The following is a 115,343-nucleotide window of genomic DNA, read 5'->3' as shown; positions in this document are numbered from 1 at the left end:
ATCTCCTTCCAGGACGTCGTGCGCACATTCCCCATGAAGGGCGGCGACTTCACGGCGCTCGACGGGGTGTCGCTGGACATCGGAGACCGCGAGTTCGTCACCGTCGTCGGGCCGTCCGGCTGCGGCAAGTCGACGCTGCTCAATCTGGCCGGGGGACTGGTGGAACCGACGTCGGGTCAGGTCCTCGTGGACGGCGCGTCCGTCACCGGGCCCGGTCCCGAACGGGGCGTGATCTTCCAGCAGTACGCGCTCTTTCCCTGGCTCACCGTGCGGGGCAACGTCGAGTTCGGCCTTAAGCTCACCTCGCTGCCGGCCGCCGACCGCAAGCGGCGCGCAGAGCAGGCGATCGACCTGGTCGGGCTCTCCGACTTCGCCGACGCGCTGCCCAAGACGCTCTCCGGCGGGATGAAGCAGCGATGCGCGATCGCCCGCGCGTACGCCGTCGACCCCGAAGTGCTGCTCATGGACGAGCCGTTCGGAGCGCTGGATGCGCTGACCCGGGTGCAACTCCAGGATCAGCTGCTGGAGACCTGGACCCGGCAGAAACGGACGGTCATGTTCATCACGCACGACGTGGACGAAGCCGTCTACCTGGCGCGCCGCGTCGTCGTCATGGCGGCCCGGCCGGGCCGGATCCACCGCGTCATCGACGTGGACCTGCCGTATCCACGGACCGAGGAGCTGCGGCTGTCGCCGGAGTTCGCCCGGATACGCAACGAGATCTGGCACTCCGTCTACCACCAGGCACCGGCTGCTGTCTGAAACTCCCTTACCTCTCAAGGCCGTTCGAAGGATTCAATGTCATGAGCATGACTCGCCGTGGGTTCATGTCGGCGCTCTCCGTCACATCACTGTCGCTCTCCGTGTCCTCGTGCGGCTCCTCCGGCAGCGGCAGCGGTGCGGACGTCCGGTTCGGGTATATCGCGGACTACAACGGGGCGAGCCTGCTGGCCATCGCCGACGAGCAGGGGCTGTGGAAGAAGCACGGCATCTCGGCCTCGTACAAGACCTTCGTCAACGGGCCGATCCAGATCCAGGCGCTCGGCACCGGCAACCTCGACTACGGCTACATCGGCCCCGGCGCCATGTGGCTGCCCGCGTCCGGAAAGTCGAAGATCGTCGCGATCAACACGCTGACGTACGCGGACCGTGTCATCGCCAAGCCCGGCATCACCTCCATCACCGGCCTGAAGGGCAAGAAGGTCGGCGTGCCCGAGGGCACGTCCGGCGAGATGGTGCTCAACCTCGCGCTACAGCAGGCAGGGATGACGATGGACGACATCGACAAGGTGGTGATGGACGCGCCGACCATCGTCTCCGCGTTCGCGTCCGGGCAGATCGACGGCGCCGGGATCTGGTATCCGCTGATTGCGACCATCAAGGAGAAGGTGCCCGGCCTGGTCGAGGTGGCGAGCACGCGGGAGATCGGCGGCAGCTTCCCCACCGCGTTCGTCGCCGGGGACGAGGTCGAGCCCGCGACCGACGAGAAGGTTGTCAAGGTGCTTCAGGAGGCCAACGACTGGCGGGCCGCCCACCACGAGGAGTCGATCGCCCTCGCCGCGAAACTGCTGAAGGTCCCCGAGGACAAGGTCAAGGCGGACGCCGACAACGTGCAGACGATGACGACCGCCGAACTCGTCGCCAGGACGAAGGACGGGACCGTCGGCAAGTGGCTCGACGGCATGAGCGACTTCTTCGTCCGCACCGGTCAGCTGAAGCAGGCGCCCGCCGCCGACACCTTCTACGCGGCCGACGTCTACACGAAGGCGGCCGCCCGGTGAACGTCCTGTTCCTGATGACCGACCAGCACCGCGTCGACACGCTGGGCTGTTACGGCAACCCGCACATCAACACCCCGCACCTGGACCGCCTCGCGGCCACCGGAACCCGCTTCGACCGCTTCTACACGCCCACCGCGATCTGCGCCCCGGCCCGCGCCAGCCTGCTCACCGGCCAGGCCCCGTTCCGCCACCGGCTGCTCGCCAACCACGAACGCAACGTGGGCTACTTGGAGGATCTGCGCGAGGACGCCTTCACTTTCCCCTCCGCCCTGGCCGACCGGGACCACCAACTGGGCCTGATCGGCAAATGGCACGTCGGCACCCACCGGAACGCCGCCTCGTACGGCTTCGACGGCCCCGACCTGCCCGGCTGGCACAACCCCGTCGACCACCCGGACTACCTCGCCTACCTGGAGGAGCGGAACCTGCCGCCGTACCGCATCACCGATCCGGTGCGCGGCACCACACCCAACGGCAACCCCGGCAACCTGCTGGCGGCCCGCCTCCAACAGCCCGTCGAAGCGACCTTCGAGCACTATCTCGCCACCCGCGCCATCGAACAACTGGAGAAGTACGCGGCGGACGGGCGCCCGTTCTTCCTGGCCACCCACTTCTTCGGCCCGCATCTGCCCTATCTGCTGCCCGACGCCTACTACGACATGTACGACCCCGGACTCGTCGAGCTGCCGCCGTCGATCGCCGAGACCTTCGAGGGCAAGCCGCCGGTGCAGCGCAACTACAGCGCCCACTGGGCCTTCGACACCATGCCGCTCCAGGTCACCCGCAAGCTCATCGCCGTCTACTGGGGCTACGTCACCCTCATCGACGAGCAGATCGGCCGCATCCTCACCCGCCTCGACGAACTCGGCCTCAGCGACGACACGTCCGTCTTCTTCACCGCGGACCACGGCGAGTTCACCGGCGCCCACCGGCTGCACGACAAGGGCCCGGCGATGTACGAGGACATCTACCGCATCCCCGGGATCATCCGAGTCCCCGGCCAACCACCCCAGGTTCGGCCGGAGTTCGTCACCCTCACCGACTGCACCGCGACCATCCTCGACCTCGCGGGCTGCGATGTCTCACCCGCGACCGACAGCCGCAGTCTGCTGCCCCTGGTGCGCGGCGAACACCCGCAGTGGCCCGCGGAGTTGCTCGCCGAGTTCCACGGCCATCACTTCCCCTACCCGCAGCGGATGCTCCGCGACGACCGCTACAAGCTCGTCGTCAATCCGGATTCGGTGAACGAGCTCTACGACCTGCACGCCGACCCGCACGAACTCGTCAACCGCTACTCCCACCCGGAACTGGCACCCGTGCGCCGCCGTCTGATGCGCCGCCTCTACGACCTGCTCCGGGAGCGCGGCGACAACTTCTACCACTGGATGACATCGATGTTCGACATCGGCGCCTTTGACCACGACCCGACCCTGAGCTCCTTCGAGTAGAGAGGTCACTCCCGCATGAGTCGCAGACGCAAGGCCCTCGCCGCGCTGTCCGGCGTGCTCCTCGCCACGCTGCTGTCGCCCACCGGTCGGGCGACGGCCGCTCCCGAGCCGTCACCGGCGTACCAGAACCCTGTGACCACGGACGTCGTCGACACGTTCCCCGACCCGGTGATGATCCGTGGCAAGGACGGCTACTGGTACGCCTACGGCACCCAGAACCCCGTCTTCCAGAGCCAGGGCGAGACCGGCGAACGCATTGTGCCCATCCTGCGGTCGGCGGACATGACGCACTGGAGTTACGCCGGTCAGGTCTTCACGCCCGAGTCCCAGCCCGCCTGGCACGAGGGCTCCCGGCTGTGGGCACCCGACATCCGCTACACCGACGGCCACTACAGCCTCTTCTACTCGGTGCCGGGCCAGGACACCGTCGGCGTGGCCACCGCACCCACGCCCACCGGGCCGTGGACCGACCGGGGCGCCGTCCTCCCAGCCGAGAGCGGCTGCGCCACCGGCGACATCGACCAGGCCCAGTTCACGGACGTCGGCGGACAGCCGTATCTGTACTGGGGCAGCTACGACACGCTCTGCGTGGCGCGGATGAACGGTGACCGTACGCGGATCGAGGGCGCGGTCACGCAGGTCGCCCAAGGGCGCCGTATGGAGGGCGGGTTCGTCGTCCGGCGGGGCGGCTACTACTACCTCTTCTACTCGGATGCCGGATGCTGCGACGGCGCTTTCAGCGGCTATCAGGTCAAGGTCGGTCGCGCCACCAGCCCCACGGGCCCCTTCACCGACGACCGGGGCATCGACCTGATGGCGCCCACCAGCAAGGGCGCAGTGGTGCTGGGCGCGAGCGGGAATCGGTGGATCGGGCCCGGCCACAACGCCCTCCAGACCGACCTGTCCGGCCAGGACTGGCTCGTCTACCACGCAGTCCCCGCCGACGATCCGGATCTGAAGCCGGTGCCCGGCATCGACCGGACGCTCAGCAGGCGGCCGATGCTCATCGACCGGCTCGACTGGATCGACGGCTGGCCGGTGGTGCGGGCCGGCGCGGGCCCGTCGGAGGGCGTCGAGCGGGCGCCGGTCACCGAATGGAGTGTCGGCAGCACCTTCAACGACGGCTCGCTGTCCGGCTGGCACGGCGCGGGTGGCTGGGTGACAAGGACCGAACGGGACGCGGGCGGCTACGTCACCCCCGCCGGCGGTACTCCGGCCCACCTGGTCTCGGACCGTGCCGCTCCCGCAGACCTACGCGCGGAGGCCGATCTGCGGGTGACGTCCCCGTCCGGCGCCGCCGGGCTGCTCGTCGATTACGCGAACCCGGACAACCACGTCGTCGCCCGGCTGGACAAGGACCGGAACGCACTGGTCACCGACGTACGGGTGAAGGGTGTCAGCGTCGGCGAGCAAGTGACCGTCCTCCCCTCCGGATTCCAGTGGAACGCGTGGCACAACGTCGCCGCCGAGATCCGCGGTACCCGGCTCACCGTCGAGGTCGGCGCGGACCGGCTGCACGACGCCGTGGTCACCCAGGCGCGTAGGCTGCCCGCGGCCGCCGTCCGGGCCGGGAAAGTCGGCATCACCGCCCGCGGCGCGGGTGCGGCGGCCGACAACGTGGGCGCCGCTCGCCTCTACCGACCCGTCACAGCGCGCGTGCCCGACCCGCGCACGGGACCGCAACTGCCCGCCTACAGCGACGAGTTCGACAGCGCATCCCTCTCGCCGGAGTGGACCTGGGTCCGCGGCCCGGCCGCCGGAGCCACGACGGGCGACGGTGTGCTGTCCTGGCCGACCCAGAACGCCGAGCTCCACCTCGGCACCAACACCGCATCCGTGCTCACCCGACCCGCGCCGCCGGGCGATTTCACCGTGGAGACCAAGGTCCACCTCGCCTCCGGACCGGCCAACCGGCAGGCGGGTCTCGTGCTGTACGGAAACGACGACCGGTACGTCAAACTCGTGCACGCCGTGCTGCCGTTGAGCCATACCGGCGGCCAGGTCACGCACGTCACCGAGTTCGGCAAGGAGGGCGCCCGTCCCACCACCACACCGCCGACACCGGTGGCGTACGGCCCCATGTTCGGCGGGCCCACGGCGGACACCCTGTGGATGCGCCTGTCGTACCACGCCGACATCGCCGGCGACGAGCACGAGGTGCGGGCCGCCACGAGCACGGACGGCGAGCACTGGACCTGGACCGGCGTCTGGACCCTGCCCGACGAGCAGCCACTCAGGATCGGCCTGGTCTCCCAGAACACGGCCGGCGCCACCGCACGCTTCGACTACGTACGCACTTCGAAGAATTCGAAGAACTTGCCCCGGTGACCGCTCAGTTCTGCGGCGGGGCTCGGTCTAACTCCACGAAAGGCATACCGAGCCCCGAAGCCGAAACAGGAGACCCAACCATGAGCGTGACCGCGTCCCAGACCCGGACCATCGCCCAGTCCCCGTCCACGCCCCGCTCCCTCCGCTTCCTCGACACACGCCCCGTATGGCTGGTCGGTGTGCTGGCGACCCTCGCGGGCGCCGTGGTGACCGAGGTGTTCGCGCTCGTCTTCCGGGCGGCCGGTGTGCCGATGGCCGCGGCGAGTCCGGGGGCGAAGGAGGCCGCGGAGATCCCGGTGGGCGGCTTCGCCGGCGGAGTGATCTTCTGGTCGATCGCCGGAGTCGTCCTCGCCGTGGCCCTCGCCCGCTGGGCCAAGCGGCCCGCCCGCACCTTCACGGCGATCACGGTCGCGCTCACCGCGCTGTCCCTCGCCGGCCCCGCGGTCGCCCCGCACACGGCCACCTCCACCCAGATCGTCCTGGCCGTGTCGCACGTCGTGGCCGCCGCTGTCATCATTCCCCTGATCGCTCGCCGGCTTGGTCACCGGAGCCGGTGACTCGGAGACCAACGCCGTCCGACCAGCCCCGCCTTCGGCAGCTGCCGAGGAGCGGGGCTGTCAGCTGTCCAGCCACCACCGTGGTGCCGCCCAGGCCAGCGCGTAGCCGAAGGCGTTGACCGACCAGTGCAGAGCCGCGGGCGCCAGCAGGCTGCCCGAACGGCGGCGCAGCTCGCACAGGACGACCCCGGCCACGGCCGTGACGGCGATGGCCGCGGCGACGGTTGCCACCACAGCTGCCGAGCCGTCTCCGAAGGCCGCGCCGACGGCGGCGTTGGAGCGGTTGAGGCCACGGGAGGGCATCAGATGCCAGAGCCCGAACAGCAGCGATGACACGGTGGTGGCCCACGCTGTGCCGTACCGGCGCCGGATCATGGCCCACAGCACGCCACGGAACGCGGTCTCCTCCAGCAGCACGGTGCCGAACGGCACCCGTACCAGCGTTCCCCACAGCAGCCGTCCCAGGGACAGATCGGCCGCCCGGGAGTCCCGGAACGCCTCTCGGCCCGCCGGAACGGCAAGGAGGAGGAGCAGGACGAGAAGAACGATTCCGGCCAGGACGGGAGCCCACCGCAGTCCCCGCCGAATCCCCGCCGGGTCCAGTCCCAGCTCCGCAGGGGTGAGCCCGTCCCAGCGGGCGATCATCAGCAGGACGGCCGTGGCGGTCACGCAGGTGATGACGTACATGACGGGGTTCCGCGCGAGCCAGTTGTTGAGCAGGTTCGCGACGGCCAGCAGGACGACGGCACACACGATCGGCATCGGCTACAGAATCCCCGACAGGCAGGATCTGGGCGACGGCTACGGCTTGATGCCCACCCCCGTCCACAGGCTGACCTCGGCGTCCGAGGCGGTGGGCGTGTCGTCCGGGCGCCAGCGGTGGCCGACGGTGATGCCGGGGTCGAGCAGTTCGAGTCCGTCGAAGAAGCGGGCGACGTCTTTCTGGGAGCGGAACTGCACCGGCGTACCGGCGTTCGTGTAGATGTCGGTGACCTTCTGCCAGGTCGCCGGGTCGAAGTCGGGAGTGCAGTGGCTCAGAGCCAGCGCGCTGCCCGAGGGGAGCGCGGCCAGCAGCCGGCCCAGGATGCCGTGCGGGTCCTGGGCGTCCGTGACGAAGTGCATCAGGGCGTTGAGCGACAGGGCCACGGGCCGGTTCAGGTCGAGGACCTCCGCCAGCTCGGGGGCGTCCAGCAGCGCGTCCGGGTTGTTGACGTCGGCCTCGATGTACGTGGTGCGGCCCTGGGGCGTGCTGCGCATCAGGCGCTCGGCGTACTTGAGGACGAGGGGATCGTTGTCGGCGTAGACCACGCGGGCCTCGGGGACCGCTGACTGGGCCACCTGGTGCAGGTTCGGCTCGGTGGGGATGCCGGTGCCGATGTCCAGCCACTGGCGGATGCCGTGCTCCTGTGCGAGGACGCGGGTGGCGCGGTGCATGAACGCACGGTTTTCGCGGGCGCACACGAAGATGCCGGGATAGGCCGCCGCCACGGTCTCGGCCGCCCGCTTGTCGACCTCGAAGTGGTCCTTGCCGCCGAGGTAGTAGTCGTACATCCGGGCAGAGTGGGGCCTGCTGGTGTCGATGTCCCGCGCGGCGTGGGGGTTGGTCATCCTGTCCCTTTCGGTGTGGTGCGTGGGGGTGTCGGGCAGGTCGTGGCCGGGGGGTGGCTCGGGTCCTTCCCGCTGATGAGAGGGTTCAGCCGGTTGCCAGGTGGTCGGCGAGGCCGCGCTTGACCCCGGCGACGAACGCGGCCATCTCGGCCGGGGAGTAGATCAGCGCGGGGCCGGCGGGATCGGTCGACTGCCGCAGGGCGACGCGGCCGTCGGAGAGCTGCTTCGTCTGCACGCACTGGCCTCCGTTGGGGCCGCTCCACGGAGACTCCCAGCCCTGCTCGCCGAGGTCCGACGCGGGCATCCCGTTGTAGGCGTGACCGTCGATGGTGGTCATGAGTACTCCTTGCGCATGCGGTTCAGGAGTGCCCTGCTGTCCGTGTCCGAGGTCAGCAGGGACATGCGGTTGTGCGCCTCGAGATGGGCCGCGACATCGGAGCGCTGGTCCAGATACATGGCACCGGTCAGGATCTCCGTGTAGACGATGTCGGGCAGTTCCGGCTCCTCGAAGCGGAAGTAGGTGTACGGGGCGCACACCCCGACATGGGCGCCGGCGGTGAAGGGCACGACGTCGACGCTGACGTGCTCCAGCTGAGAGACCTCCAGAAGGCGTTCGATCTGCTCCCGCATGATCTCGGAGCTGCCGACCACCCGGTGCAGTACGGCCTCTTCCATCACCACCCACAGCGTGGGGGCGTCGGGTCTCTCCAGCAGGCCCTGGCGACGTAACCGCAGGTCAACACGGCGCTGAAGGTCCTCGTCGCCGTCGTTGGGGAACCCTCCGCCCAGCACTCCGCGTGCGTACCGCTCGGTCTGAAGCAGCCCCGTGACGTAGTGGGGCTCGTAGGTGCGCAGGGTTTTGGCGCCGGTCTCCAGACTCACGTAGGCGCTGAACCAGTTCGGCAGCACATCGCGGTACGCATGCCACCAGCCGGGCTCGTTGGCCCGCTCGGCGAGGGCGACGAACTCGTCGATCTCCTGCTGGTCGGCCCCGTAGGTCTCGAGCAGCTTCTCCACGTAGAGGGGCTTGAGGGCGACCTCCGCCTTCTCCAGGCGGCGGATGGTCAGGGACGTCACTCGCAGGGCCTTCGCCGCGTCCTCCAGCGACGCGCCGGCCTCCCGCCGGCGATCTTGCAGCCGGCGGCCGAGGATCATGCGGAGAACGGTGGGTGCGCCGGCGGTGCCTGCGCCCGAACGACCTTCGCTCACGCCCTACCTCCTGATGGATCGTCATCGGTTCGACGCTGACAGTGACTTCATGATTCAGCCAGAGGGATACCGGCTTACTGAAATTATCAGGGAGTCGGTTGCAGCTTGAACTAGGGTGCGAGCATAGTTACTTGTGTGAACCGTCCCGCCACACGCGAGTCGCTTCCTCGCCGATCTCTCATGCCCCTCATGGGAGTTGGCACGCGCCGATACCCACGGCGCTGGGCCCGTCCGAACAGAACACCCCTCCCTCGCAGGCCTTTCGCTGACCTTCCTCCGCTCCTCGCGGCGACCGCCCCCCACGGAAGGCGAACCCGTGTCCCCCCACACGACCTCCTCCCCGTTGTCCTTAGACGCCTTCAGCCCGGACCGGACCCATTGGCTCGAACTTCCCGCGCAGCGTTCCAGCGTCGGAGTGGCCCGCCGCTCGATGAGCGCGCGACTGATCGCGTGGCAGCTGCCGGGCGAGCTCTGCGCGGACGCCCTCCTGCTGCTGTCCGAGCTGGCCACCAATGCCGTACGGCACACCCTCAGTACGCGCATCCTGTGCGGCATGGGCCTCGACACGGACAGGTGCCTCCGTGTCGAGGTGCACGACCGCAATCACCTGCGTCATGGTCTGCCCCCGTGCGACTCGGGCCCTGACGACGAGGGCGGCCGCGGACTGTTCCTCGTGGATCAGCTGGCCGAGGCCTGGGGAGTCGACCGGTCGAGACTCACCGGCGGCAACGCCGTGTGGGCGACCTTGAGGGGCTGAGCGGACGGCGGGAACACCTGACCGGCTCTCGTTCGTTCCGCGAGTGCCATGGCCCGTTCCCGAGCTCGTCCCGCCTTCCTGGCCGGCGTCGGTATCGCCGTGCTCCTCGGCTGCTCCGGCGGCGGGGGCACAACCGGCGAGCAGACGCGTGCCCGGGAATCGACGTCGCCTACGACAAAGTCGGCCGAACTCCCACTGGAATCCCCGTCGGCCCGGCCGACTCCCTCCAAGACCGGCAGCCCGCCTCGGACTGCCTGGCTGACCATTGAGGACATCGGCGTCGAGAGCCTGCGCGTCGTCCCGTACGAGGGGACGACGGACGACTGGCCGGGCACCCGGATCCAGAACCGCGGCTTCGCGGCAAGCCCGTACGGCGAGCAGGGCGGTGTCGGCCCCGGGGAGGTCGGCAACTACCTCGTCACGGCCCACCGCCTCTCCGTCGGCGGCCCACTGCGCCTGCTCCCGACCCTCCACGAGGGCGACCCGGTTGTCGTCACGTCGGGCGGAACGCGCTACGAGTACGAGATCACCGACACCAGGACCACCTCCTTCCGCTCCGCGCGCTCGCTCGCCGAGCAACGGGCAGCGGTGCCGGGCTTCCCGGGCGAGCGCCCCACCCAGGCCATGATCACCATCTCGACCTGTCTGACTCCCGAGGACAACGCCGCCGGAAACTACTGGCGCGACGACAGGGGCAACCCCGAACACCGCGTCGACAAGATCGGCGTGCTGACGTCCGCACAGTCGGCGGAGTGAGGATCGGTGCCCGTTCGGCGGCGCGGGTCAGTCCTTCGCGGCTGCCTTCTTGATCGCTTCGCGGATCCGGGAGTAGGTGCCGCAGCGGCAGACGTTCTCGATCCGGTCGATGTCGGCGTCGCTCGGGTGGGGCGTCCGCTCCAGCAGAGCGGCCGCGGCCATGATCTGGCCCGGCTGGCAGAAGCCGCACTGCGCCACGTCCACATCGAGCCAGGCCTGTTGGACGGGGTGCAGGGTGTCGCCGTCCGCCAGGCCCTCGATGGTGGTGACCTCGCGTCGCGCACAGTCGGCGACGGGGACGACACAGGGCTGGATCTCCGCGCCGTCGAGGTGGCTGGTGCAGGCACGGCAGACGCCGACACCGCAGCCGTACTTGGGGCCGGTGACGTCCAGCAGGTCGCGCAGCACCCACAGCAGCGGCATGTCGGCCGGTGCCTCGACGGTGACCGGCTCGCCGTTCAGGACGAAGGAGTAGGACGGCATCGGTACCTTCTCAGAAGTTGACCGGGAAGCGGCGGGGGCGGGTCCCGGTCGCGCGGGCGTAGGCGTTGGCGACAGCGCCGGCCGCGGCCGGGACACCGAGTTCGCCGGCTCCGCCGGGCTCCCGGCGGGAGGGCATGATGTGCGCCTCGAAGTGGAGTGGGGCGTGCTGCTGGCGGGCGTAGCGGAAGTCGGCGAAGCTGCCCTCGCGGACGGCGCCCCGGTCGATGTGCAGTCCGGCCTGGAGCACCGTGGAGATACCGTCGATCGCGGTGCCCATGAGCTGGGCCTCGAGACCGCGCGGGTTGACGGCCGTTCCGACGTCGGCCGCCATGACGACCTTGGTCACCCGGGGCTGCTTCGGATCGGTGGCGTCGATCTCGACCAGACAGGCCACGCAGGAGCCGTACTCCTCATGCACGGCCACGCCTTGCGCCCGGCCGGCCGGCAGGGCCCGGCCCCAGCTCCCGGCGGTCGCGACCTTGTCCAGTACGGCTTTGACGGCCTTGTTCCTGAGTGTCGTACGGCGGAAGGCGACCGGATCCTTGCCCAGGCTCCGGGCGACCTCGTCGACGACGATCTCCTCCGCGGTCCGCATCGTCCCCGAGTCCACGGAACGCCAGGCGCCCAGCGGCATCGCCAGCTCCACCGAGCCCGAATCCCCCGACACGCGCCCGAAGTTGTAGAGGCCGCTGTCACTGGGCAGCGGGGCCGCACCGCCCTGAGGGGTCAGCCCTTTCCCGTCGTACGACTCACTCACCGAAGCCGTCGCATGGGCGAACGCCACCACCCTGCCCCGCGCGTGGCTGGCCCGGATCCGGTGGTGGGACGCCGGGCGCATCCTGCCGTGCCGGGTGTCGTCGGTGCGGCTCCACATCAGCTTCACCGGCAGTCGGGCGGCCTTCGAGATCAGGGCAGCCTCGATCGCCACGTCGTCGTTGAGCCGCCGTCCGAACGACCCGCCGCCCCGCAGCACATGGACCTTCACCTTCGACGCCGGCACGCCCACGACCGAGGCGATGGTGTCCCGTGCGCCCATGGGCCCCTGGGACGAGAACCAGATCTCGGCCCGACCGGCACGCACGTCCGCCACCGCCGTCAGCACCTCCATCGGCGCATGACTGACGAAGGCGAACTCGAACTCGGCCGCCACCTGCGCCGATCCGCTCGGCGGTGCCCCGAGCGCGGGGACGGCGGCCCGCAGCCTGCTGCGGATCGCGGCGTCGGACAGCCGTGCCAGCGGGCCCGGAGCCCACTTGATCCGCAAAGCGTCCCTGGCCTTGAAGGCGTGGTGGAACGACTCCGCCACGACGGCGACACCGGTGCCGACCTTGACGACCTTCAGGACACCCGGCATCGCGCGTGCCGCCCGCGCGTCCACCGAGACGACCTTCCCGCCGAGGGTCGGCGGCCGGGCCACCACGGTCGGCTTCGCTCCGGCCACCGACAGGTCTCCGGTGTACTGCGCCCTGCCGGTGACGATGTCCCGTGCGTCGATGCGGGTCGTCGGCCGGCCGATGATCCGGTGCCGGGACGCCGGTTTCGGCTTGCTGGAGACACGCGGCCGGCGGATTCCGGCGGCGCTCGCGGTCAGCGACCCGAACGTGGCCGTACGTCCGTCCGGTGCGACGACCATGGTGTCCCGGGTGCGCAGGGTCCGCGCCGGGAGGCGCCACCGTACGGCGGCCGCGGTCACGAGGCGGGCGCGTGCGGTGGCCGCCAGTTGGCGTGCGGGGCCGTACAGCGAGCTGACCGAGTTCGAACCGCCGGTGAACTGGTTGCCCTTGGTGCGGGCGTCGGCGAGCGGGATGCGTACGTCCACCAGCCGGGCGTCCAGCTCCTCGGCGATCATCATGGCGACCGCGGTCGTGATGCCCTGGCCGACCTCGACGCGCGGCAGCCGTACGACCACCTTGTTCGCCTCGGTGACCTCCAGGACGAGCATCTCCTCGTCGGTGCCCCGCACGACGACGTCGGAAGCCCCGCGGGTGCCCTGAGCCGCCTTCTCGGCACCCTCCGCCGGCGGCGCGTCGCAGCCGAGGGGTGCCGCGACGGTCAGTGTGGACGCGGCGAGCGTGTAGACCATGAACCCGCGGCGGGACACCCCGCGCCGAGGCCGCGCGTCCTGGGACGCGGCACCCACGGTGGCAGACTCGATGCCGTCCAACGAACCACTCCTCTGTGTGCGTCGCCCTCTGCCTTCGTATAGAGGGTCCGGACCGCTTCGGGGTTGCATGCCACGGGAGTTCATGCCGCGGCCTGTGCGGCACCGGCGCTCAACCGGCCGCGAGGACCTCGTGCAGCCGCAGCCACTGCCCCGGTGACGCCTCGCCGACGAGCGTGCGCGGATCGAGGCGCGCGGCCCGGAACGCCGCGTCGACCCGGCGCCCGGGATGGGCGCGGCGCAACGAGGCGTGCAAGGAGCCGCCGACCCCCGAGAAGCCCAGCTCGACCAGGCGCGACCAGGAGCCGTACGCGTCCGGCGCGATCAGTGGGGTGCGGCGGCGCTCGATACGTACGACTCCGGCGTCGACCCCGGGCACCGGCCGGAACCGGGTTCGGGCGATGCGCCCGAGGAACCGCCACTCGTGGCGTGGCCAGCTCCGGATCGTCAGCAGGGTCCAACTCCCGTAGTCGCCGGTGCGTTTGCGCGCGTACTCGAGCTGGGTGAGGAGGGTGGCGTCCGTCAGCGCGGGGGCCCGCAGGCACCAGTCGACGACGTCCGCGGTACGGGAGAAGGGCACGTTCCCGGCGACGGAGAAGGGGGTACGCGGGGGCCGTGCGGCGAGGAAGTCGCCGCCGATGACGCGGACGTGAGGAGCGGTGTCGAACCGGGCACGCAGCCCCGGAACGAGCCGCGGGTCGATCTCGTAGGCGAGCAGCTCCCGGCAGCGGGGGGCGAGCGACGCGGTCAACGCGCCCTGTCCCGCGCCCACTTCGACGAGGAGGGTGTCCCGCCGCGGATGCGGGACGGTGAGCCGGGCGAGCCGGTCGGCGGTGGCGGGGTCGGCGAGAAAGTTCTGCGAAAGCGCGCGGGAAGCGCGGGTGGGGCGGGCCATGGCCTGCGGTCCTTGTCTTCCGTGAAGGGCATACGGGCAGACGAAGGCCCCGACCGGAGACAGGAGGGTGAGGAGAGGAGCGCCCTACGGTTCAACCGTCAGAGTGCGTGGTTCCCCGGGCCGGTCAGGGCACCAGGGGCGCGGCGCGGCCGCATGGCCTGCGCGCAGCCCCGGCCGAGACCGGAGTTGAAGTTCGCATTGATTCCCACGTGCAGCACGCTAGGCGGACCGGACGGGCGGGACAATTGGTTTTTGGCTGGGAGAGTGGTTCGTAGGGTGAAGTAGAGTTCACAGGAGCTCGCAGGAGCAGCCCGGCTGTGCTACCAGCCGGGCGCGACGGTCCGTCGAGGAGTCGGCTATGAGCAGTGGCGAGTTTCCGGAGGCCGTGACCGTGGCCGGTGCGGTCCGTGGCCGCCAGGAGGACGGTCTCGCGGTCTTCCGCTCCATCCCGTACGCGCAGCCGCCGGTGGGCGGGGCGCGGTTCGCCGCGCCGCGGCCGGCGGACCGCTGGGACGGCGTACGAGAGGCGTTCGCCTTCGGGCCGCCTCCTCCGCAGGAGCCGATGGGGCCCGAGCCCGTCCCTGCCGTCGGCCTCGCCGCGGGGGACGAGTGGCTGACGGTGAACGTCTGGACGCCGGACGCGGATCCCGGGGCGCGCCGGCCGGTGATGGTGTGGATCTACGGCGGCGCCTACAAGTTCGGCTCCGCCGACGACCCCGCCTACGACGGCAGCCGTCTCTCCCGCGACGGAGATCTCGTGGTGGTCACCCTCAACTACCGCGTCGGCATCGAGGGATTCCTCGAGATCGAGGGCGCGCCCGCCAACCGCGGTCTGCTGGACCAGGTCGCGGCCCTGGAGTGGGTGCGCGAGAACATCACCGCGTTCGGCGGAGATCCCGACCAGGTCACCGTCTTCGGCGAGTCGGCCGGTGCCGGATCCATCGCCGCACTCCTGAGCATGCCCCGGGCCAGGGGCCTGTTCCGGCGGGCGATCGCGCAGAGCGTGCCCGGCACCTTCTTCTCGGGCGCCCTCGCCCGCGACATCGCCGAGGCCCTGGCCGGTGAGCTCGGGCTGCGTCCGACGGTCGCCGACCTGTCCGGCGTGGACCCGCGCAAGCTGCCCGAGGCCGGAGCCGCGCTGAGTGCCCGGATGCGGGAGTACACGCACCGGTGGGGCGCGGTCGCCCTCACCCCCACGCCCTTCTCGCCCGTCGTCGACGGGGACGTCCTGCCGAGCACACCGTGGGACGCGCTGGCGAGCGGCGCCGCGCGCGACGTCGAGCTGATCGCCGGGCACAACCGGGACGAGTACCGCCTCTTCCTCCTGCTCGGCGGCGTGCTCGGGCGGGTCGACGAGGACCTGGCGTCGACGGCACTCGGCCTGTTCGGGCCGGGGCCGGACGCCGAGCAGGCGTACCGCAGCGCATTCCCGGACGCCTCCGCGGAGTACCTCTTCGAACTCGTCCAGTCCGACTGGCTGTTCCGCATGCCCTCGCTGCACCTCGTCCAGGCGCAGGTCGCGGGCGGTGGCCGGGCGCACCTGTACGAGCTGACCTGGCCGGCCCCGGCGAACGGCGGCGTCCTGGGCGCCTGCCACGGCCTCGACGTGCCGCTGACCTTCGGCTGCTACGGCGGCCTCGGCGACCTGCTCATCGGGCCCACCCCCTCGCCCGAGACCGAGGCCCTCTCCGCCCGCTTCCGCTCCGCGTGGACCACCTTCGCCGCCACGGGCGACCCGGGCTGGCCCGCGTACGACACCGAGCAGCGCCTCGTGCAGCTCATCGACGTCGACACGCAGGTCGCCACCTACCCGGAAGAGGCTTCCCGGCGCCTGTGGGAGCGGCACACGTTCGCCGCGCTGCCGTTGACGACGGCGTAACACCGATCCCCGTTCGGGCGCCGGACGCGGTTCAGCCGGTGGCGCGGGTGCAGCGCCCCGTCGGGCTTGTCGCCGGTGGTCGGCACTGGAGTGCGCAGTCGGCTGGGCTGGTGCTCAGGTAGCGGCCCATGCACCCGTTCGCCGTGGTGCGTCCGCGCTCGGCGCGGAAGGCCAGTGCCGTGTTCGGGCGTCGGACGCGGATCAGCCGGTGCCGCGAGTACAGCGCCCCGTCGGGTTCGTCGCGGGTGGTCGGCACTGGAGTGGGTAGTCGGCTGGGCTGGTGCTCAGGTAGCGGCCCATGCAGCCGTTCGCCGTGGTGCGCCCGCGCTCGGCGCAGAAGGCCAGTGCCGCGCGGCCGTCGGCGAACGGGCCCGGGGCGTAGATCACCCAGTAGCCCGGGCGGAGCGAGGCGTGGTCGTCGCTGCGGACGAAGACGGCCTCGGGTACGGACTCACGGATCTTTGCGAGGCGCTGATCGCGGGCCGCGGTGCCCGTGGAGAGCGGTTCGGAGTGGAGCTGGGCGATCCAACGGCCGTCCAAGGCCGGTGCGGAGGGCGATGCCGAGGGCGATTCGGACGGGGTCGGGGGAGTCGTGGCGGCGCCCGGTGCGGAGGACACGCTCTCGCTGGAGCCGCCCGCACCGCCGACGTGCTTCTTCTCGTCGCCGGTGTCACGCAGGGCGAGGGCGAGAGCGACGGCCGCGCCGACGGCCAGCACGGCGGTCACGGCGACGAGGACCGGCGTACGACGGCGGCCCGAATGCCCGGGGCGCGGGGTGTCCAGCTGTATGGGTGTCGCCACTGGGGTCGGAGTCGGCGTCGGCGTCGGTGAGGCGGTGAGCGTCGGCTGTGCCCAGAGCGGTGCGCCGCCGGACTCGACCTCCGCCAGCATCGCGTCCAGCTGCTCCGCGCGGGGGCGTGCCGCCGGGTCGCGTACCAGAAGGGACTGGAGCACGGGGGCGAGCGGGCCGGAGCGCACGGGCGGGGGGACCGGATCCTCGAGCACGGCGGCCAGCGTGGCGAGCGTGCTCGCGCGGCGCAGCGGACTCACCCCCTCCACGCACACATACAGGACCAGCCCCAGAGACCACAGGTCGGACGCCGGGTCGTTGTCACGCCCGCGGAGGCATTCGGGAGCGATGTACTCGGGTGAGCCGACGAACTCGCCCGTGGCCGTCAGCGCGGTGGCGCCTTGGAGAGCGGCGATGCCGAAGTCGGTGAGCACGGCCGTGCCGTCGGGGCCGAGCAGGATGTTCGCGGGTTTGACGTCCCGGTGCCGGATGCCGGCCGCGTGCGCCGTGCGCAGACCGGAGAGCACCTGACGGCCGATACGCGCCGCCTCCACCGGGCCCAACGGACCGTCGGCCAGTCGCTGTTGGAGCGACATGCCCGGCACCAGCTCCATCACGATCCACGGGTGCGGGTCCGCCTCGATGATCTGATGGACCGTCACCACATGCGGGCTGCTGAGCCGCGCCAGCGCCCTGGCCTCGCGCATGACCCGCTCGCGTACGACGGGAGAGGCCTCCGCGTCCGGGCGTACGGCCTTGAGGGCGACCTCGCGATGCAGCACAGTGTCCCGGGCCCGCCACACCGTGCCCATCCCTCCGCTGCCGAGCCGTCCGAGCAGCTCGAAGCGTCCGTCGACCATGTCCCCTGGTGCGTTCACCCGCACAGGTTAGGGCAGCGGCCGACTCCCGATCGCCTTCGGCCCGCTCGCAAGCTCATGCCACAGATACGTCATTGGTATGGCGCTGTAACACTCCTGTCGGAGGCTCATGGAGTTCCTCCGGTCTCAGCAACAACTCGCCCCCCATGTGACCGGGTTGATCGGACGACGTCGTGTCCGGATCGCGGGCGCGGGTTGGAGAGGACTGCATGGCGGACGAAAGATCCATGGCATCTCGGCGGGACCTGTTGCGTTCTGTGGGGATGGCCGGCGGCGCGGGGGTGCTCTACTCGGCGATGGGTGCGCTGGGCCTCGCGCCGGTGCCGGACGTACGCGCCGCGGAGTACCAAGCGCCTCGGAAGAGCGACTTCGCACTCAGCGGGCGCAGCGCGAAGAAGGTCCTGGTCCTCGGCGGCGGCATAGCCGGGCTGGCCACGGCGTACGAACTCGGCAAGGCGGGGTACGACTGCCGGATCCTGGAGGCGAAGGACCGGCCCGGCGGCCGCAACTGGACAGTGCGCGGCGGGACGACCCTGACCGATCTGGACGGTCGCAAGCAGACCGCGTCGTTCTCCAAGGGGCAGTACATGAACGCGGGGCCCGCTCGGCTGCCCCAGTCGCATGTCACGCTCGAGTACTGCCGTGAACTCGGCGTCCCCGTCGAGGTGTTCACCAACCAGAACGCCAACGCTTACATCCACCACGAGAACAGCGCCGCCCTCGCGGGACAGCCGATCCGCTGGCGCACCGCGAAGGCCGACGTCTACGGCTACGTCTCCGAACTCCTCGCCAAGGCCACCGACCAGGGCGCCCTGGACGCGCAGCTCACCACCTCCGACAAAGAGCAACTGATCGCCTTCCTTCAGAACTTCGGCGCCATCAAGGGCAAGGCGGACGGCTACGCCTACGCCGGCACCGACCGGCGTGGCTACTCCGTCGAGCCGGGGGCCGCGTTCGAGGAGGGCACGGTGCTGGGGCCGGTGCCTTCACTGTCGGACGTCATCGCGAGCGGCGTCGGACAGCGCTTCTCCTTCGAGTTCGGCTACGACCAGGCCATGCTCATGTTCCAGCCCGTGGGCGGCATGGACGCCATCCCGTACGCCCTGGCCGAGGCGATCGGGCGGGACCGGATCACCTACGGCGCCCAGGTGCTGGAGGTGAAGAACCTCGCGGACGGCGCCGACGTCACCTACCGGGACGCCCAGGGCCGCACCCGCACCCGGCACGCCGACTTCGTGGTCGCCGCCCTACCGCCCATGGTCATGGCCCGCATCACACACAACCTCGGTGCGGACGTCACCGCCGCACTGAAGTATCCGGTCGCGACACCCGTCGGCAAGATAGGCCTGGAGTACCGCAGCCGCTGGTGGGAGACCGACGAGCACATATACGGCGGCATCACGCCCACCGACACGGACCTGGCCACCATCTGGTACCCGTCCTACGGCCACTTCGGGCGCCGCGGCACCCTCATCGGCTACTACAACTTCGGCGCCAACGCCCTTGCGTACAGCGCCCTGCCGCACGAAGAACGCGTCGCGCGGGCGGTGAGCCGCGGGGTGAAGATCCACGGTGAGAAATACCGCACCGAACTCGACCGCTCCTTCAGCGTGGCCTGGCACCGCACCCCGTACATCGAGGCCGGCTGGGTGGGCTGGCCCTCGCAGAACGGCCCCGAGTACAAGCTCCTCAACCAGCCGGCGGGACACGTGTACTTCGCCGGCGACTGGCTCAGCCACGTCATCGCCTGGCAGCACGGCGCGTTCACCTCGGCCCGCAAGGTCGTGACCGACATCCACGAGAGGGCGATGGCCGCATGAACCGGCGTACGAAGGTCGTCATCGGTACGGCCCTGACCGCATCCCTCCTCACGGGCGGCACCGCGCTCGCCGACGCCCGGGGCTGGTGGCCCGGCTCGAAGGAGGTGCGCGTCATGCTGCCCGAGGGCCAGTCCAACCCGGCCATCGCGAACGGCGTGGCGATGGGCGGGGAGGTGGCCGTGTATCAGAGCAGCGGTCTCGGGCCCTCCGCGCTCAACCCCTCGGCGCCGCAAGGCACTCCGGAGTACTACACCGACCCGTCCCTCACCGAGGGCGCTGAAGGTGTCACGATCACCGAGGCACAGGCGCTCGTCGTGCTGCGCAACATCAGCACCAATCTGAAGGCCGCGGGGCTCACCCCGGCCGACGTCATCACGATGAAGTGTTACCTGATGAAGCCGCCCGGCACCGAGACCGCCGACTACGCGGGCTGGAACCGCGCCTACCGGCAGTATTTCGCCAACATCGACCTGACGACACATCAGGTCGTGCCGGTGCCCATGGGCACCTCCGCCCCGAAACCGCCGCTGCTCGCCAACAAGGCCCGCCCGGCGCGGGCCACGATGGAGGTCGCCTCCCTGGCGGTCAAGGGCTGGCTGGTGGAGGTCGAGGTCACCGCGGCGTACCGGAAACGCTGAAGGCCAGGATCAGTCGAGAAACGCCGGGGCGGGGTCCGTAACCGGACTCCGCCCCGTACGTTGCCACCAGCGATCCCTCCTGTCCGGCACACCAACTCCGTGCACTGGGAGCTCTTTTGGACACCGAAGGCACCTCGGACGCCCCCCGTTTCGGCCCCCTCTCCCGCCGTAGATTCCTCCAGGTCACCGCCACGGCCACGGCGCTCGCCACGGTCACGACGCCGGTCGCGGCCGCCTCCTCCTCCGGTACGACCACCCTCTCCTTCACGGCAGCCACCGGCGGCTCCGCGACCCTCGCCCCCTCCGGCGACCGGCTGATCGCCGAGGTGCAGAACGTTCTCTGGTCCGTCCCGCGCGACGGCGGCGCCGCCGTCGCGCTCACCCCGCCCGGTCTCGAACCCACGCGCCCGCAGTACTCGCCCGACGGCAGCCGCCTCGTCGTGTGTGCGTACCGGGGCGGCGGCTTCCACCTCTGGACGCTGCGGCCCGACGGCACCGAGCTGCGGCAGCTCACCGACGGGCCGTGGGACGACCGGGGTCCGGCCTGGTCGCCGGACGGCACCCGGATCGCGTTCGCCTCCGAGCGCGGCGGCGACACCGTGACCGGGTCCCCGTACCGCATCTGGATCGTGGACGTCCGCACCGGCGCGCTGACCCGGCTCACCGGGCGCCCCGGCCAGGAGGGTCCCGGACAGGACGCCCGCTGGGAGGACTTCGACCCCACGTGGTCGCCGGACGGTGAGCGGGTGCTGTTCGTACGCGCGGTCGTCACCGCGGCGGGCACCCTCAGTGCGACCACCGTCGCGTCGGTGACCGCCGACGGCTCGGGCCCGGTCACCATCGAGCACACCGACAACTCCGGTGCCCAGCTCATGACCCCCGCCGTCTCGCCCGCCGGACGCCTGGCCTACTTGCGCACCACTGCCGCGCCCGCGGCCTCCTGCACCCTGGTCGTGGACGGTGAGCCGGTCGCCGTCGAGGGCGACGTCCTTCCGGCACCGCCCCGTTGGGCGGAGGGCGAGCGGCTGCTCATCAACGTCGACGGCCACTTCCGACTGATCGACCCCAACACGCCCGGCGCCGGCGAGGAGATCCCCTTCACGGCCACGCTGCCCGTGGACCGGCCGCGCTACCGAGGCAAGGCGTACGACTTCGACGGCGCCGGCACCCGACCCGTCCGCGCGCTGCACCTGCCCGCCCTGTCCCCGGACGGCCGTACCGTCGCCTTCGCCGCGCTCAACGCGCTGTGGACCGCCGAAACCACGGGCGGCCGCGCACCCCGCAAGGTCCTTCAAGTCCCCGCCACCCGCTATGTGTTGGCGCCGACGTGGACGCCCGACGGAACCGCGCTGGTGTACGCCGACGACCGCGACGGCCTGTTCGCCGTACGGCGCCACGACCTCGGCTCCGGCGAGGTGACCGTGCTCGCCGAGGGCGGCCGGGTCTTCCCCGCCCTCTCGCCCGACGGCACCCGGCTGGCCTGCCTGGACATGTCCGGCAACCTCGTGGTGCGCGACCTGTCCGACGGCACCGAACGGGTCCTCGCCGCTGCGCTCGGATCGGGCGGGCTGCCCGGCCGCCCCAGTTGGTCGCCCGACGGCCGGTATCTGGCGCTGTGCGACCGCAACCGCCTCAACCAGCGCTTCCGCGAGGGCTACAACCTCATCCGAGTCGTCGACACGACCACCCGCACCGCCGCCCTGCACGCCCTCGCCCCGCACACGTCGCTCTCCGACCGCTACGACTCCGGGCCCGTCTGGTCCCCGGACGGCCGCTGGATGGCCGTGGTCGTCGAGTCGGCGCTGTGGCTGCTGCCGGTCCGGGGCGACGGCACCCCCGACGGCGAGCCCCGCCCGCTCACCACCGAACCCGCCGACCACCCGTCCTGGTCCGCCGATTCCCGCACCCTGCTGTACCTCTCCGCGGGCACGCTGCGCCTGATCGACATCGGAAGCGGCAAGGCACGTACCGTCCGGGTCCCGCTCGACTACCGCCGACCGCTCCCCGCCGACACGGTCGTGCGCGCGGGCCGCCTCTGGGACGGCACCGGGTCGGAGGTCCGCGAGGACATCGATGTCGTGGTCCGCGACGGCCGTATCGCGGAGGTCTCCGCCCACCGCAGCGGCCGCCCGGCCGCACGCCACATCGACGCGAGCGACCGCACCGTGATCCCGGGACTGTGGGACGCGCACACCCACCCCTGGCAGAGCACCTACGGCGGCCGCCAGACCGCGCTCCAGGTCGCCTACGGCGTCACGACGGCCGTCTCGCTGGGCGGCTTCGCCTACGAGCAGGCCCGCCTCCGGGAGGCGGTCGCCGCCGGTGCCCTCGCCGGACCCCGGCTGCTGACCACCGGCGAACTGCTGGACGGCGCACGCGTCGCCTACAGCATGGGCCGCGCCCACCGCACTCCCGAGGGCCTGCGCCGCTCACTGGAGCGCGGGGCCGCGCTGGACTGGGACTTCGTGAAGACGTACGTACGGGCCCCGGGCTGGGTGATGAAAGAGGCCGCCGACTTCGGGCACGACCGGCTCGGGGTGCGCAGCGGCAGCCATCTGTGCAGCCCGGGAGTGCAGCTGGGCCAGGATCTGACGACCCATCTCCAGGCCACGCAGCGCCTGGAGTTCGGGCACGCGACCTCCGCCTCCGGGCGTGCCTACCAGGATGTCGTGGAGATCTACACCCGTGCCGGCTTCCATCTCGTCGCCACCCCGTTCACGGCGATTGCCCTGCTGGGCGCCGACCCCGCGCTCGCGGACGACCCGCGGGTCACCGCGCTGATGCCGCCCTGGGACACCGCGATGGTCCGGCAGCAGGCCGGGCTGCCGCCCACCGACGCCCAACTGGCAACGCTGTCCAGGGAGATGGACGTCTACCGGCGGATCCTGGCGGGCGGCGGGCTGATCGCGCTCGGCACGGACCAGCCGCTCGTCCCGGTCGGGCTGCACCTGCACCTGGCCCTGCGCGCACTGCACCGCGCCGGCCTCTCACCCGCCGAGGCGCTGCGTACCGCAACCCTGCTGCCCGCGAGGGTCTTCGGCGCCGACGCCGATCTGGGCACGGTGGAGGAGGGCAAGCTCGCCGACCTCACCTTCGTCGACGGCGACCCGTTCACCGACTTCGCCACCATGATCCGCACGGTGGCGGTCCTGCGCGGCGGGGTGCACTTCGCGCAGGCGGACCTGGTCGACGCCTTCGACTCCGCGCAGCCGTACGGCGCGTCTGCTGCGCAGGACTGGCTGGAGGTCAGTCGCCGTATGCGGCGCGAAGGGTGTTGCGATCCGGAGAGCGGGGCCTGAGTCACCCTCGGGCGCGGGTCAGCAGTTCGGTGACGTGCTCGCGGACCGCTTCCCATGCGGTGGCGTGCAGTGTGCCGAGGGCGGTGCGGTGCACGGCGTCGAGCACTTCCGCGGTGTCGGCGGCACATGTGGCGCTGCCGGTGAGGACCTCGTAGCCGTCGCGGACGGCGACGCGCAGACCGTTGCGGCCGTCGCCGTCGGCGTGCACGGCGGAGGCGACGACGAAGGGCGGCGGTCCGCCGGCTTCGCCCTCCATCTTGCGGTAGCTGCTGATGACCGGTTCACGCCAGCGCAGGCCGACCAGCAGGAGGCGCTTGGCCAGCACTTCGGCGAGGTCGGTCTCGTACACCCCGTCCGGTTCCAGCACCACGGCACGGGCGTCCAGTACAGATGCCGCGGGCAGCAGGCAGCGCAGTGTGCTGCCGACCAGGTTGCCGCCGACCGTGGCCGTGCGGCGCACCGCTCCGGTCCCGACACCGGCCGCCGCCCTGCGCAGCACCTCCGGCACCCGGTCGTCGACCTCGTGCAGCACGACGGCCGAGCCCAGCTCCTCGGGCCCGATCGTGTTGGCCTCCGGCAGCCGGCGCAGCGACACGGCCTGTTCGGGGAACCCGTCCCGCTGCCAGGTGGCCCACACGAGAGTCGCCCCGCCTATCGGCACCGCCCCGTCAACCAGGCACTCCTGCGCTTCGGGTATGGACGTGGGCAGATGCAACTGCACGGCAACCGACCTGCTTTCCCGGAAAGTTGGCGGTGGGTGAGGCGCCAGGACACCTCGGCCACATGATCACTTCTATGGCGCATTCGTACCCACACTCGCGGGGCGCATACAGGGCTCAACCCGTCACCTCGTGCGCCCCCCTGGGTTGAGCAACTGAGTTCGTCGGTGACGGCATCGCCCTGGCCGAGGGCGAGCAGCGCGTCGGCGAGGGCGAAGCCGGTGGCCCCGACGAAGCCTCGACGTTCTTCCACCGTCCGACCGCTCGACCCGGCCGCGCAGGCCACCCGGAGTACACGGTGAACGACACCCCTACGTCCCTGCCCGCGCCGCTGCTCGTCGTCGACGCCGTGCGCAAGACCTACCGGCTGCCGGACGGCGACCGGCTGACCGCCGCCGACCAGGTGTCCTTCACCGTTCCCCGCGGCGGGTCGGTCGGCATCGTGGGGGAGTCCGGATCGGGCAAGAGCACCGTCGCGCGGCTGGTCGTCGGTCTGATCCGGCCCGACTCGGGCACGATCACGGTGAACGGAAAGGACCGCACGCCCGGCCGCGGGCGACGCACCCGCCGTGACCGGCCGGCCCGGGCCCGCGAGATCCAGATGATCTTCCAGAATCCCTATGTCTCACTCGACCCGCGGCTGACAGCCCGCCCGTGCCTGCGCCTCGCCATCGCCCGGGCGCTCGCGGTCGAACCGCAGATCCTGATCCTCGACGAGGCGGTTGCCGCACTCGACGTTTCGATCCAGGCCCAGATCCTCCAACTCCTCGGCGACATCAGACACGAAACCGGCGTCGCCCTTGTCTTCGTCGGCCACGACCTGGCCGTGGTGCACCAGACGCCTCCTCGCCTCGGTGCCTCACCAGGGCTGGGACCCGGCCGAAGCCCGGCTGTAGGGCCCGGACGGGCGGGGCAAGGGTGCGGGCGGCATGCCGCCGTACGGGGTGCGGGCTTAACCCGTGTGATCGCCTCGAATGGTGGGACGGTCGGGTTCGGCTGACGGTGGATCACGTCAAGGCCGGGTCACACAGCTGGCGAAGCGTCAGCTGCCCGGGTGTGACGGAAGGATTCACAGATGCGCTCAGCACGCATGCTGGTCGCGACGGCCGCGGCCACGGCCGCGCTCGCGATCGCCGCACCCGCCTACGCCGATTCGACGGGTGAGTGGGACCACGAGGACTCCTCGCACAGCAAGGAGCACGACGAAGACTCTTCCTACGGCAAGAAGCACGACAAGGACAGCAGCCACGACGCGCCCCGCGGTGGAATGCACACGGGTGGCGGAGCGCTGGCCCTGGTGAACAACGACGAATGGGCCGAGGCCAAGGACCCCAAGCACGACCCGGACACCTATCGGGACGACCACGACGGTGAGCACGGCGAGGACTCCTGGGGCGGCGACCACGACGGTGGTCGCGAGGGCGAGCACCAAGGCGGGCACGACGGTGGTCGCGAGGGCGAGCACGAGGGTGGGCACGACGGTGGGCACGACCGGGACTCCGGCGGCGGCGACCACGACCGGGACTCGGGGCGCGGCGACCACCACGAGGAGCCCTGGAAGTCCGACCACGACAAGCCGCACGGTGGTGTGCACACCGGAGGCGGCGCGCTCGCCTCGCCGGAGGTGACGACCGCTGGGCTGGCCGTGCTGGCAGTGGCCGGTACCGGCCTGTACGCGTTGCGGCGGAAGAAGGCCTCCGAAGGCATGGCCTGACCGATGCCCGACGACATAACCGCCGCGGCCGCCGCACGTACCCCTCACGTCGCGGCGGCCCGGCTCGCCCCGCCCGCGTGATGTGTCCGCTGCCGTGCCCGAGTGAGATGGTGTCCGATGTCAGCCAGCCCTCCTTCCCCTACCGATGTCGAACCAGCGCCTTCATGGCAGAGAACCCGCAGAGCCGCCACGATCTTCTGGAGTGCGGTTGCCCTCGTCGTCGTGGCGGTGAGCCTGCTCGGCGGTGAGAACGAGCCGCCCAGCACCGGGCACGCGCACCATGCCGCTCCGGCCGCCACATCGTCCCCGTCCACGACGCCCCGGGCCGGAAAGCACCTGCCGCGGGCCAGACCGACCCGGCTGCGCATCCCCAAGATCTCGGTCGACGCGCCCTTCACCCCGCTCGCCATCGCCCGTTCCGGCCAGCTCGAAGCCCCTCCGGCCGACGAGGTCAATCTCGTGGGCTGGTACGCCAAGGGCGTCTCCCCGGGCGAGCCGGGCACGTCGATCATCGCCGGGCACGTGGACACGGCGACGTCTCCGGCCGTGTTCGCGGACCTCGGCGAGCTGAAGAAGGGCGACCGGTTCTATGTGAAGCGAGCCGACGGGCGCAGAGCGACGTTCGTGGTCGACAGCGTGGAGACCTTCCACAAGGACGACTTCCCCAGCCATCGGGTGTACGCCGACACTCCGCAGGCCCAGGTCCGCCTCATCACCTGCGCCGGGGACTACGACCGCAAGGCCAAGGACTACACGGAGAACCTGGTGGTCTTCGCTCACCTGCGTTGATGTCGGCCGGTGTTTGCTCCGTGTGGTCCTCCGGGAGGGGCCGTTGTCAGTGCCGCGCGCTAGCGTCCTTGACAGCGGCTTTCCCGCCACATTCCAGGAGGATTCATGACCTCGCGCCTCAACCCGTACCTCAGCTTCGACGGCGACGCCAGGCAGGCGTTGGAGTTCTACAAGGAGGTTTTCGGCGGCACACTGACTGTCAACACCTACGGTGAGTTCGGCCAGGGGGACGCGCCGAACGCCGACAAGATCATGCACGGCATGCTGGAGACCCCGAGCGGGTTCACCCTGATGGGCGCCGACAGCCCGCCCGGGATGCCGGTCACCCCCGGCACCAACTTCTCGGTGAGCCTGAGCGGCGACGACGACGCCGAGCTGCGCGGCTACTGGGAGAAGCTTTCCGAAGGCGGCTCGGTGTCCGTGCCCTTCGAGAAGCAGATGTGGGGCGACGTGTTCGGCATGTGTGCGGACCGCTTCGGCATTCCCTGGATGGTCGACATCGTCCAGCGGAGCAGCTGAACGCAGCCGCCGGCCGGGGGTCCCGTACGGACGGGACCGCCGACCGGTGCGCATGCGGGGAGACGTCCGCGGCGCTCACTCGTGCGTTGCAGGTCAGGCAGCCTGGCCGCCCGGCGCGGCGCCATGCCGCGAGACTTCTTCCATACGGTCCTCCTGGACCGCGCTGAGGGCACGGACCATCAGGGCGCCGGCCACGGCGGCACCCACAAGGGCCGCGTCGGCCGCCAGCAGCGGCCCGACGTCGGTGTAGGCGCGCGCGATGACCTCATCCGTGGAATCGGCGTACATCAGCCCCACTCCGCTGACCATCCCGACCAGCCACAGGGCCCACCACCAGTTCACGACACGCGGCAGTGGCCGTTCCGGAGCACCGATGCGGTGAATGTCGGCGATCAGGGCGCGGGGGACCCACAGGTTCGCGATGGGGATGATCCAGCCGAGGTAGGCCCAGGGCCAGGAGTAGCGGGGCTGCTGCGACGAGAGAGCGCGTGCGTTGTCCCGGACGCGCCCCAGCCACATCAGGAACGCGATGGCGCAGAGCACCGTGGCTGCGTCTCCCAGGGAACTGACGATGTGGTAGGCGTCCTCGAGGGCGGTCAGCGGGCGGTGCCTGCCGCCGCCCTGGTCCGGTGGTCCGGACGACGGCTGTCCCGCTGCCGCGAGACGGATCTGCCAGCCGGCTCGGGCCGTCCAGGCGGCGCCGACGAGAACGAAGGCGGCGACGGCACAACGGGCGGTCGTCCGGACCGGGTGCAGGGCCGCCTCGGCTATTTGATCTTTCACGCGATCATCATTGCGTACGAGTGTTTCCGGAGTTCCCCGTGATCAGACCGCCGTCGCCGGGTAGGTCGGGTACTCCACCCCGGAGACATGCTGGACGACTCGGATGACCTGGCAGGAGTAGCCGAACTCGTTGTCGTACCAGAGGTAGAGGATCGCGTTGTCGCCGTCGACCTTCGTCGCGCCGGCGTCGACGATCGAGGCGTGACGCGAGCCGATGAAGTCGCTGGAGACCGCGTCGGGGGCGCTGGTGAAGTCGATCTGGCGCCTCAGGGGCGAGGTCAGCGAGACGTCCCGAAGGTGGTCGAGGACCTCCTCACGCGTGGTCTCGCGGCCGAGCCGCAGGCTGAGGATCGCGATCGAGACGTCCGGGACCGGGACGCGGATCGAGCTGCCGGTGATCGGCGCCTTGAGGTCGGGCAGTGCCTTGGCGACGGCCGAGGCGGCACCGGTCTCGGTGATCACCATGTTGAGCGGCGCGGAGCGGCCACGGCGGTCGGCCTTGTGGTAATTGTCCAGCAGGTTCTGGTCGTTGGTGAACGAGTGGACGGTCTCCACATGGCCGCGCAGCACGCCGTACTCGTCGTCCATCGCCTTCAGCGGCGGCACGATCGCGTTGGTGGTGCAGGACGCGCAGGACAGGATCTGCTCGTCCGGCTTCACCGTGTCGTGGTTGACGCCGTGCACGATGTTGGGGACATCGCCCTTGCCCGGCGCGGTCAGCACCACCTTGTCGATACCGGGGCGCAGATGCTGGGACAGGCCCTCGCGGTCGCGCCACTTGCCGGTGTTGTCGATGAGGATGGCGTCTCTGATGCCGTACGCCGTGTAGTCGATCTCGGACGGGTCGCCCGCGTAGATCACCTTGATCTCGTTGCCGTTGGCGATGATCGTGCTGTTCGCCTCGTCGACGGTGATCGTGCCCTGGAACTGGCCGTGGATGGAGTCGCGGCGCAGCAGCGAGGCGCGCTTGACGATGTCCTGCTCGCCGCCCTGACGGACGACGACCGCACGCAGCCGCAGGCCGTTGCCGGAACCGGCCTTCTCGATCAGCAGCCGGGCGACGAGGCGGCCGATGCGGCCGAAGCCGTAGAGGACGACGTCACGCGGCTCGCGGCGCTCGATCTTGTTGGCTCCCGTGGCGCCGGCGACGGCCTCGGCGGTGAACTCCGCCACCGGCAGGCCGCGGTCGTCTGCCCGGTATGTCTCGGCCAGCATGCCGAGGTCGATCTGGGAGGGGCCGAGATCGAGCGCGGTGATGGCATGCAGGAACGGCAGGGTGTCCGTCACCGAGAGTTCCTCGCCGGCGATCTGCCGGGCGAAGCGGTGTGTCTTGAGGATGCTCACCACCGACTTGTTCACCAGGGAGCGGCTGTGCAGCAGGACGGTCACGTCCCGCTCGCGGTGCAGCTTCCCGATGATCGGGATCATCGACTCCGCGATCTCCTCGCGGTTCTTCCAGTTGGTGAACGAGTCCTCGTTGACAGTCACAGGATCCATCTCTTCCGAGCTAGGTAGCGCTCAGATGCTAACCGCGCGCCATTTTGATCAGCGCAGTCGGGTCGACGGATATCCGGTACGTACCGTTCCTTTGCAGTGGGCACCCTTGACAGTGTGCGTGCTGTTTCGCGACGTTTGATCCCTGCCGAACAGTTCGAGGAGGCAGGGCGCGGAGACCGCGTCAAGGGGGGAACCGGGGGGAGGGGTCGCCCGTGCGATCCGTGGGGAAGCAGCTGGACATCACCATCCACAGACCCGAGGAGCTGAGCGTCCCGCTGCGCAGGGCCTGGCACGAGGCGATGGACGAGTCGCCCGACTACGCCAATCCCTTCCTGGCGCCGGAGTTCGCGGCCGGGATCGGCAGGCACCGCGGTGGGGCGCAGGTGGCCGTCCTGTACGAGGGCAGGGAGCCGGTCGGCTTCTTCCCGTACGAGCGCAACTCCTTCGGCGTCGGCCGGGCCATCGGTCTCGGTCTCTCCGACTGCCAGGCGCTCGTGCACCGCCCCGGGGTCGTCTGGGACATGCAGGAACTGCTGCGGGCCTGCGGGCTGTCCGTCCTGGAGTTCGACCATCTCGTCGACGAGCAGAAGCCGTTCGGCCGGTTCGTCACCGGGACGTTCGCCTCACCCGTGGTCGACCTGAAGGACGGCGCGGGCGCCTACGCGGACTGGCTGCGCTCCACGTACCCCGGGGTGGCCAAGACGACGCTGAAGAAGGAACGCCGGCTGGGGCGTGATGTCGGCGACGTGCGTTTCGTCTTCGACGAGCGCGACCCCCGGATGCTGCACCGGCTGATGGAGTGGAAGTCCGCCCAGTACCGCAGGACGGGCCGGATGGACCGGTTCTCCCGGCCGTGGATCGTGGACCTGGTGGACCACTTCTTCCAGGTCCGCGAGGAGCACTTCACCGGTGTGCTGTCCGTGCTGTACGCCGGCGACCGCCCGGTGGCCGCGCACTTCGGGCCGAGATCGCGGACGGTGTTCGCGGCTTGGTTCACCACGTACGACCCGGAACTCCGCTACTACTCGCCCGGACTGATGATGCACCTGCACATGGCACACGCCGCGGGCGGTCACGGGGTGCGGCTCATGGACTTCGGGCGGGGCGACAAGGAGTACAAGGACTGGCTGAAGACCCGCGAGCTGCGCGTGGGCGAGGGGTTCGCCACCCGCCCGCACCCGGTGGCGGCGGCACACCGGCTGTGGCGCAGACCCGTGCGCGGTCTGCGGAACACGGTCCTGGCCCACCCCGCACTGCGGGAGCCGGCCGACCGGTTACTGAAGTCGGTCGGCACGCTCCGTACGTCGGGCCGGACGGGCCTCGAGAGACCGGCACCCCGCACCCGCTGAGCACACGCAACTCAACTCCCGGACGCGCTCGCGTGCGCGCCCTGAGCCTTTCGTACGTCCTTCTACGGCCGTTCGACGGCCTCTCGACGGAAGCAGGTGACGATGCCGTACGGATCGCGGCTCGCCGCGATGATGACACGGCGACTCGGACGCGAATGCGTCTACACGCCCTCGGCACGGCTGGCTCTGTATCTCGCACTGCGGCGTTGGTGCCGCCCGGGCGGACGGGTGCTGATGTCACCGGTGAACGACGACGTGATCCTCTTCGTCGTCCTTGCGGCCGGGCTGCGCCCGGTGCAGGCCCCCGTCTCCGTGTGGGACGGAAACATCGACCCGGACGCCGTACCGGAATCGACCTGGCGCAACGTGGACGCCGTCCTCACCACCAACCTGTACGGCATGCCGGACCGGGTCGTCGAACTGCGCCGCCGCTGCGACGAGTTGGGGATCCCGCTGATCGAGGACGCGGCGCACGCCATCGGCACACACGTGGACGGGCAGCGGATCGGGACCTTCGGGAACGCGGCCGCGTTCAGCCTGTCCAAGCATGTGGCGGGGATGGCCGGGGGATTCCTCGCCGTCGAGGACGCCCGCACCCGGCGGGAGTTGGAGCTGCTGCGTGACGATCTCCTGGTGCCGGGCCGCCTGCGCGCCGATCTGGCCGTGACACTGCGGCCGCTCGCGCGTTCCTCCGTACGCGCCCTGCATCTGGTGCGTCCGGTGTGGCGGACGATGCAGCGCCTCGGGTTGCTGGAGCGGGACGCGTTCCGTATGGCCCTCCATGCGCCGCGGCTGACCGGCTGCGCGCGCGAGGCGCCGAGCCTGGCGGCGTACGAGCCATGGGTCCGCGTCGACCTGCACGGCTTCCGGGAACGCCACGGGCCCATCGTCCGGGGGCAGTTGACGCTGCGGCTGGCCCGGCTCGACGGGGACCTGACCCGGCGCAGGGTCGGTGTCTCGTTGCTGTCGGGTACCGCCTGGGCCTCCCGGGCGGTACGCGACAGCGCGGCGCACGACGGCCCTCCGCCCCTGTTCCGCGTTCCGTTCCTGGTCGACGAACGCGACGCCCTGGTGGAGCGTCTGGTGCGACACGGCATGGTCTGCGGTTACGTCTACGACCCGCCGCTCGACGACTACGCGGGCGCGGAGTTCGTCGAACCGTCCCCCGACCCGTCGGCCGCCCGCTGGTTCGCCTCCCACGTGCTCCCGGTCGATCCGCTCCTGGCGCGGAGGATCACCGGGGCGCTCACCAGGGAACGGGCGACGGCCGCACTTCCTGATCCCGTCCCGGACCTCAAGCCGCGGACACCGCTCGGCCAGTAGGACACTAAGGCGACGGGACCGGGAGTGCACGCCCCGGTCCCGCCACCGTGACGATCAGCGAGGCCCGTACGCCTTCGGCAGCCGCATACCGCGCTCGGCCATGATCTCCCTCACCTTGTTCGGGTAGTTGGTGATGATGCCGTCGACCCCGGAGTCCATCAGCGCTTCCACGGTCGCCGGGTCGTCGCAGGTCCACGGGACGACCTTGAGGCCCCGGGCGTGCGCCGCGTCGACCATGGCCCGGTCGGCGTAGAAGCGGAATCCGGGGTCGCCGACCTTGCCGCTCTGCGGGAAGCCGTAGTTGGGGGAGAGGGTGGTGACGCCGGCGATGCTGTCGGCGGCCTTCACGAAGTCACCGTCGTAGTCGTCGGCGTCGATGCCGCCGAGCCAGGGGGAGGCGCCGTCCTGTCCGACCTGGAGGAAGTCGTAGTTGGTGAGCGCCACCAGCGGCCACCTGGGCGCGAGTTCGTGCATCGCCTTGAGCGCGCCCCAGTCGAAGGACTGGATGGTGACCTGGCGCTCGATGCCGGAGCGGTGGATCTCCTCGTACACCCGGCGCACGAACAGCTCTCGCGGCGCGGTCTGTTCGGGGGCGCCCGCCTCGACCTTCGTCTCGATGTTCAGGGTGACCTGCCTGGCCTTGTAGCGCTTGACCAGATTCAGGACGTCCCTGAGCTCGACCATCTTCATGCCCTTGATCTGCTCCTGCTCGGGGAAGCCCGGCAGCTGCTGGAACCCGCAGTCCATGGTCCTGATCTGGGCCAGCGTCAGGTCCTTGATGTACTTGCCGACGTACGGATGCATCGGGTCGCCCGGCGTGACGGGCGCCGTGTCCTTGCACTTCTGGGCGCTGACCTGGCGGTCGTGGGTGACGACGACCTTCTCGTCCTTGGTGATCTGGGTGTCCAGCTCCAGAGTGGAGACGCCGAGGCGCAGGGCCTTGCCGAAGCCTTCCAGGGACTCCTCGGTCGTCATCCCGATGCCGCCGCGGTGGGCCTGGAGGTCGAAGGAGGGCCTGTGGTCAGGCCCCCCTGGGCCGTGCGCCGTCGTCGCGTGAGCGGCCGCCGGGAAGGCGAGCGCCGGCACCAGGGCCAGGCCGGCGAGGACATGTCTTGAGGACATCGAAACCTCACTCTTGTTCGGTTCGGGGGGCGACCCGAAGACGCTAGTGCGGTCCCGGGGAGCGTACGACGACCTGGATGCGAGGACGCTGTGAACGCTGGGGAAACGCGCGCGTCCGTCATCCGAGGGGCCTGAAGGTGCGCAGACGCAGGGAGTTGGCGACGACGAAGACCGAGGAGAACGCCATGGCCGCACCGGCGATCATCGGGTTCAGCAGTCCGGCCGCCGCGAGCGGCAGGGCGGCGATGTTGTAGGCGAACGCCCAGAACAGGTTGGACCGGATGGTGCCGAGGGTCCGGCGGGCCAGCCGGATGGCGTCGGCAGCCGCCCGCAGGTCGCCTCGGACGAGGGTCAGGTCGCCCGCCTCGATCGCCGCGTCGCTGCCGGTGCCCATGGCCAGTCCCAGGTCTGCCTGGGCGAGCGCGGCCGCGTCGTTGACGCCGTCGCCGACCATGGCGACCGAACGGCCCTCGCTCTGAAGGCGCTTGACGACGGCGGCCTTGTCCTGTGGCAGCACCTCGGCGAAGACGTCCTCGGCCGCGATGCCGACCTGGGCCGCGACCGACTCGGCCACGGTCCGGTTGTCGCCGGTCAGCAGGATCGGCGTCAGACCGAGGGCGCGCAGCCGCTCGATCGCCTCCGGGCTGCTCTCCTTGACCGCGTCGGCGACTTCGAGGACCGCCCGTGCCTCGCCGTCCCAGGCGACGGCGATCGCGGTGCGCCCGGCCGCCTCGGCCTCGGACTTGGCCTGCTTCAGCTCCTGTGGCAGCTCCAACGCCCAGTCGGCGAGCAGTTGTTCACGGCCGACGAGGACCGCGTGGCCGTCGACGACGCCCTGCACACCCAGGCCGGGCACGTTCGCGAAGTCCTCCGGCGTGGGCAGCGAACCCAGCTTGTCCATGGCGCCGGCGGCCACGGCACGGGCGACCGGGTGCTCGGAGGCGTGCTCCAACGCGCCTGCCAATCGCAGGACTTCGGACTCGTCGGTGACGCTGTGCACGGCGAGCAGCGCCATCCGGCCGGTCGTGACGGTGCCCGTCTTGTCGAGGACGACCGTGTCGACCTTGCGCGTGGACTCCAGCACCTCCGGGCCCTTGATCAGGATCCCGAGCTGGGCGCCCCGCCCGGTACCGACCAGCAGCGCGGTCGGCGTGGCGAGGCCCAGGGCACACGGGCAGGCGATGATCAGGACCGCGACGGCGGCCGTGAACGCGGCCGTCAGACCGGCGCCGTTGCCCAGCCAGAAGCCCAGGGTGCCCAGCGCGAGGGCGATCACCACCGGCACGAACACGGCGGAGATCCGGTCCGCGAGCCGCTGCGCGGCGGCCTTGCCGTTCTGCGCGTCCTCCACCAGCCTGGCCATCCGGGCCAGTTGGGTGTCCGCGCCGACCCGGACGGCCTCGACGACGAGCCGCCCGCCCGCGTTGACCGTGGCGCCCGTGACCGGATCACCCTCGGAAACCTCCACCGGCACGGACTCGCCGGTGAGCATGGAGGCGTCGACGGCGGAGGAACCCTCGACGACCGTCCCGTCGGTGGCGATCTTCTCCCCGGGACGCACCAGGAAACGGTCGCCGACCTTCAACTCGGCGACGGGGACGATCCGTTCACCGCCGTCCGGGCTCAGCACGGTGACGTCCTTCGCGCCCAGCTCCAGCAGAGCCCGCAGAGCGGCTCCCGCCTTGCGCTTGGAGCGGGCCTCGAAGTAGCGCCCCGCCAGGATGAACGCGGTGACTCCGGCGGCGGCCTCCAGGTAGATGTTCCCGGCGCCGTCGCCGCGGGCGATGGTCAGCTCGAAGGGATGCGTCATCCCCGGCGTGCCCGCGGTCCCGAAGAACAGCGCCCACAGCGACCACAGGAACGCGGCCGACGTACCGACCGAGATCAGCGTGTCCATCGTGGCCGCACCGTGGCGTGCGTTGGTCAACGCCGCCTTGTGGAAGGGCCATCCGGCGTACGTCACGACAGGCGCCGCCAGTGTCAGGGACAGCCACTGCCAGTTGTCGAACTGAAGGGCGGGAATCATGGCCATCGCGATCACGGGGACGGCCAGGACGACCGAGGTGAGCAGTCGCTGCCGGAGGGACCGGAGCTCATGGTCGACCTGCTCGGGCTCGGGGTCGGCCCGCGCGGGCTCCTGCGCCGTGTACCCCGTCGCCTCGACCGTGGCTATCAGATCCGGGACGGAGACCTCACCGGTGTAGCTGACCCTGGCCTTCTCGGTGGCGTAGTTGACGGTGGCCGTGACCCCGCCCATGCGGTTCAGCTTCTTCTCGACGCGTGCCGCGCACGAGGCGCAGGTCATGCCGCCGATGACGAGGTCGACCTGGTTACTGGCCATCATCGCTCCTGGACTGCATACGGGTGAGGGGTATCCTGCCTTGCGTTGTCCTGTATACCCCTGAGGGGTATCAATCGCAAGCGCCGGAAGGCCTTGACTTCATACCCCCCAGGGGTATGGTCGGTCGCATAGAGATCTGGAGATCGGAGGACACCATGCACACCGGACTGAAGATCACCGCATTCGCCGCCGCACTGGCAGCCACCTTCGGCACCGCTTATGGCGTGGGCCAGGGCGTCGCACCCGTCGTGGAAGACCGCCCGCCCGCGCGCCATGACACGCAGCACACGGACGAGGCGGCGGAGGGAGGTGGCGGGCACGAAGCGAGCCCCGCCGGCGGGCTTCAGATCTCCGAGGGCGGCTACACCCTCGACCTGCGGACACCGCGTGTCACCGCGGGGAAGCAGACCGAGCTGCGCTTCGCGATCCGCGACGACAGCGGCCGTGCCGTCACCGCGTACCGGCGGGAGCACGAGAAGGAACTGCACCTCATCGTGGCCTCACGCGACCTGGTCACCTACCGCCACCTGCACCCCACCCGCGCCGCCGACGGCACCTGGAGCATCCCCGTCGAACTGCCCCGCGCGGGCGGCTACCGGGTCTTCGCCGACTTCACCCCGGCGAAGAAGGGCGCCGAAAACCTCACCCTCGGCGCGGATCTGGCGGCCTCGGGCCCGTACGAGCCGAAGGGCCTGCCGTCGCCCAGCTCCATCGCCGGCACCCAAGGCTACGAGGTCGAGCTCTCCGGCGGCCTGCGTCCCGGCGCCGAGAGCGAGCTGAAGCTGACGGTCTCCCGGAACGGGCGGCCGGTCACCGACCTCCAGCCCTACCTCGGTGCGTACGGCCATCTCGTCGCCCTGCGCTCGGGCGACCTCGCCTACCTCCACGTGCACCCCAACAGCACCACGAAGCCCGGCCCCGACATCTTCTTCACGGCCACGGCGCCGAGCAGCGGGACCTATCGGCTCTTCCTCGACTTCAAGCACGAGGGCACTGTGCACACCACGGCGTTCACGGTCCGCGCCGGACAGGCGGCCGCGGACGAGCCCGCGCACGATGACGGGCACGGCCACTGAGACGGCGGCCGGTCAGATCTGACCGGCCCGCCGCTGCCGCCGTAGCAGCAGCCCCAGGTACAGCCCGCCGACCACCGCGGTCACCACACCCACCGGCAGCTGGGCCGTCGCGTGGATGTGCTGGGAGGCGAAGTCCGCGGTGACCACGAGGAGGGCCCCCGCGCAGGTCGCGGCGGACAGGTTGGGGCCGGGGACGCGGGTGAGGCGGCGGGCCACCTGGGGCGCGACGAGGGCCACGAACGGGATCGGACCGGCCGCGGCGGTGGCCACCGCGCATGCCGCCGTCGCCAGGACCAGCAACATCAGCCGGGTGCGCTGGACGGGTACCCCGAGCCCGCCCGCCACGTCGTCGCCCATCTCGAGGATCCGCAGCCTGCCCGCGCCGAGCGCGACGAGCGGCAGGACGGCGAGCAGCCCGACCGCGACCGGGCGGACGTCCGTCCAGTCCCGGCCGTTGAGGCTGCCGTTGAGCCACACCATCGCCTGCGCCGCCTCGGTGATCTTGGCCTGGGCGAGCAGGTAGGCGTTGACGCCCTGGAGCAGGGTGCTCACGCCGATGCCGACCAGCACGAGCCGGTAGCCGTGCACCCCGCGCCGCCAGGCGAGCAGATAGACCAGCAGGGCGGTCGCAAGGCCGGCGCCCACGGCCCCGAACGCCACCGCTCCTCCGGTGCCGGAGGCGACCAGGATGACCAGCAGGCCTCCGGTGGCCGAGCCGTAGGTGAAGCCGACGATGTCCGGGCTGCCCAGCGGATTGCGGAACAGGCTCTGGAACAGGGCACCGCTCAGTCCGAGCGCCGCACCGACCAGGATGCCGGTCAGCAGCCGGGGGAGGCGCAACTCGTTGACCACGAAGTCCGTCTGGCGGCTGCCGTTGCCCAGCAGCGTGCGGACCACGTCTGCCGGGGAGATCGCGAACTCCCCGGTGCCGAGCGCCAGTACGCCCACTCCGACGGTCGCGGCCAGCAGGATCAGACAGACCGACACCGCGCGCACGTCCACCCGCAGCGAGAACGCGTGCGACCGGCTCCGTACGACACGCGCGCGCCGCTCGGCCGGACGGGCGGGCGAGGCCGTGCCGGTCACGCGGCGACCACCCGGCGGTAGCGCACCAGGGCGATGAAGACGGGAGCGCCGAGCACGGCGGTGACCACCCCGGCGTCGAGTTCGTTCGGGCGGACGGCGACCCGGCCGAGCACGTCCGCGCACAGCAGCAGGGCCGGGGCCAGCAGCATGGACATCGGCAACGTCCAGCGCTGGTCGGCTCCGACGAGCGAACGGGCGATGTGCGGCACGGCGAGGCCGACGAACACCAGCGGGCCGACGGCCGCGGTCGCCGCCCCGCACAGCACCGTGACGGCCAGCATGCCGAGCAGGCGGGTCCGGTGCAGCCGGGCCCCCAGCGCGCGGGCGGTGTCGTCGCCCAGGGCCACCGCGTTCAGCGGGCGCACCAGGGAGAGCGCGAGCAGCAGGCCCGCCACGACGAACGGAGTGGTGGCCGTCAGCGTCGAGCTGTCGGCCCGCGCCAGCGAGCCCACGCTCCAGAACCGCATCTGGTCCAGGGTCTGCGCGTCCAGCAGCATCATGGTCTGGCTGAGACCGGTGAACACGGCGGCGATCACCGCACCCCCCAGAGCCAGCCGTTCGGGTGTCGCACCGCCGCGCCCGCCCGAGGCCAGCGAATACACCAGCAGCCCCGCCACCACCGCACCCACCATGGCGAACCACACCGACGACCACAGGCTCGTCAGCCCGAAGACCGTGATGGCGAGGACGACTCCGGTGGCGGCGCCCGCGTTGATCCCCAGCAGCCCGGGATCGGCCAGCGGATTACGGGTCAGCGCCTGCATGAGCGCACCCGCGACGCCCAGCGCGGCCCCGGCGGCGATCCCGGCCAGCGTGCGCGGCACCCGTACGTCCCAGATCACCGAACTCGCGGTCGAGCCGTCGTCGTGCAGCAGCGCGTCGACCACGACGGACACCGGCAGCGAACGCGAACCGATCGCCAGGCTGAGCAGGGCCGCCGCGATCAGCAGGAGCAGGGCACCCCCTACCGCCAGGGTGCGGGTCGAGTGCCGGCGGCGGGCGGGTGGCTGTTCCGGACGTACAAGAGCGGTGGTACCACCGCCCGGCTCACCCTTCACCACTGCCCTCCGAGCGCAGCTGCGCGGCGATCAGGCGGCCGAGCGACTTCTTGTCGATCTTTCCGACCGATGTCCGGGGGAAGGAGTCGAGCAGTTCCACGCGATCGGGCAGCTTGTACGCGGCGACGCCCCGGTCCGTGAGGAAGGCGGCGAGTTCGCGCTGGGTCGGGGCCTGTCCGCGTGGGACGAGGTAGGCGCAGGTGCGTTCGCCCATCGTCTCGTCGGGCATGCCGACCACGGCGGCGTCGTGCACGCCGGGGTGGGCGAGGAGGTGGTTCTCCAGCTCCTCGGCGGAGATCTTGTCGCCGCCCCGGTTGATCTGGTCCTTGGCCCGGCCCTCGACGACCAGATGGCCCGAGGGCAGGACCCGGACGAGGTCGCCGGTGCGGTAGAAGCCGTCCGGGGTGAAGGACCGGGAGTTGTGCTCGGCCGCCCGGTAGTAGCCGCGCAGGGTGTACGGGCCGCGGGTGAGCAACTCGCCGGTCCCGCCCGGGGGTACGTCGTGTCCCTCGTCGTCGACCACGCGGACCTCGTCGGCGGGGGACAGCGGGCGGCCCTGGGTGCCGGTCAGCAACTCGGGGGGATCGTCGAGGCGTGTGTAGTTGAGCAGACCCTCGGCCATGCCGAAGACCTGCTGGAGCGTGCAGCCGAGGGCGGGTTCCACGCGGGCCGCGGGCTCGGCGCCGAGCTTGGAGCCGCCGACCTGGAGCAGCCGCAGCGAGGACAGGTCGGCCTCCTCCCACTCCACCGCGTCCAGCCACAGCAGGGCGATCGGCGGGACCACGGCGGTGGCCGTGACCTTCTCCCGTTCGATCAGCGCGAAGGCGTCGTCGGGGCTCGGCGTGGGGGAGAGGACCACCGTGCCGCCCACCAGCAGCGTGCCGAGCAGTCCGGGGCAGGCCAGCGCGAAGTTGTGCGCGGTCGGGAGGACGACCAGGTAGACGGTGTCGCTGTCGAAGCCGCTGACCTCGGCGCTCGCCCGGACGTTGTAGGTGTAGTCGTCGTGGGTCCGCGGGATGAGCTTCGGCTTGCCGGTGGTGCCGCCGGACAGCAGCAGCACCGCCACATCGCCGGGGTCCGGCGCGGGCAGCGGCACCGGGTCGGCGTCGACGTCGGCCAGCGCGGTGAACTCCGCCGGGTCGCCCGCGACCAGGACGTGCTCGACGCCCGGCACCGCCTTGCGTACGGCTCGGGCCAGCCCGCGGTGGTCGAAGCCGTCCAGCGTGTCGGGGACCGCGAGGGCGGTGGCACCGGCCGTCTCGGCGACATGGACGAGTTCGCTCTCCCGGTGCGCGGGCAGCGTGAGCACCGGGATGGCACCGGCTCGCAGCAGACCGAAGAAGAGCACCACGAAGGCGTCGGTGTTGGGCAGTTGGACGACCACGCGGTCGCCGTCGCCGATACCGAGCCGCCGCAGTCCCGCCGCCGTACGGTCGGCTCGCAGATCGAGCTCGGCGTACGTCCACCGGTTGCCGTCGCCGTCCACGAGCGCGACCCGCTCCGGTGAGCGCACGGCCCGATCCCGCAACAGCCGGTCCAGTGGCCGGCCCGCCCAGTACCCCTCGTCCCGATACCGCTCGGCGAACTCCTGAGGCCAGGGCACCCAACCGTCGAGCATCCTCAACTCCCGCCTGCTGTTTAGGAAAGGCTTGCCTAATGCACGATCAGGGTCAAGCCTGGGGGCGTGATCGCGGTCGAGCCTGGAGGTGCGACAGGGGGCAACTGGGGTGTGATCGGGGCGGCGCTCTGGACGCGCCGTCGATGCGGAGGCTACGGTCATTATCGGTTAGGTTAGGTTAACCTAAGTTCACCTGGGAGGTAGGTCCCTTGCTGCGTTATCGGAGCGCGGAGACGGAACTGCCGGGGGACCCCGTTCAGTTGGCCGCGCAACTGGCCGAGTCCGCCTTGTTCGACCAGTACGTGGTGTATGAACGAGAGGGCGACTGCTGGTTCGCCGGAGGGGCGCTCGGCGAGGTCGTGGTCGGCCGCTCCGGGGTGCGCTCGCGATGGCTCACCGAGGAGTCCACGGCGCCGCTCGGACCGCATCCACTCCGTCAAGTCCAGGAGAAACTGGACGAGATGGGCATCGGGGCATGGAACGCCTACGGCTGGACGGCCTTCGAGTTCTCCCACCTGTACACCGACCGGCCGGACCGCGCGGGCGACGAGGACCTCCTGCATCTGGTGATACCGCACACCGAGGTGAGGCTCCGGCAGAACGGCGTCGTCGTCCGCAGCGTCGACGAGGGGATGCTGGACGCCGTCCTGCTGCACCTGGCCGAGCCGGTGGCACCGCGTCCGGTCGACCCCCGGCCGATCGACGTCGAGGACTCCGCCGGAAGGTATCCGGAACTGGTGGCCCGTGCCATCGAGGAGATCCGGACCACCGAACTCCAGAAGGTCATCATCTCGCGGTCCGTGGAGGTGCCCTTCCCGGTCGACTTCGCCGCCACCTTCGTGCACGGCCGCTCCAGGAACACCCCGGCCCGCTCCTTCCTCCTCGACCTCGGCGGCCGCCGGGTCGTCGGCTTCAGCCCCGAGACCGTCGCCGAGGTCGACGCGGCCGGCGAGGTCGTCACCCAGCCCCTTGCAGGCACCCGCGCCCGCGGCCTGGGCGACGTCGAGGACGCACGGCTGCGCGCCGAACTCCTCGCCGACCCCAAGGAGATCTCCGAGCATGTGCTCTCCGTCAAGCTGGCGGAGGAGGAGATGGCGACCGTGTGCCGGCCCGGCACGGTCTCGGTGCGCGACTTGCTGAGCGTCCGTCAGCGCGGCAGCGTGCAGCATCTCGGATCCAGCGTGCACGGCGTGTTGGGCGAGGGGGCCACCGCATGGGACGTCCTGCGGGCGGTCTTCCCGGCCGTCACCGCCTCGGGCATCCCCAAGGCACCGGCGTACGACTGCATCTCACGCCTGGAGACCGAGCCGCGCGGGATCTACAGCGGGGCGGTCCTGATGGCGGGCAGTGACGGAGCGCTCGACGCGGCCCTGGTGCTGCGGAGCCTCTTCGAGGAGAGCGGCCGCACCTGGCTGCGGGCCGGTGCCGGAATACTCGCCGGGTCCACTCCGGAACGCGAACTGGAGGAGACCTGCGAGAAGCTCCGCAGCGTCGCCCCCTATGTCGTGCCCGCACGGGTCGTCGCACCGTCCCTCGGGCGTTAGGGGCCGGCGTGAGACTGGGAGAAGTCGTCGTCGACGTCGCTCCGTTGAAGGCGAGCAGGGACTTCCGGCTGGTCTTCGCCACCCAGGCGATCTCCATGATCGGCACGCATCTCACCTCGGTGGCGGCGAGCCTCCAGGTCTACGCCCTGACCGGATCGACGGTCCAAGTCGGCCTGATGAGCCTGGTGCTGGGCCTCTCGCTGCTGGTCGGACTGGTCGCCGGCGGCGTGCTCGCCGACCGGGTCGACCGGCGCCGGGTGATGCTCGTCACCCGGTCGATCACCGCCGTGGTGGTCGCGGGACTCGCGGTGAACGCCGCCCTGCCCGACCCCAAGGTGTGGTTCGTCTTCGTGGCGGCCGTCCTCGCCGGCGGGACGGCCGGACTCGGCGGGCCCGCCATGATGGCGGCCACACCGTCCCTCGTGCAGCCCGGCCAGCTGGCCGCGGCCGGCGCGCTGACCACGCTCACCGCTCAACTCGGCGGCATGATCGGCCCATCGCTCGCGGGTGTCATCGCGGCGGGCCCGGGGGTCGCGATGTGCTTCGCGATCGACGCGGCGGTGTACGTCGTAGGACTGGCCCTGCTCGCTCCGCTGCCGGCGCTTCCGCCCGAGGGCACGGTGGAGGCGCAGCATCCGCTGAAGGCGATGACCGAGGGACTGCGCTTCCTGCGGGGCAACCAGGTCGTGTCCGGGCTGTTGCTGATCGACGTGTGCGCGGTGGTCTTCGCCATGCCGTACGCGCTCTTCCCCGAACTGGGCACCGAACACTTCGGCGGCGGACCCTCCACCGTCGGACTGCTCTACACCGCCCCCGCCGTCGGCTCGTTCTTCGGCGCGCTGACCAGCGGCTGGACCGGGCGGGTGCACCACACCGGGCGGGCGCTGATCGGTGCGGTCGCGGTGTGGGGCGTGGCGATCGTCTGCTTCGGCCTCAGTCCCAACCTGTGGGCCGCGCTCGCCTTCCTGGCCCTGGCCGGACTCGGCGACACCGCCTCGGAGATCCTGCGCCGGGCGCTCCTCCAGCACTACACGCCCGACCGTCTCCAGGGCCGGGTCGGCAGCCTCTGGCTGGCCCAGGCGACCGCGGGGCCGTCCGTGGGCAACCTGGAAGCGGGCCTGGTGGCCAGGGCGCTGGGGTCGTCCGCGGGTGCGGCCGTCCTCGGAGGTGTCGTCTGCCTGGCGGGCCTGGCGACCCTCGCCGTGGCCATGCCGGGGTTGCGGAAGGCCACCCTGCACGAGCCCTCGGACGCCGAGGAACCCGCTGACTCGACAGAGAAGACATGAGGTGGGCGCCTGTCATGCCGAGTGCGCAGATCAACGGTATCGGGCTCCATTACGAGGACATGGGCGCCGTCGGCACCGGCGAACCCGTGGTCCTGGTGATGGGCCGGGCCGCCGGAGGGCGGTCCTGGCACCTCCATCAGGTGCCCGCGCTCGTCGAGGCCGGACACCGGGTCGTCACCTTCGACAACCGCGGCATCCCGCCGAGCGACGAGTGCCCCGAGGGCTTCACGATCGACGACCTGGTGGCCGACACCGCCGGACTGATCGAGCACCTGGACCTCGCGCCGTGCCGGGTCGTCGGCGTCTCCCTGGGGGCGTACGTCGTCCAGGAGTTGATGCTCGCCCGCCCCGAACTCGTCAGCCAGGGCGTGCTGATGGCCACGCGCGGCCGCACAGACGCGCCGCGCGAGGCCATGGCCGTAGCCGAACGCGCCCTGCACGACAGCGGGGTGGAGCTGCCGCCGGCCTACGCGGCCTGGGTGCGGGCGCTGACCAACCTGTCGCCCGTCACCCTGGACGACGAACAGCGGTTGCAGGACTGGCTGGAGCTCTTCGAGTACTCACCACCGGCCGTCGGCCCCGGCGCGAGAGCCCAGCTGGAGTTGCGCGTTCCGGACGGCAGGCTGGAGGCCTACCGGGCGATCGAGGTGCCGTGCCTGGTCGTCGGCTTCGCGGACGACGTGATCCTGCCCCCGCACCTGGGCCGCGAGGTCGCCGAGGCCATCCCCTCGGCGACGTATCAGGAGATCAAGGGCTGCGGCCACTACGGCTATCTGGAGCGGCCGGACGAGGTGAACCGTGTGCTTCTGGACTTCTTCCGCACCCGAAGAGATTGAATTAGGTTAGCCTCACCTAAGTATCGATTCAGGGGGTAGTGGTGCACCGCACCTTGCTCAATGGAAAGATCCATCGCGCCACCGTCAGCCAGGCCGATCTGCACTACGTGGGGTCCCTGACCATCGATCAGGACCTCATGGACGCCTCCGACATCGTCGAGGGCGAACAGGTCCAGGTGGTGGACATCGACAACGGCGCCCGACTCACCACGTATGCCATCGCGGGCGACCGGGGCACCGGCGTCATCGGTGTCAACGGCGCAGCCGCCCATCTCATCCACCCCGGTCACCTCGTGATCATCATGTCCTTCGCCGCGCTCGACGAGTCCGAGCGTGCCACCCATCGTCCCCGGGTGGTCCATGTCGACAAGGCCAACCGGATCGTCGCCCTCGGCGCGGACCTGGCCGAGCCGGTACCCGGCGCGCCCGACCAGTTCTCCGGATCCTTCCGCGAACACAGCGAACACAGCGAACACAGCGAACACAGCGAACAGAACGAGCAGGACGAACAGGAGAGGAACTGAGCCATGGTCAACCCGTTCGACGACGAGAACGGCGTCTTCCGCGTCCTGGTCAACGACGAGGGCCGGTACTCCCTGTGGCCCGACTTCGCCCTCGTCCCCGCCGGCTGGCGGAGCGTGCACGGTCCCGACGGCCGGGACGCCTGTCTGGAGTACATCGAGCGCGAGTGGACGGACATGCGCCCGCGCAGCCTGGCCGAGGCCATGCGCGAGGCCGGGTCCTGATGGCGGCCCGCCCGGGCGTGGAGGACGTACTCCCTCTGTCACCGATGCAGGAGGGCATGGTCTTCCACGCGCTCTACGACGCACACGCCCGGGACGTCTACACCGGACAGCTCACGCTCCGTCTCGAAGGCCCGCTGGACCCCGAGCGGATGCGCACGGCCGCCGAGGCGCTGGTCGCACGGCACGCCAATCTGCGGGCCGCGTTCCGCACCCAGCGGTCCGGGCGCCCGGTCCAGGTGGTCCGGGGCACGGTCAGGACGCCGTGGTGCGTCACCGACCTGTCGGCCCGGCCGCCGGGGGAGCGCGAGGAGGCCTTCGAGCGGCTGCTGGCAGAGGACCGGGACGAACGGTTCGACCTGGCCCGCCCGCCGCTGCTGAGGTTCCGGCTGGTGGTGTGCGGCGAGCGGGACCACCGGTTGGTGCTCTCCTCGCACCATCTGCTCTGGGACGGCTGGTCCGCCCCCGTCCTCGTGCGCGAGCTCTTCCAGCTGTACACCGCGGGTGGCGACCCCACCGCCCTGCCCCGGGTCCGGCCCTACCGCGACTACCTCGCCTGGCTGTCCCGGCAGGACCCCGAGGCCGCACGGCAGGCATGGCGGGCCGCCCTGACGGAACTTGACGAACCGTCACTCATCGCGCCCGACGCCCGCGAACTCCCCGTCGAGCAGCCCGAGCGGCTCGTCATGGAGCTGTCGGAACAGGACACCGCGGCACTCACGGACACCGCCCGCGCCCACGGACTGACGGTCAGCACCGTGCTCCAGGGTCTGTGGGCCGTCCTGCTCGGCAGACTCACCGGCCGCACGGACGTGGTCCTCGGCGCCACCGTGTCCGGCCGTGACGCCGAAGTCCCCGGCATCGAGTCGATGGTCGGCCTCTTCATCAACACCCTGCCGGTACGCGTACGGCTGCGGCCCGCGGAACCGGTCGCCGCCCTGCTCTCCCGTCTCCAGACCGAGCAGTCCGCGCTGCTCGACCACCGGCACCTCGGCCTCGCCGACATCCAGCGCGCCGCCGGACAGGGCGTCCTCTTCGACACCCTGCTGGTCTTCGAGAGCTACCCCATCGACGACGACGGCATCACACGCGCTCTGGGATCCAACGGACCCGACGGCCTCCGCATGGCTGACGTCTCCGTACGGGACGCCACGCACTATCCGCTGACGCTCACGGCCCTGCCGGGTGCCCGGCTGACGCTGACCCTCGCCCACCAGCCCGCCGCCGTGGACCGGCCGACGGTGACGGGCCTCGCCGACCGGCTCCGTCACCTGATCCAGACGTTCATCGAGGACCCGGCGCGTCCCGTCGCCCGGCTCATCGAGGAAGAGCACCGGACTCCGTCCGGGCGCGTGGAACCCCTCACCCACCCCACGGTCCGGGCCCTGTTCGAGGCCCAGGCCACCCGCACCCCGCACGCCCCCGCCGTCCTGGACGGCGACACCACCGTCACCTTCACCGAACTCGACGCCCGCGCCGACCGGTTGGCCGCCGCCCTGGCCGCGCGCGGCGCCGGACCCGAGTCGATCGTCGCCGTGGCCCTGCCCCGCAGCCCCGACCTGGTGACCGCGTTGCTCGCGGTACTCAAGGCCGGGGCCGCCTGCATGCCGGTCGACCCCGCGTATCCGCCCGACCGCATCGCCCTGATGCTCGGCGACGCGCAGCCCCGCCTGGTGATCTGCGATACGTCGACAGCTCAACAGCTGGGCATCGACCGGGAGTTGGTATGCACCCCCGACGCGGCAGCGGCCGTACCGGAAGAGCGTGTCCCCGTGTCGCCCGAGCACCCGGCGTATGTCATCTTCACCTCCGGCTCCACCGGCCGTCCCAAGGGCGTGGTCGGCACCCAGCAGGCCCTGGCCAACCGGCTCGCCTGGGGCCGGGAGTTGCGGCGGACCACTCCCGGCGTCCGCGTGGCCAAGAGCCCGATCAGCTTCATCGACGGTCTCACCGAACTGCTCGGTGCCCTGACCGCGGGCGAGGCCGTGGCACTCGCCGACGACGAGGCGACCAGCGACCCGACCGCCCTCGCCGCCCTGGCCGACCGGCACCGGGCAAGCCTCCTCACCGCGGTCCCCAGCCTCTACACGACCCTGGTCGAATCCGCCCCGCCGGACTCCTTCACCTCCGTACGCACCTGGATCTCCAGCGGCGAACCCCTCCCCGGCGAGCTGGCCGAGGCGCTGGCCCGCCGTTGGCCACACGCCCGGCTGATCAACCTCTACGGCTGCTCCGAAGCAGCCGGAGACAGCCTCATGCAGGAGTACGGCGGCGGCGAGGGCTCCGTCCCACTGGGCCGGCCGATCGCCAACACGCGCGTCCACGTCCTCGACCCGTTCCTGCAACCTGTCCCCGTCGGCGCGACCGGTGAGCTGTACCTCGCCGGGGTCGGCCTCGCCCGCGGCTACCTCGACCAGCCCGGTCGCACCGCCGAACGCTTCACCGCCGACCCCTTCGGCCCGCCCGGCGGCCGCCTCTACCGGACCGGAGACCTGGCCCGGCTGCGCGCCGACGGCACCGTGGAGTTCCTCGGCCGTGCCGACGACCAGGTGAAGATCAGAGGCTTCCGGGTCGAGCCCGGCGAGATCGAGACGGCCGCACGGCAGCTGCCGGGAGTGGGCCGGGCCGCGGTCGTGGCCCGCGAGGACGGCTCGGCGCCCCGGCGACTGGTGGCCTACGTCGTGCCGGAACCCGGCGCCGGCGTCGACCCGGTGGCCCTGCGCCGGGCGCTGGCCGAACGCCTCCCCGGCCACCTCGTACCGTCCGCCGTCGTGGTCCTGGACGCGCTGCCCCGCACTCCCAGCGGCAAGCTCGACCGCCGCGCCCTGCCCGCCCCCGACTTCACCGAGGCGAGCACGTTCGAACCCCCGCGCACCGAACCGGAGAAGGTGCTCTGCGGGCTCTTCGCCGAGGTGCTCGGGTTGCAACAGGTCGGCGTGCACGACGACTTCTTCGAACTCGGCGGCGACAGCATCGTGTCGGTCCGCCTCGCCGACCGCGCCCGCAGGGCGGGCCTGCCCCTCACTCCCCGGGACGTGTTCACCCACCGCACGGCAGCCGGCCTCGCCGCCCATGCCGATGAGGGACCCGCGCCCGAAGGGTTCACGGCGACCGCAGCACCGCTGGTGTCGCTCAGCCAGTCGCAGCTCGACAACGTCAAGGCGAGGTGGAGGACCCGATGAGCAACGCGCCTGGGGAGGACGGCTCCCTGGTCGAGGACGTGCTGCCGCTGTCCCCGCTGCAACAGGGCCTGCTGTTCCACGCCCTGTTCGACGAGGGCGCCCAGGACGTCTACACCATGCAGTCACTGGTGGAGATCGAGGGACCGCTCCGTCCCGCGCTGCTGCGCACCGCCGCCGAGGAACTCTTCGCCCGGCACGCCAACCTGCGCAGCGCCTTCCTCCACGAGGACCTGGACGAACCGGTGCAGGTCGTACTCAAGCAGATCACCGCCGACTGGACCGACGTCGACCTCTCCGAACACGCCGACCAACAAACCGAGTTGACCCGGCTCTGCACCGCGGACACCGCGGCCCGCTTCGACCTGACCGACCCACCGCTGCTGCGCCTCACCCTGGTGAACCGGGGTGCCGACCGCTGGCTCCTGATCCTCACCAACCACCATCTGCTGCTCGACGGCTGGTCGATCCCGCTGCTGGTACGGGAGCTGCTCCAGCTGTACGCCGCCCAGCTCGCCCCCGGCCGGTCGGCCCCCCTGCCTGCCGTACGCCCCTACCGCGACTTCCTCGCCTGGCTCGCCGCACGCGACCGGGACGCCTCCGCCGGGGCCTGGCGGGAGGGGCTGGCCGGGGTCACGCCGACCCTGCTGGCACCCTCGGCGGCCGGGCTCGTCCCCGTACAGCCCGAGCTGCACACCCTCCGCCTCTCCGAGCAACTGACCGCCGACGTCCAGACGTTGGCCCGAAGCCGCGGCATCACCGTCAACACGGTCGTACAGGGCCTGTGGGCGCTGCTGCTGGCCCGCCTGACCGGCCGGGACGATGTGGTCTTCGGTGCCACGGTGGCGGGGCGGCCCGCCGAACTGGCCGGTGTCGAGTCGATGATCGGGCTGTTCATCAACACCGTGCCGGTACGGGTGTCCGTACCGCCGTACGAGCCCGTGAACGCATTCCTCCGGCGGGTGCAGGACGAGCAGTCCCGGCTGATGGACCACCACTACATGGGTCTCACGGAGATCCAACGCGTGGCCGGGGCAGGGGACTTGTTCGACACGCTGCTCGTCTTCGAGAACTATCCCATCGACGAGACGGCGGTCGCCGAGGCCGAGTCGGCTGCCGGGCTGCGGATCGTCGAGGTGAAGGGTGCCGGTGCCACCCACTATCCCCTCACGCTGGCGGTGCTGGCTGAGCGGCAGTTGGGCGTTGTCTTCGAATTCCGACCCGACTCCTACAACCGGTCGGCGGTGGAGCGGCTGGCCCGGCGGTTCGAGCGACTGGTGCGGGCGGTGGTGGCGGCACCTGACACGCCGCTGGCCGCACTGGATGTGCTCGAAGTAGAGGAGCGCGCGGCACTGCTGGCGGCAGGTGTGGGGGAGCGGCTGCCGATACGGCACGCGACCATGCCGCAGGTACTGGAGGCCCAGGTGGCACGGACGCCGGACGCGGTAGCCGTGGTCGGGAACGGTGAGCGGCTGACCTTCGCGGAGCTGAACTCCGAGGCCAACCGCCTGGCCAGGCTACTGATCGAACTGGGCGCGGGCCCGGAGCGAATCGTCGCGATGGCCTTGCCCCCGACCCCGGCGACGATCACCACGCTCGTTGCGATCCAAAAGGCGGGCGCGGCTTATCTGCCATTGGATCCGGAGTGGCCCGAGGACCGAATCGCCGGGATACTGGCGGATGCAACCCCGGTAGCGCTGATAACGACGACAACTGCATCGCCCCGTCAGGGGCGCGGGGAACTGCGCGACCAGCCACAGACAACCTGCACTGTTGTCCTTCTCGACGCCCCGGCCACTCAACACAGGCTGGCTTCCACGGACGCCACCAACCTCACCGGCGCGACCCTGCTCCCTGAACACCCCGCCTACGTCATCTACACCTCAGGCTCCACCGGCCGCCCCAAGGCGGTGGTCGTCCCCCACCGAGCCATCACCAACCTCTTCACAGCCCACAACGCGGCCCTGTTCACCCCAGCCTCGGCCGGCGGCCAGCCCCTCCGCATAGGCCACGCCTGGCCCACCGCCTTCGACGCCTCGTGGCAGCCGATGCTCTGGATGTTCGCCGGCCACGAACTCCACCTGGTCCCCGAGGACGTACGCCGAGACCCGGACGCCCTCCGCGGTTTCCTCAAGGCGCACCGCATCGAGTTCATCGAACTCTCCCCGTCCCTGCTGGGCGAGCTGGTGGCCCAAGGAGGCGACTGGCAGGGCGAGTTGAAGGTGCTGGGGGTCGGCGGGGAAGCCGTACCACCGGAACTGTGGCGGACCTTGAGGGACACCGACGGACTGGTCGCCCACAACCTCTACGGACCCACGGAGTGCACCGTCGACTCGGCCGACTGCGACTTCTCACTCAGCGACCGCCCCGCGATCGGCCGCCCCGTGGCGGGCGGGCGCCTCTACATCCTGGACGGGCATCTGAACCCGGTGCCGACGGGTGTCGAGGGCGAGCTGTACATCGCGGGGGAGGGGCTCGCCCGCGGCTACCTCGGCCGACCGGGCGCCACCGCGAGCCGGTTCATGGCCGACCCGTTCAGCGACCGGCCCGGTGCCCGCATGTACCGCACCGGCGACATCGCCCGCTGGACCGAGCACGACCTGGTGGAATGTCTGGGCCGGGTCGACGACCAGGTCAAGATCCGGGGCTACCGGGTCGAACCCGGCGAGATCGAGGCCGTGCTGCTCGACCACAAGCTGGTCGAACGGGCCGCGGTGGTCGTACGGGAGGACACTCCCGGAGTACGCCGACTGATCGCGTACGTCGTCACGCCCGCGCCCGACGAAGGGACGGCGGAGCTGCTCCGCCGGGCCGTGGCCGACGTACTGCCCGACTACATGGTGCCGTCGGCCTTCGTCCCGGTCGACGGCTTCCCGCTCACCCACAACGGCAAGCTGGACACCGCCGCACTGCCCGCCCCGTCCCGGTCCGACGGGCCGGTGAGTGAGCCGCCCCGCGATGCGGTCGAGGAGCGTCTCGCCGGGCTCTTCGCCGGTGTGCTCGGACTGGACGCGGTCGGCGTGCACGACAGCTTCTTCGCGCTCGGCGGCGACAGCATCGTGTCCATGCGGCTGGTCAGCCAGGCCCGCGCCGCCGGGCTGGCGATCTCACCGCGTGACGTTTTCGAAGAGCCGACGGTGGCGGGCCTCGCCCGACGCGCGGGCACCGGTCCCAGCCGGGTGGCGGACCCGGACGCGGGCACCGGCGACATCCCGCTCACCCCGATGCTGAGCTGGATCACCGAACAGGGCGGACCCTTCCGGGGGCTGAGCCAGGCGCGCTTCCTCAGGACCCCGGCCGGCATGGACCTCGGCGGCCTGCATCGCACCGTACAAGCCGTGCTGGACCGGCACGATCTGCTCCGTGCCACGTTCGGGGCGGCCGAGGACGGGGCGTGGCGCTTCCATGCCGCGCCCGTGGGCGCGGTCCGCGCAGCCGACTGCGTACGGCGGATCGAGGCCGAGCGGCTCGACCACACCGCCATGGGCACGCTGGTGCCCGACGCGTTCGACGAGCTGGTCGCCGAACTCGACCCGGCGGCCGGGGCGGTGGCCCGGCTCCTGTGGTTCGACGCCGGAGAGGGCCGCGAGGGACGGCTGCTGGTCGTGCTGCACCACCTCGTGACCGACGCGGCGTCCTGGGGCGTGCTGGTCGCCGACCTCGTCGCGGCCTGGGAGGGCACGCGGCTTTCGCCACGCGGCACCAGCGTCAAGGAGTGGGCGCAGGCACTGCGGGCCGAGGCCCGGACGCCCCGCCGAACGGCCGAACTCGCCCTGTGGAAAGGGATCCTGGACCGGCCGGAACCACCTCTGGGTTCCGCACCGCTGGACCCCGCGCGGGACACCAGGGACATGGTCGGCAGGCACTGGACGACGCTCGGCCCCGATGTCACCACGCCACTGGTCTCGGGCTCGGTCCAAGAAACCCTGCTGACCGCGCTGGCACTCGCCGTCCCGGACTGGCGAGGCTCGCCGGACACGTCGGTACTGATCGCACTGGAGGGACACGGCCGGGAGGAACAGCTGCTGCCCGGCGCGGATCTGTCCGCCACCCTCGGCTGGTTCACCACCGCGTTCCCGGTCCGGCTCGATCCGGGCCCGCCGTCAGGAACGGACCAGGTGCGACGCATCCGCGACCAGCTGGCCGCCCTGCCCGACAAGGGGATCGGCCATGGACTGCTGCGCCACCTCAACCCGGAGACGGCCGCGGTGCTGGCTCAACTCCCTGAGCCGCAGATCGAGTTCAACTATCTCGGCAGGATGACGATGGGTGAGCGCGGGGACTCGGCTGTCTTCACCAGCGCGCCCGAGACCGGGGCCATGGGCAGCGGCGCCGACCCCGGGATGGCCGCGCCGTACCCCCTGGTCGTCGACGCGGTGATCACCGACGGGCCGGACCTCAGGGTGTGCTGGCAGTGGCCGGAACGGCTCTTCACCGAGCCCGAGATCCAACGGCTGGCCGAGCTGTGGACCAGCTCCCTCCAACGGCTGCTGAAAGGCGAAGTCCGGTGACGCAGACACCCGCCGCCCTGCCCGGCGACGACCTGGCGGCACGCAAGCGCGCACTGCTGCGCCGCAGGCTGGAGAGCGCCGGCCTGGCCCACTCCGAGAGCATTCCTCCCCGGCCGGCAGACGTCGGGACGCTGCCGCTCTCCTTCGCGCAGTCCCGTATGTGGCTGCTCCAGCAACTCGACCCGGCCAGTCCGGCGTACAACGTGTGCCTCGCCATCCGGCTGCGCGGCCCGCTCGACCCGACCGCGCTGCACACCGCCCTCCAGGGCCTGGTCACCCGGCACGAGGTGCTGCGCACGCGCTATCCGGCCGCCGAGGACGGTACGCCGGAGCAGGTGATCGACGGCGAGACGGAGGTGGACTTCGCCACGGTCGACATCAGTGAACTCGCGCCGGACCAACAGGAGCTGCAGGCAGGGGAGTTGGCGAGGAACGCCTCAGCCATGGCGTTCGACCTGGCCGCCGAGCATCCCTTGCGGACCCTGCTCATCCGTCGCGAAGCACAGGACCACTGCCTCGTGTTGACGGTGCATCACATTGCCTGGGACGGCGGGACGTTCAACGCTCTCTCCCGTGATCTGAGCGCCCTCTACCGGTCGGCCGTCACCGAAGAGCCGTCCGGCCTCGAACCCCTGTCCGTCCAGTACGGCGACTTCGCGCTCTGGCAGCGCACCAACTGGTCCGACGAACGCCTCGCCGAGCACCTCGACCACTGGCGCACCGCCCTGGTCCCGTCGCCGCAGCCGCTCGCCCTGCCCACCGACGCCCCGCGCAGCGCCCAGCCCGCCGCGGACGGCGACCGCCGCCACCGCGCCTTCGCGCCCGAAGTCACCGGCCGCCTCACCGACTTCGCGCGGAACGCGGGCGTCACCCCCTTCATGGTGCTGTTCGCCGGCCTGGCCGCGCTGCTCCACCGCACCACCCGCGCCACCGACGTCCCGATCGGCTCGGCCGTGATGAACCGGGACCTGCCCGGCCTCGAAGGGATGATCGGCAACTTCGGCAACACCCTCGCCCTGCGCGCCGACCTGGACGGCGACCCGGACTTCGCCGAACTCGTCGAGCGCGTACGCCAGGTCTGCACCGACGGCTACGCCCACCAGGACATGCCCTTCGACAAGCTGGTGGAGCAGCTGAGCCCGCGGAGGCAGCCGGGCCGCTCCGTCTACTTCGACGTGATGCTGCTGTTCCTCACGCAGGGACTACAGGGCCCACAGCTCCCCGGAGTCACCACCGAATGGGAGACCGTCCACAACGACACCACCCAGTTCGACCTCTCCCTCGAAGCGTTCCTCACGGACGGACAGCTGCGGATCGAAGCCACCTACCGCACCCCCCTGTTCACCCCGGAGACCGTCGACCGGCTGCTCCGGCACCTGGAGACCCTCCTCTCCGCGGCGCTCGCCGACCCGGAACACCCCGTCTCCGCCCTGCCCTTGATGGCCGAGGACGAGCAGCAGCGCGTCCTGGAGACCTGGAACGCCACCGCCCACCCGGTACCCGCCACCACGCTCACCGAGCTGCTCCACCGGCAGGCGGTACGAACCCCCGACGCACCGGCACTGATTGCCGATAGCCAACTCGAATACGCCGGCCAACTCGAATACGCCGGCCGGCTCGATTACGCCGGCCTGCACGCCCGCGCCAACCGTCTCGCCCGCCTTCTCATCGCCCACGGAGTCGGCCCGGAACGCCTGGTGGGCGTCGCCCTGGACCGCGGCCCCGACCTCGTGGTGGCCCTGCTCGCGGTGCTCAAGGCGGGCGGTGCCTACGTCCCGCTGGACACCGGGTACCCCGCCGAGCGGCTGGCGTTCATGGTCGAGGACGCCGCACCGGCCCTGGTGCTGACCTCCGCCTCCGCCGCCCGCTCGTTGCCCGCGGACGTGGTGCCGCTGCTCCTCGTCGACGATCCCGCCGTACAGGAGCGGCTCGCGGCAACGGACCCCGGTGAACTCACCGACGGAGAACGCCTCCAGCCGCTGCGCCCCGAGCACCCCGCCTACGTCATCTACACCTCCGGCTCCACCGGCCGCCCCAAGGGAGCCGTCGTCCCGCACGCCGGGATCGTCAATCGGCTGCTGTGGATGCAGGACACGTATCGGCTGGGACCGGACGACCGGGTGCTACAGAAGACACCGGCCAGTTTCGACGTCTCCGTCTGGGAGTTCTTCTGGCCGCTGATCAGCGGCGCGGTGCTCGTGCTCGCCCGCCCCGGCGGACACCGTGACCCCGGCCACCTCGCCGAGCTGATCCGCGAACAGCGGGTGACGACCGCCCACTTCGTGCCCTCGATGCTGCGGGCGTTCCTCGACGACCCGGCCGCCGAAGGGGTGCGGGGCGTGCTGCGGAGGGTGGTGTGCAGCGGCGAGGCGCTGCCCTCCGAACTGGCCGAGCGGTGTGCGCGGTTGCTGGACGGCACCGAGATCCACAACCTGTACGGCCCCACCGAGGCCGCGGTCGACGTGACCGCCTGGCCGTGCGCGGAGGGCACCCGGTCCGCCGCCGGTTCGGTACCGATCGGGCGGCCCGTGTGGAACACCCGCACCCTGGTCCTGGACGCGGCGCTGCGCCCGGTGCCGCCGGGCGTAGCCGGAGAGCTCTACCTGGGCGGAACCCAGCTGGCCCGCGGCTACCTCGCCCGCCCCGCCCTGACCGCCGATCGCTTCGTCGCCGACCCCTACGGCCCGCCCGGCGCCCGCCTCTACCGCACCGGTGACCTGGTCCGCTGGACCGCGGAGGGCGCGCTGGAGTTCCTCGGCAGGTCCGACGACCAGGTGAAGATCCGCGGCTTCAGGGTCGAGCCGGGTGAGACGGAGGCCGCGCTCGCCGCACTGCCCGGCGTCTCCCAGGCGGCGGTGACAGCACGGCAGGAAGAGCCGCAGCTGGTGGCGTACGCCGTCCCGCGGCCCGGCGTCCGACTGGAACCCCTCCAGGTCCGGCAGGACCTCAAGGCGTCACTGCCGGACCACCTCGTGCCCGCGGTCGTCGTCGTCCTCGACGAACTGCCCCTCACCCCCAACGGCAAGCTGGACCGCGCCGCGCTGCCCGCCCCGGACCTCGCCGCCCTCACGACCGCCACCGCACCCCGCACCCCGGCCGAGGCGAGGCTCTGCGAGCTGTTCGCGGAGCTGCTCGGACTGCCCGCCGTCGGCATCCACGACGAGTTCTTCGCCCTCGGCGGCCACTCCGTCCTCGCCACCCGGCTGGTCGCCCGTATCCGGGCCGAGCTGGGTGCCGTCGTCCCGCTGCGGGCCGTGTTCGACACACCCACCGTGGCCGCGCTCGCCCCCCTGCTGGACACCCCGGCCGAAGGGCGGCCGGCGCTCGCGGCGCTGCCCCGCCCCGATGCCGTGCCGCTGTCGTCCGCGCAGGCCAGGCTGTGGTTCCTGCACCGGCTGGAGGGCCCGAGCCCGACGTACAACATCCCCACCGCGATCCGTCTCACCGGACCGCTCGACCCCGCGGCACTGCACGCGGCGCTCCAGGACGTCGTGGAGCGCCACGAGAGCCTCCGCACCGTCTTCCCCGACGAGGACGGCACCCCCCGCCAGGCCGTCCTGCCGCCGGAGGACGCCGTCGTGCCCTTCGACGTGATGCCCGCTCGCCCGGACGAACTCGACGCGCTGCTGCGCGAAGCCGCCGCCCACTGCTTCACGCTGGACGCCGAGATCCCCGTACGGGCGACGCTGTACGCGCCAATTGACCCTGGCGAAGTCAGCGACGGTTCGGCAACGCCGCCCCAAAGGGGCGCGAGGAACTGCGCGACCAGCCACGACGAGCCCGCAGACGACCCACGGCCCATCACGGCACTACCCGCGGAGCGCTCCGCACCGGACGATCACGTCCTGCTGCTGCTCGTGCACCACATCGCGACCGACGGCTGGTCGGCGGAACCACTGCTCGGCGACCTGGAAACCGCCTACGCCGCCCGGCGGGACGGCAAGCCCCCCGAGTGGCAGCCGCTTGCCGTGCAGTACGCCGACTACACGCTGTGGCAGGAGGCACTCCTCCACGAGACGACGTCACGGCAACTGGACTACTGGACCGGCCAGTTGTCCTCGCTTCCGGAGGAACTCCAACTCCCCGTGGACCGCCCGCGCCCGGCCATCCACGACTACCGGGCCGGGGCGGTCGACTTCACCGTCGACGCGGAGATCCATGAGGCCCTGCGCGTGTTGGCGGCGGAGGCCGGCGGCACCGCCTTCATGGGGCTTCAGGCCGCACTCGCCGTGCTGCTCAGCCGCCTCGGCGCGGGTGACGACATCCCGCTGGGCACCCCGGTGGCCGGACGTGGCGACCCTGCTCTCGACGACCTCGTCGGCCTGTTCGTCAACACGCTCGTGCTGCGCACCGACGTCTCCGGCGACCCGACGTTCCGTACCCTCCTGGCCCGTGTGCGCGAGGCCGACGTCGACGCCTACGCGCACCAGGAGCTGCCGTTCGAGCGGCTCGTGGACGCGCTGAGCCCGACCCGCTCCATGGGACGGCACCCGTTGTTCCAGGTGATGCTGGCCCACCAGCAAGCCCCCGACGACGACCGGGAGTTCGCCGGTCTCACGCTCCGCGAACTGCGCGTCGACTTCTACACCGCCAAGACCGACCTGGCTTTCCACCTCTTCGAGCGGGCGGACGGCGGCGGAATCAGCGGCTCGCTCGTCTACAGCGGCGACCTGTACGACCGCGCCACCGCACAGGACTTGGTGGAGCGCTACGTACGGCTGATCGGCGAGCTGGCCCGGCAGCCGGACCGCCCCGTGCGCGCCGCCGAGGTCCTCACCCCGCGCGAACGCACGCTGCTCCTGGGGGAGTGGAACGACACCGCGCATCCCATGCCCGCCACCACCCTGACCGCACTGGTCGAGGAGCAGGCGGCGAAGACCCCGCACCTCACCGCCGTGGAGTACGCGGCGGATGCGTTGACGTACGGCGAACTCAACGCCCGCGCCAACCACCTCGCCCGTCGGCTGACGGCACTCGGGGTCGGTCCCGAGCGCTGCGTCGGCATCCATCTCGAACGCTCCGTGGAGATGGTCGTCGGGCTGCTCGCCGTCCTCAAGGCGGGCGGGGCCTTTGTGCCGTTGGAGCCGTCCTGGCCGGCCCGGCGGAAGGACGAGGTGTCACGCAGCGCCGCCCTGACCGCGGTGCTGGGCCGGTTCGGCGACGAGTTCGAGAGCCTCGTCGAGGTTGATCTGAAGGGCCCGGTGCCGGAGGAAGTCAACCTTGACGTCAAGGTCGACCCCGAGGGCCTGGCCTACGTCATCTACACCTCCGGCTCCACCGGCGTCCCCAAGGGCGCGATGATCCGGCACCGGGCCATCGCCCACCGGCTGCTGTGGCAACGGGAGTTGCTGCGCTTCGGCATCGAGGACGCCGCCCTGTTCAAGGCGCCGCTCGGCTTCGACATCTCCATCAACGAGATCTTCCTTCCGCTCGCCAACGGCGGCCGGGTCGTGATCGCCGAACCCGGCGGCGAACGCGACGTCGACTACCTTCTCGACACCATCGAAGGGCACCGGGTCACCTTCACCTACCTGGTCTCCTCGATGCTCGACCTGCTCCTCGAACTGGACGGCTTCGCGCCGCGGGCCGGCTCGCTGAAGCACGTGTGGTGCGGCGGCGAGGTGCTCACCCCCGAGCTCTTCGCCCGCTTCCGGGCCGCGAGCGAGGCGGTCATGTACCACGGGTACGGTCCGGCCGAGGCCACCATCGGCGTCAGCCACGTCGTCTACCGCACCGGCGCGATCCGCAGCGCCGTCTCCATCGGACGGCCCAACGGCAACACCCGGCTGTACGCCCTCGATGAACGCCTCCAGCCCGTCCCGGTCGGCGTGGCGGGGGAGTTGTACGCCGGTGGCGTGTACCTCGGCCGTGGCTATGTGAACGACCCGCGTCGCACCGCCGATCACTTCGTCGCCGATCCCTTCGGCCCGCCCGGCGAACGGCTGTACCGCACCGGGGACCTGGTGAGGTGGCAGCGGGACGGCACGCTGGAGTTCCTCGGCCGTGCGGATCACCAGGTCAAGATCCGCGGGATGAGGGTGGAGCTGGAGGAGATCGAGGCGATCCTCGAACAGCATCCCGGCGTACGGCGAGGAGTCGTCGTCATCCGCGAGGACTCACCCGGCGTGAAGCGACTCGCCGGATACTGCCTCGGCGCCGGCGGGCAGCTCGCCACCGACCTGCGCGGCTGGCTGCGCGAGCGGCTGCCCGAGCACATGGTTCCGGCCACGCTCACCGTCCTGGACGCCTTCCCGCTGCTGCCCTCCGGCAAGGTGGACCGCGGCGGGCTCCCCGCCCCCGAGATCGCCGTCGTGGCACCGACACGGGCTCCGGCCGACGCACGCGAGCGGCAGCTCACCGAGCTGTTCGCGACGGTCCTCGGGCTGCCGCGCGTCGACGTGGACGACAACTTCTTCGAGCTGGGCGGCGACAGCATCGTCTCCATCCGGCTGGTGACCCTGGCTCGCAAGGTGGGTATCGCGATCAGCCCGCGCCAGGTGTTCCAGACGCCCACTCCGGCGGGTCTGGCCGCCGCTGCGGCCCGCGCCTCGGACGCCCCCTCGACCACCCCCGCCGATGAGCCGGTCGGCGACGTGGAACTCACCCCCGTCATGCGCTGGACGGCCGACTCCTACGACGGCCTCGCCCAGGCCGTCCTGCTCGTCACCCCGCCCGAACTGACCGACGCCGCCGCCGTCGCCGTACTTCAGTCCGTCCTGGACCGGCACGACATGCTGCGCGCGAGGCTCGACGGGGACCGGCTCGTCGTACCCGCCGAAGGGACCGTGCGCGCCGGGGAGTTGGTGCGGCGGGTGCCCGGCGAGGACGTCCAAGGGGAGCTGGCCGCCGCCGTGGCACGCCTCGACCCTCGCGCGGGGCGCATGCTGGACGCCGTTCGGTTCGACGGGCTGCCCGGCCGACTCCTGCTCGTCGCCCACCACTTGGTCGTCGACGGGGTGTCCTGGCGGATCATCGGCTCCGAACTCGCTGACGCATGGCGGGCCGTGCAGGCCGGTGAGACGCCGCGGCCGGAACGTACGGGAACCTCCTTCCGGGGATGGAGCAGGCTCCTCGCGGAACAGGCAAGCGCGCGAGTGCCCGAACTGCGGTGGTGGACCGAGGCGTTGCAGGACGCGCGCCCGCTGCTGGACCGGACGGTCTCGGGCACACGGCGGGAACGGACGCTGGTGCTGCCCGGTGACGTCACCGAACCGCTGCTGACCACGGTGCCCGCCGCCTACCACGCCTCCGTCCCGGACGTCCTGCTCACGGCCCTCGCACTCGCGGCCGGAGCCTGGAACGGCGACACGGCACCGCTGCTCATCGGCCTCGAAGGGCACGGGCGCGAGGAGGGAATCGTCGAGGGTGTCGATCTGTCGGCCACCGTCGGATGGTTCACGACGTTCTACCCGGTCGCCGTCGACCCCGGACCACTCGACCTCGACGAGGCGCTGTCCGGGGGACCCGCGGCCGGCACCGCCCTCAAGCGCGTCAAGGAACAGCTGCGGGCGGTGCCGGACAACGGCCTCGGCTACGGCCTGCTGCTCTACCTCAACCCCGACACCGCGCCCGAGGTGGAGAAGCTGCCGGAGCCCCAGGTCGCCCTGAACTACCTCGGCCGTTTCACGGCATCGCACGACGGCCACTGGGACCTCGCCCCGGAAGCCCCGATGCTCAGCGTGCCCGCGCGGACCTCCCGGTTCGGCCTGGAGATCAACGCCGTCGCCGTCGAAGGGACGGACGGCGTACGGCTGCACATCCACGCGGCCTGGCCCGCAGAGTTCCTCACGGACTCCGAGGCGGACGAGCTGCTCACACTGTGGCAGCGCGCCCTCCGCGGACTCGTCCGGCATGCCGAGGAGTCCCCGGCGGGCGGACTCACCCCGTCCGACCTGCCCCTGCTGACGCTGACCCAAGAAGACATCGACGACTTCGAGAACGACGATTTCTGAGCGGAGGAACCGGTGACGCACCCCCCGACCGCGGACGAACTGCTCCGTTCGGTCACCGACACAATCGGATCTGAGACGCCGCCGAGCGAGGACGACAGCCTCATCTCCTGGGGCCTGGACTCGATCACCCTGATGAAGATCGCGAGCGGCTGGCGCCGGCAGGGCGTCCGGGTCAGCTTCGCCCAACTGGCCAAGGAACCCACCCTGCGTGCCTGGCGTGCGCTGCTGGAGGAGGTCCAGGCGCCCGCCGCACCCGAGCCCGCCCCCACGGTTCCCGTCGCTCCCGTCGCCGACCCCGACGAGCCCTTCCCGCTCGCCGTCATGCAGCACGCGTACTGGATCGGCCGCGGCGACGACACCACGCTCGGCTCCGTCGCCGCCCACCTCTACGTCGAGTTCGACGGCACCGGCGTCGACCCCGAGCGACTCGACACGGCCGTACGGGCCCTGGTGGCGCGGCACGGCATGCTGCGAGCCCGCTTCACCGACGACGGCCGCCAGCAGATCCTGCCCGCGCTCACCCGCCCCGCGACGACGGTCGACGACCTGCGGGCGCTCGATGCCGAGGCCGTGGAAGCCGAACTGGAGAAGGCCCGGCACTCCTCCTCGCACGCCCGGCTGGATGTCGCGGCCGGTGAGGTGTTCGCCGTGCGGCTCTCCCTGCTGCCGGACGGCCACAGCCGGCTGCACGTCGACGTCGACATGCTGGCCGCGGACGCGCTCAGCTACCGCGTGCTGCTCTCCGACCTCGCCAAGCTGTACCAGAACCCGGAAGACCCGCTGCCGCCGATCCGCACCAGCTACCCCGAGTATCTGACGGAGCGTGCGACCGTACGGCGGCTGAGCCGGGAGCAGTCCCAGGAGTGGTGGCGGCGCCGGGTCCCCGAGCTGCCCAGCGCTCCCGAACTCCCCCTCGTCCCCGAGGCGGAACGCCCCGACGCGACCCGGGTGACCCGGCGGCACCACTGGCTGCCGCCGGCGGAGAAGCAGCGTCTTACGGCCCGCGCCCACCGGCACGGGCTGACTCCCGCGATGGCCGTGGCGACCGCGTTCTCGGAGGTGCTGGCCGCCTGGAGCGCACAGTCCCGCTTCCTGCTCAACGTGCCGATGTTCGACCGCCGGGGATCCCACCCCGATGTCGACCTGCTGGTCGGCGACTTCACCAGCTCGGTGCTGCTCGACGTCGACCTGGCCGGCGAGGCCACGTTCACCGAGCATGCGCGGCGCCTCCAGGACCGTATGCACACCGATGCCGCGCACGCCGACTACTCGGGCGTGGAAGTGCTGCGGGACCTCTCCCGCCACCGCAGTGAACAGGTCCTGGCGACGGTGGTGTTCACCAGCGCGCTCAACCTGGGGGAGCTGTTCGACGCGGGCGTACGGGACTCCTTCGGCAAGCCCGCCTGGATCATCTCCCAGGGCCCGCAGGTCCTGCTCGACGCCCAGGTCACCGAGGTCGACGGGGGACTGCTGGTCAACTGGGACGCGCGTGAGGACGCCTTCCCCGCCGGGCTCATCGACGCGATGTTCGCCGCCTTCCACGGGCTCGTCACCCGGCTCGGCACCGAGGACGAGATCTGGGAACAGCCGGTGCCCGCCCTGCTGCCCGCCGAGCAGACCGCCGTCAGGGACACCGCGAACGACACCGCCGGGCCACGCAGCCACCGGCCGCTCCACCAGGGCTTCTTCACGCGTGCGGCCGAGCAGCCGGACGCGCCCGCCCTGCTGTGGGGCACCGAAGGAGCGCTGTCCTATGGGGAGTTGGCGGACCGCGCGCTGCGCACCGCCGCCGCCCTGGTGGGGCGCGGGATACGCCCCGGGGACACGGTCGCGGTCAGCCTGCCCAAGGGGCCGGACCAGATCACCGCCGTCCTCGGCGTGCTGGCGGCGGGCGCCGCCTACGTCCCGATCGGCGTGGAGCAGCCTGCCGCGCGCAGGGACCGCATCCGGGCCACGGCGGGATTCCGTGTCGCGCTGACCGACGGGCGTGAGACGACAGGCCTCGACGCCCTGCCGGTCGCCGAGGCCCTACGCCACGGCCCTCTGCCGGAACCGGTCACGGTGGACGAGGAGCAGCCCGCCTATGTGCTGTTCACCTCCGGCTCCACCGGCGAGCCCAAGGGTGTCGAGGTGCCGCACCGGGCGGCCATGAACACCGTCGACGACCTCAACGACCGTTTCGAGGTGGGCCGTTCGGATCGCTGCCTCGCCCTCTCCGCCCTGGACTTCGACCTCTCCGTCTACGACCTGTTCGGGCTGCTGAGCGCCGGCGGCGCGGTCGTCCTGATCGATGAGGCCGACCGTCGAGAGGCGAGGCAGTGGGCCGACCTCGTACGGACCCACCGGGTCACGCTCCTCAACTGCGTCCCGCCCCTGCTCGACATGCTGCTGCTCGCCACCGCCCCCGGCGAACTCACCTGTCTGCGGGCGGTGTTGCTCGGCGGCGACCGGGTGGGCACCGATCTGCCGGGACGGCTCGCCGAGCAGGCGCCCGGCTGCCGGTTCACCGGACTGGGCGGTACGACGGAGACGGCCATCCACTCCACCGTCTGCGAGGTGACGGACGGTCGAGTACCGGCCCATTGGCGGTCCGTGCCGTACGGCACACCCCTGCGCAACGTCCGCTGCCGGGTCGTCGACGGCCGCGGCCGGGACTGCCCCGACCGGGTGCCCGGCGAGCTGTGGATCGGCGGGGACGGAGTGGCGCTCGGCTACCGGGCCGATCCGGCGCGTACGGCAGAGAAGTTCACCGAGCGGGACGGCGTGCGCTGGTATCGCACCGGCGACCTGGCCCGCTACTGGCCCGACGGCTCGCTGGAGTTCCTCGGCCGCCGCGACCACCAGGTGAAGCTGAGCGGCTTCCGGATCGAGCTGGGCGAGGTGGAGGCCGCGCTCAGCGGACACGACGCCGTACGGCGGGCCGTGGCCGGACTGACCCGGGGGCCGGGCGTCCAACTGGCCGCGGCCGTGGCGGCCGAGCCGCAGGTGACGGAGGACGAACTCCGCGACTGGGCGCGGTCGGTGCTGCCACCGCACATGGTCCCGGCCCGGATCGCCGTCACCGGGGAACTGCCGCTCACCGCCAACGGCAAGCTGGACCGGCGCGCGGTCGGCGAGCTGTGGGAGGCGGTGGGGGAGCGTGCGCACCGTACGCCCGGAAGCGCACTGGAGACGGTCGTCGCGCGGGTGTGGGCGGACGTCCTCGGCGTCGAGGCCGTCGGCCTGGACGACGGGTTCTTCGCCCTCGGCGGCGACTCGGTGCTGGCCACGGTGATCGTCGGCAGGCTCCGTGAGGCACTCGACACCTCGGAGGTCTCCGTCCGCTCGCTGTTCGCCACGCTCACGGCCGGCGGTATGGCCAAGCGGCTGACGGCCGAGGAGGAGACACCCGGCCGGCTCGAACAGGTCGCCGCCATCCACCTGGAGATAGAGGGGATGTCGGCCGAAGAGGTCGACTCGGCACTGCGGGAGACATAGCGATCGGCAGGGCGCGCCCCGAAGGGGCGCGGGGAACTGCGCGACCAGCCACGATGGCGCCGCAGCAGACCGACAACACCGACCGGGCACTCCCAGCGGAGCGCCTACGCGCCCCGCCGGTGTGTCACCGGTCGAGCATCGTCACTTGTCGAGCTTCGCGAACCCGGGCTCCAGGTTGTCCAGCGCCCAGGGGATGCCCAGCACCGAGGGGCTGCGCAGCTGGCTGATCGTCGCGACGTCCGTCACCACGTAGTTGCCCGACTTCACCGCGGCCATGTTCTTCACCAGCGCGCTGGACTCGAACGCCTTCTTCAGCTCCGGCGTCGTGAACGCGATGACGACGAGATCCGCGTCGAGCTTGTCCAGCTGCTCGAAGGACAGCTCACCCGTGGGGCTGCCGTTCACCGTCTTGATGTTCTTGACCGACGGGGTCAGGCCCATGCCGAGTTCGCTCATCAGCTTGGCGGCGAAGTCGTCCTCGGACGCGATGGTGAAGATCTTGGCCGGGGTGTTGCCGATGGACAGGCTGTACGTCCTGCCGTCCAGCGCCGGGTGCTTGGTCTTCACCGCGGCGACGCTGTCCTCGGTGTCCTGGATGACCTTCTCGGCCTCGCTCTCCTTGCCGAGGGCCTTGCCGACCACCTGTACGTGCTCCTGCCAGGTCTGCTGCCCCCAGGCCGTCTCGTAGCCGATGGTCGGCGCCACCGCGGCGAGCTTCTTGTAGTCCTTGTCCAGGGTGAAGTCGGAGGTGGCCAGGATCAGATCCGGCGTGAGGGCGGCGATCTCCTCGTAGTCCACGGCGTTGAGCGTGTCGAGGAGCTTGGTCTCCTTGGTGTCGATCTTGTCCTTCAGCCACGGATAGATGCCGTCGGAGCTGAGCGCGTCCTTGGAGATGGCGACCGGCGTGACACCCAGGGCGTAGAGCGCGTCGATGTCGTCGGTGCCGCCGTTGCCGACCACGACGACCCGCTCGGGAGCCTTCTTGATCTCGGTGCTGCCGAACTTGTGCTTGACGGTCACCGGGAACGCGGACGACGAGGCCCCCGCGTTCGCGGAGGAACCGTCGTCCTCGTCGTCGACGGAGCCGCAGGCTGCCAGCCCGGCCGCCAGGACGACGGTGAGAAGGGTCGTGCGGAACGATCTCGACATGGCCATGCATCCCTTTTCGCCGGGCGCGGGCAGGAGTCAGTACGGCCGCCAGTAAAGCAAGGTAAGGCTTGCCTTAGCAATGACTTTCGGACATGTCGGAGTCCGGAGTCGGCGCACTGGCGGCCGGTCACGCCCCCTGCCGGGTACGGGTGTTGGATTCCTAGGGCCGTGCTGTGAGGTACCCGCCCATGGTGCGGAAGTAGTCGCTGGCCGCGTACTCCGTGCCGTCATCCGTGCGCAGCCGCCGTACGAGCAGTCCTCGGCAGCGTCCGGTGTGGGCGTCGCTACCGGCCACGATGACGACGCCGTCGCCCTCGGGGATGAAGATGCGGCCCGGCGTACCGCCGTAGCGGCCCTCCGAGACCGTGGCCGAGACGATCCTGAGGCGCTGTCCGCGGTGGAAGGTGTACGCGTTCGGATACGGGTCCGACTGGGCGCGCACGAGGCGCTCCAGGCGCTCCGCCGGCCAGCTCCAGTCGATGCGGCTGTCCTCCGCGGACCGCTTGTGGAAGAAGCTGGCCCGGCCGCGGTCCTGCGGCTGCCAGTGCGCGGTGGCCCTGCCGGAGGCGATGAGGTCGAGGGACTCGCGGACGATCGGTGCGATGAGGTCGACGGTCCGGTGGAACAGGTCGGTCGCGGTGTCGGCCGGCCCGACCGGTACCGCGCGCTGCACCAGGATGTCTCCGGCGTCGAGCTCGGGGTTCATGCGGTGCGCGGTCACGCCGACCCGCTCCTCGCCGTTGATCAGGGCCCAGATGATGGGCGAGAAGCCCGCGTAGGCGGGCAGCAGCGAGTCGTGGATGTTGAGCGTGCCGTGCGGGGGCAGGTCGAACAACTCGGGCGGCAGCCAGGTGCGCCAGTTGTTGGCGACGATGATGTCGGGCCGGGCTTCGCGCAGCGCCGTGAGGAGTTCGGGGTCGTCGGGGCGGTTGCGCAGGAGTACGGGAACGTCGTTCTTCTCGGCGAGTTCGGCGACGGAGTCGTCCCAGATCTTCTCGTAGGCGTGCTCGCTCTTGGGGTGGGTGACCACGAGAACGACCTCGTGATCGGAGTCCAGCAGTGACTGGAGTGTGCGGTGACCCCAGGTCTGGTAGCCGAACATGGCGACGCGCATGCGGTTCTTCCCTCCGGCGGCTCCATTGCAAGGTTAGGCTTACCTTATCTAACATGTGGCTGCCTGAGGGAGGCGATGCCACGGTGAAGTCACCGCTCACGGGACCGGATACCACCTACGACGTCCTCGGAATCGGCTTCGGACCGTCAAATCTTGCACTGGCCATAGCGATTGAGGAACGCAACGCGGAACTCCCGCCCGGACAGCGGCTCAACGCCCGTTTTCTGGAACGACAGCCCCGCTTCGGCTGGCACCGGGGCATGCTCATCGACGACGCGACCATGCAGGTGTCCTTCCTCAAGGACCTGGTGACGTTGCGGAACCCGACCAGCGACTTCAGCTTTCTGTGCTTCCTGGCCGAACGCGGCCGACTGATCGACTTCCTGAACCAGAAGACCCTCTTCCCGCTGCGCGTGGAGTTCCACGAGTACTTCGAGTGGGCCGCGGCCCGGGTCCGGCACCTCGTGGCCTACGACCACGAGGTGACCGCCATCGATCCGGTGCGCGACGAGGACGGCTCCGTGGTCTGCTTCGACGTGGTCTGCGGTTCCCCGGGGGTGACCTACCGGGCGCGCGACCTCAGCGTGGCGGTCGGTCTGGAGCCACATGTGCCGCCGGGCGCCGAGCTGTCCGAACGGGTCTGGCACAACAGCGAGTTGCTGCCTCGCGTGCGCGAGTTCCGCGCCTCGGGCCGGCCGGTGCGTCGCGCCGTCGTGCTGGGTGCCGGGCAGAGCGCCGCCGAGACGGTCGACTATCTGCACCGCAACTTCCCGGACGCCGAGGTCTGCGCGGTCTTCGCGAAGTACGGCTACACCCCGGCCGACGACAGCCCTTTCGCCAACCGCATCTTCGACCCGGACGCGGTGGACCTGTACTTCACCGCTCCCTCCGAGGTCAAACAGTCCCTCTTCGACTACCACCGCTCCACCAACTACTCGGTCGTCGACATGGAGTTGATCGAGTCCCTCTATGCGACCGCGTACCGGGAGAAGGTCGCCGGGCGCGAGCGGCTGCGCTTCCTCAACGTCTCCCGGATCCGTGATGTCCAGCCCCGCGCGGGCGACTCGCTCGCGATCGCCGTGGAGTTCCTGCCGACCGGCGAGCAGCAGGTGCTGGAGGCCGACCTGCTCGTGCACGCGACTGGGTACCGTCCCCGGGACCTGACGACCCTGCTCGGCCAGGCGGCCAAGCTCTGTCTGCGCGACGACGAGGACCAGATCCGCGTGACCCGGGACCACCGCGTGGAGACCGCCCCGGATGTACGGGCGGGCATCTATCTTCAGGGCGGCACCGAGCACACTCACGGAATCACTTCCACCCTGCTGTCGAACACCGCGATCCGCGCGGGCGAGATCCATCACTCGCTGGAGTCCCGGGCGGACTGAACCCCTTCACCCCGTGAACCCCTTCACCCCGTGAACCCTTCGCGTCGGGCGAACGCGAGAGTGTTCCAACTATTGTGAACAATCCTGTCGCGTATCTTGCTGGCACTGTGCCGCGCGGTTACGTTCTCGCCAGCCCCCTTGCCATCAGCCCGCACGCAGAGAGCAGGGACACCAATGAGAGCGATCACCGCCCTGCGCGGCAGAATCCGCGCGACCCTCGCCATCGTGAGCCTCCTCGCCCTGGGGCTCACCGCACCCGTCGTGGCCCGGGCCCAGTCGCCGGACTCGGCCTCGCGTCCCACCTCGACCACGGTGGCCACCTCCGACGGCAAGGTCCGCGGCGACCGGCGGACCGGCTACGACGAATGGCTCGGCATCCCCTACGCCGCCGACGCCTCCGGCACCAACCGGTGGAAGCCCCCGCAGCCGGTCACCAAGTGGTCCGGGGTGCGCGACGCCACCGCCTTCGGCAATCGATGTGCGCAGAACACCGGCTGGGACCCCGGCTACGAGAAGACCATCACCACCGAGAACTGCCTCTCCCTCAACGTCTACGTCCCCGACAGCGCCCGGGCCGGGACGCCGGTCCTGGTGTGGATCCACGGCGGCGGCTTCACCGGCGGCGCGGGCCAGGACACCGACCCGCGCAAGTTCATCGGGCAGACCGGCGCGGTCGTCGTCACCATCAACTACCGCCTCGGTGTGCTCGGCACGCTCAACCTGCCCCAGCTCCAGGCCGAGAGCAAGGACGGCCCCGGCAACTACGGCCTCCTCGACCAGCAGGCGGCCCTGCGCTGGGTGCAGGCGAACATCTCCCGCTTCGGCGGCGACCCGAAGAACGTGACCATCGCCGGCCAGTCCGCCGGCGCCGGCTCGGTCTGCGACCACCTCGCCTCGCCCACCGCCAAGGGCCTGTTCGCCCGCGCCGGCCTCATGAGCGGCGGCTGCAACCTTCAATCCGCCGCCTCCGGTCAGGCACAGAGCGCGGCCTTCGTGAAGGAGGCCGGCTGCGACACCGCCTCCGACACCGTGGCCTGTCTGCGGACCAAGCCCGCCGCCGACCTGCTCGCCGCACAGAAGAAGGCGGGCGTCTCCGTGTCCCTCGGCGGCAGCGCCTTCCCGGTCAACCCCGGAACGGCCGTCCAGTCGGGGGAGTTCAACCGCGTCCCCGTCATGGTGGGCCAGACCGACAGCGAACGCGGCCTGTTCACCTTCCAGAACTACGACTACCTAGGTACGCCGATGACCGCCGCGACCTACGAGCAAGCGGTTCGCTCTTCGTACGGCGACGACGCGGACGCGGTGCTCGCCGAGTATCCGGTCAGCGCCTACGGCAGCCCGGGCGAGGCCTTCACCGCCGCCCAGAACGGCTCCACCTCCTACACCCGACAGCAGCTCTTCGCGACGCTGTCGAAGTGGGTGCCGACGTACGCCTACGAGTTCGCCGAGAGCGACACCCCGCACTTCACCTCCATCTACCTCATCCAGCGGAAGAGCGAGGCCGCCCGCGACTTCCCGTTCGGCGGCGCGATCCACGTAGACGACCTCGGCTACCTCTGGGACTACCTCGGCCAGACCCTCCCCTACGACGACGACCAGCTGGAGCTGTCCGAGCAGATGATCACGTACTGGGGCAGGTTCGCCGCCACCGGCGACCCCAACGGCTCCCGTACGCCGGACTGGCCCAAGTACAGCCAGAAGACCGAGGAGTTGATGTCGCTGGCCGCCTGCGACACGGCACCGTCCGGTCGCCGGGCCCCGGCGGCCTGCTCCAAGGCGAGCCGGGACTTCGGAAAGGAGCACAACCTCGGCTTCTGGGCCGGACTGGCCTGACCCCGTACCCGCGCCCTCGGTTCTCAGCCGAGGGCGCGGTCGAGGTTGAAGGCGGCGCTGATCAGCGCGAGATGGGTGAACGCCTGCGGGAAGTTGCCCTGTTGCTCGCCGGTATGGCTGATCTCCTCGGCGTACAGGCCGAGATGGTTGGCGTAGGTGAGCATCTTCTCGAAGGCGAGGCTTGCCTCGTCGATCCGGCCGGCGTGGACCATGGCCTCGACGTACCAGAACGAGCAGATCGAGAACGTGCCCTCGTCGCCGCGCAGTCCGTCCGGACTGGCCTGCGGGTCGTAGCGGTAGACGAGGGAGTCCGAGACCAGGTCGTGGGTGAGGGCGTCGAGTGTGGACAGCCACTTGGGGTCGGTGGGCGCGATGAACTTCGTCAGCGGCATCATCAGGACGGACGCGTCCAGCACGTCGCTGTCCTCGTACTGCACGAACGCCTGCCGCGTCTCGGACCAGCCGTGCTTCATGATGCGCCGGTAGATCGTGTCGCGGCACTGCCGCCAGCGGATCAGCTCGGCGGGCAGACCGCGCCGGTTGGCCATCCGGATGGCCCGTTCGATGGCCACCCAGCACATCAGCCGCGAGTACAGGAAGTTCTTACGGCCGCCGCGGGTCTCCCAGATTCCCTCGTCGGGCTGGTCCCAGTTCTCGCAGACCCAGTCCACCAGGGCGCACACATCGTCCCACTGCTCGCTGGAGATGGGCTTCGCCCACTTGTCGTAGAGGTAGATGGAGTCGATGAGCGCGCCGTAGATGTCGAGTTGGAGCTGTTCGGCGGCGGCGTTGCCGATCCGTACCGGCGCGGACCCCAAGTGCCCTTCGAGGTGGGGGAGTTCCTGCTCGGTGAGGTCGGTGCGTCCGTCGATGCCGTACATGATCTGCAGCGGGCCCGAAGGCCTGCCGTCGCCCGGACTGACATGCCGGGTCACGAACTTCATGAACGCCTCGGCCTCGCCGGTGAAGCCCAGCCGCAGCAGCGCGTACACACAGAAGGCGGCGTCGCGCACCCACACGTACCGGTAGTCCCAGTTGCGTTCGCCGCCGATCTGCTCGGGCAGGCTCGTCGTCGGCGCGGCCACGATCGCCCCGGTCGGCGCATACGTGAGCAGCTTCAGGGTGAGCGCGGAGCGGTGCACCATCTCCCGCCAGCGGCCCCGGTACTTGGACTGGGACAGCCAGCGCCGCCAGTACGTCACCGTGGTGTTGAACTCGCGCTCGGCCTCGGTGCGTGCACACCCGCGCGGATCCACCGCGCCGCCGACCTGGTCCAGCGCGAAGACCGCCGACTCGCCCTCGGCGAGCTTGAAGTCGGCGCGCGCGTCCAGGCCGTCGGCCTCCAGCGGCACGGTCGCGGTCAGCCCCAGCGACAGGCCGTCGGAGGCGAAGACGGCCACGTCACCCTCCATGTGCACGGTGTGCGGCCGGGTGCCGTAGTCGAAGCGGGGCGCCACCCGCGCGCGGAACGGGATGGAACCGCGCACACACAGCACCCGCCGGATCAGCCGGTGGCGATCCTCGTCGGCCTCGCCGCCGACCGGCATGAAGTCCTGCACCTCACCGACGCCTTCCTCGGTGAAGAACCTGGTGATCAGGACGTTGGTGTCCGGGAAGTAGAACTGCTTGGTCCGGGCCGGCACGGAGGCCGCGAGTTCGAAGGCGCCGCCCCGCTCCGCGTCCAGGATCGCGGCGAAGACGCTGGGTGCGTCGAAGGACGGGCAGCAGTACCAGTCGATGGTTCCGTCGGTGCCCACCAGGGCCACGCTGCGCAGATCGCCGATCAGCCCGTGCTCGGCGATCGGCAGATAGCGCGAAGCCCCCGGTACGTCCTGATCGCTCGGTGTTCCGCCCATCGCAGCCTCCCTGGCCCGGCCTGCTCCGCGTCACTGCCAGCCTAGGCGCTCCGCTGGTTGCGCGGTGATGCTGTATCGATATGCGGCTCCGCCGCGTGCGCGGGCCGGTGGGGGCTGGTCGCGCCCACGCGGCGGAGCCGCATTTCGATACAGCCCCGCGCCCCTTACGGGGCGGCCACGGTGTCAGGCGGTGATCACTCTGATCCCGGCCTCCTCGAACCGCTGTACCGTCTCCGGGTCGGCCGCCGTGTCCGTGACCAGTGTGTCCACCGCATCGGCCGGGCAGATCCGGGCGAACGCCCGACGCCCCAGCTTGCTGGAGTCGGCGGCGACGATCACGCGCTCCGCCCGCTCGCACAGCAGCCGGTTGATCGCGGCCTCCGCCTCGTCGTGTGCGGCGGCCCCGTGGGCCACGTCGAAGGAGACGACGCCGAGCACGGCCACGTCGATCGTGATCTGCCCGAGCACGCCGTCCGCGAGCGGCCCGATGAGCTCGTACGACTGCGCCCGCGCGACCCCGCCGGTCACCACGATCTTGAACTGCGGCCGTACGGCCAGCTCGTTGGCGATGTTGAGGGCGTTGGTGACGACGGTGAGTGCGGGGGAGCCGGATGAGAGATCACTGCGTACGGCGAGGGCGCGCGCCACCTCGGTGGTGGTCGTGCCGCCGGTCAGCCCCACCGCCTCACCGGGCGCCACGAGATCCGCGACGGCCTTGGCGATGCGCTGCTTCTCGGAGGCGTGCCGGGCGGTCTTGTAGCGCAGCGGGAGTTCGTACGACACCCCGTGCACGACCGCGCCGCCCCGGGTGCGCACCAGCATCTGCTGCTCGGCGAGCTGATCGAAGTCGCGTCTGATCGTCGCCGCCGACACATCGAGGTCGGCCGCGGCCTCCTCGACGTCCAGCCGGCCTCGCTCGACGAGCAGCTCCAGCAGCGCCTTCCAGCGGGCGTCGCGCGACATCCGCGGCCTCCGATCCTCGATCTTCCGGTGACACTAGCGCACACCATTCCAGGCCGAATGCTTGATTGTGCTCGAAAGCTCGCTATATCTTGCAAGAACAAGCAAAGCTGGGAGGGGTGTGGCATGACCCATGTCGAGGACGAGCTGACGAGCCAGCCCGAGTGCTGGACGCGGGCCGCGGCGGAGGCCGGGCAGCACGGCGGGGTGCTTCCGGCGCCGGGGGAGCGGGTCGCGATCGTCGGATGCGGCACCTCGTACTTCATGGCGCAGGCCGCCGCGGGCCTGCGCGAGGGCGCGGGACAGGGCGTGACGGACGCGTTCGCCGCGTCCGAGTTCCCGTACGGCCGCCCGTACGACCGTGTCGTCGCCCTCACCCGCTCCGGCACCACGACCGAAGTCCTCGAACTGCTCGGGCGGTTGAAGGGCCGTACGCGCACGACCGCCGTCACCGCCGACCCCGGCACGCCCGTCATGGCGGCCGCCGATGACGTCGTCGTGCTGAACTTCGCGGACGAACGGTCCGTCGTGCAGACCCGGTTCGCGACCACCGCGCTGACCCTCTTCCGCGCCCACCTCGGCCTGCACGCCGATTCGGTCGTCGCCGACGCCCGCACCGCACTCGCCGCCCCGCTGCCCGAAGGGCTCGTCGACTGCACCCAGTTCACCTTTCTCGGCCGAGGCTGGACCGTGGGGCTGGCCAACGAGGCCGGACTGAAGATGCGCGAGGCCTCGCTGTCGTGGACCGAGGCCTACCCGGCGATGGAGTACCGGCACGGCCCCATCAGCATCACCACCCAGGGCACGGCGACCTGGATGCTCGGGGAGCCGCCCGAGGGCCTGGCCGAACAGGTACGGGCCACCGGCGGGCTGTGGGTGGCCGGCGGTCTCGACCCGCTCGCCGAGCTGGTCCGCGCCCAGCGGCTCGCCGTCGCAGTCGCCGCCGCCCGCGGCCTGGACCCGGACCGGCCCCGTCACCTCACCCGCTCGGTGATCCTCGCCGACTGAAGGGACCGACCGTGCCCCTGACCACCACCGGCGAGCTCGTCGCCCGGGCCGCCGCAGCGCACTCCGCAGTCGCCGCCTTCAACATCATCACGCTGGAACACGTCGAGGCCGTCATCGTCGGCGCGGAATCCGTGGACGCGCCGGTCGTCCTCCAAGTCAGCGAGAACGCGGTCACGTTCCGCTACGGACGCCTGCTGCCCCTCGCCCGTGCCGCCCTCACCGCCGCCGAACGGGCCGCCGTACCGGTCGCGTTGCACCTCGACCATGTACAGAGCGATGACCTGCTGCGTCAGGCGGCGGGTGCCGGATTCAGCTCCGTGATGTACGACGCGTCGCGGCTGCCGTATCAGGAGAACCTCGCGGCGACACGGGCCGCCGTCGACTGGGCGCATGCCCAAGGGCTGTGGATCGAGGCCGAGTTGGGCGAGGTGGGCGGCAAGAACGGGGCCCCGCCGCTCGACGCCCACGCCCCCGGCGCCCGCACCGACCCCGCGCAGGCCCGTGCCTTCGTCGCCGACTCGGGGGTCGACGCCCTCGCGGTGGCCGTCGGCACCTCGCACGCCATGACCACCCGCACGGCCGCCCTCGACCATGACCTCCTCAAGCGGCTGGCGGCCGCCCTGGACGTCCCGCTGGTTCTGCACGGCTCCAGCGGCGTGCCCGACGCCGAACTCACCTCGGCCGTCGCGGGCGGCATCGCCAAGGTGAACGTCGGCACCGCCCTCAACCTCGCCATGACCGGCGCGATACGCGAGTACCTGGCCGCCCACCCCGAGGCCGTCGACTCGCGGAAGTACCTGAGTGTGGGGCGGGAGGCGATGGTGCGGACGGTGGCGGCGATCATCCAGGTGCTGGACGTGCGGTGAGCACCGGCTGGTAGAACCCACTGGACGCGGGAGCGTGCCAGGCGACATCGGTGAAGCCGGCCGCGGTCACGAACTCCGTCAACTGCCCGCGGGTCAGCGCCCAGTAGGTGGTCCGACGGACGCGGACGCTCCAGCCGTCGCCCGTCGGGAGGAGCTGAAAGTGCTCCAGGGCGTAGCGCTCGCCGTCCTCGTGCCAGTGCCACAGTTGAAAGGTGATCACGTCACCGTCCGAGGTGTGCGAGACCTGGGGAGGGGTCGCCGCGGGCCTGGTCCGTCGGGCCTCGTCGTAGTCCCGGACGGTGAGCACCAGCAGCCCGTCCTCGCGCAGAACCCGTCGGATGCTCAACAGTGCAGCCTCGACGTCCCGCGCCGACAACAGGTGCGGGAGCGAGTTGTCGGCGCAGACGACGACGTCGAACACCGACGGCGTGAACGGCAGCAGCCGCATGTCCGCGACGGCCACCGGAAGCCGGAGACCACGGGCAGCGGCTTCGGCGGCGGCGCGCGCGGCGGCGACAGGGCTCAGGTCGCTGCCGACGACATCGTGCGCGCGCACCGCCAGCCCGATCGCCTGGGTCCCGATCCCGCAGGAGCAGTCCAGGATCCTGTGCGGTCCCGCTCCGAGTCGCGGGAGCAGCAGATCTTCCAGTGCCGCCGCCTGGCGCGCCATGCTCGCGTCCCAGTCCGGGAAGATCAGGTGGTAGTCGGGGGCCAGCTCGTCGTAGAAGCCCCGCACCGAATCGTCGGACACGCTCACCCCAACTAACCCCTGACGGCCCGCAGCACCACGAACTTCGAGTCACTCGCGACGAGTTGACTGTTGCCGAACAACCGTCGCAGCTTGATGTGGTAACCGAGGTGCCGATTGCCGATCACCCACAGCTCACCGCCGGGCCGCAGCGCGCGCAGCGCCCCGCTGAACATCCGCCATGCCGTCGCGTCCGTCGTCGCCTGGTGGGAGTGGAACGGCGGATTGTTGAGCACCAGGTCGACACTGCCGGCCGGCACCCCCGCCAGCCCGTCCCCGACCCGGAACTCGGCGTGCCCCGGCACCCCGTTCGCCTTGTACGTCGCCTCCGCCGACGCCACGGCCTGGAACGACTCGTCCGTGAACAGCACCTCGGCCCCGGGATCGGCCAGCGCCATCGCCGTACCGACGACACCGTTGCCGCAGCCCAGGTCGACGACGCGGCCGCCGCCGCTGCTCGGCAGGTGCTTCAGGAAGAAGCGGGTGCCGATGTCGAGCCGGTCGGCGCAGAACACGCCCGCGTGATTGACGACGGTGCCGCCCGAGGCAGCGCCGATGCCGTCGGGGAGCGTGTAGCTGTACGGCCAGGGGCTGGCGGGCGGCTCATGGGCCCCGGGCGTGCAGAAGATGAGCCGGGCCTTCTTCTCGGCGAGCGAGGTGCGGGTCGGGCCGAGGATCCGCTCGAACAGCTTCAGCGTGGAGGTGTGGATCTCCTTCACCATGCCGGTGCCGACGACGACCGTGCCCTTGTGCACGGCGGGCGCCAGCCGCAGCAGCTGGTCCTCCAGGAGCGCCAGGCTCTTCGGCACACGGACGAGGAGGACGTCGACCCGGGCCGGTGGCGGATCCTGGGTGGTGAGCAGGGTGACGGTGCCCGTCTCGATGTCGTTGCGTGCGAGGTTCGCGCGCGTCGCCTCCTGGGCGAGGTACGAGTCGGTGATCTGTACCGGCCGGTGGGCCGCGAGGGCCGTGACCAGGGCACCCCAGCGGTCGCCGAGGACCACGACCGTGCCGGACAGCGGGACCTCCTGCTCCGCGAGGTGCCGCAGGAGGTACTCGTCGGAGGCGTCCCAGGCGCGCAGCTGCTCGCGCGGGTCCTCGGGGAAGCGGGTCGGCGCGATCTCGCCCCAGGGCGTCGTCATACGGTCGTTCATCGTGCGACCAGGCTAGGGCCTGTCCGGCGGATCATGCCGCAGACGCGGGGCCTGGCACGCCCATCTGCGGCGTTGTCGTCAGTCTCCCCCACGCTCGGCTTCGCTCGCGCGGGGGACCCCCCATGGCCCCGCTCACCAGCGCTGATTTGGCACCGCTTCTTTCCTGCAACCTGATCCGCCGGACAGGCCCTGGCCGAGCCGCAGGTGAAGGCCGGTCGGGCAGGATGGGGGCATGGATGCCGAACTGTTCCCCAGGGGCCGCACGGAGGTCGCGCCGGGCGCGGTGCACGTGCCGGGCTGGCTGGATCAGGAGCGGCAGCGCGAGCTGCTGGAGGCCTGCCGCGCGTGGGCGCGCCCGCCCGCCGGGCTCCGCACGGTCCGCACACCCGGCGGCGGCACGATGACCGCCCGGCAGGTCTGTCTCGGCTGGCACTGGTATCCGTACGCCTACGCCCGCACCGTCGTCGACGGTGACGGTGCGCCCGTGAAGCCGTTCCCGGACTGGCTGGGAGAGCTGGGCCGGAGCGCGGTGGGCGACGCCCTCGGCACGGAGCCGCCTCCGTACGACATCGCTCTGATCAACTTCTACGACGCCGACGCCCGCATGGGCATGCACCGCGACAGCGACGAGAAGTCGGACGCCCCGGTGGTGTCGCTGAGCCTCGGGGACACCTGCGTGTTCCGCTTCGGCAACACCGAGACCCGGGCCCGGCCCTACACGGACGTGGAGCTGCGCAGCGGGGATCTGTTCGTGTTCGGCGGACCGTCGCGGCTCGCCTACCACGGGGTGCCGCGGGTGCACCCGGGCACGGCGCCGCCCGAGTTGGGGCTGACCGGGCGGCTGAACGTCACGCTCAGAGTCAGCGGCCTGTAGCCCTCCGTGCCGGCGGATCATGGGAGACTCGCCCTCATGAGCGGGAAGGCGGACCCCCGGCCGGCGGGGGAAGGGACCACCTCGAGGACGCGGCTGGACCGGGGGCGCGGTGCGCTCGGGCCCGCATTGGAGCTCGTGCACACCGGACGGGCGCCGACCCGGGCCGTGCTCACCGCCGAGCTGGGGGTGACACGGGCGACGGCTGGCGCGGTGGCCGCGGAGCTGGAGGCGCTCGGGCTGATCCAGGTGGACGCCCGGCCCTCCGCGGCGGCCGGTTCGCAGGGGCGGCCCTCGCACCGGCTGTCGGTCGCCGAGGACGGGCCGGTCGTCCTCGCCGCACAGGTGCACGCCGACGGGTTCCGAGCCGCACTGGTCGGTCTCGGCGGCCGGATCGTCGCCACCGCGCCGGGCTGCGAGACCGTCGACGCCGACCCCGCGAAGGTCCTCGGATCCGTGGTGGAGGCGGGCGCCGACCTGCTGCGCACCACCGGACGCCGCTGCGTGGGTGCCGGGCTCGCCGTGCCGTCCGCGGTCGCCGAGCCCGACGGTCTGGCCCTCAATCCGCTGCACCTGGCCTGGCCCGTGGGCGCGCCCGTGCGCCGGATCTTCGCGGAGTGCGTGCGCGCGGCCGGGATCACCGGACCGGCGTTCGCGGGCAACGACGTCAATCTCGCCGCGCTCGCCGAACACCGGCACGGCGCGGGACGCGGCGCCCGGGACCTGCTGTGCGTGGCCACCGGACACCGGGGTGTGGGCGGCGCACTGGTCCTCGACGGGCGCCTGCACACCGGCAGTTCGGGCCTGGCCCTGGAGGTCGGCCACCTCACCGTCAACCCGGAGGGCCGCCCCTGCCACTGCGGCAGCCGCGGCTGTCTCGACGTCGAGGCCGACCCGCTGGCCCTCCTCACCGCGGCGGGGCGCGACCCGGGTCCCGAGGTGTCGCTGTTGCAGCAGGCGATCGACCTGATCCGGCTGCACTACGCCGACCCGACCGTCCGTGCGGCCACCGAGCAACTGATCGACCGGCTCGGCCTCGGCCTCGCGGGCCTGGTGAACATCCTCAACCCGGACCGCATCATCCTCGGCGGAATGCACCGCACCCTGCTCGACGCGGACCCGGAGCGGCTGCGTGCCGTCGTCGCCGACCGCAGTCTGTGGGGACAGAGCGGCGGTGTGCCGATCCTGGCGTGCACGCTCGACCACAACAGCCTGGTGGGTGCGGCGGAGCTGGCCTGGCAGCCGGTACTGGACGATCCGCTGGGGGCGCTAGCCCACGAGTGACTGGGTGCCGAGGACGGAGAGCAGCTCCAGCTTGTCGGCGGCCTCGGTGCCCGGTTCGGCCGAGTAGACGAGGATGTGCAGATCGTTGCCCTCGACCCGGAGCAGGTCGCAGTCCAGAGTCAACAGGCCCACCTGCGGATGCTCGATCGTCTTGCGCGAGCTCTCGAGCCGGCCGACGACGCCCGCGTCCCACAGCTCGGCGAACCGTTCGCTGCTCGCACGCAACTCCGCGATCAGGCGCCCCAGTTGCCGGTCGGCGGGATACCGGACGGCCGTCGCCCGCAGTTCGCCGACCATGCCGATCTCGAAGGCGTACCGCTCCTCCGGCGTGTGCCGGACCCGGGTGGGCACGCCGAGGAAGTTGCGCCACACCCCGTTGCGTTCGAAGCCGCGCCGGCCGGAGGGGTCGCCCATCAGCGCCGCATACATGGGGTTGGCCACGAGCAGCGTCATGGCCGCGTCGGAGACGCCGACCGGAGTGTCCACCAGCCGGTCCAGCAGTCGCTGGACGCTCGGCGTGATGTGCCCGGGCACCGTCTCGGGACCCGGCGGCACCAGCCCGGCCAGCCGGAACAGGTGCGTCCGTTCGTCCCCCGTCAGCCGCAGTGCCCGGGCGAGGGCCTCGATGATCTGTCCGGACGGGTTGACCGCCCGCCCTTGTTCGAGGCGGGTCACGTAGTCGACCGAGATTCCCGCCAGCAGGGCCAGTTCCTCGCGACGCAGCCCGGCCGCGCGCCGCTGACCACCGGCGGGCAGCCCGGCGGTCTCCGGGGCGACCCGGTCGCGCCAGCGGCGCAGGGCCCGCCCGAGTTCCGTCGTCATACCCCCAGTCAACCGCGTCGGCCGGGATCGTGCCTGGTACTGGGAGTCCCAGGAAGCGGGGTGCGCTGGCTGCCCACCCTGTCGAGCGGGAGCGTGGAGTCATGACGACAACACTCATCACCGGAGCGAACAAGGGACTGGGCTTCGAGACCGCCCGTCGGCTGGTCGAAGCAGGTCACACCGTCTACGTCGGCGCCCGCGACGCCGAGCGGGGCCGCCGCGCCGCCGAACAGCTCGGCGCCCGGTTCGTCCAGCTCGACGTCAGCGACGACGTCTCCGTCCGGGCCGCGGTGAAGACCGTCGAGGCCGAGGGCGGCCTTGACGTACTGGTCAACAACGCCGGCATCGAAGTGCGGAGCGAGAGCAACAGCATGCCCACCGCCGCGGACACCACCGCCGACGAGATGCGCACGGTGTTCGAGACCAACGTATTCGGCGTCGTCCGTGTCACCCACGCCTTCCTGCCGCTGCTCCAGCGGTCCGCGGCCCCCGTCGTGGTCAACCTGAGCAGCGGCTTGGCGTCGCTTTCCCGGCTGTCCGACCCGGACTCACCGGCCCACTTCTACCCGGCCGTTGCCTACCCGGCCTCGAAGACGGCGGTCAATATGATCACCGTGCAGTTCGCGAAGGCGTTCCCGAACATGCGGATCAACGCCGTCGAGCCGGGTTTCACGTCGACGGACCTGAACGGGCGCACCGGTACCCAGACCGTCGAGCAGGGCGCCGAGGTCATCGTCCGCATGGCACAGGTCGGCCCGGACGGTCCGACCGGGGGCTACTTCGACGTGGAGGGGCCGATTCCCTGGTGAGCCACACCTGAGAGCCGGTCAGTCGGACACATCTTCCAGATGCGCGGCCCGGCGCCGGCGGGCGAAGCCGTAAGCGACCAGTGCGGCCGGGAAGTACATGAGGATGCCGTACACCGCGGGCGGGATGGCCATCGTCTCGTTGTCCAGTACCGAAATCGCCACGGTGATCGCGAGCACCGCGTTGTGGATCCCGATCTCCATGGCGGAGGCTATGGCCTGCTCAAGACCCACCCGGAACAGCCGCGGCACGAAGTAGCCGATGGTCAGGCCGCAGACGCAGAACAGCAGCGTGATGACGGTGAGGGCGCCCGCGTTGTCCAGCAGGACCTCGTACTGCTGCGACACCGCGCCCCCGATGACGGCCACCAGCACCACGATCGATCCCGTCTTGACCGGACCGCGCATGCGTTCGGCCCACGCGGCGTACCGGTGACGCACCCACATGCCGATGACCACCGGGATCACCACGGTCACGACAACCTGGAACAGTTTGTCCGCCTGAAGTCCGATCGACCGGCCCTCGCCCAGGAAGTGGGCCATCGACAGCTCGGCGATGACCGGAAAGGTCACCATCGCGATGACCGAGTTGACAGCGGTCACCGCAATGTTGAGCGCCACGTCACCGCCGGCCAGATGACTGAACAGGCTCGCCGAGGGGCCGCCCGGCGACGCCGCCAACAGCATCATCCCGACCGCCAGTTCCGGCGCGAGCCCGAACGAGATCACGAGGCCGAAGGCGATGGCGGGCAGCACGAGAAGCTGGCAGAACAACGAGATGACAGCCGCCTTGGGCGCTTGGAACACCCGCACCAGATCCGCCGTGGTCAGGGTCAGCCCAAGACCGAACATGGTGATGACGAGCGCCGCCGGGAGAAGAATCGTGATGAGCGCCTGTGACACCAGCGTCTCCTTGAGTCGTCGGGGCTACGGAGATTCGCCGGCCGCCTCTTCCTGAGGTGCCTGCTGTGGTCCGGTGTCCAGGCGCATACGTCGCACGCGGTCGACGAAGCGCTCTGGATGCACCAGGTGCGGGTAGTGACCGCAGCCGGGCCATACCTCGACGGTGACGGCCGGCTGCGTGGTGGCCAGCCAGGTCCGGTACTCCGGACCCGGTTCGGAGCCGTGCAGCGCCAGGTAGGGCACGCGGATCGCGCTGAGCAGCCCTGCGGCCAGATTGACGAGCTCCGTCGGGGGCGCCTGCTGGAGATCTCCGCCCCAGATGCCCAGGACGACATCGCGCTCGTAACGCCGGAGGCTCTTGAGGCGGGCGGATTCGGCGGGGGAGAGGGCGCCGGCTTCCAACTGCGTGAACATGGCGTCGAGTGCGTCGGTGAACTGTGCCGTTCGCAGCCTCGGCAGCAGATCCAGCACCGTTTGCTGCATGTGTGCGAGGTCGAGTGACTGGTCGACATTCACTACTGCGCGTACTGGGTGCATGGCGGCGTACACGGTGGCGACCATCGCTCCGAGGGAGTGTCCGATGATCAGCGGCGGTTGCTGCGGGGCCAGCGCGTCCAGGGTGATCCGGACGTCCTGGGCGAGGGTCAGCATGTCGTAGGGAGGCTGTGCGGGGGAGCGGCCGTGACCGCGCAGGTCGAGGGCGAGCACGCGATGGGTCGTGGCGAGCGGCCCGACTACGGGTTCCCAGGCGGTGCTGTTCTCGGTGACGCCGTGGAGCAGCACGATCAGGGGGCCTTGACCGGCGTCTTCGTGGTGGAGCACGGACGGTCCTTTCCGGGGCGGATGGCGCAGAGACGGAGCCGCGGGGTCCGGGTGACTGGGCACTCCGAGCAATGTACCAATGGTACACGCGATGTGTACCATTGGAACATCGGAAATCCATGCGAACGAAGGAGCGACTCCCGTGGCAGGCACCGTATGGACCGGTCTCGACGAACTGAGTGCCCAACTCGCTGACTTCTACCGGGACTTGCACGAGCACCCGGAGCTGTCGCTCCAGGAGCACCGCACCGCGCGGCGCGTGGCCGAAGCTCTCCGTCCCCTCGGCTTCGGCGTGACCGAGCACGTCGGCGGCACGGGGGTCGTGGGAGTGCTGCGCAATGGAGACGGCCCGGTGGTGCTGGTGCGCGCCGATCTCGACGCGCTCCCCGTCGAGGAGAAGACCGGCCTGCGCTATGCGAGCACAACTCGGGCCACAGGCGCCGACGGAGATGAAGTGCCGGTGATGCACGCCTGCGGCCACGACATGCACACCACCTGCCTGCTCGGTGCCGCGACCCTGCTCGCCCGCGCCACCGCCACCTGGTCCGGGACGCTGCTCGCGGTGTTCCAGCCGGCCGAGGAACTCGGCCGGGGAGCACGGGACATGGTCGACGACGGGCTGTTCCGCCGGTTCCCCACGCCGGACATCGTGCTCGGCCAGCACGTCGGCCCGCTGCCCGCCGGCACGATCGGCCACGCCACGGGGCCGATCATGGCCGCCGGGGACTCCGCGAACGTCGTCCTGCACGGCAGGGGCGGGCACGGATCGCGTCCCGAGGCCACCGTCGACCCGGTTCTGCTGGCCGCGCACGTCGTCACCCGGCTCCAGGGCATCGTCGCGCGCGAGGTCCCGCCCGCCGAGTCCGCCGTGGTCACCGTCGGACGGCTCCAGGCCGGGACCAAGGACAACATCATCCCCGACACGGCTGAACTCGGCATCAACGTACGCACCTACTCCGACCGGACCCGCGCCCTGGTCCGCGAGGCGATCGAACGCGTCATCCACAGCGAGGCGACCGCCAGTGCCGCGCCCCGCCCGCCCGAGCTGGAATGGACCATCGCAGTTCCTCCGCTGGTCAGTGACCCGAGCGCCACCGCGACCACCGTGGCGGCCTTCGCCGAACACTTCGGCGAGCAGCGGCTGTTGACCCTGCCGCCCCTCACCGCGAGCGAGGACATAGGCGTCCTGGGTGAAGCATCCGGCGCCCCCACGGTCTTCTGGTTCTGGGGAGGTCTCGACGCCGACACCGTCGACGCCGCGCTCCGCGACGGTCGGTTCGACCAGCTGCCGACCAACCACTCACCCCACTTCGCCCCGGTCCTCGAACCCAGCCTGAGCACCGGCGTCCAAACACTGGTCGTCGCTGCCCTCACTTGGTTGGGCAAGCCCGCGGACGGCCTCGGCTAACCTTGCTGAGCAGCCGTCCGGCCGGCCAGGAGCACCCGAGAGGAACATGAGCGACGACACGCCCCGCGCGAAACTGCTGCGCAAGGGCCAGGAGCTGCTGGCGGAGCGGGGCCGACTCAGCGACCTGACGTTGCGCAAGCTGGCCGAGCACCTCGGCACCAGCCACCGCATGCTCATCCACCACTTCGGTTCCCGTGACGGCTTCCTCGCCGCCCTCCTCAGCGAACTGCGTCGACAGGAGCAGGCGGCCCTGCGCGCCGTCTCCGCCGAGGGCACCTACGAGGACGCCCTGCACCTGCTGGAACGGCTCTACCTCGACCCCGCCCACGAGCCGCGGATCGCCGCCTTCTTCTACGTCCTCGGCCTCGCCGTCCAGGACCCCGAGCCCTACCGCGAGTTCCTGGACTCCCTTGAGGACTGGACCACCCTGTTCACCACCCTCGGCGAGCGCGACGGCCTCTCTCACGAGGCCGCACGCGCCCGCGCCCAGGCCGTCGTGTGGACCGTACGCGGCCTCTTCGTCCAGGGCATCACCACCGGCGACCGCCGGCAGGCACTCGACGAACTCCGCAGCGTCATCCACCACCTGGGCTTCGAGAAGCCGGGGCGCTGACACGCCGACGTTCGGTTCGGCGGTTTCACCGACTCAAGTCATTGACAACAGCTCTGCCTTCGGCGCATGGTGCCCATCTAACTAAACACCCGTTTCTCTAGTCGGGAGGCCGAATTGAGCGACGCGTCAGAGGCAGTCAACTACGGCGAACGTAGACATTCACCTCGTGGAACCAAGAGATCGGCCAGGATGACTTTCATCAAGTCACTTGCCGCCGTGGCCTCATCGGTCCTGATCGCGGGATACGGTGCCCCGGCCCACGCGGACGATTCCGCCGAGCCCACAACTGCCGCCCCCACGAGCACGATCGACTGGACGACCTGCCCCGGCACCACCGCAGTGCAGTGCGCCACCATCGAGGTACCGCTGGACTGGTCCGACCCCGGCGGCGAGAAGATCCACCTCGGCCTGGCCCGCCATCAGGCCACCGACCCAGACCAGCGCATCGGCTCCCTCGTCCTGGACCCGGGCGGTCCCGGCATGTCCGGGGTAGCGGACATGACGGCACGTAACGGGCAGGTGGCCACCGCCGCGGTGCTGGAGCGCTTCGACGTCGTCACCTACGACCCGCGCGGCGTCTACACCAGCAGCCTGATCACCTGCGATCAGAACATGGTGGACGCGACCGAGGCGCTCAAGGACCCGCACAGTCAGGCCGACTTCGACAAGCTTGTGGCAGCAAAGGTGGCGCTCAGTGAGGACTGCCGCAGGCGCACCGGGCCGCTGTACGACCACACCGACACCATCCACACGGTTCACGACATCGACGCCATCCGAGCCGCGCTGGGCGAGGACAGGATCAGCCAGATCGGCGACTCGTACGGAACTCTCGCGACCCAGCTCTACGCCCAGATGTACCCCGACCGCGTCCGGGCGCTGGTCGGTGACGGCAACATGGATCACCACAACGTGCGGACCGCCTGGGACTGGATGAGCGCCGGGACCGGCGCGTTGGAGGAGAACTTCCTCCAGTTCGCCGCCTGGTGCGACACGACACCCGATTGCGCCCTGTACGGCAGGGACACCAAGAAGACCTACGGCGAACTGCGTGAGCGGGCCCGCAAGGGCGAACTGACCGACCCCACGTCCGGAAGCGTCATCAGCTTCGCCGGCCTGACGGCAACGGTCTTCGGCGCCAACTTCCCGGAAGCGTGGACGGGACTGGCCGGCACCATCAAGGCGCTGTACGACGGTGAAGCGACGCCCCCGCCACCGACGGGGGACCCCTGGCCGCCCGGAGTTCCCCGGCTGCCACAAGAGGTGTGGCTCTGCCAGGACTTCGACCTCCAGGTCAGCAACTACGCCGAGTGGAAACTCCTGTCCTCCCAACTGGCCCGGAAGTACCCCAACGTCCAGTGGAGCCCCTACGCCAACAGCGCGCTGAACTGCGTGGGATACACCGGCGAGACCACCTACCCCCAAGCCCCTCCGGACACCAGCGACGCCCCACCCATGGTCATGCTCGGCAACGTGCATGACTACGCCACCGTGTACTCCTGGTCGCAGGCCGCCGCCAGGGACACCGGAGCCACTCTGGTCACCTACGAGGGGTACGGCCACACCGTGTACCCCGCCACGGCCGCCGCCGGACCGAGTACCTGCATCAACGACGTGATCGACGAGTACCTGATCAATCTCGAAGTCCCCGCAACGGGGACCAGTTGCCCGGATATTCAGATACCGGGCGGTGTATGAGTAAACGGCTGTTAGGGTGGCGTCGTGGATGACAGGCAGACATCGACTCGAAAGCGGAACGTGCGCGGCAAAGGCGCACAACTCCGAGCAGAGATCATTCAGGCGGCATTCACGGTCCTGCACGAAGAAGGGACCGTCGAAGCGGTGAAACTGCGTCCCGTCGCTCGTGCGGCCGGAATTACGGCACCGGCCATCTATCCTCATTTTGCCACGGTCGAGGATCTGCTTTCTGTGATGCGCGACGCCATCTTCGTCGAGGTGCGGGAAATCACCGGACGGGCAGCCAAGGGCGCCGAGAGCGCCGCACTCGCCCTGTATGCCCGGGCCGGCGCGTACGTGAAAATCTGGACGTCTCACCCGGCTTGGCGGCAGCTCATGTTCACGGCGATCCCAGGTCATCCTCCCGTAGAGGGGCAAGCGGCTTTCCAGGACCTGGTCAAGGCCCTTGAAGGATGCGTTCTGGAAGGCACCTCCGACAGCGTCGACCCACAGACGGATTCTGCGCATCTGATCGCTGCACTACATGGTCTGGTGTTGAGCAGGACGGTGATGACCGCGTTTCCATGGCCACCTCTTGAGAAGAGCATCGGCGATATGACGCAGCGCATTGCCCGACTCAATGTCCAGCCCTTTGAGCACGCAACGTGAGGTGACCGACCCGGAAAGCGGCACTTCGACCGCGACGACAAGTACATCGCGCCGACCGTCCTTTCAGAGCCCCAGCGACTTGGCGACGATCGTCTTCAGCACCTCGGTGGTGCCGCCCAGGATGCGGCTGATGCGGGCATCCGTGTACAGCCGGCCGATGGGGTACTCCCGCATGTAGCCGTAGCCGCCGTGCAGTTGAAGACAGCGGTCGATCACCCGGCCCTGTAGTTCGGTGGTGAAGATCTTGACCTTTGCGGCGTCGGCCACCGACAGTTCGCCCGCGTCGTGCGCCACCAGGGCACGGTCCACCAGGAACCGTCCGGCCTCGATCTCGGCCGCACAGGCGGCGAGTTCGAACTTGGTGTTCTGGAAGGAGGACACCGTGGTGCCGAACACCTTCCGGTTCCGCACGTACTCCACGGTCGTGGTGAGCGCCGCTTCGGCCGCGGCCTGCGCGGCGACGGCGATACCGAGACGTTCCTGAGGAAGGTTGCTCATCATGCAGCCGAATGCCCTGCCTTCCTCACCCAGCAGGTTCTCGACCGGCACGCGGACGTCCTCGAAGAAGAGCTCGGCGGTGTCCTGCGTCTTGAGGCCGATCTTGTCCAGATTGCGGCCCCGGGTGAAGCCGGGCATGTCCCGCTCGACCACCAGAAGCGAAAGGCCGTCGCGCCGGTCTGCGCCCGTTCCGGTCCTGGCCACCACCAGGACCAGGTCCGCGTTGATCCCGCCCGTGATGAAGGTCTTGGCACCGTTCAGCACATAGTGGCCGTCCCGCTTCACGGCCGTGGTTGTCATCCCGGCCAGATCCGAGCCGGTCCCCGGTTCGGTCATCGCGATGGACGCCATCAGATCGCCGGAGGCCAGACCGGGGAACCATCGTCTGCGTTGGTCCTCGGTGCAGTACGCGAGAAAGTAGGGCAGCACGATGTGCAGATGTGCACTGAAGCCGCCCAGGTTCACATAGGCGCGTGCCGTCTCCTCGGCCCAGACGGCGGCGTACAGAAAGCTGTTGGACCCGCCGCCCCCGTACTCCTTCGGTATCTGCATTCCCAGGACGCCGAGTTCACCGATACGCCGGAACATGTCGCGCGGCACGATTCCGGCCGCATCCCATTCCGGGTACTGCGGGACGACCTCTTTGGCCATGAACTCCCGTGCGGTCCGGCGGAAGGTCTCGTGAGTGTCCTGGAAGATCGTGCGTTCCATGGCTGATATCCCTGTTCGTCGCGTGATGTCACGGCGGCGCGTCAGCTGTGCGCAGTTCGCGCCGCCGCACCTTTCCCGTCGGGGTTCTCGGGAGCCGGTCGGTGAAGGAGATGATGCGGGGGATCTTGAATCCGGCCAGCAGCGTGCGGCAGTGCGCGGTGAGCCGGGCGGCCAGTTCGTCCCCGGCCGCCACACCGGCTTCCGGCTGTACGACGGCGATCACCCGCCGGCCCCACTCCGCGTCCGGCACACCGACTACGGCCGCGTCTGCCACGTCAGGGTGGGCGAGCAGAACGGCCTCGACCTCCGCCGGATAGACATTGACTCCGCCGGAGATGATCAGATCCGTCCGGCGGTCGCAGAGGAACAGCCACCCGTCCTCGTCGAGGTAGCCGATGTCGCCTGCCGTGAGAAGTCCGTCGTGCATGGAGGCGGCCGTCTTCTCAGGGTCCTTGAAGTACTCGAATGGATACGACGGGCTGTAGTACACGCTGCCGGTCTCGCCGGTGGGCAACGGCTTTCCGGCGGGGTCGACGACACGAATCTCGATGCCCGGCAGCGGGCGGCCGACGGTGCCCGGTCTGGTCAGCCATTCCCGCGCGGTGGCGGCGGTCGCCGGGCCTTCGGTGGCCGCGTAGAACTCGTGGACGACCGGGCCGAGCCAGTCGATCGCGGCCCGTTTCACCTCGGCCGGGCAGGGCGCCGCCCCGTGGACGACACTGCGCAGGCTCGATGTGTCGTACCGCCCCCGCACCTCTTCGGGGAGGCGGAGCAGCCGGTGCAGCACGGTGGGCACAGCGAAGGTGATCGAGACCTGGTGGCGGTCGATGAGCCTCAGCCACTCCTCAGGGGTGGGCCGCTCCGCGATGACCACGGTGTGGCCGAAGTTGAGCCCTGAGTGGGCGAAGACCCCCGGTGCGGCGTGGTAGAGCGGGGCGGCGGCCAGCTGGACCTCGTGGCCCGGGAAGATGTCGAGCCTGGGCATGAGGTTGAGTTCGGTCTCGGTGACCTGCGGAGGCCCTTCGGGCAGCTGCCTCCGTACGCCCTTGGGACGGCCGGTCGTCCCCGAGGTGTACATCATGATGCTGCCCGCCCTCGGGTGGTCCGGCGGTGTGGTCGGCTGTTCTCGGAGGACTTCCTCGTAGCCGGTCCAGCCCTCCGCCGCACCGGCCACGATGCGCCGATCGGCGGGGAAACCGGCCTCGTCCAGGGCCTGTTCGGCCGCGCCGAGCAGCGACTCGTCGACGACCACGACCCGGGCTTCGCAGTCCTCGACGATGTAGGCGATCTCGGCTGCGGTGAGATGGTGGCTGATCGGGGTGAAGTACTGGCCGGTCCGGCCGGTGGCGAGCCGCAGCTCGAAGTAGTGACGGCTGTTCGGCAGGATCGCCGCGACACCGTCGCCGGTCTGTAGGCCCAGAGCGGCCAGCGCGTGCGCCAACTGATTGACGCGGGCGTCCAGTTCACCGTAGCTGAGTGCGTGTCCGTCCGGTTCGATCAGGGCGGTCCGGTCCGGGGTGGCGGCGACTACGTCCGCGAATCCCAGGGGGTGGTGCGATGAGAGTGTGTCGGACACGGCAGCTCCGTCCTCTCGGCGGCTCGGCAGGGGGTGTGCCTCGCTGCGACGCACGGGCTCAGATCGCCGCGGCGAGCCGTGTGCCCTGCTCGATGGCACGCTTGGCGTCCAGTTCGGCGGCGACGTCCGCGCCGCCGATGAGGTGTGTGGTGATGTCCCGTTCGGTCAACCCGTCGACGAGATCACGCACTGGTTCCTGGCCTGCGCAGACCACCACGGTGTCGACGGCGAGCACCTGGGGCCGTTGCCGCTCGGGACCGTACGAGATGTGCAGTCCCGCATCGTCGATCCGCTCGTAGCCGACCCCGACGATCTGCTCCACGCCCTTGGCCCGCAGCACGGCCCGATGAACCCAACCAGTGGTCTTCCCGAGGTCCTTGCCGATACGGGAAGTCCTGCGTTGCAGCAGATACACCTTTCGGGGCGACGGCTCGGGCTTCGGTCCGACCAGGCCACCGCGCAGGTCCTCGGTGTCGATGTCGATACCCCACTCGGTCCGCCACGCCTGGAGATCGAGGGTCGGCGACTTGGAGTGCGTCAGGAACTCGCTCACGTCGACGCCGATTCCGCCCGCACCGATCACGGCCACCCGCTCACCGACCGATGCTCCGTGCCGTACGACATCGACGTACGACAGCACGGAAGGATGGTCGATGCCGGGGATGTCCGGCACCCGTGGGACGACGCCCGTCGCGACGACCACTTCGTCGAAGCCGTCCGCGGCCAGCGCGGCCGCGGTGGCCCGGGTGTTCAGGTGCAGGGTGACGCGGGTGCGTTCGATGCGGCGGCGGTAGTAGCGGATGGTCTCGGCGAACTCCTCCTTGCCCGGGATGCGGCAGGCGATGTCGAACTGCCCGCCGATCGTGTCCGTCGCCTCGAACAGCTCGACCCGGTGGCCGCGTTCGGCGAGGGTCACCGCGCAGGACAGTCCGGCCGGTCCCGCACCGACGACGGCGACCCGCTTGACGCGCCGCACCGGATCGAGACGCAGCGTGGTCTCGCGGCCGGCGCGCGGATTGACCAGGCAGGAGGCGGTCGTCCGGGTGAAGGTGTGGTCCAGGCATGCCTGGTTGCAGGCGATACAGGTGTTGATCTCGTCCGCCCGGCCGGCCGAGGCCTTGGCCACCCACTCGGGGTCGGCGAGCAACGGGCGGGCCATGGAGACCAGATCGGCGTCGCCGCGGGCCAGCACCTCCTCGGCGACCTGCGGCATGTTGATCCGGTTGGAGGCGACCACCGGGATGCCGATGTGCTGTCTGAGCTTGCCGGTGACGGCGGTGAAGGCAGCCCGCGGCACGGAGGTGACGATGGTGGGCACGCGGGCCTCGTGCCAGCCGATACCGGTGTTGATGATCGTGGCACCGGCCGCCTCGACCTCCTTGGCGAGAGCGACGACTTCGTCCCAGGTCTGACCGTCCTCGACCAGCTCCAGCATGGACAGCCGGTAGATGATGACGAAGTCGTGCCCGACGGCCTTCCGACAGGACCGGACGATCTCCACCGCGATCCGCCGCCGCTTCTCGGCCGTGCCGCCCCAGGCGTCCGTGCGGTGGTTGGTGCGCGGCGCCAGGAACTGATTGATGAGGTAGCCCTCGCTGCCCATGACCTCGATGCCGTCGTACTCCGCCTCGCGGGCGAGGGCGGCCGACCGGCCGAAGTCGGCTATGTGGGCACGGATTTCCTGGTCGGTCAGGGAACGGGGCCGGTGCCGCTTGATCGGCGCCTGGAGCGCGGAGGCGGACACCACACCGGGGTGGTCGGCATACCGCCCCGCGTGCAGCAGCTGCAACGCGATTCTGCCGCCTTCCTGGTGCACCGCCTCCGTGACCACGCGGTGCCGCCGCGCCTCGGCGGTGGTGCCGAGTTTGCAGGCGCCCGGGTAGAACATCCCGGCCTCGTTGGGCGAGTAGCCGCCGGTCACCATGAGACCCACACCACCGCGCGCCCGCTCGGCGAAGAACGCGGCGAGCCGGTCGAGTCGGCCGCTGCCGTCCTCGAGACCGCTGTGCATCGAGCCCATGATCACGCGGTTGGGGAGGGTGGTGAACCCGAGGTCGAGGGGGCGCAGCAGATGGGGATATTCGGTCATCGTCACTCGCTCTCTGCGGTCGGGACGCGAGCGTCAGGCCAGGTCGGGGATCCATCGGCCGTGGAAGCCGAACGGCACGCGCGCGGGGAGATGGATCGTGGCGACGGGGGCGCCGGTGAAGTCCTGGCCGGAGAGGATCACCAGGTCGCTGGCGCCCCGGCCCGGATCGAAGAGGTACGCCATGAGGTAACCGTCGTCCTCCGCCCGCGCGTTCTCGGCGGGCACGAAGAACGCCTCACTGGCGTAGCACCCCTTGGCGAAGTAGTGCGCCTCCGTGGACTGCTTGGTGAGGTCGTGCTTGAGCAGCGCGTCGCCGAACGAGTCGTCGGACAGGTCCTCCAGCTCGGCGGTCGGTCCGGCGAAGCGGATCAGGGGGGCGGTGACAGCCGAGTATCCATAGCGGTACGGGCCGCCGACGACGGCCGGGCTGACCACCGGGAACTCCTGGGGGCGGTCGTCGACACAGGTCTCGGTCACCTTACCGGTGACGGTGTCGACCACCCAACGGTCCAGTGTGGGAAGGCTGTTGCCCTGGAACTGGGCATTGACGAACATCTTCGGATACCGGACCAGGTCCAGCACGACCGTGTCACCGTCGTCATAGGCGTTGAGGGTGTGGAAGACCCAGGAGGGCGGGATGTCGATCCAGCGCACCTCGGTGCCGCCCCGGGGCAGCAGGCCGATCCGGCCGCCGCGTCCCTCGTGCCACACCAGCGGAAGCCTCTCGCCTGCCTTGGCCGCCTCCAGGCTGAAGGCGATGGGCAGGTCGTAGAGGACGGCGTACTTCTGGGTGAGCGAGAAGTCGTGCATCATCGGCCCGTGCGGGGCCGGGATCTCCACGGTGCGGGTGACCAGGCCGGCCGGGGAGACGACCAGGTAGCGCACGGCGTCGCCCCCGATGTCATAGGTGACGGCGTGGATCTCACCGGTCTCCGGGTCGACCTTCGGGTGGGCGGTGAAGCCTTCGCGCAGGGTCCCGCCGAAGTCGCAGAGGCCCAACGTGTCGAGGTCGTAGGAGAGTTCGTACGGCCTGGTGCCCCCCTCCATCAAGGCGAAGGTACGGTCGCCGAGACCCATGACGCTGGTGTTCGCGCCGAGGTCGTTCCTGCGGTAGTCACCGGGTCGGGGCTCTTCGCCCAGTGCCTTGGCGATGTGCTGGGAGCGGACCCAGCGGTTGCGGTACCACTCCGCCTTGCCGTCGCGCAGCCGCACGCCGTGGACCATGCCGTCGCCGACGAAGACATGCAGCAGGGGATCGTCGAGGTTCATCTGGTTGGGCCCGTTGCGCAGGTAGCGGCCGTTCAGCTCGGCCGGGATGCGGCCGGTGACGGGCAGATCGAAGGCCGTGACCTCCTCGGTCGCCGGCGCCATGACGCTGTCGTACGGGGACTTCGGTGACGTTTTCATGCCATCTCCCTGACGGAGAGAATAGTCATAATCCTGAATACTAATATTGTTGAGTAAGTCGAAGAGGTCAACCCCCTGCGCGACAGGCGGAGGGGCGGATGGAAGCATCAGCGGCAGAGAGAGCAGGGAGGGCGATCGTGGCTCTGCGGCACGCGGTGCTGGCGGCCTTGCTGGACGGGGAGTCCAGCGGCTACCAGCTGGCCAAGACATTCGACCTGGGCATGGCCAACTTCTGGCATGCGGTGCCCCAGCAGCTCTATCTGGAGCTGGCCAAGATGGAGAAGAGCGGCCTGGTCGAGGGCCGTAACGTGGTTCAGGAGTCCCGCCCGACCAAGCGGTTGTTCACGATCACCGGCGCCGGTCTCGCCGAGCTCGAGCGCTTCGCCGCGGCTCCGGTCAAGCCGTCCTTCGTCCGGGACGACCTCCTGGTCAAGGTGCAGGCCGTGGACAGCGTCTCCGTGAAAGCCGTGATCGAACAGCTGGAGGAGCGGGCCGCCATCGCCGCGGCCAAGATCGACATCTTCACCCGGTTCCTGCATGGCCTGCGCGGTGACTTGGACGAGCAGGCGTTCCTGACGTCCGGCGACAAGATCGGGCCGTACCTGACCTGTCTGCGCGGCCTCCGTTTCGAGCAGGAACACGCCGACTGGTGCAACGAGACCAGCCGGGTCCTGCGCGCACGACAAGCGATCACACAGGAAGATGCAGCCCCGTGACGACGGTGCCGAAAGAAGAGGCCTAGTCGCGTACGACGTACTGCGCCACCCCGTGCCCCAGCGACCAGTCGACCGACTCGTTCTCGGTCAGGGAAACGAGCACGTTCCGCGGCTCGGTGCCCGCGTAGTCATGGGCGAGTTCGGCGATGCGCCGGTACAGCGCCTGCTTCTGCGCGGGTGTCCGGCCGGCGCGCAGCGTGATCGCGACGAAGACGATGCCGTCGTCGTGGTGGACGCCGAGGTAGTCGTCGTAGCGCAGTGTGCTCGTGGTCCCGTCGTGACCGACCAGGACCTGGAAGCGGTCGTCGGGCGGGATGCCGATGGTTTCCATGAGGGCGTCGTGCACGGCGCGGCCCAGTGCGTCGAGCCGGTCCGGGTCTGCGCCGAGGGCGTCGATACGGACGAAGGGCATGTCAGTTGTACTCCTTCGATGACGGCCGGGCGAAGGCGCGGGCCGGGTTCTCCGTCAGGATCCGGCCCACCAGCTCGGCGCCCAGGGCGACTTCGAGCCGCGTACGCACGCGGCGCAGCAGATACGGCATCCCCGGACCGCCGTTGACCGAGCGGGCCGGAGCGGTCGTCGTGTCGCCGCCGAGGAGGATGCGGTCGCCGAAACCGGCGTCGGCCAGAGCCCGTACGGCGTCCGGCATGCGCCAGTCGGTGGCGTGGTGGGCGTGTGACGGGCCGTCAAAGGCCAGATAGCAGCCACTGAATGCGGCCTCGCGGTGCACGACCAGGTCGGGGGAGCGGTTGAGGTGGCCGAGAACGACCCGCTCCGGCGGAACCGCCAACTCGCCGCACAGCAGGTCGAGTACGTCGAGCGCACCCGTGCCCAGCTCCAGATGGACGGCGATGGCCGCACCGGTCGCGCGGTGCGCCTCGGCCGCCGCGCGCATCGTCCAGCGGGCGTGCGCATCCAGTGCATGGAAGCCGCCCGCGACCTTGATGAACCCGGCGCGCACGCCCGACGTCCCGATGCCTTCGGTCAGTTCCGCGAGGAACACGTCGGCGAGCTTGCCGCGCAGCCCGGCGAGCGTCCCGTCGTCGTAGTGCACGGCCTGGTGCAGCCCGGTCGCTGCGACGACATGCACCCCCGTCTCGCGGGACAGCAATGGCAGATCGGCGGCCCGCCGCCCCATGCCGTACGGCGTCCACTGCACGACGGCCGACCCGCCGGCCGCGCGGAACGCCTCCAGTTCGGCCCGTGCCGCCGAGGCGTCGTTCAACTCCTGACCGGGCAGCCGCGGGCTGCGGAGAAACAGGTGGTCGTGCGCGTCGACGACGCCCAGCTCCCCGGGGCGCACGTCCCCCACAACCGTACGGACCGCAGTCACCACTGCCGGCCCCGCGGCGGCTCGTCCCTTCCCGGCGCCGACAGATGCAAGTGGACGTTGAACATCCGCAGACGCGACGGACCGGCGGGCGCGGCGATCTCGTCGATCCACACGGTCCCCGTGAAGTTCTCCGCCGGGCCCTGCCGGGTGTCGGGTCGTGTCCTCGTGATGCGCATATGTCTCAGGGCTCCTGTCGGGGGGCGAGCAGGGAGAGCAGTCCGCGGACACCCGCGTCGAACGCGGCAGGCGATCCGGACGCGCGGGCCAGGACGTAGCCGCCCTGAACGGTCGCCACGACGGTCGCCGCGATCTCCTCGCCGTCCAGCGAGGACGCGAACTGGCCCTGCTCCTGGCCCTCTTCGACGATCCCGGCGATCCGTTCGCGGAGCCAGTCGAGCGTGTCGTCCACGGGTGCGCGCAGCTCGGGGCTGGACACCACGTCCGGATCCATCGTCAGCCGGCCGATCGGGCAGCCGCGCAGCACGTCGCGCTCGCGCCGCAGATACGCCTCGATGCGTTCGTACGGCGTGCCCGGCCCGTCGATTACTCCCTCGGCGGTAGCCCGCATCTCCTCGGCCGTGCGCCGGATCGCGGCGAGGGCGAGGTCCTGTTTCCCCTTGAAGTGGTGGTACATGCTGCCCTGTCCGGCGCCCGCGCGCTCCAGGATGGCCTTCGGGCTGGTGCCCACGTAACCGCGCTCCCACAGCAGCTCGCGGGTGGACTCGATCAGTCGCTCCGGTGTGCCCATGGAATCACTGTACATACTAGTAGTTACAGAGTCTATGGAGCAGTTCGTCAGGGCCCGCCTACTCCCCGGGAGGTACACACACTGCCGCTGGCCGTACGACGACCAGGACCCCTCCCCGGAGCCAGTCTCGAAGCATCACCGGAAGACCCCTCAAGGGAGATGAACCGAGATGCAGACCCTGGCGAACTGGGACGGCGGGCCCGGCCCGTGGATCCTGTTCTTCCCGCTGATCTGGGCGGCCGTCGTCGTCGGCGCCGTCACGCTGCTGCGCCGCACCGTCTGGCGCGGCCGCCGCGGACCGTGGCGCCCGATGGACGACCACCGCCCCTCGGGCGACTCGCCGATCGCCATGCTCGGCCGGCGCTTCGCCTCCGGCGAGATCGACGAGGACGAGTACTGGCGCCGGCTGTCCGTCCTGGACGAGCAGTTCGGACGCACGGGCAAGGGCGGTGCGGCATGACGTCCCGCCCGTCTCCCACCACCACCCCAAACGAGGCGCTTCGCGCCACCCCTGAGATGACCGAAGTGCGCACCGCCGCACGTGTCGTCGACGCAGTGAAGGTGTACGGCGGTGGCGACACCGCCGTACGCGCCCTGGACGGCGTGAGCGTCGACTTTCCGGCCGGCCGCTTCACCGCGATCATGGGGCCCTCGGGCTCCGGCAAGTCCACCCTGATGCACTGCGCGGCCGGCCTCGACACCCTCACCTCGGGAGCCGCCTTCATCGGCGACACCGAGCTGGGCTCCCTCGACGACCGCCGCCTCACGCTCCTGCGCCGCGACCGGGTGGGCTTCGTGTTCCAGGCGTTCAACCTGGTGCCGACGCTGACCGTCGCCGAGAACATCATGCTGCCGCTGGACCTGGCGGGCACCAAGGGCGACCCGGAGTGGACCGACGCGCTGATCGACGTGGTCGGTCTGCGCGACCGGCTCCACCACCGGCCCTCCGAACTCTCCGGCGGCCAGCAGCAACGCGTCGCCGTGGCCCGGGCGTTCGCCGGACAGCCGGACGTGGTCTTCGCCGACGAGCCGACCGGCAACCTCGACTCCCGTTCCGGCGAGGAGGTCCTGGGCCTGCTCGGCCGCGCCGTACGCCGGACGGGCCGCACGGTCGTCATGGTCACCCACGACCCGGCCGCCGCCGCCCATGCCGACGAGGTCGTCTTCCTCGCGGACGGACGCCTGGTGGACCGTATGGAATCCCCGACCGCCGACAAGATCCTTGACCGCTTGAAAGCCTTCGAGGTGCCGTCATGAACGCCTCAGTACGCCTGAGCGTGTCCTCCCTGCGCGCCCACAAACGCCGCTTCGCCGGTACGTTCTTCGCGGTGTTCCTCGGCGTGGCGTTCCTCGCCGGGACGCTCGTCATGGGCGACACGCTGCGCGCCAGCTTCGACACCATGTTCGGCAACGCCACCAGCGGCACCGACGCCGTCGTCCGCAGCGCCGACGCCATCACCACGCCCGGCGAGAGCGAGGGCGTGCGGGAGCCGGTCGCCGCGGACCTGGTCGACTCCGTCGAGCAGGTGGAGGGCGTGGCGGCCGCGGCACCCGACATCCAGGGCGCCGGCCAGCTCGTCGGCAAGGACGGCGACCCCATCGGTGGCCAGGGCCCGCCCACCCTCGCCGGGAACTGGATCACCGACCCGGAGCTGAACTCGTACCAACTCGCCGAAGGCCGCGCCCCGGAGAAGTCCGGAGAGGTCGTCGTCAACCGCGGAGCCGCGGAGCAGGGCGACCTGAAGATCGGTGACACGACGGTCCTGCGTACGCCCGACCCCGTGCAGGTGAAGATCGTCGGGCTCGCGACGTTCGGCGGCGAGGACGGCATGGCGCAGGTGACCTACACCGGCATGACGCGCGCCGACGCCGAGAAGTACCTCACGGCCCGCCCCGGCGAGGCGGCGAGCATTCTCGTGCGGGCCGGTCCCGGCGTCAGTGAGCAGGACCTGGTCGACCGGCTGACTCCCGCACTGCCCAAGGGGGTTGAGGCCATCACCGGACAGGAGTCGGCCGAGGAGAACACGGAGATGATCTCCAGCCAGTTCCTGGCCATCTTCACCACCCTCCTGCTGGTGTTCTCCGGCATCGCCCTGCTGGTCGCGACCTTCTCCATCCACAACACCTTCGCGATCGTCGTGGCCCAACGCACCCGGGAGAACGCCCTGTTGCGTGCCCTCGGCGCGTCCCGCCGTCAGGTGACCGCGTCGACCCTGGTCGAGGCGAGCGTCGTGGCCGTGACCGCGTCGGTGGCCGGTCTGGCGGGTGGGATCGGCATCGCTGCCGGGTTGCAGATGCTGTTCCCGGCGATCGGATTCCCGTTCCCCGAGGGTGACTTGGTCGTCAAGGCGCTGTCGATGGCACTGCCGCTGGCGGTCGGCGTCGTGGTCTGCCTGGGCTCCGCCCTGCTGCCCGCCGTACGCGCCGGAAGTACCGCACCGCTGGCCGCGCTGCGTGAGACCTCCGTCGACCAGTCGGGCGCCTCCGGCCCGCGTGCCGTCCTCGGCTCGGGCCTTGCCGCCCTGGCCGTCGCGGTGACGCTCACCGGTGTGCTGGTGTCCCCGTCCATCTGGCTGGCGGGCACCGGTGCCGTCCTGGCCCTGGTCTCCTTCGTGGTCCTCGGCCCGGTCGCTTCCTCGACGGCCGTACGGATCCTCGGCGTGCCGCTCGACCGGCTGCGCGGCGTCACCGGCGGGCTCGCCCGGCGCAACGCTCTGCGCAGCCCCAAGCGGACGGCCGCCACCGCGAGCGCCCTGATGATCGGCGTGGCCGTGGTTTCGCTGTTCACGGTGTTCGGGGCCTCGCTGAAGGCCACCATGGACCAGACCGTGTCGCGGTCCTTCGCGGGCGACGTCGCCGTGAGCACCCCGTCGTTCGGGGCGGGCGGCAGCGGACTGAGCCCTCGGCTCGCCGGAGCCGTCCAGGACCTCCCCGAGGTCGACACGGCCGTAGGACTCGGCCGCGGCGTGGCCGAAGTCGACGGCAAGGGACGGGCGTTGACCGTCACCGACCCGGTCGCCCTGGAGCGCACCTTCGACCTCGGCAACGTTCAGGGCAACCTGCGCGATCTCGGCTCCGACGGCATCGCCATCACCAAGAGCGAGGCCGACAAGCAGCACCTCGAGACCGGCGACACCGCCCAACTCGTCTTCACTGACGGCGAGAGGGAGACGTTCACCGTCCGCGCGGTCTACGGCCAGTCGGAACTCGCAGGCGACTACGTCATCACGCGGGCCGCCTGGGCCCCGCACCGCACTCAGGACTCCGACAGCCTGGTCGCCGTCTCCTTCAGGGACGGTGTGAGCGCGGACGCGGGCAAGGCCGCGGTGGAGAAGGTGGCCGACCAGTACGGCAACCCGGAGGTGCAGACCCGCGATGACTACGCGCAGTCCGCGGCCGGCGGCATCGACATGATGCTGACCCTCGTCTACGCGCTGCTCGCCCTCGCGGTCCTCATCGCCCTCCTCGGCATCGCCAACACCCTCACCCTGGCGATCCACGAGCGCACCCGCGAACTGGGCCTGCTCCGGGCCGTCGGCCAGACCCGAGCCCAGCTGCGGGCCATGGTCCGCTGGGAGTCGGTCCTGGTCGCCGCGTTCGGCACGGTGGGCGGCCTCGGCCTCGGCGCCTTCCTCGGCTGGGTACTGGTGAAGGCCTCCGACGGTGCGAGCGACAGTGCCTTCGCCTTCGCGGTGCCGCCGCTGCAACTGGCGGTGGTGGCCCTGGTCGGACTGGCGGCCGGAGCCCTGGCAGGCCTGCGTCCGGCACGGCGCGCGGCACGGCTGGACGTCCTGCGGGCGATAGCCACAGAGTGACGGCAAGGGCCCACCGGGTTTCACCGGTCCCGCGCGTCGGCCGAGCAGTCAAACGCATATCACCGCCCGGTCAGCCGGCAACGGCCGACCGGGCGGGAGCATGTCCGGACCGATGGGCGTCGACCGTGCGCTCGACCTCCGCGAACACGGGCACGGGCGTGTTGCTCTCCGCGCGGCGCGGCGGGCACGCGGCGGCCACGGAACGCGCGGCCGTGGGAGTGTGCAGCGTGAACCACACGACCTTGCCCGACTCCCCGTCCGGCCGCACTCCCCAGCTCTCGCTGACGGCGGCCACCATCGCCAGACCCCGCCCACAGGTCGCGAGCGAATCGGCGTCGTTGACCACAGGGAGACGCGGGTCGTGGTCGCGCACCGAGACCTTGAGCCGGTCGAGGAGCAGTTCTATCTCCACGGTGCACATCTTGTCGGGCTGCGCGTGCTGGTGGACGTTGGTCAACAGCTCTGTCACACCGAGCGCGGCCCGGTCGATGAGAGTGTCCAAATGCCAGTACCGCAACTGTGCCGATACGATTCTGCGGACCTGTCCGATCCGCGACGGCAGGGCTTGGAGCTCCACCGTGCAGTGTCTGCTTGGGTGACTGATCACGGCTGCGACTCCCCGACGTGAGGTGGGAAGAACACGAACGTACGGATCCAGCAGGATGCGTGCGTGAAACGGCCGCCTGCTGTCGTGGCCGGCGGGCTGGTTCGCAGCGTTATCGCCGGTAAACCCAGAGTGACGTGAAACCAGCGTGACGCAAGGGGTGCAGTACCGCAACTCGCGGTCGTCCCGCCGACCGCGCTGTGCAACAGGTCAGCGGTTACGTCCCGCGGCCCGGCTTACAGCCTCGATGAACCGGCGCGCCGCGGGCGGGCCCGGCTCGCCCGGTGCCGGGTCGTGGTCGCCGAGGGTCAGCAGGTACCGCTTGCCGTTGAGGTCCGCCAGCGCCCGGTCCTCCGGTGCGAACCAGGGCCGCGACGCGCGCACCGCCTGTACCGGCGCGCTGTCGATCTCGCTGCCGTAACTGGTGAGCAACTCCAGCCTGCCGCCACTGATCCGGACCTGTCCGGCCCGGGTGAGCGAGCGCAGTCGCTTCCCGATCCGCACTCCAGTGGCCTTGAACTCCGGCTCCGCCATCCCGCCCCGCCCCCTCGTGCGTGTCGGTGTGCCGGCCGTGATCCTTCGTGGGCCGGCTCCTGTCGTGATCCAGTGTGCGTCCCTGTGCGGGGTCCGTGTTCCGTTCCGGACCGGCGTCCTGCCCGGGCCTGTGTCCCGTCCGGTGCAGTCTGCCCGCAGCCGACGTCGAGCACCAGTACGCACGCCACGCTCGGCATGGGTGTGCGGAGCACTCGCGCGAATGCGCCCCCAGGCTGCCTCCAGGGTGGCCTTTGGGGTACTCAAAGGTGCGTTTATGCAGGTGAGAAGCGTGCGGAAGGTGTTTATGATCGGTGCTACGGCCGCGCGAACCGTCGTGGACGACAGCCGTGAGGAGCACCGCCGTGAGCACTACCGAGCAGACCCCGACCGGCGTGACCCTCGACGTCGACCACAGTGACGCCGTGTACCGCGGCTGGCTGAAAGAAGCCGTCCGCAAGGTACAGGCCGATGCCAACCGTTCGGCCGACACGCACCTGCTCCGCTTCCCGCTGCCGGAGAAGTGGGGCATCGACCTGTATCTCAAGGACGAGTCCACCCACCCGACCGGCAGCCTCAAACACCGGCTCGCCCGCTCGCTGTTCCTGTACGGCCTGTGCAACGGCTGGATCCGGCCGGGCCGCCCGGTGATCGAGGCGTCCAGTGGCTCCACGGCCGTCTCCGAGGCGTACTTCGCGGGGCTCATCGGCGTGCCCTTCATCGCCGTCATGCCGCGCACGACGAGCGCCGAGAAGTGCCGCCTCATCGAGTTCCACGGCGGGCAGTGCCACTTCGTGGACGACTCGCGCAGGATGTACGAGGAGTCCGCCCGCCTCGCGGTGGAGACCGGCGGCCACTACATGGACCAGTTCACTTACGCCGAACGGGCCACGGACTGGCGCGGCAACAACAACATCGCCGAATCGATCTTCCGTCAGCTTCGGCTGGAGCGGTTCCCGGAGCCCGCGTGGATCGTCGCCACGGCCGGCACCGGCGGCACCTCCGCGACCCTCGCGCGCTATGTGCACTACATGCAGTACGACACCCGTATCTGTGTCGCCGACCCGGAGAACTCGTGCTTCTTCGAGGGCTGGACCACCGGCGATCCGGACGTCACCTGTGACTGCGGCTCGCGTATCGAGGGCATCGGCCGGCCGCGCATGGAGCCGAGCTTCGTGCCCGGGGCCATCGACCGGATGATGAAGGTGCCCGACGCGGCGAGCGTGGCGGCCGTACGCGCCCTGGAGCAGGCCATCGGCCGCAAGGCGGGCGGCTCGACCGGCACCGGTCTGTGGAGCGCGCTGAAGATCGTCGCCGAGATGGTGGCCGAGGGGCGGCGGGGGAGCGTGGTGACATTGCTGTGCGACCCCGGCGACCGCTATCTCGACAAGTACTACTCGGACGCGTGGCTGGCCGAGCAGGGCCTGGACATCGCGCCGTACACGGCGGCGATCGACTCGCTGCTGGAGACGGGGATCTGGCCGTCCTGAGCCGGCGCGCCGCATAGTCGCCGGTCCAGTGTCGTCTTGGGTCGCCGTGCTGCCCGGCCGGTCGGTCCAGTGTCGTCCTGAGTCAGCGCGTCGCCAGCCGCCGGTCCAGGGCCGTGACCGCGTCCCGGAACGCCCGGCCCAGTCCTGTCCGGGCGAGTCTCAGCACCATGCGGAACGGAGGCGTCCCGTCGGCGGCGAACGTCCACTGCACCCGGGTGCCCGTCCCGGCCGGCGTCAGCCGCCACTCCTCGACCAGCGCACGCGCCCCGGGGGCGTTGGCCTCGTCGATGCGGTAGGCGTACACCTCGGGCCCCTTCGCGGCGAGGATCGTCTCCTGGAACCGTGTGCCGCCCTTGAGCCGGATCTCGCGCCCGGCGCCGTCGTCGGTGGGCCGGGCCAGCGTCACCGCCGAGAACCAGTCCACCCAGCCCGGCACATCTTCGGCGAGCGCGGAGAAGACCGCCTCGGGCGGCGCGGAGACCTCCCGCGCGAAGACGAGACGTACGGGCGCTGAGCCGACGAAGTCGAGCCCCACCGGGCGCAGACGGTGAGCCATGGACGACAACCTCCAGCAGAGAGGCGGGCGTTGACCGGGCAGCCTCACCCTAGCTGACGTACCGTCAGCTGTCTGCGTCCTCCTCGGACTCACCCGCCACCACCAGCCGGCGCAGATGCTCCGCGACCTCGTCGCGGGCCTCGGCCGGCAGTCCCGCGTCCGTCACCAGCGTGTCGACCTGCTCCAGCGCCGCGAACGAACTCAGGCCCACCGTCCCCCACTTGGTGTGGTCCGCGACCACCACGACCCGCCGCGCCGACTGCACGAGCCGCCGGTTGGTCTCGGCCTCCGCGAGGTTCGGCGTAGACAGGCCGGCCTCCACCGATATCCCGTGCACGCCGAGGAACAGCACATCGAAGTGGAGCGCGGCGATCGCCTGGTCGGCCACCGGACCCACGAGGGAGTCGGAGGGCGTGCGCACACCTCCGGTCAGGACAACCGTCGCCGCGCCCTGCCGTGGACCCGAGGTGCGCTGCGCGGCGTGGAAGACGTCGGCGACCCGGACCGAGTTGGTGACGACCGTCAGGTCAGGAACGTCGAGCAGATGGTGCGCCAGCGCGAAGGTCGTCGTACCGCCCGACAGGGCGATCGCGGTGCCCGGCGCCACCAGCTGCGCCGCGGTCCGCGCGATGTCCTCCTTGGCCGTCAGCTCCAGGCCCGACTTGGCCTCGAAACCCGGCTCGTGCGTGCTCGCCTCGACCAGCGGGACCGCGCCGCCGTGCACCTTCTCCAGCACGCCCTGCCGCGCGAGCGCGTCCAGGTCGCGGCGCACGGTCATGTCCGACACGCCGAGCTTGCGGGTCAGCTCGTTCACACGGACACCGCCGCGACGCCGCACCTCGTCCAGGATCAGGGCGCGCCGCTGCTCCGCGAGGAGGTTCTGATTCTCACTCACGTACGCTCCGGTTCCTTTCGTCCAAGGGCCGTCCGACACGCCCAGCACACCCGCTCCGACAAGCACATTCTCCCCGATCCGGGGCGCAGACGACCCATCCTTTCACGTGTCGGCGCGGGTCGCGTCACCGCGTGTCCCGTCGCGCGCATGTCACTCGGACACCATCCGATGTCCGTCTGTCACTCGGATCGGGGAGATTCCGTGACGAGAGGTGTGCGGACCATATAAAGCGGAGATCCTTAGGCCCGCACGGGCACATGCCGACGGCGCGTCACGGGGGAAGTGCGAGATCAGTGGAACGTGTCTTGTCCGAGGGGGCGGACGGACCCGCCCAGAAGTCCGAGAATCCCGGCATCGCCCTGGAGCTCCTGGTCCACGGCGTCGGCGGCGCCACACCCGAGAAGATGCTCGACGATCCACGGACGGTCCGGGTCACCGGCGACGACACGGCGGCCGTCTTCCGGCGCGCCGACGACGCCGAAGCCGAGACCAGCCCCGGCGAGCACCGCAGCGGACCGGTGCCCGAGGCCTACGTCTGGTCCAACCTCACCTCCGGCAACAGCGCCCGCGCCCTGTGGCTGCTGTTGCTGCCGTTCATGGTCGTCAACCTCGCCCACTGGATGCGCCCCAGCGCCCGGGGCCGTGACCGCACGGTGCGGTTGTACGGGCTGCTGGTGCGGCTCGCCGGACTGACCTTGACGGTGCTGCTCGTCGCGGCCGCGTGCGAGGTCGCCCTCGACCTGACGGCGTGGCAGTGCGCGGGCACGCGCGCGTGCGCCGAACGGCACTCCTGGCTGGGCTTCCTGTCCCCGACCGAAGGCGGCTGGTGGAGCCTGCCCGGACGCCGGCTCGCGCTCGCCGCCCTGGTGCCCGCCGCGCTCACCGGCCTGCTGTGGTACCTCTCCCGCCGCACCTGGAGCGCCTACGAGTCCCGGCAGCCGATCTCCCGCAGCGCCGAGCCCGACGAGGACACCAGCCGTACCGCCCTGGGCCGGCCCGGCTTCTGGTACGGGCGGCGCCTGGTGGCCCGGCTGCGTGCCGCACACACCGCGGCGGGCCTGCTGACGGTCGCCGCCGCGGTCGGCACCTCGGCGGCCCGGTTCGACCGCAGGCCCGGCGGGCCCGCCCTCCTCGACACGCTGAGCTGGCTGCTGGCCGGGGCGCTCCTCGCGGGTGCCGCCGCCGTCGTGTGGGTGGTCTGCCGCCGGGGCCGCAGCGAGAACCACCTCGACCAGGAACTCGACGAGCACCTCGTACGACGGCTGCCGCTCGCCGCGCTCGTCCTGCTCGCCCTTTCCATGGTGTACGCCGGGTGGGAACGCCCGGGCTGGGTGTCGCAGGGCCGCCTGCCGGGCGACACGACCTTCGGCGGTATCGCCCTCCTCCAGGGTCTGCTCGTCATCGTCCTGGCCGTGGTCGCCCACCTGCTCTACCGCACCCACCCCGAACCCCGCGCCGCGATGCACGGTCTCGGGGGACCCGCCGTGGCGATGCTGGCCTGCGCACTGGGCGGGGTGATGTCCGGCGGCCTGTCGCAGCGGGTCGCCGACTGGCTGGACGGCACGCGGGCGTCCGTTCCCGGTCCGCCGGTTCTGCTCACCTGGCAGTCGTCCGTGATCCCGCCGCTGCTCGTCGTCCTGCTGCTGCTCTGCGGTCTGCTGGGACGGCGCACCTGGCTGCTGCGCCGCGCCGAACTGGCAACGGTACGAACCGACCGGCCGGGCGACCCCGAGGACCCCACACGCACCCGCCGCATCGCGAACACCCTCGCCATGGCCACGCTCACCGACCGGGCGCCGCTTCTCGTCGCCGTCGTCTCCACCACGACCCTGCTCCTGGGCGCCGGCGCACTCGTCGGCGCCATGGCGAGCGACAAGGTGCCCAGCGAGGCCACCGAGGCGACACACCCCTTCCTCCACGGCGCCGCCGAGACGGCACAGGCACTGGGCTCCTGGCTGATCGGGCTCGGCTTCATACTGTTCGTCACCTGGGGCCGGCGCGCCTACAAGGACGCCTCCGCGCGGCGCACGATCGGCATCCTGTGGGACGTCGGCACGTTCTGGCCGCGCGCCGCCCACCCCTTCGCCCCGCCCTGCTACGCCGAGCGGGCCGTGCCCGACCTGACGTGGCGCATGGCGACCTGGACCGACGCCACCGGCGGACGCCTCGTCATCTCCGGCCACTCCCAGGGCAGCGTGCTCGCAGCCGCCGCGGCCTGGCAGCTGACACCGGCCGTGCGCAAGCGGGTCGCCCTGCTGACGTACGGCTCCCCGCTCGAGCGCCTCTACGGCCGCTGGTTCCCGGCCCACTTCGGCCCGGCCGCCCTCAGCTCCCTGCACCACGACGTCGACTGCTGGCGCAACCTCTACCGCCTCACCGACCCCATCGGCGGACCGGTACGGCTGCCCGGCGACTGTGGCCCCGAAGTGGACCACGACGCCCTCAAGGATCCCCTGGCCTACGGCCGCACGGACACGCATCCGCTGCCCGCCCCCATCCTCGGCCATTCCGACTACCAGGCCGACCCGGCGTTCGCCGAGGAACGGGAGCGGCTGCTGGCCCGGTTGCGGCCGGAGCTGCCCGGACCGCGCCGCAAGGGGGAGGCTCAGGGCGAGTCGGGCAAGTCCTCGGCGTAGAGAAGCGTGAGGTCGTCCGTGCTCGGCTCCTCGAACTGCGCGACCCGGCTCGCGTGCCGTTCCACCATCGCCTCGAAGGTCTGGCGGGCGGTGCGGCCGTTACCGAAGGCCGGGCCCTTGGGGATCACCGTGAAGTACTTCAGCAGGGCCTCCGAGGCGCCGGGTGCCAGCCGGTACTCGTGCTCCTCGGCCTGCTGCCGCACGATGCGCAGCAGCTCTTCGGCGGTGTAGTCGCTGAAGGTGATGGTCCGGGAGAAGCGGGAGGCCACGCCGGGGTTGACCGACAGGAATCGCTCCATCTCGGCCGTGTAGCCGGCGACGATCACCACGACCGCGTCCCGGTGGTCCTCCATCAGCTTCACCAGCGTGTCGATGGCCTCACGGCCGAAGTCCCGGCCCGAGTCCTCCGGGGACAGCGCGTAGGCCTCGTCGACGAACAGCACACCGCCGCGCGCCCGGTCGAAGGCCTCCTGGGTGCGGATCGCCGTGGAGCCGATGTGCTCGCCGACCAGGTCGACGCGGGACACCTCGACGAGATGGCCCTTCTCCAGCACGCCGAGCGAGGCCAGGATCTCGCCGTAGAGACGGGCGACCGTCGTCTTGCCGGTGCCGGGGGAGCCGGTGAAGACCAAGTGGCGCTTGACGGATGCCGCCTTGAGGCCCGCCTGCCGGCGGCGCCGGCCCACCTCGATCATGTCGGTCAGCGCCCGCACCTCGCGCTTGACGCTCTCCAGGCCGACCAGCGCGTCGAGTTCACCGAGGACGGCCTTCGAGGTCCGCGTCGGCTTCTCCGGCGTGGTGGCGGCGACGAGCGGCTCCTGCTCGGTGGTGCGCTGCCCCGGGATCGCGCCCAGCAGGCCCGGCGACTGACTGACCGTCTGTATGGCCGGCTCCCGCGCCGCGGGCGGCTTGAGGCCCCCGCTCTCGTCGCTGGTGCAGTCCTCCACGACCGGACCGGCGCCCGCTGCCTCCGGGCCGCTGTCGGCGAACTCGTACCCGCCGCGCGCGCACCGCTCCGTACGGCACTTCTTCAGCGTCGTACGGCAGCCGTCGATCACATGGAAGCCGTAGCCGGCACTGCCCGTCACCCGGCAGTTCAGGAAGGTGCCGCGTCCGCCGGCCGACACATAGAAACCGGCTTCCGCGGGGGAGTCGACCGTGCATCGCTCGATGGTGGGGTCGGCGCCCTTGGTGACGATCACGCCGGTCTGCACGCCGTCCAGCGTGCAGCCGTTGAGGGTGCCGCCGCTGCCGTGGTCGCGGAACCAGGCGCCCGTCGCCGCGTCCCGGATGCGGCAGTCGTCGAGCTGCGCGGTGGCGCCGTCGCTCACCGACACGGCCGTGTTGCGCACCTGCGAGAGGTCGCTGTCGACGACGTCCGCGCGGGAGCCGCGGTCCAGGACGAACAGCGCGTCCGGCACGTCGTGCACCCGGCAGGAGTCGAGGACCGCGGTGGCGCCGTCACTGACCCACACCGCCGGATAGTCGCCGGTGCTGTCGAAGATCTCGCACTGGTTGGCGTCCACCCGGGTGCCCGGATCCCATACCGACAGGCCGTTGCGGCCGAACTGACGCACCGTCGTCCGGGTCAGCGTCAGCACGGAACGCGAGCGCAGGTCGACCGCGTTCTCCGGGATGTCATGGATGCGGCAGTCCGCCAGGGTCAGCACCGCGTCGGTGTCGAGGGTGACCCCGTCGGCGGTGGTGCGGTGCACATCGCAGTCGGTGAGGTGCGCGGTGGCCCGGCCGGTGACCTGCACGCCGCTGCCCCGGACCTCGTACACCTCGCAACCCACGGCCTCAAGCGCCGAGTTCTCGCCGGTCGCCGTCAGGCCGGCGCCCGAGGTGTGGTGGATGCGGCAGCGCTCCAGGCGCGGGTGGGCACCCCCGCGCACCGCGACGCCGGACTGGCCGGCCGCGACGACCTCGCACTCCTCGAACACCCCGCCCCCGCCGTCGAGTACGGCGATGCCGATGCCGGCCGGATTGTCCACGGTGCAGCGCCGCACGGTCGGCCGGGCGCCGCCGCGGACCTCGATGCCGGACGCGGACCGCGTGACGATCCGCACGTCCGACAACTCGGGGGCGCCCTCTTCGACGAGCAGTGCTGGCGCGGCCGTGTCCTGGCCCTCCACATGCACGTCCTGGACCACCGCGGAGGCGCGCACGGTCAACGGCACCCCGTCCAGGGGCGCGATGCGCACCGAACCGGGGGAGCCCTCGGGTCCGCGCAGGGTCACCGCCCGCTGCACCACGAGGTTCTCCCGGTAGGTGCCGGGAGCAACGGTGAGGACGTCGCCGTCGGCCGCGGCCTCCAGGGCGGCGGCGAGCGATGCGTACTCACCCGTGCGGCGACGCCACCGCGATGTGCCGGAGTGCGTCACCTGGACCGTGCCCTGTGCCATGGCGTTGCTGTGCCCCCACCTCGGTCGTGCTGATGGCTCGTTCGCCTTCGGGACGCCGAAGCGGCCCCTGCGGCTCACTCGCGCGGGTTGACGCCGAAGCGAGTCCGGCCGGTCCACCGTAGCGTGCGCGCAGGCAGTGGGTTGACCAGAGCTGGAAGGCCGTCAACTGCCGGTGCCGGTCCGGCCCCAGTCGGGGCCCGCCCGGTCCCATGCCTGGTCCCAACGGGCGTACCGGCGGCGGACCATGCGCCAGACGATCAGCCGCCGGAAGCCGTCGATCAGGCCCGCGGTGAGCAGAGTGGCGCCGAATCCGGCGAGGACCGCGTGCGTCGTCGCCGTGGCGGGATCCAGCGGGCGGGCCACGACGCGGCCGTGGCCGTCCGTCCAGAGCGCGAAGTTGTCGCCCGCTTGCGGGTCTTCGACGTGGGCCATGACCGGCCCGTGCTGCGCGGTGCCGTCCGGTGCTGTCCAGTCGGCGAGGACACGACTTCTCATGTCCCGCCCGGTAGAGGTCTCGGGGTCGGCGTCCAGTGGGGAGCGGTTGAGTTTGCGCACCACGGTGGCCGTCACCACGTGGCGCGACTCCCGTTGGTCCCGGACGGACTGCTGGAGCGCGTCCTGCGTGACACCGCCGACCACGGAGCCCGTCATGGGCGCGGCGAACAGGATGAGCAGCAGAGCAGCCAGGGCGACCCAGGCCTCGGTCAGATCGGTCCTGCGGCGCAGCGGATTGTGTCGCCAGCGCCAGAGTCCGCTGATGGTTCGCACGGTTCGGCACCCCCTTCCCGCTCCGTGATAACCCCCGGCGGAGCCGTTCACGCAAGGCCCCGGTCAAGAGAGAGCGAAATCACCCCCGATCGGGCCTCTCACGAACTTCTCATGAAATCCACCATCACAACGCGCCGACCCCCGAGCCGAGTTCCCGCCCGCCGCGTCGGAGCGGGTGCTTCTCAGTCCAGGACCCTGACCGGGTCGCCGAGCCGGATCGTGCCGTGGGATTCGGGCACCAGGTTCTGTCCGAAGACCAGCTTTCCGCTGAGGCGGCGGTGTCGGCCGAGGGTGTGCAGGGGCTCTCTGCCGCGTCCGGCGGTGCCCTGGTCGGTGGTGGTCACGACACACCGCCCGCACATTTTGGCGACACGGAAGACGACCTCGCCGATGGCCAGGCGTGACCAGTCGTCCTCGGCCCAGGGGGCGGTGCCCGACACGACCACGTTCGGCCGGAAGCGGTTCATGGGCAGGGGGCCCTCGTCCGCGTGATCGCCCTGCGCGATCAGGGAGTTGAGGGCGTCGAGGGAGGCGGCCGAGGCGAGCAGCAGCGGGTAGCCGTCGGCGAAGGTGACGGTCTCGCCGGGCCGTGCGTACTCTGGGTCGACAGGCCGGCGCCTGGCCGGGTCGTCCATGTGCACGAGACGCACCTCGGTGCCGAGATGGTCACTGCACCAGGCGTGCGCCGCCGCGTCCGCGGCCGGGAACGCCTCGACCTTGTCGCGGAAGATCTCCACCATCACGCCGCCGATGGGCTCCGGGACGGTCACGGTCAACGGGGCCATGCCGGGTGCGGACAGGCGAACGCCGCCGCCGGGCACCAGCTCGGCGGCGGCCAGTGCGAGGCGCGGCTGCTGACGTTGCGTGACGACCTTTCCCCCGTCGTCGATCAGCGCCCAGCGCCGATCTCCGGCCAGGCCCCAGGGCTCCACGACGGCCTCCCGGGGCGCCTGGCCCCGGACCGCCTTGACCGGATGAACGTGAATCGACTGCAGCTGCGCGTACCCCATGAGGCCATCGTGCCAGCCGGCACCGACAGTCCCGGTGGAGGAATCAGTAGCCGCGGTACTGCTGCTGCTGGCTGTTGTACGGGTCCTGGTACGGAGCCGGGGTGGGCCGGGGAGCCGCGGGGCGCATCGCCTCGTAGCCCGTGCCGGGCGCCATCTGGCGCGGCTGCTGCTGTTGCGGTCCGGGATAGCCGCGGGGCGCGGACGCCTGCTGCGGGATGTACGCCGCGGGCGCCTGCTGGAGGGGAGCAGGCTGCTGCGCCTGCGGGTAGCCGTACGAAGCCTGGGACGGGCCGGCCGGGAGGGCCGGAAGCGCCGACGGCAGCGCGGGCAGGTGACTGCCCGGCATGTCGTACGCCGCGGGGACCCGGATCGGAGCGATCTGCGGGGTACCCCGCTCGGCGACGAGCCTGTCGTAGATCGGAGTGTCCGGGAAGGAGGCGGAGTAGTAGCCGCCGCCATAAGTGGAGCGGGGGGAGGTCATGGCACATAAGTTAAGCCCACGATGTGCTGGTTGGGGAGACCGATAAGAGGGTTGTTTTCCGTGTCGGCAGTGACGTGGGATCCCCAATGCGAGCGAACTCGGCAAAAAGGGGCGGCGGTCCACGTTCGGATCCTGTAAAGGCCGAGTTCCGCGCAGGTTGCCGGGGTTGGACGGCGATCTTCCGGTGGCTCCTCATGGGAGTTCGCCGTACCGGGGAATAGGTTGGTCATGTGGTGAACCCAATGGGCTGCCGGGGTGCGACGACCCGGCGCGGTGACTGGTGATGGGGGCGGACATGTCAATGCCAAAAGGATCGAATGCTCCGGTGCCGACGACGGCGCTGCGGGTCGAATTGGGCCGGCGCTCCGGACCGGGCGTACCCGACGCGGACGCGTCGGCTCTGCTGCTGGTCGGCGGAAAGGTCCGGTCCGACAGCGACTTCGTGTTCTACAACCAGCCGGAGCACTCCTCCGGCGCGGTTCGCCACGAGGGCAAGCGGGACAACGGCGGCGTGGTGGTCGACAGCATCCTCGTCGACCTCGCGCGCGTGGAGCCCGCGATCGAGACGCTGGTCCTGGCCGCATCGACGGACGGCGGTACGTTCGGCCAGGTGCCGGACCTCTACATCGAGGTCCGCGATGCCGCCCAGAACACCGTGGTCGCCCGCTTCGACAGCACGGGCGCGACCGTGGAAACCGCTTTCGTCCTCGGGGAGTTCTACCGTCGCCAGGGCGCCTGGAAGTTCCGTGCCGTGGGCCAGGGATACAGCAGCGGGCTCGAGGGCCTCGCCACGGACTTCGGCATCTCGGTGGACGAGCCGCAACCGGCCGCCGCCACGCCGTCCGCGCCCGTCGCACCGCCGGTGACCGCGCCGCCCGCTCCCGCGGCGCCCCCCGCGGCGCCGGTCAGCCTCAGCAAGGTGACGCTGACCAAGGCATCGCCCTCGGTCTCGCTGAGCAAGCAGGGCGGCACCTCGGGTGCCATGCGCGTGAACCTCAACTGGGAGATGCGCAAGCAGTTCTCCGGTTGGGGCAGCAAGCTCGGCCGTGCCGTGGCCATGCACTCCGACCTCGACCTCGACCTGTGCGCGCTGTACGAACTCACCGACGGCAGCAAGGGAATCGTCCAGTCGCTCGGCAACGCCTTCGGCGCCCTGCACCAGCCCCCGTTCATCCACCTCGACGGCGACGACCGCACCGGCGCCATGGCGAGCGGCGAGAACCTCACCGTCAACCTCGACCACAAACAGGCCTTCCAGCGCATCCTCGTCTTCGTGACGATCTACGAAGGAGCGCGTTCCTTCGCCGACCTGCACGCCACGGTCACCCTCACACCGCAGCACGGCGCCGCGATCGACTTCTCGCTCGACGAGTGCACCGTCCCCTCCACGGTGTGCGCGCTCGCCCTCATCACGAACACGGGCAGCGACCTGGTCGTCCAGCGCGAGGCCCGCTACCTGGTGCCCGAGCGCGGGGTGAGCCCGCAGCGGACGATCGACTACGCCTACGGCTGGGGCATGAACTGGACCCCCGGGCGGAAGTGAGCCGGTCTCAGCCCTCGTCGGGGACGGCGCCCGGACGTGCGTAGGTGCGGCCCTTCCAGGCCGCGCCGCGCCCCCGATAGTGCTGGACCGCGGAATCGACCGTCATGAGGAGATACAGAAACGCGGTGAACGGCAGCAGAGGAGCGAGCCACAGGGGCTGCCGGTAGTAGCGGAGCATCGGGACGTACGTCCCTGCCATCACCAGCCACGCGAGGACACCGACGACCGCGACAGCCGTGTCCCCTGTGGCCAGGCCCCAGGCCAGGGCAACGGGCGGCACCAGATAGACCAGCGCGAGACCTGCGACCGTACCGGCGAGCAGCAGCGGACTGTGCCGCAACTGCGCATATGCGCTGCGCGAGACCATCCGCCACAGGTCGTGCAGCCGTGGATACGGGCGCACGCTGTCCACCCGGTCCGCCAGCCCCAGCCAGATGTGACCCCCACTGCCCTGCACGGCACGCGCGAGTGCCACGTCGTCGATGACGGCGTGCCGGATGGCGTCCGGGATCCGCGCCCGCTCCGCCGCCTCGGTACGCAGCAGCACACAGCCGCCCGCCGCGGCCGCCGTCCGCGCCGCCTTCTTGCCGATCCGGCGGAAGGGATACAACTGGGCGAAGAAGTAGACGAAGGCGGGTACGACGAGCCGCTCCCACACGCTCGCCACCCGCAACCGGGCCATCTGCGACACCACGTCGAAACCCCCGGTGTGCGCCGCCGCGACCAACTCCCTGAGGCTGTCCGGCGCATGGGCGATGTCGGCATCCGTCAGCAGCAGGTACTCGGGGTCACGCGCGCGTGCCACGCCGATGCCATGGCGCACCGCCCACAGCTTGCCGGTCCAGCCCGCGGGTGGCTCGCCGGGTGACGCGACGGTCAGCGGCAGGCCGCCGTGGCGTCGCGACAGCTCCCGGGCCAGTTCGCCGGTGCCGTCCGAGCTGCCGTCGTCGATCAGGAAGACCTCTGCCCGCCCCGGATAGTCCTGGGCGAGCAACGACGGCAGGCTGTCAGGCAGTACGGCGGCCTCGTCCCGGGCCGGGACGACGACACAGACATGGGGCCATGACGCCGGTTCGCGACGCGATGGCAGGCGTACGTCCGTACGCCAGAAGAAGCCCTGGCCCAGCAGCAGCCACAGCCAGGCGGCCAGCGATGCAGCGGCGGTCCACGCGATGGCACTCACGCGCGCAGTCTGCCCCACCGGCCCGGCCCCACACGGCCCATCGACTATCGTGGCCGGGTGAAGATCGCGCTGATGGACTCCGGAATCGGTCTGCTGGCGGCCACCGCCGCGGTACGGCGTCTGCGACCCGACGCAGATCTCGTCCTCTCCCTGGACCCCGACGGAATGCCCTGGGGACCCAGGACCCCCGAGGACCTCACGGAGCGCGCCGTCGCCGTCGCCGAGGCGGCCGCCGCCCGTCGGCCCGACGCCCTGATCATCGGCTGCAACACCGCGACCGTCCATGCACTGACCACCCTGCGCTCCCGCCTCGAACCCGGTATCCCCGTGATCGGCACCGTCCCGGCGATCAAGCCGGCCGCGGCCGGTGGCGGCCCCTTCGCGATCTGGGCGACCCCGGCCACCACCGGCAGCCCCTACCAGCGCGGTCTGATCCGGGACTTCGCCGGCGGAGTGAGAGCCACCGAGGTGCCCTGCCACGGCCTGGCCGAGGCCGTGGAACACGCAGACGAGGCCGCCATCGCCGCCGCCGTCGCCGCGGCCGCCGCACTCACCCCCGACGATGTAACGACCGTCGTCCTGGGCTGCACCCATTACGAACTGGTCGCCGAGCGCATCCGCGCCGCCGTGCAGCGCCCCGGCCGTCCGCCGCTGGTCCTGCACGGCTCCGCCGGGGCGGTCGCCACCCAGGCGCTGCGCCGGATCGGTGAACAGCCCGCTCCCGGGGCAGCCGCCGACGGCACCCTGACGGTGCTGTTGAGCGGACGCGAGGGGGCGCTGCCCGTGCCCGCCCTGGCCTACGACGAGGGCAGGCTGCTCCAGGCGGTCAGCCCCGCCCGGTGACCGACAGCCACAAAACGGACGTCTGTGCTCCAACGGACGCCCGCCCGGCGCAGTCACCCTGTGCAACGCGGTACCCGCGCGGCGAAACCTGAGTAACCTCTTAGCCATGAGGGACCACTCCCGCGATGCGAAGGCCCCGCCACACCCCGACATCTGGACCGGACGTGCCACGAACCGGGTCCAGTGGCTGCTGGCGCTCGTCGGCGCGGGCTGCATGGCGCTCGGGATCGAGCTCGCCGTCGACTCGGCGTGGACGTCGGGTGCCGCCCCACTCGTCATGGCGGTCGTTGGCTGCATCGCCGCGGGCCTGCTGGTTCTCTTCGGCACCCTGGCCTTCGTCCACGTCGACCTGACGCTCGACAAGGAGTGCGTGGAAGTCCGCTGCGGTCACATGGGTGTGCCCCGCCGCCGTATTCCGCTGGCTCATGTCGCCGGCGCGGACTTCGACCCGCAGATCACCCCGCGGCACTGGGGCGGCTGGGGCTACCGCTGGCGGCCCGAGAAGGGCACCGCAGTTGTCGTACGGCGTGGCGAGGGCGTGGTGCTCCGGCTGTGGGACGGCCATACGTTCACGATCACGGTGGACGACGCTGAGGCCGCCGTACGGGCTATTCGGGCCCGACTGCGACCGAGCGCACCCGGACCGGTGCACTGAAGCCCTACGCGCGCGGGTCTGTTCTTCGACCTCATGGCGCCAGGCGGTCACCGCGCGGGCGGGTGTCCCAGGTCCGCTGGGGTGGCTCGTCGGCGAGCGGGCGTGCCGTGGCCAGTCCCGCCAGCAGCCCCGCGCCCACGGACACCGCGGTGAAGCTGAGCACGTTGCCGACCGCGGCGGTCGCCGCCAACGCGGTGAGTGCGCCGCCCGCGGTGAGTGCGATCGGCGTGGAACGGGGAGTGCGCCACAACGCGTGGAGGACCCAGCAGAAGGCCAGTGCCAGCAGGGCCACGCCGATGACACCCTGTTCGGCCGCCTGTTGCAGGGGCGCCGAGTGCGGCTTGCCGTCGGACAGCAGTGTCTGCGTGGCCGTCGTACTGAGCTCCCCGAAGCGCCCCGGGCCGACGCCCAGGGCGGTATCGCCGTGGACCATGTGCAGGGCGTCGTGCCACAGCTCGATCCGGTGCCGCGTCAGCTGACCCTCCAGCGCCGCGGCGAGCCCGTCCGGCACCGCGTTCCCGGCCACCGCCCAGGGCAGGCCGGCTCCCAGGCCCGCCACAAGGGCCAGCCCGACGATGCCAAGGCCCCGCCGGTGCATTCGGCCCGCGGCGAGCGAACACAGCAGCACCGCCACGCAGAGGACGAAACCGGTGATGGAGCCCAGGGCGGCCGCGGTCACGGCGATCCCGGCGGCCAGTCCGCGCAGAGCGAGCCGCAGCGCGGGCGCGGGCGTCGCCCAGGCGGCGCAGCAGGCGGAGCCGGCGGACAGGGTCAGTACGGCCGCGGTGGCGCCGGCATGACCGAGCGGTGTGATGATCTCCGGCCCCGGCGCCAGATGCGGAACGGCCACCGTCAGGGTCAGTCCGGCCAGAGCCGCGGCGCAGGGCGCGGCAACCGGCAGCAGCGCCCCGGAGATCCGCCCCGCGGCATAGCCTGCCGCCACCGCCAGGATCGCGAGCAGCACGCCCTCGGGGCGGCCGCCGTGCACGGTCGCCGTGATGAGCGACCAGACGGCGCAGGCCCCGAGCACCGCCACGCCTGCCGCGTCCGAAACGTTTCGTCTGTCGCCGACCTCCTCGGGTCCGGCCGCAGACG

General features: G+C 70.9%; 89 protein-coding genes and 1 pseudogene (2 of these 90 cut by a window edge). 47 read left to right on the top strand and 43 right to left on the bottom strand.

Features of this window, described 5'->3' with window-relative positions:
• The 5 genes from KCH87_RS26810 to KCH87_RS26790 all read left to right on the top strand — a co-directional run.
• Window positions 1-762, top strand: the 3' portion of a protein-coding gene (locus KCH87_RS26810; protein WP_210588816.1) for an ABC transporter ATP-binding protein. The gene continues 39 nt to the left of window position 1, outside the view; the window shows 762 of its 801 coding nt (coding positions 40-801); the start codon falls outside the window, past its left edge; the stop codon is at window positions 760-762.
• Window positions 763-803: 41 nt separating this feature from the next.
• Window positions 804-1,781 (top strand): aliphatic sulfonate ABC transporter substrate-binding protein, encoded by a 978-nt coding sequence (locus KCH87_RS26805; RefSeq protein WP_210588815.1) that lies wholly within the window; start codon window positions 804-806, stop codon window positions 1,779-1,781.
• Window positions 1,778-3,229 carry a sulfatase-like hydrolase/transferase gene (locus KCH87_RS26800; RefSeq protein WP_210588814.1) on the top strand — a complete coding sequence of 484 codons (1,452 nt, stop codon included), beginning with the start codon at window positions 1,778-1,780 and terminating at the stop codon, window positions 3,227-3,229. Before KCH87_RS26805 ends, KCH87_RS26800 begins: the two co-directional genes overlap by 4 nt.
• Before the next feature lie 15 nt (window positions 3,230-3,244).
• Window positions 3,245-5,557, top strand: a complete 2,313-nt coding sequence (locus KCH87_RS26795) for a family 43 glycosylhydrolase (RefSeq protein WP_210588813.1) — start codon at window positions 3,245-3,247, stop codon at window positions 5,555-5,557.
• A gap of 80 nt (window positions 5,558-5,637) precedes the next feature.
• Window positions 5,638-6,114, top strand: a complete 477-nt coding sequence (locus KCH87_RS26790) for a DUF6069 family protein (RefSeq protein WP_210588812.1) — start codon at window positions 5,638-5,640, stop codon at window positions 6,112-6,114.
• A 60-nt stretch (window positions 6,115-6,174) separates the two neighbouring features.
• Here KCH87_RS26790 and KCH87_RS26785 read toward each other — a convergent pair whose 3' ends face one another.
• The 4 genes from KCH87_RS26785 to KCH87_RS26770 all read right to left on the bottom strand — a co-directional run bounded on the left by KCH87_RS26785 (window position 6,175) and on the right by KCH87_RS26770 (window position 8,931).
• A complete protein-coding gene (locus tag KCH87_RS26785) occupies window positions 6,175-6,876 on the bottom strand; it encodes a CPBP family intramembrane glutamic endopeptidase (RefSeq protein ID WP_210588811.1) in 702 nt (233 codons plus the stop codon).
• A gap of 39 nt (window positions 6,877-6,915) precedes the next feature.
• Window positions 6,916-7,722, bottom strand: coding sequence for an SAM-dependent methyltransferase (locus tag KCH87_RS26780; RefSeq protein ID WP_210588810.1), 807 nt, complete (start codon window positions 7,720-7,722; stop codon window positions 6,916-6,918).
• Between the two features lie 85 nt (window positions 7,723-7,807).
• Complete coding sequence (locus KCH87_RS26775; protein ID WP_210588809.1) at window positions 7,808-8,059, bottom strand: DUF397 domain-containing protein; 252 nt, start codon at window positions 8,057-8,059, stop codon at window positions 7,808-7,810.
• Window positions 8,056-8,931 carry a helix-turn-helix transcriptional regulator gene (locus tag KCH87_RS26770; RefSeq protein WP_210588808.1) on the bottom strand — a complete coding sequence of 292 codons (876 nt, stop codon included), beginning with the start codon at window positions 8,929-8,931 and terminating at the stop codon, window positions 8,056-8,058. The genes KCH87_RS26775 and KCH87_RS26770 overlap by 4 nt, the downstream gene beginning before the upstream one ends.
• Window positions 8,932-9,247: 316 nt before the next feature.
• Between KCH87_RS26770 and KCH87_RS26765 the strand changes: the two genes are divergently transcribed.
• Both KCH87_RS26765 and KCH87_RS26760 read left to right on the top strand, forming a co-directional pair.
• Window positions 9,248-9,688 (top strand): ATP-binding protein, encoded by a 441-nt coding sequence (locus KCH87_RS26765; protein WP_210588807.1) that lies wholly within the window; start codon window positions 9,248-9,250, stop codon window positions 9,686-9,688.
• A gap of 48 nt (window positions 9,689-9,736) precedes the next feature.
• Complete coding sequence (locus tag KCH87_RS26760; RefSeq protein WP_210588806.1) at window positions 9,737-10,444, top strand: class E sortase; 708 nt, start codon at window positions 9,737-9,739, stop codon at window positions 10,442-10,444.
• Between the two features lie 27 nt (window positions 10,445-10,471).
• Here the strand turns inward: KCH87_RS26760 and KCH87_RS26755 are convergent, their stop codons facing one another.
• From KCH87_RS26755 to erm, 3 genes are all read right to left on the bottom strand, one after another.
• On the bottom strand, window positions 10,472-10,927 hold the full coding sequence (locus KCH87_RS26755) for a (2Fe-2S)-binding protein (RefSeq protein ID WP_210588805.1): 456 nt from the start codon (window positions 10,925-10,927) through the stop codon (window positions 10,472-10,474).
• A gap of 10 nt (window positions 10,928-10,937) precedes the next feature.
• On the bottom strand, window positions 10,938-13,010 hold the full coding sequence (locus KCH87_RS26750) for a molybdopterin cofactor-binding domain-containing protein (RefSeq protein ID WP_210588836.1): 2,073 nt from the start codon (window positions 13,008-13,010) through the stop codon (window positions 10,938-10,940).
• Window positions 13,011-13,200: 190 nt separating this feature from the next.
• Complete coding sequence (gene erm / locus KCH87_RS26745; protein WP_210588804.1) at window positions 13,201-13,983, bottom strand: ErmE/ErmH/ErmO/ErmR family 23S rRNA (adenine(2058)-N(6))-methyltransferase; 783 nt, start codon at window positions 13,981-13,983, stop codon at window positions 13,201-13,203.
• 358 nt (window positions 13,984-14,341) lie between these two features.
• On the opposite strand from erm, the gene KCH87_RS26740 reads away from it, so the two are divergent.
• Entirely contained in the window at window positions 14,342-15,862 is a 1,521-nt protein-coding gene (locus KCH87_RS26740) for a carboxylesterase/lipase family protein (protein WP_210588803.1), read from the top strand.
• A gap of 201 nt (window positions 15,863-16,063) precedes the next feature.
• Here KCH87_RS26740 and KCH87_RS26735 read toward each other — a convergent pair whose 3' ends face one another.
• A complete protein-coding gene (locus KCH87_RS26735; RefSeq protein ID WP_210588835.1) occupies window positions 16,064-17,512 on the bottom strand; it encodes a serine/threonine-protein kinase in 1,449 nt (482 codons plus the stop codon).
• Window positions 17,513-17,757: 245 nt separating this feature from the next.
• On the opposite strand from KCH87_RS26735, the gene KCH87_RS26730 reads away from it, so the two are divergent.
• The 3 genes from KCH87_RS26730 (at window position 17,758) to KCH87_RS26720 (ending at window position 23,287) form a co-directional block, all read left to right on the top strand.
• Complete coding sequence (locus KCH87_RS26730; RefSeq protein WP_247196855.1) at window positions 17,758-19,350, top strand: FAD-dependent oxidoreductase; 1,593 nt, start codon at window positions 17,758-17,760, stop codon at window positions 19,348-19,350.
• Window positions 19,347-19,988, top strand: coding sequence for a Rid family hydrolase (locus KCH87_RS26725; protein WP_210588801.1), 642 nt, complete (start codon window positions 19,347-19,349; stop codon window positions 19,986-19,988). Before KCH87_RS26730 ends, KCH87_RS26725 begins: the two co-directional genes overlap by 4 nt.
• A 116-nt stretch (window positions 19,989-20,104) precedes the next feature.
• Complete coding sequence (locus tag KCH87_RS26720) at window positions 20,105-23,287, top strand: amidohydrolase family protein (protein WP_210588800.1); 3,183 nt, start codon at window positions 20,105-20,107, stop codon at window positions 23,285-23,287.
• Between the two features lies 1 nt (window position 23,288).
• Here KCH87_RS26720 and KCH87_RS26715 read toward each other — a convergent pair whose 3' ends face one another.
• Window positions 23,289-24,008, bottom strand: a complete 720-nt coding sequence (locus KCH87_RS26715; protein ID WP_210588799.1) for an FAD binding domain-containing protein — start codon at window positions 24,006-24,008, stop codon at window positions 23,289-23,291.
• 296 nt (window positions 24,009-24,304) lie between these two features.
• On the opposite strand from KCH87_RS26715, the gene KCH87_RS26710 reads away from it, so the two are divergent.
• From KCH87_RS26710 to KCH87_RS26695, 4 genes are all read left to right on the top strand, one after another.
• The gene (locus KCH87_RS26710) at window positions 24,305-25,006 is read left to right on the top strand and encodes an ATP-binding cassette domain-containing protein (protein ID WP_374199037.1); all 702 of its coding nucleotides are present in this window, start codon (window positions 24,305-24,307) and stop codon (window positions 25,004-25,006) included.
• Window positions 25,007-25,081: 75 nt separating this feature from the next.
• Window positions 25,082-25,720, top strand: a complete 639-nt coding sequence (locus KCH87_RS26705) for a hypothetical protein (RefSeq protein ID WP_210588798.1) — start codon at window positions 25,082-25,084, stop codon at window positions 25,718-25,720.
• 117 nt (window positions 25,721-25,837) lie between these two features.
• A complete protein-coding gene (locus tag KCH87_RS26700; RefSeq protein WP_210588797.1) occupies window positions 25,838-26,509 on the top strand; it encodes a class F sortase in 672 nt (223 codons plus the stop codon).
• Window positions 26,510-26,614: 105 nt separating this feature from the next.
• Window positions 26,615-27,028 (top strand): VOC family protein, encoded by a 414-nt coding sequence (locus tag KCH87_RS26695; RefSeq protein WP_210588796.1) that lies wholly within the window; start codon window positions 26,615-26,617, stop codon window positions 27,026-27,028.
• Window positions 27,029-27,121: 93 nt separating this feature from the next.
• Here KCH87_RS26695 and KCH87_RS26690 read toward each other — a convergent pair whose 3' ends face one another.
• On the bottom strand, window positions 27,122-27,811 hold the full coding sequence (locus KCH87_RS26690) for a DUF4328 domain-containing protein (protein ID WP_210588795.1): 690 nt from the start codon (window positions 27,809-27,811) through the stop codon (window positions 27,122-27,124).
• Window positions 27,812-27,853: 42 nt separating this feature from the next.
• On the bottom strand, window positions 27,854-29,299 hold the full coding sequence (locus KCH87_RS26685) for a glyceraldehyde-3-phosphate dehydrogenase (protein WP_210588834.1): 1,446 nt from the start codon (window positions 29,297-29,299) through the stop codon (window positions 27,854-27,856).
• A 221-nt stretch (window positions 29,300-29,520) separates the two neighbouring features.
• Between KCH87_RS26685 and KCH87_RS26680 the strand changes: the two genes are divergently transcribed.
• Together KCH87_RS26680 and KCH87_RS26675 are read left to right on the top strand one after the other, a co-directional pair.
• Window positions 29,521-30,657 (top strand): GNAT family N-acetyltransferase, encoded by a 1,137-nt coding sequence (locus tag KCH87_RS26680; protein WP_308298924.1) that lies wholly within the window; start codon window positions 29,521-29,523, stop codon window positions 30,655-30,657.
• 102 nt (window positions 30,658-30,759) lie between these two features.
• Window positions 30,760-31,980 (top strand): DegT/DnrJ/EryC1/StrS family aminotransferase, encoded by a 1,221-nt coding sequence (locus KCH87_RS26675; RefSeq protein ID WP_210588794.1) that lies wholly within the window; start codon window positions 30,760-30,762, stop codon window positions 31,978-31,980.
• A gap of 54 nt (window positions 31,981-32,034) precedes the next feature.
• Here the strand turns inward: KCH87_RS26675 and KCH87_RS26670 are convergent, their stop codons facing one another.
• Both KCH87_RS26670 and KCH87_RS26665 read right to left on the bottom strand, forming a co-directional pair.
• Entirely contained in the window at window positions 32,035-33,102 is a 1,068-nt protein-coding gene (locus KCH87_RS26670) for a glycerophosphodiester phosphodiesterase family protein (protein WP_210588793.1), read from the bottom strand.
• A 118-nt stretch (window positions 33,103-33,220) separates the two neighbouring features.
• A complete protein-coding gene (locus KCH87_RS26665) occupies window positions 33,221-35,443 on the bottom strand; it encodes a cation-translocating P-type ATPase (protein WP_247196853.1) in 2,223 nt (740 codons plus the stop codon).
• Window positions 35,444-35,598: 155 nt separating this feature from the next.
• Here KCH87_RS26665 and KCH87_RS26660 point away from each other — a divergent pair, with 155 nt between their 5' ends.
• Window positions 35,599-36,519 carry a hypothetical protein gene (locus KCH87_RS26660; protein WP_210588791.1) on the top strand — a complete coding sequence of 307 codons (921 nt, stop codon included), beginning with the start codon at window positions 35,599-35,601 and terminating at the stop codon, window positions 36,517-36,519.
• A gap of 12 nt (window positions 36,520-36,531) precedes the next feature.
• Here the strand turns inward: KCH87_RS26660 and KCH87_RS26655 are convergent, their stop codons facing one another.
• The 3 genes from KCH87_RS26655 to KCH87_RS26645 are packed head-to-tail and all read right to left on the bottom strand — an operon-like array spanning window position 36,532 to window position 40,281.
• Complete coding sequence (locus KCH87_RS26655; protein WP_374199036.1) at window positions 36,532-37,605, bottom strand: FecCD family ABC transporter permease; 1,074 nt, start codon at window positions 37,603-37,605, stop codon at window positions 36,532-36,534.
• On the bottom strand, window positions 37,602-38,663 hold the full coding sequence (locus tag KCH87_RS26650) for an iron chelate uptake ABC transporter family permease subunit (RefSeq protein ID WP_308298923.1): 1,062 nt from the start codon (window positions 38,661-38,663) through the stop codon (window positions 37,602-37,604). The genes KCH87_RS26655 and KCH87_RS26650 overlap by 4 nt, the downstream gene beginning before the upstream one ends.
• The gene (locus KCH87_RS26645) at window positions 38,653-40,281 is read right to left on the bottom strand and encodes a (2,3-dihydroxybenzoyl)adenylate synthase (RefSeq protein ID WP_210588790.1); all 1,629 of its coding nucleotides are present in this window, start codon (window positions 40,279-40,281) and stop codon (window positions 38,653-38,655) included. Before KCH87_RS26645 ends, KCH87_RS26650 begins: the two co-directional genes overlap by 11 nt.
• Before the next feature lie 209 nt (window positions 40,282-40,490).
• On the opposite strand from KCH87_RS26645, the gene KCH87_RS26640 reads away from it, so the two are divergent.
• From KCH87_RS26640 to KCH87_RS26600, 9 genes are read left to right on the top strand one after another with little or no spacing between them, the layout of a single operon-like run.
• Window positions 40,491-41,825, top strand: coding sequence for a salicylate synthase (locus KCH87_RS26640; RefSeq protein WP_210588789.1), 1,335 nt, complete (start codon window positions 40,491-40,493; stop codon window positions 41,823-41,825).
• An 8-nt stretch (window positions 41,826-41,833) separates the two neighbouring features.
• A complete protein-coding gene (entS, locus tag KCH87_RS26635) occupies window positions 41,834-43,111 on the top strand; it encodes an enterobactin transporter EntS (RefSeq protein ID WP_210588788.1) in 1,278 nt (425 codons plus the stop codon).
• A 14-nt stretch (window positions 43,112-43,125) separates the two neighbouring features.
• Window positions 43,126-43,947: an alpha/beta fold hydrolase gene (locus tag KCH87_RS26630; RefSeq protein WP_210588787.1), complete on the top strand. Its 822-nt coding sequence runs from the start codon at window positions 43,126-43,128 to the stop codon at window positions 43,945-43,947.
• Window positions 43,948-43,988: 41 nt separating this feature from the next.
• Window positions 43,989-44,471, top strand: coding sequence for an aspartate 1-decarboxylase (panD, locus tag KCH87_RS26625; protein WP_210588786.1), 483 nt, complete (start codon window positions 43,989-43,991; stop codon window positions 44,469-44,471).
• 3 nt (window positions 44,472-44,474) lie between these two features.
• Window positions 44,475-44,693: an MbtH family protein gene (locus KCH87_RS26620; protein WP_210588785.1), complete on the top strand. Its 219-nt coding sequence runs from the start codon at window positions 44,475-44,477 to the stop codon at window positions 44,691-44,693.
• Entirely contained in the window at window positions 44,693-47,872 is a 3,180-nt protein-coding gene (locus KCH87_RS26615) for a non-ribosomal peptide synthetase (protein WP_210588784.1), read from the top strand. The genes KCH87_RS26620 and KCH87_RS26615 overlap by 1 nt, the downstream gene beginning before the upstream one ends.
• Window positions 47,869-52,380, top strand: coding sequence for a non-ribosomal peptide synthetase (locus tag KCH87_RS26610; RefSeq protein WP_210588783.1), 4,512 nt, complete (start codon window positions 47,869-47,871; stop codon window positions 52,378-52,380). The genes KCH87_RS26615 and KCH87_RS26610 overlap by 4 nt, the downstream gene beginning before the upstream one ends.
• Window positions 52,377-60,332 (top strand): non-ribosomal peptide synthetase, encoded by a 7,956-nt coding sequence (locus tag KCH87_RS49270; RefSeq protein WP_308298922.1) that lies wholly within the window; start codon window positions 52,377-52,379, stop codon window positions 60,330-60,332. The genes KCH87_RS26610 and KCH87_RS49270 overlap by 4 nt, the downstream gene beginning before the upstream one ends.
• A gap of 12 nt (window positions 60,333-60,344) precedes the next feature.
• Complete coding sequence (locus KCH87_RS26600; protein WP_210588782.1) at window positions 60,345-63,809, top strand: non-ribosomal peptide synthetase; 3,465 nt, start codon at window positions 60,345-60,347, stop codon at window positions 63,807-63,809.
• A 141-nt stretch (window positions 63,810-63,950) separates the two neighbouring features.
• Here the strand turns inward: KCH87_RS26600 and KCH87_RS26595 are convergent, their stop codons facing one another.
• A complete protein-coding gene (locus KCH87_RS26595; protein WP_210588781.1) occupies window positions 63,951-64,958 on the bottom strand; it encodes an iron-siderophore ABC transporter substrate-binding protein in 1,008 nt (335 codons plus the stop codon).
• Window positions 64,959-65,118: 160 nt separating this feature from the next.
• On the bottom strand, window positions 65,119-66,072 hold the full coding sequence (locus KCH87_RS26590; RefSeq protein WP_210588780.1) for a methionyl-tRNA formyltransferase: 954 nt from the start codon (window positions 66,070-66,072) through the stop codon (window positions 65,119-65,121).
• Window positions 66,073-66,155: 83 nt separating this feature from the next.
• On the opposite strand from KCH87_RS26590, the gene KCH87_RS26585 reads away from it, so the two are divergent.
• Together KCH87_RS26585 and KCH87_RS26580 are read left to right on the top strand one after the other, a co-directional pair.
• Entirely contained in the window at window positions 66,156-67,457 is a 1,302-nt protein-coding gene (locus KCH87_RS26585; protein WP_210588829.1) for a lysine N(6)-hydroxylase/L-ornithine N(5)-oxygenase family protein, read from the top strand.
• Window positions 67,458-67,631: 174 nt separating this feature from the next.
• A complete protein-coding gene (locus KCH87_RS26580) occupies window positions 67,632-69,290 on the top strand; it encodes a carboxylesterase/lipase family protein (protein ID WP_210588779.1) in 1,659 nt (552 codons plus the stop codon).
• Between the two features lie 23 nt (window positions 69,291-69,313).
• Here KCH87_RS26580 and KCH87_RS26575 read toward each other — a convergent pair whose 3' ends face one another.
• Together KCH87_RS26575 and KCH87_RS26570 are read right to left on the bottom strand one after the other, a co-directional pair.
• Window positions 69,314-71,146 carry a glycoside hydrolase family 15 protein gene (locus tag KCH87_RS26575; RefSeq protein ID WP_210588778.1) on the bottom strand — a complete coding sequence of 611 codons (1,833 nt, stop codon included), beginning with the start codon at window positions 71,144-71,146 and terminating at the stop codon, window positions 69,314-69,316.
• 183 nt (window positions 71,147-71,329) lie between these two features.
• Complete coding sequence (locus tag KCH87_RS26570) at window positions 71,330-72,109, bottom strand: DeoR/GlpR family DNA-binding transcription regulator (RefSeq protein ID WP_210588777.1); 780 nt, start codon at window positions 72,107-72,109, stop codon at window positions 71,330-71,332.
• Between the two features lie 123 nt (window positions 72,110-72,232).
• On the opposite strand from KCH87_RS26570, the gene KCH87_RS26565 reads away from it, so the two are divergent.
• Both KCH87_RS26565 and KCH87_RS26560 read left to right on the top strand, forming a co-directional pair.
• Window positions 72,233-73,114, top strand: coding sequence for an SIS domain-containing protein (locus tag KCH87_RS26565; RefSeq protein ID WP_210588776.1), 882 nt, complete (start codon window positions 72,233-72,235; stop codon window positions 73,112-73,114).
• An 11-nt stretch (window positions 73,115-73,125) separates the two neighbouring features.
• The gene (locus KCH87_RS26560; protein WP_210588775.1) at window positions 73,126-73,980 is read left to right on the top strand and encodes a class II fructose-bisphosphate aldolase; all 855 of its coding nucleotides are present in this window, start codon (window positions 73,126-73,128) and stop codon (window positions 73,978-73,980) included.
• Here KCH87_RS26560 and KCH87_RS26555 read toward each other — a convergent pair.
• Together KCH87_RS26555 and KCH87_RS26550 are read right to left on the bottom strand one after the other, a co-directional pair.
• Window positions 73,955-74,731: a class I SAM-dependent methyltransferase gene (locus KCH87_RS26555; RefSeq protein WP_210588774.1), complete on the bottom strand. Its 777-nt coding sequence runs from the start codon at window positions 74,729-74,731 to the stop codon at window positions 73,955-73,957. The genes KCH87_RS26560 and KCH87_RS26555 overlap by 26 nt on opposite strands.
• 11 nt (window positions 74,732-74,742) lie before the next feature.
• Window positions 74,743-75,870, bottom strand: a complete 1,128-nt coding sequence (locus KCH87_RS26550) for a methyltransferase (protein ID WP_210588828.1) — start codon at window positions 75,868-75,870, stop codon at window positions 74,743-74,745.
• Between the two features lie 244 nt (window positions 75,871-76,114).
• Between KCH87_RS26550 and KCH87_RS26545 the strand changes: the two genes are divergently transcribed.
• Window positions 76,115-76,756 (top strand): alpha-ketoglutarate-dependent dioxygenase AlkB, encoded by a 642-nt coding sequence (locus KCH87_RS26545; RefSeq protein WP_210588773.1) that lies wholly within the window; start codon window positions 76,115-76,117, stop codon window positions 76,754-76,756.
• A gap of 36 nt (window positions 76,757-76,792) precedes the next feature.
• Entirely contained in the window at window positions 76,793-78,037 is a 1,245-nt protein-coding gene (locus KCH87_RS26540) for an ROK family protein (protein WP_210588772.1), read from the top strand.
• Here the strand turns inward: KCH87_RS26540 and KCH87_RS26535 are convergent.
• Complete coding sequence (locus KCH87_RS26535) at window positions 78,023-78,859, bottom strand: helix-turn-helix transcriptional regulator (RefSeq protein ID WP_210588771.1); 837 nt, start codon at window positions 78,857-78,859, stop codon at window positions 78,023-78,025. The two genes, KCH87_RS26540 and KCH87_RS26535, sit on opposite strands and share 15 nt — an antisense overlap.
• A 101-nt stretch (window positions 78,860-78,960) precedes the next feature.
• On the opposite strand from KCH87_RS26535, the gene KCH87_RS26530 reads away from it, so the two are divergent.
• Complete coding sequence (locus KCH87_RS26530; protein ID WP_210588770.1) at window positions 78,961-79,668, top strand: SDR family oxidoreductase; 708 nt, start codon at window positions 78,961-78,963, stop codon at window positions 79,666-79,668.
• Between the two features lie 18 nt (window positions 79,669-79,686).
• Here the strand turns inward: KCH87_RS26530 and KCH87_RS26525 are convergent, their stop codons facing one another.
• The gene (locus tag KCH87_RS26525; protein WP_308298921.1) at window positions 79,687-80,568 is read right to left on the bottom strand and encodes a bile acid:sodium symporter family protein; all 882 of its coding nucleotides are present in this window, start codon (window positions 80,566-80,568) and stop codon (window positions 79,687-79,689) included.
• A gap of 24 nt (window positions 80,569-80,592) precedes the next feature.
• Window positions 80,593-81,390, bottom strand: a complete 798-nt coding sequence (locus KCH87_RS26520; protein WP_210588769.1) for an alpha/beta fold hydrolase — start codon at window positions 81,388-81,390, stop codon at window positions 80,593-80,595.
• Window positions 81,391-81,532: 142 nt separating this feature from the next.
• Here KCH87_RS26520 and KCH87_RS26515 point away from each other — a divergent pair, with 142 nt between their 5' ends.
• From KCH87_RS26515 to KCH87_RS26500, 4 genes are all read left to right on the top strand, one after another.
• Window positions 81,533-82,798: an amidohydrolase gene (locus KCH87_RS26515; RefSeq protein ID WP_308298920.1), complete on the top strand. Its 1,266-nt coding sequence runs from the start codon at window positions 81,533-81,535 to the stop codon at window positions 82,796-82,798.
• Between the two features lie 46 nt (window positions 82,799-82,844).
• Window positions 82,845-83,411: a TetR/AcrR family transcriptional regulator gene (locus KCH87_RS26510; protein WP_210588767.1), complete on the top strand. Its 567-nt coding sequence runs from the start codon at window positions 82,845-82,847 to the stop codon at window positions 83,409-83,411.
• Window positions 83,412-83,600: 189 nt separating this feature from the next.
• Complete coding sequence (locus tag KCH87_RS26505) at window positions 83,601-85,106, top strand: alpha/beta hydrolase (protein WP_210588766.1); 1,506 nt, start codon at window positions 83,601-83,603, stop codon at window positions 85,104-85,106.
• Between the two features lie 24 nt (window positions 85,107-85,130).
• Window positions 85,131-85,754, top strand: a complete 624-nt coding sequence (locus KCH87_RS26500) for a TetR/AcrR family transcriptional regulator (protein WP_210588765.1) — start codon at window positions 85,131-85,133, stop codon at window positions 85,752-85,754.
• Window positions 85,755-85,817: 63 nt separating this feature from the next.
• Here the strand turns inward: KCH87_RS26500 and KCH87_RS26495 are convergent, their stop codons facing one another.
• The 4 genes from KCH87_RS26495 to KCH87_RS26480 are packed head-to-tail and all read right to left on the bottom strand — an operon-like array spanning window position 85,818 to window position 92,035.
• Window positions 85,818-86,963, bottom strand: a complete 1,146-nt coding sequence (locus tag KCH87_RS26495; RefSeq protein WP_210588764.1) for an acyl-CoA dehydrogenase family protein — start codon at window positions 86,961-86,963, stop codon at window positions 85,818-85,820.
• Window positions 86,964-86,991: 28 nt separating this feature from the next.
• The gene (locus KCH87_RS26490; protein ID WP_308298919.1) at window positions 86,992-88,539 is read right to left on the bottom strand and encodes an AMP-binding protein; all 1,548 of its coding nucleotides are present in this window, start codon (window positions 88,537-88,539) and stop codon (window positions 86,992-86,994) included.
• 58 nt (window positions 88,540-88,597) lie between these two features.
• Complete coding sequence (locus KCH87_RS26485; protein WP_210588763.1) at window positions 88,598-90,628, bottom strand: FAD-dependent oxidoreductase; 2,031 nt, start codon at window positions 90,626-90,628, stop codon at window positions 88,598-88,600.
• A 33-nt stretch (window positions 90,629-90,661) separates the two neighbouring features.
• Window positions 90,662-92,035, bottom strand: coding sequence for a carotenoid oxygenase family protein (locus KCH87_RS26480; RefSeq protein ID WP_247196849.1), 1,374 nt, complete (start codon window positions 92,033-92,035; stop codon window positions 90,662-90,664).
• A 137-nt stretch (window positions 92,036-92,172) separates the two neighbouring features.
• On the opposite strand from KCH87_RS26480, the gene KCH87_RS26475 reads away from it, so the two are divergent.
• Entirely contained in the window at window positions 92,173-92,751 is a 579-nt protein-coding gene (locus tag KCH87_RS26475; protein ID WP_210588762.1) for a PadR family transcriptional regulator, read from the top strand.
• Window positions 92,752-92,773: 22 nt separating this feature from the next.
• On the opposite strand, the gene KCH87_RS26470 is transcribed toward KCH87_RS26475, so the two are convergent.
• From KCH87_RS26470 to KCH87_RS26455, 4 genes and pseudogenes are all read right to left on the bottom strand, one after another.
• Window positions 92,774-93,163, bottom strand: a complete 390-nt coding sequence (locus tag KCH87_RS26470; RefSeq protein WP_210588761.1) for a tautomerase family protein — start codon at window positions 93,161-93,163, stop codon at window positions 92,774-92,776.
• Between the two features lies 1 nt (window position 93,164).
• A complete protein-coding gene (locus tag KCH87_RS26465) occupies window positions 93,165-94,085 on the bottom strand; it encodes a phosphotriesterase (protein WP_210588760.1) in 921 nt (306 codons plus the stop codon).
• A 29-nt stretch (window positions 94,086-94,114) separates the two neighbouring features.
• Window positions 94,115-94,261, bottom strand: a pseudogene (locus KCH87_RS26460) (cupin domain-containing protein); the annotation flags it as partial.
• Between the two features lie 5 nt (window positions 94,262-94,266).
• Window positions 94,267-94,833 (bottom strand): TetR/AcrR family transcriptional regulator, encoded by a 567-nt coding sequence (locus KCH87_RS26455; RefSeq protein ID WP_210588759.1) that lies wholly within the window; start codon window positions 94,831-94,833, stop codon window positions 94,267-94,269.
• A gap of 169 nt (window positions 94,834-95,002) precedes the next feature.
• On the opposite strand from KCH87_RS26455, the gene KCH87_RS26450 reads away from it, so the two are divergent.
• Genes KCH87_RS26450 through KCH87_RS26440 form a run of 3 tightly spaced genes read left to right on the top strand, consistent with a single transcriptional unit; the run spans window position 95,003 to window position 98,648 of the window.
• Window positions 95,003-95,293: an SHOCT domain-containing protein gene (locus KCH87_RS26450; RefSeq protein WP_210588758.1), complete on the top strand. Its 291-nt coding sequence runs from the start codon at window positions 95,003-95,005 to the stop codon at window positions 95,291-95,293.
• 56 nt (window positions 95,294-95,349) lie between these two features.
• Window positions 95,350-96,090 carry an ABC transporter ATP-binding protein gene (locus KCH87_RS26445; RefSeq protein ID WP_210588824.1) on the top strand — a complete coding sequence of 247 codons (741 nt, stop codon included), beginning with the start codon at window positions 95,350-95,352 and terminating at the stop codon, window positions 96,088-96,090.
• Window positions 96,087-98,648: an ABC transporter permease gene (locus KCH87_RS26440; RefSeq protein ID WP_210588757.1), complete on the top strand. Its 2,562-nt coding sequence runs from the start codon at window positions 96,087-96,089 to the stop codon at window positions 98,646-98,648. The genes KCH87_RS26445 and KCH87_RS26440 overlap by 4 nt, the downstream gene beginning before the upstream one ends.
• Before the next feature lie 70 nt (window positions 98,649-98,718).
• Here KCH87_RS26440 and KCH87_RS26435 read toward each other — a convergent pair whose 3' ends face one another.
• Complete coding sequence (locus tag KCH87_RS26435; RefSeq protein WP_210588756.1) at window positions 98,719-99,255, bottom strand: ATP-binding protein; 537 nt, start codon at window positions 99,253-99,255, stop codon at window positions 98,719-98,721.
• Window positions 99,256-99,462: 207 nt separating this feature from the next.
• Window positions 99,463-99,786, bottom strand: a complete 324-nt coding sequence (locus tag KCH87_RS26430) for a hypothetical protein (protein ID WP_210588755.1) — start codon at window positions 99,784-99,786, stop codon at window positions 99,463-99,465.
• Between the two features lie 362 nt (window positions 99,787-100,148).
• Here KCH87_RS26430 and KCH87_RS26425 point away from each other — a divergent pair, with 362 nt between their 5' ends.
• The gene (locus KCH87_RS26425) at window positions 100,149-101,273 is read left to right on the top strand and encodes a PLP-dependent cysteine synthase family protein (protein ID WP_210588754.1); all 1,125 of its coding nucleotides are present in this window, start codon (window positions 100,149-100,151) and stop codon (window positions 101,271-101,273) included.
• Window positions 101,274-101,355: 82 nt separating this feature from the next.
• Here KCH87_RS26425 and KCH87_RS26420 read toward each other — a convergent pair whose 3' ends face one another.
• Window positions 101,356-101,829, bottom strand: coding sequence for an SRPBCC family protein (locus KCH87_RS26420; RefSeq protein ID WP_210588753.1), 474 nt, complete (start codon window positions 101,827-101,829; stop codon window positions 101,356-101,358).
• 64 nt (window positions 101,830-101,893) lie between these two features.
• Window positions 101,894-102,724: a DeoR/GlpR family DNA-binding transcription regulator gene (locus KCH87_RS26415; protein ID WP_210588752.1), complete on the bottom strand. Its 831-nt coding sequence runs from the start codon at window positions 102,722-102,724 to the stop codon at window positions 101,894-101,896.
• Between the two features lie 257 nt (window positions 102,725-102,981).
• Here KCH87_RS26415 and KCH87_RS26410 point away from each other — a divergent pair, with 257 nt between their 5' ends.
• On the top strand, window positions 102,982-105,360 hold the full coding sequence (locus KCH87_RS26410) for a hypothetical protein (protein WP_210588751.1): 2,379 nt from the start codon (window positions 102,982-102,984) through the stop codon (window positions 105,358-105,360).
• On the opposite strand, the gene KCH87_RS26405 is transcribed toward KCH87_RS26410, so the two are convergent.
• From KCH87_RS26405 to KCH87_RS26390, 4 genes are all read right to left on the bottom strand, one after another.
• Entirely contained in the window at window positions 105,330-107,765 is a 2,436-nt protein-coding gene (locus KCH87_RS26405) for a right-handed parallel beta-helix repeat-containing protein (RefSeq protein ID WP_210588750.1), read from the bottom strand. The two genes, KCH87_RS26410 and KCH87_RS26405, sit on opposite strands and share 31 nt — an antisense overlap.
• Window positions 107,766-107,927: 162 nt before the next feature.
• Window positions 107,928-108,533: a hypothetical protein gene (locus KCH87_RS26400; protein WP_210588749.1), complete on the bottom strand. Its 606-nt coding sequence runs from the start codon at window positions 108,531-108,533 to the stop codon at window positions 107,928-107,930.
• A 182-nt stretch (window positions 108,534-108,715) separates the two neighbouring features.
• Window positions 108,716-109,543 carry an MOSC domain-containing protein gene (locus KCH87_RS26395; protein ID WP_210588748.1) on the bottom strand — a complete coding sequence of 276 codons (828 nt, stop codon included), beginning with the start codon at window positions 109,541-109,543 and terminating at the stop codon, window positions 108,716-108,718.
• 43 nt (window positions 109,544-109,586) lie between these two features.
• The gene (locus KCH87_RS26390) at window positions 109,587-110,024 is read right to left on the bottom strand and encodes a DUF6643 family protein (RefSeq protein WP_210588747.1); all 438 of its coding nucleotides are present in this window, start codon (window positions 110,022-110,024) and stop codon (window positions 109,587-109,589) included.
• A 301-nt stretch (window positions 110,025-110,325) separates the two neighbouring features.
• Between KCH87_RS26390 and KCH87_RS26385 the strand changes: the two genes are divergently transcribed.
• A complete protein-coding gene (locus KCH87_RS26385) occupies window positions 110,326-111,567 on the top strand; it encodes a TerD family protein (protein WP_210588746.1) in 1,242 nt (413 codons plus the stop codon).
• A gap of 7 nt (window positions 111,568-111,574) precedes the next feature.
• On the opposite strand, the gene KCH87_RS26380 is transcribed toward KCH87_RS26385, so the two are convergent.
• Window positions 111,575-112,750 (bottom strand): glycosyltransferase, encoded by a 1,176-nt coding sequence (locus KCH87_RS26380; RefSeq protein WP_308298918.1) that lies wholly within the window; start codon window positions 112,748-112,750, stop codon window positions 111,575-111,577.
• Between the two features lie 57 nt (window positions 112,751-112,807).
• Here KCH87_RS26380 and KCH87_RS26375 point away from each other — a divergent pair, with 57 nt between their 5' ends.
• Both KCH87_RS26375 and KCH87_RS26370 read left to right on the top strand, forming a co-directional pair.
• Window positions 112,808-113,593, top strand: coding sequence for a glutamate racemase (locus tag KCH87_RS26375; protein WP_210588744.1), 786 nt, complete (start codon window positions 112,808-112,810; stop codon window positions 113,591-113,593).
• 106 nt (window positions 113,594-113,699) lie between these two features.
• Entirely contained in the window at window positions 113,700-114,248 is a 549-nt protein-coding gene (locus KCH87_RS26370; RefSeq protein WP_210588743.1) for a hypothetical protein, read from the top strand.
• A 31-nt stretch (window positions 114,249-114,279) separates the two neighbouring features.
• Here the strand turns inward: KCH87_RS26370 and KCH87_RS26365 are convergent, their stop codons facing one another.
• A protein-coding gene (locus KCH87_RS26365) for an O-antigen ligase (RefSeq protein ID WP_210588742.1) crosses the window boundary here: on the bottom strand, window positions 114,280-115,343 show its 3' portion. It continues 4 nt past the right edge of the window; only the last 1,064 of its 1,068 coding nucleotides appear in the window; its start codon lies off the right edge, out of view — the gene reads right to left on this strand; the stop codon is at window positions 114,280-114,282.

Source organism: Streptomyces sp. GESEQ-35, from assembly GCF_017948485.1.
GTDB lineage: Bacteria > Actinomycetota > Actinomycetes > Streptomycetales > Streptomycetaceae > Streptomyces.
The sequence above is the reverse complement of the archived record's forward strand: the minus strand, read 5'-3'. Positions and strand labels throughout refer to the sequence as shown.

Excerpts from the sequence above, each read along its gene's own strand:
- KCH87_RS26805 (WP_210588815.1), top strand. The coding sequence starts at position 804 with ATGAGCATGACTCGCCGTGGGTTCATGTCGGCGCTCTCCGTCACATCA.
- KCH87_RS26795 (WP_210588813.1), top strand. The coding sequence starts at position 3,245 with ATGAGTCGCAGACGCAAGGCCCTCGCCGCGCTGTCCGGCGTGCTCCTC.
- KCH87_RS26790 (WP_210588812.1), top strand. The coding sequence starts at position 5,638 with ATGAGCGTGACCGCGTCCCAGACCCGGACCATCGCCCAGTCCCCGTCC.
- KCH87_RS26785 (WP_210588811.1), bottom strand. The coding sequence starts at position 6,876 with ATGCCGATCGTGTGTGCCGTCGTCCTGCTGGCCGTCGCGAACCTGCTC.
- KCH87_RS26780 (WP_210588810.1), bottom strand. The coding sequence starts at position 7,722 with ATGACCAACCCCCACGCCGCGCGGGACATCGACACCAGCAGGCCCCAC.
- KCH87_RS26775 (WP_210588809.1), bottom strand. The coding sequence starts at position 8,059 with ATGACCACCATCGACGGTCACGCCTACAACGGGATGCCCGCGTCGGAC.
- KCH87_RS26760 (WP_210588806.1), top strand. The coding sequence starts at position 9,737 with ATGGCCCGTTCCCGAGCTCGTCCCGCCTTCCTGGCCGGCGTCGGTATC.
- KCH87_RS26755 (WP_210588805.1), bottom strand. The coding sequence starts at position 10,927 with ATGCCGTCCTACTCCTTCGTCCTGAACGGCGAGCCGGTCACCGTCGAG.
- KCH87_RS26750 (WP_210588836.1), bottom strand. The coding sequence starts at position 13,010 with ATGGTCTACACGCTCGCCGCGTCCACACTGACCGTCGCGGCACCCCTC.
- erm (WP_210588804.1), bottom strand. The coding sequence starts at position 13,983 with ATGGCCCGCCCCACCCGCGCTTCCCGCGCGCTTTCGCAGAACTTTCTC.
- KCH87_RS26740 (WP_210588803.1), top strand. The coding sequence starts at position 14,342 with ATGAGCAGTGGCGAGTTTCCGGAGGCCGTGACCGTGGCCGGTGCGGTC.
- KCH87_RS26735 (WP_210588835.1), bottom strand. The coding sequence starts at position 17,512 with ATGGTCGACGGACGCTTCGAGCTGCTCGGACGGCTCGGCAGCGGAGGG.
- KCH87_RS26730 (WP_247196855.1), top strand. The coding sequence starts at position 17,758 with ATGGCATCTCGGCGGGACCTGTTGCGTTCTGTGGGGATGGCCGGCGGC.
- KCH87_RS26725 (WP_210588801.1), top strand. The coding sequence starts at position 19,347 with ATGAACCGGCGTACGAAGGTCGTCATCGGTACGGCCCTGACCGCATCC.
- KCH87_RS26705 (WP_210588798.1), top strand. The coding sequence starts at position 25,082 with ATGCGCTCAGCACGCATGCTGGTCGCGACGGCCGCGGCCACGGCCGCG.
- KCH87_RS26700 (WP_210588797.1), top strand. The coding sequence starts at position 25,838 with ATGTCAGCCAGCCCTCCTTCCCCTACCGATGTCGAACCAGCGCCTTCA.
- KCH87_RS26695 (WP_210588796.1), top strand. The coding sequence starts at position 26,615 with ATGACCTCGCGCCTCAACCCGTACCTCAGCTTCGACGGCGACGCCAGG.
- KCH87_RS26675 (WP_210588794.1), top strand. The coding sequence starts at position 30,760 with ATGCCGTACGGATCGCGGCTCGCCGCGATGATGACACGGCGACTCGGA.
- KCH87_RS26670 (WP_210588793.1), bottom strand. The coding sequence starts at position 33,102 with ATGTCCTCAAGACATGTCCTCGCCGGCCTGGCCCTGGTGCCGGCGCTC.
- KCH87_RS26665 (WP_247196853.1), bottom strand. The coding sequence starts at position 35,443 with ATGGCCAGTAACCAGGTCGACCTCGTCATCGGCGGCATGACCTGCGCC.
- KCH87_RS26660 (WP_210588791.1), top strand. The coding sequence starts at position 35,599 with ATGCACACCGGACTGAAGATCACCGCATTCGCCGCCGCACTGGCAGCC.
- KCH87_RS26645 (WP_210588790.1), bottom strand. The coding sequence starts at position 40,281 with ATGCTCGACGGTTGGGTGCCCTGGCCTCAGGAGTTCGCCGAGCGGTAT.
- KCH87_RS26630 (WP_210588787.1), top strand. The coding sequence starts at position 43,126 with ATGCCGAGTGCGCAGATCAACGGTATCGGGCTCCATTACGAGGACATG.
- KCH87_RS26620 (WP_210588785.1), top strand. The coding sequence starts at position 44,475 with ATGGTCAACCCGTTCGACGACGAGAACGGCGTCTTCCGCGTCCTGGTC.
- KCH87_RS26615 (WP_210588784.1), top strand. The coding sequence starts at position 44,693 with ATGGCGGCCCGCCCGGGCGTGGAGGACGTACTCCCTCTGTCACCGATG.
- KCH87_RS26610 (WP_210588783.1), top strand. The coding sequence starts at position 47,869 with ATGAGCAACGCGCCTGGGGAGGACGGCTCCCTGGTCGAGGACGTGCTG.
- KCH87_RS26595 (WP_210588781.1), bottom strand. The coding sequence starts at position 64,958 with ATGTCGAGATCGTTCCGCACGACCCTTCTCACCGTCGTCCTGGCGGCC.
- KCH87_RS26590 (WP_210588780.1), bottom strand. The coding sequence starts at position 66,072 with ATGCGCGTCGCCATGTTCGGCTACCAGACCTGGGGTCACCGCACACTC.
- KCH87_RS26580 (WP_210588779.1), top strand. The coding sequence starts at position 67,632 with ATGAGAGCGATCACCGCCCTGCGCGGCAGAATCCGCGCGACCCTCGCC.
- KCH87_RS26575 (WP_210588778.1), bottom strand. The coding sequence starts at position 71,146 with ATGGGCGGAACACCGAGCGATCAGGACGTACCGGGGGCTTCGCGCTAT.
- KCH87_RS26570 (WP_210588777.1), bottom strand. The coding sequence starts at position 72,109 with ATGTCGCGCGACGCCCGCTGGAAGGCGCTGCTGGAGCTGCTCGTCGAG.
- KCH87_RS26565 (WP_210588776.1), top strand. The coding sequence starts at position 72,233 with ATGACCCATGTCGAGGACGAGCTGACGAGCCAGCCCGAGTGCTGGACG.
- KCH87_RS26550 (WP_210588828.1), bottom strand. The coding sequence starts at position 75,870 with ATGACGACGCCCTGGGGCGAGATCGCGCCGACCCGCTTCCCCGAGGAC.
- KCH87_RS26545 (WP_210588773.1), top strand. The coding sequence starts at position 76,115 with ATGGATGCCGAACTGTTCCCCAGGGGCCGCACGGAGGTCGCGCCGGGC.
- KCH87_RS26540 (WP_210588772.1), top strand. The coding sequence starts at position 76,793 with ATGAGCGGGAAGGCGGACCCCCGGCCGGCGGGGGAAGGGACCACCTCG.
- KCH87_RS26535 (WP_210588771.1), bottom strand. The coding sequence starts at position 78,859 with ATGACGACGGAACTCGGGCGGGCCCTGCGCCGCTGGCGCGACCGGGTC.
- KCH87_RS26530 (WP_210588770.1), top strand. The coding sequence starts at position 78,961 with ATGACGACAACACTCATCACCGGAGCGAACAAGGGACTGGGCTTCGAG.
- KCH87_RS26510 (WP_210588767.1), top strand. The coding sequence starts at position 82,845 with ATGAGCGACGACACGCCCCGCGCGAAACTGCTGCGCAAGGGCCAGGAG.
- KCH87_RS26505 (WP_210588766.1), top strand. The coding sequence starts at position 83,601 with ATGACTTTCATCAAGTCACTTGCCGCCGTGGCCTCATCGGTCCTGATC.
- KCH87_RS26495 (WP_210588764.1), bottom strand. The coding sequence starts at position 86,963 with ATGGAACGCACGATCTTCCAGGACACTCACGAGACCTTCCGCCGGACC.
- KCH87_RS26485 (WP_210588763.1), bottom strand. The coding sequence starts at position 90,628 with ATGACCGAATATCCCCATCTGCTGCGCCCCCTCGACCTCGGGTTCACC.
- KCH87_RS26480 (WP_247196849.1), bottom strand. The coding sequence starts at position 92,035 with ATGAAAACGTCACCGAAGTCCCCGTACGACAGCGTCATGGCGCCGGCG.
- KCH87_RS26470 (WP_210588761.1), bottom strand. The coding sequence starts at position 93,163 with ATGCCCTTCGTCCGTATCGACGCCCTCGGCGCAGACCCGGACCGGCTC.
- KCH87_RS26455 (WP_210588759.1), bottom strand. The coding sequence starts at position 94,833 with ATGGGCACACCGGAGCGACTGATCGAGTCCACCCGCGAGCTGCTGTGG.
- KCH87_RS26450 (WP_210588758.1), top strand. The coding sequence starts at position 95,003 with ATGCAGACCCTGGCGAACTGGGACGGCGGGCCCGGCCCGTGGATCCTG.
- KCH87_RS26445 (WP_210588824.1), top strand. The coding sequence starts at position 95,350 with ATGACCGAAGTGCGCACCGCCGCACGTGTCGTCGACGCAGTGAAGGTG.
- KCH87_RS26440 (WP_210588757.1), top strand. The coding sequence starts at position 96,087 with ATGAACGCCTCAGTACGCCTGAGCGTGTCCTCCCTGCGCGCCCACAAA.
- KCH87_RS26430 (WP_210588755.1), bottom strand. The coding sequence starts at position 99,786 with ATGGCGGAGCCGGAGTTCAAGGCCACTGGAGTGCGGATCGGGAAGCGA.
- KCH87_RS26420 (WP_210588753.1), bottom strand. The coding sequence starts at position 101,829 with ATGGCTCACCGTCTGCGCCCGGTGGGGCTCGACTTCGTCGGCTCAGCG.
- KCH87_RS26410 (WP_210588751.1), top strand. The coding sequence starts at position 102,982 with ATGCCGACGGCGCGTCACGGGGGAAGTGCGAGATCAGTGGAACGTGTC.
- KCH87_RS26405 (WP_210588750.1), bottom strand. The coding sequence starts at position 107,765 with ATGGCACAGGGCACGGTCCAGGTGACGCACTCCGGCACATCGCGGTGG.
- KCH87_RS26395 (WP_210588748.1), bottom strand. The coding sequence starts at position 109,543 with ATGGGGTACGCGCAGCTGCAGTCGATTCACGTTCATCCGGTCAAGGCG.
- KCH87_RS26390 (WP_210588747.1), bottom strand. The coding sequence starts at position 110,024 with ATGACCTCCCCCCGCTCCACTTATGGCGGCGGCTACTACTCCGCCTCC.
- KCH87_RS26385 (WP_210588746.1), top strand. The coding sequence starts at position 110,326 with ATGCCAAAAGGATCGAATGCTCCGGTGCCGACGACGGCGCTGCGGGTC.
- KCH87_RS26370 (WP_210588743.1), top strand. The coding sequence starts at position 113,700 with ATGAGGGACCACTCCCGCGATGCGAAGGCCCCGCCACACCCCGACATC.